Genomic DNA, 115,343 nt, shown 5'->3' with positions numbered 1-115,343 from the left:
TGCTCTTTAATGCCTGTATGTTCTACTTCAAGACGGTCAAAACGTTTCACCCAATACTCTAACGCCGCATCAGTCGGCACTCGGAATGAAGTTTTTGAAATTTCATTTGTACCGTGTACTCCTTTTGGAACACCTGGGAAGTCAAAGAATGTCATATCTGTCCCTGCACTACCTTTATCATCTGCAAAGAATAAATGATACGTTTGAATATCATCTTGGTTTACTGTTTTTTTAACTAAACGCATTCCTAAAACGTGAGTGAAAAACTCATAGTTCTTTTCTGCACTACTTGTAATTGCTGTAACGTGGTGAATTCCTTTTAATTGATTCATTTTATATTCCTCCAATGGTTTTAAAGTTATATTTTCTCTTCTATTATTCCTCTTCAATAGGTGCTAATTTCGCTTCAATTTCTGCTCGCTGACCCTCTAAGAACGGCGGTAAATCAAGTTTTTCTCCTAAATGTTCTACATCTCCATCAACTGTAAATCCTGGTCCATCTGTCGCAATTTCAAATAGGATTCCGTTTGATTCGCGGAAGTATAAGCTTTTAAAGTAGAAACGGTCGATAATACCTGAAGAATGGAAACCTTTTTGTATTACCTGTTCTTCCCAATAAGCAAGCTCTGCATCGTTTTTTACACGAATTGCTAAATGATGAATGCTACCGCGGCCCGGCTTTTCAGTAGGACCATCTAAATATTTCACAACGATTTCTCCGAAAGCTTCTCCTTTCATAGACTGGAAAATCGCTTCTTCATCGCTTCGGCTAACTTCTGTATAACCAAATATATCTGTTAATGTATTCGCTAGTTTATCAAGTCTACGCACTGTCATTTCCACAGAACCCATTCCTTGAATTTGATGCTGTGCAGGAACTTCGGATTTCTTCCACGTTTCCCAGTGCTCCACTTTTTCTCCGTTTGAAACGAGTAGCACGAGGCGAAGACCTTCCGCATCCTCAAATTGTAAAGCAGGACGATTTGCATATGTTGTTATTTCACTATGTTTTACACCAAACTTCTCAAATCGTTCTTTCCAGTAATGTAAACTTTCCTCTGACGGAACGAGTAATCCAATTCGCGTAATTGCATTCGTACCACGGTACGTTTTTCCTACTAAAGGAATTTCAAAAAATGATAGTTCCGTACCTGGACTTCCTGTTTTATCTCCATAAAATAAGTGATACATGGACGAATCATCTTGGTTTACTGTCATTTTCACACGACGTAAGCCAAGTACATTTTTATAAAAGTGATTATTTTCATTTGCATTTTTCGTAACCATTGAAATATGATGATGCCCTTTAATTTCATACATTGTTTATTCCTCCGCTTCATTTTACTAGTCAAGTGATAACTAAAAAAATAACATTTCCCACAACTAATATGGTTTTTAGCGTTTCAATTTATTCTCATTATGTTTTTGTAAATTCATCTTAGTTTTTACTGCATAAGTTACTTTGTTTTGTAAGTCGAAAGCAAGTGAGTGTATGTTTTTCATATGACTCAATCGCTTTCGTTACTATCACTTTACAACTCAAGTGATTAAAAAGCAAGAGAAAAATCTCGAATTCGAGATTTTTTTAATGCATAACATTTTGGACTGCAGAATGGTTTAGTAAATATAAAAAACATTAGTGGAGAAAAGAACCGTCAATCTAGATTAAAGTTGCAACGCCATCAGCAAAACAAAACATCATCAAATCAGGAGATTTCTCCCCCTATGAAACACCAGATGGGCAACTTAATGGATTGAAAGGATACCTTGATCGTAGATGTTGGTGGTATGAGGTTAAGTAAGATAAGAGACTAGCCTTCTTTTACAAATTTAATGTTGATTCTATTAACTTCAATTTCAACATAATTGTTAAAGTATTCACTATGTTCCAGGAATATTTCATCTTCGTCTATAATAATAATCCCTGCATCAATAAACCAACGATTTAATATTCCACTGATACGATACTTGAAGGAATTATCCATTTTCTTTAAATTTTTCACTCCATCTATTCCTTCATTTATTTCAATATCATCAAAAACTGTAATGTCGAGAATAACAGGATAACTTTTTCCTTCTTCAATTTTATATGGACAAACAGTGGAGAATCCCGTAACGTTTACTTGTTTTTTGCGGATAACTTATGCATAACGTCCATCCGTTAAAACGTACTTTACGATGACTTCAAAAAATAACACAACCCTTTATTTTTCTCTCTACTATCGTCGTACACTGTACATAGCCATTACAATCTATAAAACAACAATAAAAATTTAACACTTAATGCACTTATAAAATTATAGTGCTCTTTTAAATTTCTACGCTAAAATGCAAAAAGCACTTGTTGCCTTTAATTGACAATCAAGTGCTTTAAGTTCATCTATTTTTAAGTAGCATAAATTTGTAAGTTTTGTAGTAACAGTATGACACCTTTTACATGTCATGACAACTACTATGTTAAATCTTACGAATTTGTACGAGCTCGTTAGTTTTATATACATTCCGTGTGTTTATATTCATCACCCAGTAAAATGTCATCTCGCCTAAGCTCGTACCTCGTTTTCTTATTCTATCATTGCACATAGCACTCTATGATGGTTTAACCATCATGGAGTATGCACTTTTAAACAACCTATTCTTTTTCTTTCCACTACAATAATAAGTTCTTTTCTTGTTGACTTGCCTTATGTGCTTTTATATCTTTTCAACTTTAAATATTAGATGCTCTTAATTACCTCATTAACAGATTCACTAAACATATCAGGGTCTTCATTTTTTATATCAATCAATAATTCTTTAATACTAATCGTAATTGATGGATCAAATTCCGAAAGTACTTTTCCATATGCTAATCTTACTTGAGGGTGATTAAGAATTCTATAATGTAAAATTTCTACCCATTCTTTTGCTGAGTTAATCATCTTCGGAACAGCTTTAGCAATACATACAAGTCCTTCTTCTATATTATTTTTATATAAGCTCTCTATTCCATGAATTAAACCAAACATAACCTCAAATTGCTCAGTCTCATCATCCAAAACTAAACATAAATCTGTAATAACAGAGACGTCGTTGTACTCTATTACTTCCATTAATGACTCATTAAAATCTCGTATCTCATTTTCATTTTCTAATAAACGATTATCATATAGTCTTTCTAGATGACTCTTAATATCCAAAGGTAATCATCCTTTCCATGTTTTATTTATCAAATAAATGCGGATACAGCTCTTTGTTTCTTTTAATAACTTCTCTTAAACCTTCTCTTATCTCAGCAGTATGTAAACCATCTTTTATATAAATTCTTCGAGCATCCAAAATATCATGAGCTAAGGCATCACGAAAGCTAAGGTTTAAATACGCCTTCGATTTTTCTCCTGATAGACCATATGTATATGTTTCACGATGTCTCCCACCGGTCCCAGGATGAGGTTGTTCCATATTCATACTCACACCATCATTCCTTTTTATACCAGCTTGTTTCATTTTCTCTGCAGAAGGCATATGATGTGGAGTAATATTATCAAAAGCAGTTCCTTGTTTCACAAGTTGTTTATAGGTTCCAACTTTTCCTTCATTAGTCAATAGAGCTTTACCCGTACCCTTAACTACATCGGCTCCTCCAACAGGTACTTTTTTAGCTGTATTTATAGCCTCAGTAGCCTTAGCAGTCATTTTAACTCCTTTACCTACTTTAGCTATCTTTCCAAAGGGTGTAAGGCCGGCTACAGCCATGACACCTGCCCCAGCACGTTCCCACCCCGAAAGTTTTTCGCCAGTAGATGGATCAATACCATCCCAAACACGACGAACATCATACTCACCACTTATTTCTCCAGCTATATCCCTAGCTAATTTCCCACCATCAAAGCCTTTCTCTTCAGAAGATGTTTTACCGCACATTGCACCTTCTTCCATTGTAACATCTTGATCATCCGCATTGCGAAATTTTTCAGCAATTCGTTTCAAATCTTCTTCTACTTGTATAATTGAATTGATAGATGTAAAAGCTTTTGGTCGCGCATCATTGAACATTTGAATGAACTGTTGATTAGAGGCACCAATCCATTGAAAACACAAATGATCAATTTCATTACATAAATTATTATGTATAGATTCTAATGCGATTCTGGTATTACTTGCACGATTTGCGACTTCTTCTAGCATTTCAGGTGTTACTTTGATTTGAACCATTTCTTTCCTCCCTTTCCCAATTAAAATTATGAGATAAAAAGAAAAAAATGTAAATACAGAAACTTTAGATTAGTATAATAATGTGTATATAAAATAAAATCTGCTTAATTGCAAATAGAACCTATGTGTGTGCAATTACACTAATAAAATAAAAGGGCATCCCCAAACGGAAATGCCCTTTTATTTCAGGTTTAAATTACACCCATCCCTTTTAATATCTCAATTAAACTAGTATAGAAGTATTCACATGCCTCTGTCTCAGAATTAAATGTCTTAAGATTACTCTTTGTTCCTCGCTCACTATAATATACTTCCTATACTCCATTCTGTTCATTGAAACAATACGATTCGTTTGGTAATCCATCCTTTAAACTATATAAATCCTTTGACACCTCTTCTTGTAAGAATTTCTGTTCTAACCCATTTTTCCACATGTTTAGAACCTACCCTTTTCAATGATTCTTCTTCAATTATTTCCTTTTAACTATTTCATTTCATTTTCAATAAAAAACAGCCCCACTAAGCTTTTTAACACTTAATGAGGCCATTCAATTAATTATGGAACGACGGTTTATAGAACGAACGATTATCAAGAGCAAAGACACGCTCTGTGTATTCGCCTGGTTTTGTGCGTCCTAATGCACGGTCCATCATGTTCATTTTTGCATCTAAGTTATCGATGTAGTGCAGAATTTCTGCTTCTTTTACTAATGGTGGTTTTGGGCTACCCCATTCTGCTTTTCCGTGGTGAGAAAGAACGATATGTTGAAGAATTAATACTTCTTCTGCATCGATTTGCAGCTCGTCTGCTGCTTTCCCAATTTCGTTCACCATAATCGAAATGTGACCTAGTAAATTTCCTTCTAACGTATACGTTGTAGAAATTGGGCCAGATAGTTCGATTACTTTACCAAGGTCGTGTAAAATAACGCCTGCATATAATAAGTCTTTATCTAATGATGGGTATAGATTTGAAATAGCTTTCGCTAAATCAAGCATCGATACGACGTGATACGCTAATCCAGATACGAATTCGTGATGATTCTTTGTCGCTGCTGGATATTCTAAAAATTCGTTTTGATGCTTATTTAATAAATGTCTTGTTAGACGTTGAATGTTCGGGTTTCTCATTTCAAATATGTATTGCGTAATTTTCTCAACCATATCTTCTTTTTTCACTGGTGCTTTTTCTACAAAGTCTGAGATGTCCGTTACTTCATTTTCATTCGCAACTCGGATTTGTTTCACACGTAATTGAATACGGCCTTTGTAGTTTAAAATATCACCAGCTACTTTCACGATTGTTTCCGCTACATATTGTTTCTCAACTTCTGGTGATACGTCCCATAACTTCGCTTCAATATCTCCACTTGGATCTTGTAAGATTACTGTTAAAAATGGCTTTCCATTGCTTGCGATACCTTTTGTCGCTGTTTTAATTAACAAGAAAATATCGACTTGTTCACCAACTTCATACTCTGCAATTTTCTTTTTCATTCGAATTCCTCCACCAAATCAGTTACTTTTAGTATAGCACACTACAACTCATTTTCTTTATGCTTATGCGTTAATTTTATAATCTGTTTTTCTGTAAAATACGTTAATAAATGCGCATGGCATGTAAAGAAGATGACCTGTCTATCTTTTGCGATTTCCTTTATGAGTTCAATTGTGCGATTTGTCCTTACCTCGTCAAAATGTACGAAACTATCATCAATAATAAATGGATAATCATGCTCAAATGTTTTCGCTAATGCAAATCTCAGCGATAGATATAACTGCTCCGCTGTCGCTTGGCTTAGTTCATGACTATAAAAACGCATACCATCATTACGCTCCACAATAAACGGCTCCGCCTCTGACGGTGAAAAGATTTTACTATATCGTCCGCCCGTTAAATAGACGAAATACTCTTCTGATTTTTGTAAAATACGAGGAAGATGTACCTCATGATAATATTGCTTCGTCTTCGTTAACACTGTCTTTGCGGCCGCATACGCAGCCCACTTCTTCACTTGTTCACGCACTTGCGCTTTTTTCATTTCCCATTCGTGCAGTAAATCGCCGTACGTACTACCTTCTTCTAAATTCGCAATTTCCATACGATGTTTCGCAATGCGCTCTGTTAGTTCTTTTTCCTTTGTAAGACAGTTTTGCATGACTGTCATTTCTTGCTTTAATTTCTCATCATAACCGTCAGCCTCATAATGTTCAGCTAATGACAAACTCGTTAAACGCTTTTCTAGCAAATCAATTTGCGGTAATAAACGCCCTACTTGCTTCTCAGCATCTTCACGTTTTTCCGCCAGTTTACCTGCTTCTAAAAACATCTCTTCATCTGTAGCATGTGCGATATGCCATAAACTATCTCGTTCTACTAACAGTTGTTTCAATTGCTCTTGCATGAACGCATACTCTTCTTGCCATTCGGCAAGCTTCTCTTTTAGCTGTTTACAAGTTTGGCGTTTTTCTTTCTCATTTTGCATACGACTTTGCGCCTCGTGTAGCTTACTATACTCCGCACTACCGATAACAGTTTCTAGTTTATGTTCAAAATGCGAAATCATTTCATATAATGAAGATTTGCGCTCACTTTTCTTCTCTAAATCACGATATAATTGCTGCATCTTTTCCATACGCTCAAACGCCGGTAATATGTGCGCATACGTATAAAACTCAGGGAACGTATAGCGCTTTTTATACACATTTACTTGTTCGCTCGTGCGGAACGTTTCCCTCTCCCATTCCTCATACGATGAAACGACTTTATCATACGCTCGCTCCATTTGCTGCAGCTTATACGACTCGCGCTCAAATAGTTTACGTATCTCTTCATCTTTTTCTAACTCATAGCGTACAGACATCGCTTCTTCACTTTGTCTCCCGCCAGCACTCTGCTGAAGAGTAAGAAGCTCTTCTTGTAGCCCGTTTGACGGATCTTTATATAAAACAAGGGCAAGAACGATCCCTACAAAAATAATGACACTAATAAATAAGAGCGGGCGATTGTCTATAAATAAGCTCGTGAATAAAACGACTGTGTTAATAAGAAGTAACAGAAGACAAACTCTTTGCCATTGCTTTTTCTTTTGCATAGCCGCTCCTGCTTTTTCCTCATACTTGCGCTTCATTCTCTCTGCACCCATACCGATAAATGCCGCATCTTGGAACGACTTCTCTTTCTCAGCTAACGCACTTCGCTCTTCATCCGCTAACATTTGTTGCTTAATCTGCCTTATATTTTCTTCTTGTTCTTCTAATTGCTCCTGTGCTACTTTAAAACGATCATCAAGCTGTGCTTTTTGTGTTTCTAATTCACGCGCCTTTTGCACCGCTTGCGTAATTAACTCTTTCGTTGCCAAACTCATATCAAACGACAGAACTGTTTCTTTTTCAAAAGTAGCACCGATTTGTTGCTCTAGTTCTGCCAGTTCTTCTTTTATATTCGTAATCGTTCCTGTCAAATCACGCATTTCTTGGCGTGCATTTTCGTAAGACATATGCTGCATACGAAGTTCTTCTACATAACTTTCTTTTTGCAAAAACTCTTCATCTATTTGAATCGATTCCATTTCCGATTGCACATTCTCAATTTTTTTATGAAGTGAGTCCACTTGTAATTGAAGAGGCTCCATCTTCGCCTTAATCGCTTCATAGCGCGCCATTCCGTTTACAGGAAATTGCCCGTTCTCGTTTTGTAACACTTTCTCGTGCGCACGCTTTTCAATAACGAGTGGTTCTAGCGCTGCTAATATTTCATAATCTTGCTTTCGCTTTTCTGCATTCTCTTTTTCCACGCGAACAGAAGCAAGTTTCTCTTCACTTTCTTTTAACTGCTCCACTTGCTTTTCATACGTACCAATTTTCCCTTGCCACTCTTTCATCTTCTCTTCAAGTTTCTTCATCTCTTGTAGTGACACGTTAATTTCTGGTTTACGCCCGCTCGGTTTAAAGCGCTGATCCATTTCTTTTTCTAGCTTTTTATCTAGCTGCAATAACGCATCACTTCCGACTGCGCTTGCTGAAAATAAATAATTGCCGATATCCGCTTCACCAAGCTGATGAATGTTTTGAAGACCGTGCATATCGAATGAAAAGACAGATTCAAATAAACTTTCATTCATCCCGCTTAATATATCGTGTAAAATTTCCTCGCCGCCCGTTTTCCCGTCTTCAAAATAAACGGTCACCTCACCAGCTGCCGTCTTTGGCAATCGTTCAATTTTCAAACGGCCGTACTTCTCTGTTTCCACAGTGATCGCACCGCCATACTTGCCGCCTTCTTTCGGCTCATAACGGCGCTGTCCTCTCGTCGGAAAACCGAATAAAATACTTTTCATAAATGAGCGAATTGTTGATTTCCCCGCTTCATTTTCACCGTATAAAACAGTCAGCATTGACAGATCCATTTCCACATTTTCTAATTTTCCGTACCCATAAATATGGAGTTTTTCCATTCTCATTTCTTATCCCTCTCTTGCTGGAATAATTGTTCTAAAATAATGTTTTCTGCTTCCTTTTGAATCTCTTTCTTCTCTTCTTCTGTAAAAGATTCAATACTATTGCGTGCTACAGGAGATGTCCAAATGGTGCGCAACACGCCATCCATATTGGTGAAAGCTTCTAACTCTTTTAGCACACTACCGACGAAATGATTTTCTTCTTTCAAACGCTCGATTTCTGCAAAAGAAACCGTCTCATTTTTCCACTTCATCGCATATACGAAATCTTTTCGCTCTTCGCCCGCTGCTAAAATATGAAAAATCTCTTCCACACGTTTTTCATCGCGTAAATAAGGAGAAAGTGGCCCCTGCCCTGTAAATACGACCGTTAAAAGCGTCCCTTCCTCTTCTCTTCGGCATTCATTCATCGCACTCGATACGCTCGTCATAAGTTCATCGACAGTTTCAAGTCCATCAATATTTACTTCTATCTCATCCCACACAACATCCGCCGTATGGAAAAATGAACAGTGCGACCCTTGTTTCGTAAGTTCAATAAGGTACGCACCCTTCTCGCCCGTTTCCTTACGATGACGTCCTTGTATATTACCTGGATAAATAATGTATGGCTCTTCTGATAAAATTTCACGTTTATGTATATGGCCAAGAGCCCAATAATCAAATTGCTTTTCTTTCAGCTCACGAATTTGAAACGGTGCATAGCGATTATGCTCTGCATCCCCTTCCACACTTCCGTGAAGCATGCCAATATGAAAAGGCGCATCACTCATTTTCGTATACTGCGCTGTCATATTATCCGTTACCGCTTGCTGCAAATAACTAAAACCGTAAATAGAAGCTAACAACTCACCATTTTTATAAAATGATTTCTCTTCTACATAAGGCTCCGTAAACACGTGAACATTTTCCGGAAACTCAATTGCAGCCCAGCTTCCCCCTAAATGATCGTGGTTACCGTGAATAATAAAAACAGGGATATCGTACTGCGAAAGTCTCTTCATTTGCTCGCGCACAAACACTTGCGCTCTCAAACTTCTCGTCTCCGCATCATACAAATCCCCGACTAGTAATACGAAATCAACGCGCTCTTGAATCGCTTTATCAACAATACGCTCGAAAGATTCAAACGTACTCTGCTTCATTCTCTCCCAAACAGACTGCGGTACATTCATCTCCATTCCTTTAAACGGACTATCCAAATGCAAATCAGCCGCATGTATAAACTTCACTTGTTTCACAAATAACGATCCTTTCTATGTTTCAAAAGTTTCACCTTATTGTAACACGCAATGTCATATATTTCTTTGCATATTCTAGTGATTTATGCCAAAATAGTTATAAGATTCTGATTTCTATTATTGGAGGGAATTTCCATGGGAGTATACGTTCTAACAGTCTTTGAAAAAGATGGTTCTAAAGCATTAGACGAATCATTCGAGGCGGCAACTGAAAAAGAAGCGAAAGCAAAAGGTGAATCTATTTTAAGAGAAAAAGGATTGTATGAAAAAACACATCGCTGCACATCTTCTGCAGGTAAGCTCGTTTTATTCCAGCGCTAAAAAAAGAAGCGTCATCCGCTTCTTTTTCACTCTACTATATCTTCGTCACACCACGTAAACACCACATCTAGAATGCGATTACCGATACGTACGCGCTTATTCCATTTTCCTGTTTGGATCTGATGTTGCAACTCTGCTTTCATCTTTTCCGTCCAGTCGTGAATCGTTTCACTACCGTCGTACGGATATACGCTTGGAAACTCCTTCTGCAGTAGATGCAAGCTCTCTACATCAAAATGAAAATGATAGAAGTAGTTTGCTGTAAGCGATGGTTCTTGCAATCGTAAAAAATGATCATCAATTTGCTTTCTATTTCTGTAGAAAGTAAAGATATTCACTTTACCGCTCGTAATTTGGTCAATTTGAATTTCGTGCTTCTCTATAATCACGTCTTGCCCACCTCGTTATATACTACCTTTAGTATATATGTCTTTTGCAACAAAGTTAACCATTTTCGCGCGAAATTCATTTCCTTCATTATATTACCTGTACCTCCATATGCAATCAGAACAAATAAAACAAAGTTGAAGGGGAGCGATTACATGTATTTCGGAAGCAAAGGTTGGTATGTAAAAGAACTTAAAAAATTAGGTATTCGTACTTATGAAGGCAAAAAACTAGAATCGTATCGTACGCATGTGTTATCTAGTTTACTTGAGAGAATGAAAAGAGCTTCGGCTTAATTGATGTAGGAAGCGACTACGGTTGCTTCCTTTTTATATAGTGGTAAAAAAGAAATAATCCTATCTTAACGTTCTATCTTTACCGTTATACTCTCTTGATAAAAACCACCCATTATCAACTGAATCTCTATTACCAAATCTCTTTCTAGATAATCATTCGTACATACTTTAAATTCCCCATACTTATTAACCCGTCCGCTTCCAACATACATATCACCACTTGTTATGACAATTGTTGAATGAGGTTCTGCACGACCCAACACAAAATTATGAACATATTCCACAGAAGCTATCGTTATTTTTTGATGCATATCATTAATTGAACCTATACATTTCTTTTTACACAAATTAACATTACTTTCTTCAGCCTTCGAAAACGCCAGATTCCTGTTAATCTTTTCTGAAGAGGAAGCAACATTCCCCAGCCAAATAAACCTATCAAATGTAGTAATAGGTAGAAACATCTACGCTAACTCCCCCATTCTTCCTTCTCGTTTTTATCGACTACAATCTTTTGATGAACTTACAGAATTAATTTCTATATCAATATAAAAAAATATCCTTTTCCCATTCAATTTCGCACTGTTAATTTGTATAGAATACATAGAATACTGTTTTTCACCCCAGATGCAATGACAACGCTACACAAAATAATCCACGATCCATTAAATGTAAATCCGCCTTCAAATGTATTAGTAATAATTATGTTGCCGATTATTAAAAGAATCCATGAAATGGAATACTGTTTTCCATTTGTAATATATAAAACTCCATCCTCATAACAAACTGTAATTCCTCCACCTTGCCAAACACCCATAGCGAAAGAAAAAAGCGTAACTGCCAATAACTCTGCTTGTAAATCTCTAGTCATTGGTTGCGGCGCCGTATAAGTAATAATCCCTATCATCAGGAGAAAAGTAATAATATATATCCAGTTTAATTTTGTTTGTTTACTTTGCAGCCAAATAAAGAAAATTACTACAGAAATTAAAAACAAAGTTGCCATTTAATTATTCTTCTTCCTTTCCCACATTAAAAACGTCTGTGTAATGCAATTAGAGCGTTCTTAAATCTCTCATACTTTCTAAAGCATAACATGAGAAAATAATAAAAAAATCGTACAAAAGGGCAAGCCTATAATGTACGATTGGGCATATATAATGTTTTAAAAATGAATTAACTTCCTTTCAATAGATACAGCTACTGCTTCTGACCTTGAATTAACACCTAATTTATTGTATATATTTGTTAAATACGCTTTTACTGTTCGTTCAGCTATTCCCATATCGAATGCAATTTCTTTATTCTTATTTCCACGCGCAATAGCTTTCAACACAAACAATTCTTTTTCTGTTAAGTTATTTTCTTCAACCTTATCAGCATATACTTCTTTCCTTTTATAATTCACTATCTTTTCCATAATATTAGGTTGTAGTAAAATCTCACCTCGAATAGCCGCTTCCAATGTTCGAAACAAATTCTCACGATCCGTATCTTTTAGCAAATATCCTTTTGCTCCTAACTCAATTCCCTTTAACATTAATTCATCTTCGTTATAAGTAGTTAATATAATAATCGGCGTATGATTTTGTTTTTTATTTAAAGCCTCAATTGTTTCTAAACCACTCATTTTAGGCATATTTAAATCCATTAAAATAACATCAGGTTTCTTTTTTTCTATGAAAGAAAGGGCTTCTTCTCCGTTTGCAGCCTCACCTATAATTTGAAATGAATCACTCGTTTCTATTATTAATTTCAGACCCTCTCTTACAACGAAATGATCATCCACAATTAATACGTTATACTTCATTGCTATCTCCTTCATTATTGATAGGTACTTGAATACACACTTTCGTACCCTTCATCTTTTCACTCAATATATGTATTTCTCCATTAATCAATCGAACTCGCTCATTTAAGCCAATTAAGCCGTAATGTCCAGGGCTCTTACCGATATATCCAGTGTCAAAACCAATTCCATTATCTTCAACTTCAATAGTAAGTTTTTCAAGGTTATCGCTATATTCAACTTTCAAATTTACATCTTTTGCCTGCGAATGTTTTGCGATATTCGTTAAACATTCACTAATTACATATAAACAATGTTCCTTTACTAAACTTGAAATATGCGGGGGGCTTTGAATAGTAAATCTCACATGTATAGACGTAGCCTCAGAAAAACGTTGAACTTCTTCCTCTACAGCTTTATTAAATGAATTAGTAGTATGACGCAAATCATCAATAACCAGCCTTGCGTCGTGTAAAGTTTGTCTCGCTCTTATCATAGTTTGTTTCATAATTTCTTGAGATCGCCCTGTATTCCCTTTTTGCATATGAGCATCTATTGCTTCCAATTGCATAATTAAGCTTGCTACACCTTGCGCTAACGTATCGTGTAAATCCCTTGCCATTCGCTGCCTTTCATTAGCTAATGTCAATTCTTCTACTCTCATATATGCAGACTCTAACTCTTGAATGTAGCTCTGTATGCGATTACGTGCAGCATATTGCTGCTTATTAATATAAGAAAAAGGAATAATAATTGCTAGTACTAAAAGGAACATAGAGATAAGAATAGCTACTTTATTCACACCATAATTCATACTAATCGCAGTACAAAATATGGCATACATGAGAGTAAAAACTGCCATTACTTTAAATATATTGTTATAAACATATAGACTTTGGGCAATTAAAATAGGCGTTAATCCAACAAAAATAGCTATTGAACCATTTGGTACAATAAATGCAGCAAGAAACACAATGAAGAGTTGTATAAAAAAGAAATACAACAATTGTCTATTCTTTAATGAACTTGCATACCAATGAAAGATAGTATGAATAACAATAATTATTGTGAAGAAGAAACTATCCATTGAGAGAATATTATTACGAAATTCTAAAAGCATTGAAGCTATATATACGAGTGTAATCCATAAAACAACAAACCTTCTTGGAATAAATACCGCTTCCAATACATTTGTATCCACGTCTATATTTGAATTCATTTTTTTCATATTCGACCTCCATTATTATATTATACAAGATGCAGCTTACATTTTGATAAAGTGAAACTTTAATTAGTTGGGCTTTTTTCCATCCCCATTACAGAATATAAATATGAAATATTGCATATCGAAATGCATTGATATAATTGTAAACGCTTACTATAATAAGCGTATAAAGATTTATTGCATCTTACCATTAAAAAAGGAGGCACTCATATGGAAATCGCAATGGCAGTTTTAAAATTTGTAGGTGGAGTAATTCCATTAGTTCAAGAGCTTTTAAAAGCATTCATGTAAGGTTATCATTCAGCAATTATCTATAATAATTATCATACAAATGATCTGTATATCAAAAACAAATTGATACACAGATCATTTGTGTGAGAAAACTTTATACGAGAACTATGTAACCTAGTAGAACAATAATAATGCATCTATCTCAAGTTAGAAAAAGACGCTCACAAGAGTGTCTTTTTCTTATATTACTACGTATTCAGAAGAAATCGATTTTATCAACTAGATAAACGACGAATTTCTGTTCCCTTTTATTTTTTGATAACAAAATAATCACTCTAACCAAAAATGCTATAATTAACCTTATCAAACTAAGGGGGCACATTTATCTTGCACGGAAAATACATTCAATTTCATGAGTTTGGTAACCCAAAAGATGTGTTACAAGTTGAATATAAAAATATAGAACCATTAAAAGAGAATGAAGTTTTAGTTCATATGCTAGTTAGACCGATTAATCCATCTGACTTAATTCCAATAACGGGGGCGTACGCTCATAGAATCCCTTTACCTAACATACCTGGCTATGAAGGTGTTGGTATTGTAGAAGATGTGGGCGCGGGCGTTACGAGAGACCTTATCGGTAAACGTGTTTTACCGTTACGCGGAGACGGTACTTGGCAAGAATATGTGAAGACGTCAGCTGACTTTGTAGTTCCTATTCCGGATTCCATTGATGATTTCACAGCGGCACAAATGTATATTAATCCTCTTACGGCGTGGGTTACTTGTACAGAAACGTTAAACTTACAGAGTAATGACGTTTTATTAGTGAATGCTTGTGGATCCGCTATTGGACATCTATTTGCGCAGCTATCACAAATTTTAAACTTCCGATTCATTGCCGTTACAAGAAATAATAAGCATACAGAAGAGTTACTGCGCCTTGGTGCTGCATATGTAATTGATACTTCCACTGCCCCGCTTTATGAAACCGTTATGGAATTAACGAACGGGCTCGGTGCGGATGCTGCAATTGATTCTATCGGAGGACCGGATGGAAATGAATTAGCTTTCTCCGTACGTCCAAACGGGCACTTTTTAACGATCGGTCTTCTATCAGGAATACAAGTGAACTGGGCAGAGATTGTCACGAAAGCAAAAGTGCACGCGAACATATTTCATTTACGACATTGGAATAAAGAAGTATCACCATATAAATGGCAAGAAACGTTTCGTCATTTAATTCGCTTAGTAGAAAATGAGCAATTACGTTTTATGAAGGTCCATTCTACGTATGACTTAGCGGATGTGAAAACGGCAGTTGATGTTGTGCAGTCTGCTGAGAAAACGAAAGGGAAAGTGTTTTTGACGAGTTATTAACTACAATTGAAGTGGGCTTTTTGATTGACCTTTTAAATAGACTAGATAATACATTTAGGAACGAAAATTTGTAAGTATCTGGTATAATTCTATTAAAAGGTGAAAGGAGCTTCTAACATGTGGTTCATTTCGGCAATTTGGCCTGTTATACTAGTCGGGGGAATTGTAGTATTTGTAATAAAAAGATTGGAACATAAATATAAGCACGGCAAATTGGGTAAGAAAAAATCAAATGAGGCTCAAATTTTATTAGACAGTTTCATACCGATAGGAATGTTTATTGGCTGTATAATTGGTTTGATTTTCGGCATGTTTTTCCCGGTTTATTCACTTCTTGCAGTGAGTTTAGGATCCGGAATCGGCTATTTATTGGGGTTTTTCGCCTATGAAATTTATAGCAAGACAGGAAACAACTTTTCCTAATCAAAAAAATAAGCGGGACAGTACATAGTTGTCATCAAAATATGTACTGCCCTTTATTTTTGCATCAACGTTATCACCGTACCTTCCACATCCTATACACCTTTTTGATTGATTTTCCTCTCCTCCCTCTTTTGTATATTCGCTTTTTTGTTTTCATTAGATCTATATCCATAGTAAAGTAGAGCACATGTAATAACAGATCCTACAATGTATCCTAAAAAACACCCTAACCAAAACATAATGTAATCGCCTCCATTCATAATAAATTTTATGTACTATCACTCTTTACATGCTCAATCGTTTATTTCTATCAACTATACACTCTCTAAAGCTATTCATACCATTATTTCTCTTCTTACCTCAAATAACAATTTTATTATTTGTCATAAAGTTAACGTTTTTCCATATTATTACTTTTATCTTTAAAAATAATATACTACATTTGAAATAAGCAGGCGAGTATATTGGCTCTTCTCCCTCTTACCTTTAGTTATGAACAAAAAAATCCCCTCAAAGTATAAACTCCAAGGGGCGAGCCTGTTTTTTATTTACTTATATACGTACAGCTGTACCACTTACAGCAACCATTAACATTCCGTCACGAACAACCTCATAATCTACGTCAACACCAACGATAGCGTTCGCACCTTTTTGTTTTGCAAGTTCTTTCATTTCATCCATTGCGATATCACGTGCTTCTTTTAGCTTACTTTCGTAAGAACCAGCACGACCACCGACAACATCACGAACAGAAGCGAATAAATCGCGGACAATATTTGCACCCATAATAGCTTCACCATTTACAATATCAATATACTCAATAATTTCTTTACCTTGAATTCCAGAAGTTGTTGTTACAATCATGACTGACACTCTCCTAATAAGTTGTAGTTTGAATAAGCTTTCTTATGTCTTTATTATGACATGGAACAAGCAACGAATCTATTGAATTACCTTACAGGAGTGTGACAATTTTGTAAGAATAAAACGCCTATTCCATTTAATAAAACGCTTTCACATTTGGATACATAAACGATTCTCTATTTTCTCTCCAGTCCTTTTCTACTTGTTTAAAAGTTGGTCGTCCTAATTCTTCCTTGTTTCCCTGTTTATGAAACCATTTCTTTACATACTTCTCTCCATTTTTATTTTGCACTGTACAAAGGAAGCTATTACTACTATCCTTTAATATTTTTACAATCACGAAAAGACACCTCTTCCTTTCTCAATATCATAATAGGACTTGATCTTTTACTATAAGCCCTTCCTCTCTTATAGTCATACGACTCCTCGGTCGCGCCAAAGTTGTAAGATCAAAAAACGATATTCATTATGTTTAAATATGTGACGTACATATTATTTAAAGAAATCAGAGTTATACGCATTGTGCTTATCAAATATTTTATAAATTTCTAACTTATCATCTAATGTTGCATCTACTAAAATTAATATATTTCCATCGTGAATGTATTCTTCATATTTCTTAGCGTGTTCTTCTGGAATGCCTAATCCGATAAAAGCTCCTATTAAACTTCCAGCTCCTCCGCCAATACCGGCTCCTCCAATAGCTGCCGCAATAGGTCCCGCTGCTACAATTGGGCCCAGTCCAGATACGGCAAGTACACCAAGACCTGTTAATAAACCACCGAGTCCACCTGCTACTCCTCCAGCTACAAGCCCTGTCGCTGAAAAAATATCCCCTTTATGTGCAGTTTCATGATTCACTTTTTCACCCGATTTTTCTTCCAGGTGTTCAATTTCCTCTTGATTCTTTGCAATAGCTGAAATGTTATTAGCCGCATACCCTTTATCTTTTAATTCATTAATAACGAGTGCTGCATCATCAATTGTTCTAAAAATACCTACTATTTTTCTATCTACATTCATAACTAGTAACCTCCTAAAGTTTTATATCATTTATCTTTATTACTCTTCGTTTTTATATACACTAATTTTTTTATTCACATAACCATTTACGAAAAATGCTAATAATAAAAGGACTACAAGAGAACTACTTAACAAGTAAATGAAGTCAAATGTAATATCCGTTATCATTTTATCCATATGTAACAGTCTCCTTTTTATTTAAAGTAAAAGTATAGAACCTTACAATTCATCTTCGGTCAATCTCTTTATGGTATATGTATACCCTTCCCAACCCTTTCTAAACGTAAAAAACTATAATTATATTTTTTTAATTTTATATGTTTAACATTTTTTAAAACGGGTACGTTTATATTGTTATGCTTACTATACAGAAAGGAATATTACGATGAATGCCATTCAATCTACTACTATTCTTTATAATGAAACACCTACAATAACGCAGATTCATCATTTTTATGCTTTAATGACAACATTTCAAACGAATGTATTTATAGGTAAACATGGAGCACTTACTTCTATTAAAAACTTAAGCACATTAGTATCATTTTTCCTTACTGTCAAAAAGAAAGAACTTGTATTATTTATCTTTGAAGGAATAGATGCAAAAAAAGCTTTAAGAACACTTTTTCCTGCTTAAAAGTTTTATGATTCTCCTATTCCCTCGATTGTTACTTTTCATATATAGTTTTATATTTCAAAATGATTTCCTCTATGAAAAACGAACCCCCTAATACAATAGGGGGATTTCTAGTTTGGCCTTACGAAAACTGATATAATATATATTACGTTTTCATTCTTTACGATTGAAAACTTTTAATAATCTTGAAGGTAGGAATTTTTGATGAAATCGAAAGCAAAATTTAGTATTCGCTACAAAATTATGGCTGGTTATTTAGTTATCATTTTGTTCTTACTTATTTCTTTCATTATGCTAAACAATGAGATTTCCAGTTTACAAAAATCTCGTAATTTTATTATTGAGCACGATTTTAAAGTTCTTAATTTAACGAATCAAGTGGAGAAAGATTTACTCACAATTGAAAATAAAGCGAAAGGATTTATCACTTCTAATGATGCAAATTACGTTCAATCCCTTAACGCTGCGGAAAAGGATTACGAAAAACATTATCAAGATCTTTTAGCTCTATTAGAGGATAACCCTTCTCAGCAAGAAAAATTAAAACAGATTAATGAAAACATTACTAGTTGGATTAATAAAGAGATTCACCCATTCATTACAAATCACAATAATAATAACGTACAAGCAATCGACACGACTCAAATTCAATCATTACAATCGCAGCTAACTAACTTCCGTAGTGTAGAAGAGCAACTAACGAAAAAAAGAGCTGCACAATTAGATACTGAAAATAATAAATTAGAGATTTGGTTATACAGCTTATTGTTCTTACTTTCTTGTATTTCCATTATCATTTCACTCTATATTTCGAATTCCATTACAAAAACGATTAAAAATGTAATTCAAGCTATTAAATCCATTTCTTCTAAAGAAAAAATTACAGAAAGAATTCATGTAAACAGCCATGATGAAATAAAAGATCTAGCTCACACAACGAACCACTTACTAGACGAAATATCGAAAAGAGAGTGGTTGCAAACCGAGCTTGCAGAATTAATTTTAATGTATCAAGGTGTATCTTCTATTGAGATGTTAGGTAGCAAAATTCTTAGTGGGGTTATACAAAAAACGCAAACTTCTTGCGGTGCATTTTATGTACGTGAAGAAATTGAAGACACTGTCTACTATGTAAAAAAAGCTTCTTTCGCCGGTCAAGGTCCTGATGTTGGAAAACAGTCCATTAAAATGGGTGAAGGTTTCATTGGACAGTCTGCTTTAGAAAAGAAAAGTTTTATTCTCAGGGACATACCTGAAGAGTTTCGTTACGTTACTACTGGATTATTAGAAATACGCCCTAAAAACCTACTAGTCATCCCTATCTTATTTGAGGATGAAGTGATCGCAGTAATGGAGTTAGTAAGTGTAACTGAGATTTCAGACTTACATCAAGACTTAATTCAACAAACTGTTGATAATCTAGGTTTAACAATCCATAGCATTATGGGACGTATGCGAATTCAAACTCTTTTACATGAATCACAAGCAATGACAGAAGAGTTGCAAGTTCAATCAGAAGAATTGCAAACGCAAGCTGAAGAACTACAAATGCAAGCCGAAGAATTACGAACAACGAATGAACAACTAGAGTCTAGAACGGAAGAGGCGGAGCAAAAGACAGCTGACTTACAAATTACTAAATCAGAATTAGAAGAAAAAGCAAGTGAGTTATTACGTAGCTCAAAATACAAATCTGAATTTCTAGCAAATATGTCACATGAATTACGCACACCGTTAAATAGTATTTTACTATTATCTGAAATGTTAAAAGAAAATCATGATAATCATTTATCCGACGATGAAATTGAATTAGCAACCGTCATTCATTCATCAGGAAAAGATTTACTTACTTTAATTAATGACATACTTGATTTATCGAAAGTAGAAGCTGGGAAACTAGATGTGATTTTTGAAGCAACAAATATAAGTGACATGGCAGCAAGTATGCATCAAAACTTTTTACATATCGCTGCACAAAAAAATGTCGAATTTACGATTGAGGACAGTGATACGATTCCTGATCTATTTTATACAGATGCAAAACGGATTGAACAAATTATTAAAAACTTATTATCCAATGCATTTAAATTCACGGAAACAGGATCCGTTTCTTTACATTTCGATTCAATATCAACAACTAATTTAAGTCCTGATATGCAGTCTATCAGTAATGATTGGATGAAAATTTCGGTAAAAGATACTGGTATTGGTATTGCTAAAGAACAGCATCAACTTATTTTCGAAGCCTTTCAACAGGCAGATGGTGCAACGATTCGAAAATACGGTGGTACAGGCTTAGGTTTATCTATTTGTAAAGAGTTTGCTAGATTGTTAGGTGGTTGGATTACGTTAGAGAGTCATGTAGGAGAAGGCAGTACTTTCACCGTATATATCCCTAACCTTCCAAATGGATTAACTGATGTACAAGTATCCAATTTAGAAGTTGCAGCAACGATAGAAGATGTTATTCCTGCTGAAGTTGTGGAGGAGACTATCGTGACGCCAGAAACAAATAACGTCTTCCAAGAGAAAACCATTTTAATTGTCGATGATGATCACCGAAATATATTTGCATTACAAAATGCATTAAAAAAACAACATGCCAACATTATTACTGCACAGAACGGCATAGAGTGTTTAGACATACTAAAAAACAATACAAATATTGACCTTATTTTAATGGATATTATGATGCCGAATATGGATGGTTATGAAACGATGGAACATATTCGAATGAACTTAGGGTTACATGAAATACCTATTATCGCATTAACTGCGAAAGCAATGCCAAATGATAAAGAGAAATGTTTATCTGCTGGTGCTTCAGATTATATAAGTAAACCATTAAATTTACATCAACTCTATTCGGTAATGAGTGTATGGTTAATAAAATAAGTGAGGTTTAGTTTAAGTGGAAAATAAGTATTATAATTTTGATCCATCTGTAGATATGGATAAGCGTACGAACTTAGAAATTGAATTACTATTAGAAGCGGTATTTAAACTATCTGGCTTCGATTTTCGCCAATATGCTCGCACATCTATTTATAGAAGAATTTGTAATCGAATGCAGATCTCTAATATCCCAACCATTTCAAAGTTAATTGAAAAAGTAATTCATGAGGAAGGGTTTTTAGAACAGTTATTAAATGATTTCTCCATTAACGTAACTGAAATGTTTCGTAACCCTAACTTTTTTAAAGGGCTAAGAGAGCATGTCATTCCTGAATTAAAAAAGTATCCTGAAATTAGAATTTGGCACGCCGGATGCGCAACTGGTGAAGAAGTATTATCCATGTCCATCTTACTTCATGAAGAAGGATTAAGTGAAAAAGCTGTTATTTACGCAACAGATATGAATACAAATGTGTTAGAAAAAGCAAAACAAGGCATCCTTCCGTTAAATAAAATGCAAACTTATACGAAAAACTATTTACAAGCTGGCGGTACACAAGCATTTTCTAACTATTATTCAACAGATAATCGTTTTGCTTATTTTAATCCATCTCTTTTACAAAACATTATTTTTGCGCAGCATAATTTAGTAACTGATCAATCTTTTAACGAATTTCATATTATACTTTGCCGTAACGTTTTAATTTACTTTACGAGTAAACTTCAAAACCAAGTACAGCAACTATTTTATGAAAGCTTAGGTCACAACGGATTCCTATGTTTAGGAAATAAAGAAACGCTTCGTTTTTCCGATATAATGCCGCATTATATCCAATTTAATCCGAACGAACAAATCTATCAAAAAATACATTAAAAAGCGTATGAAATCCTTATTTGGATTTCATACGCTTTTTATTTCGCATTCGTTTGTATCATAATGAGGCACATATCATCTGATTGTTCTTTCTTCTGTTCTTCCTTATAAAACCCTTCTATCTCTTCTTCTAAATCTTCCCATTTTCTTTCTGTAAAAGCACGTAATTTCTCTTCAGACTCAAATTCATCATTTGCAATTGCTTCAAGAACACCATCTGTAAACAATGTGATTTGAGCGTTCTTCTCAAAAGATATAACTGTCTTTTCAACTTTTATTTCATCAAAAAATCCTACCGCACAACTCCCGCGATTCAGTTCAACCATATTTGTTTCATCAACTAAAACGTATCCAGAAGGATGCCCTGCATTTACATATTCAATCATTCTCTTTTCTGTATCTACTACTAAATATGTCGCTGTAAAATAATATGGAATATCGTCATTTTCATTATGTAAAAGAGTCATATATTTATTTAAGTCTTTAATGACAAGTTCTGGATCGATTAAAGATTTAATCGTTTCACGTAATACAGACGAAATAAACATACAAACTAATGAAGCAGATATACCATGTCCCATCACGTCTAATAATATAATACCGTAGCGGTTTTCATCGATTTTATACCAGTAATACATATCTCCAGCTAGTTTGAATGAAGGTAAATAGCTTGCTTCAATTTTTATATGATCTTCTCTTAATGGGCTACTTAATAAGTTTCTTTGCACTTGTGTAGCTAAATCCAATTCATTACGAAGGTTTTCTTCTTGTTCTTTATGCCAATTTAATTCCGATTTCAAGCGTAATGCTACACGCATACGCGCTAACAATTCAACTTTATTTATCGGTTTCGTAATATAATCCATTGCGCCTATATCAAGCGCTTCAGCTAATTTATTCGCATCTTCTAAAGCTGTTACAAAAATAATAGGAATATCTTTAAACTTCTCCTCGTTTTGTAATCGCCTACAAACTTCAAGTCCGTCAATTTCAGGCATCATAATATCTAATAGTATTAAATCAATTTCATTATGCCTGGAAGAATCTTTTCCAAAATGGATGTATTCGAAAAGCTCTTGTGCAGAATTCAGCGATACAAGATCCTGATATCCGGCTTGTTTTAAAATTTTTTCAATTACAAAGATGTTAACCGGATTATCATCGACAATTAAAATGGACACAAGTTATTTCCCCTTTTCTTATATAAAATGTAAATCAATTATCATTTTCTATTTTTCTAGTATTGCATACTCAGTTATAAAATGAAAATTTCCTACTCAAACATATTTTTTATACAGCAAAAGAACAAACCCCCTAGAAATGAGAGTTTGTTCTTTCACTCTATAAATTTCTACTTTTAATTTAATACCATTGCTTTATCACTTAAAAGACGATCTAACTCTTCCATATGATTTGTTTCATCTGCGATCATATCTTCTAACTTGACAACTAACTCTGTCATATTTAATTTCGCGGCCTGTTCTTTTCTCGTTTCATAACGCTTAATTGTTTCATATTCTGATTGTCTAGCGTATTCTAACATTTCTCTAACATCTTCTACTTGTTTCACTGGTAAAGGGATCGTAGTAGGTGTACCACCTAACGTCTTAATTTTCTCCGCTAAATATAGGGCATGTCCTTGTTCATCACTAATTTCAGATTCAAAGAAAGGTTTTAACACTTGTCTATATATACCAGAAACTGTAGCAGCATTATGGTTATACATAATAATTGCCGAGTATTCTCCTGCTAAATCTTCATTCAATCCTTCGATTAGTTCTTTCACATCGTGTGACATTTTTATATCTCCTCCTATACTTAATAACTACCCCTTTTCTCATGTTTTAAACATAATTCTTTTAAATTTTTATGTATCTAAAAATGCTGCTTGCTTCAATTTACTTATCGCTTGTCTTTTAATACGAGAAACGTGCATTTGTGAAATACCTAACCGTTCCCCTGTATCCTTTTGATTTAAATTTTCTCCAAATATATAATGAATAACACTCTTTTCCGTATCATTTAATACGTTAAAAATATCCTTTAAAACGAGACGCCTTTCTGTCTCTTCATACCCTTGCTCTACTTCACCTACAGATTCAATCCTAGCTACCGAACTGCCATCAGATGCATTTTCAACTACATCATCTAAGGAAGATACTCGATAATTATTTTTCGCATCCATAATTTCTAGCACTTCCTCTTCGGATAGTCCTAAATGATCTGCAATCTCTATAATCTTCGGTGAACGTTGCAGGTGATCTGTTAGCTCCTCTATCGCAAGTTTAATCTTTCCGCCTAAATCTTTAATTCGCCTTGGAACATGAATACCCCAAGTTTTATCACGTAAATACTTCTTTATTTCCCCTACTATCGTAGGTATTGCAAACGGCTCAAAAGCATTCCCTATCGAATAATCATACCTTCTTATTGCGCCTAAGAGCCCTAACATTCCTACTTGTATAATATCCTCATGCATCGGTCCACCTTTTGAATAGCGATATGCAATGGAATGTACGAGATTTTTATAGTGATTAACTAATCTTTCCTGTGCTTCATCACATTGGTTTTGTTGGAAGTCTGCAATTAGTTTAATAACGTCTTCTTTAGCAAGATTTGTAGGTTGAGATTGGATTTCCATCATTCTCCACCTGCTCTCTTTGTATATATTTTGTCATTAAAACTGTCATGCCCTCATCATGCATAATTTGTATATCATCCATTAACGTATTGATTAAATATAAACCTAAGCCATTTTCCGGCAAATGTTCTACTGGTTTACTAATATCATACGGACCAACTTTCCTTTTTAAGGTGCTAAAATCAAAGCTAACCCCATTATCAGCAACCATAATTTCTAATCGATCTTCATATAGTCCAAAGACAATTGCAATTTCTCCAACGTCTTCTTTGTATGCATGTTGCACAATATTTGTACATGCTTCACTAATAGCAATTTTCATATCTTCTATATCGTCATAAGCAAAGCCCATTCGATTCGCAACACCAGCCATTGTTAAACGAATAATAGCCACATATTCTGCCTTTGCAGGAATTTTCATTTCTATCTTTTCAAATCTCTCCATCATCCCTAGTCACCTTCTTTCTACTTTTTCAAAATCGGAATTCAAATTTAATATTTCTGTTAGTCCTGTAATATCAAATAATCTTTTTAACCTTTTAGATACACCAATAAATTCTAGTTTGCCATCATTTTTCTTAACCGCTTTTAATAGAGCTATAAATACGCCTAAACCTGTACTATCCATATACTCTACCTCAGTAAAATCTACTACAATATGAACCTCTTTTTCGCTTGCAATAGGCATCATCTTATTTTTTAAATCTGATGCCGTATACGCATCAATCTCACCATTAAGTTGTACCGTATAACCTACATCATTTTGCAAAATATTTACTGCCAAATTCATCATTTCCGCCCCCTTATCTCAAACTATTACTATGTAATTACCCATAAAAATTAGTTTTAAACATATTTTTTCATTTTCATTATAAATAAATTTTCTACACCTTTCTCAGCTTAGCACTTAAATCGTACTAATAAATGTTTAAAACTTATAAATTTGTGTATGTATAATGTATAAACATTATTTTTAGGGGGATCTATCTATGGAAGAGCACAACTTTAAAAAGGGAGATTTCGTTCAATTTTCTTATCGACACGATCATGCTACAAAATTAGTTGGTTCCATTATTAACATACTAACGAATACAATTGTAGTGGATATAGGTAATAGCGAAGACTTATCTCATATAGAACCAAGACAAGTCGTAAGAATAAATAATTGTAAAAAGGTAACGATGGCTTAATACATAATAGAAAGTGTAATTCTAATGAGTGGGGGTTCTTCATCCTCCACTCATTCCTATGTAAAATACATAAAAAAAGCATCCAAATTAGTTTAATTGGATGCTTTTTTTATGTATTTTTATGAGCTTATTAACCTTATAGTCACATATAACAAACTTAAGATTACTATCCATTATCATACTTACGCTTTCCGCAGCATTCTAGAAAAGAATGTAACGATTAAAATAAAGACGATTGCACCTAATAAAGCTGGAAGAATAAAGATGCCTCCCCATTCAGGACCCCAGTGACCAAATAACGCACTACCTACCCAAGATCCGATTAATCCGGCAATCACGTTACCAACTATACCTAAAGGAAAGTCTTTTCCTGTAATCATTCCAGCTAACGCACCAATAAGTCCACCTACAATACACGTAATAATAAGTCCCACAATTAAACCTCCTATATTCGTTTTATATTGGATTTATCAAGCTTTAGTATGTAACCAAAGCTTGATAAACATATATTATTCTTTATTATCCAATTCATCACTTATCTTTTGTTTCACTTTTCCGACTTTTTCTTTTATCGTTCCCTTCGTCTTCTCCCACTTCCCTTCATTTTTTAACTCTCTATCTTCTGTAACTTCACCAATCCCTTCTTTTACTTGTCCTTTTTTCTTTTCAACCTTACCCGTAATTTGTTCTTTTAGCCCGTTCTCACTCATATTTACAATCTCCTTTTCGTAATAGATTTATAGATTTACAGGATACAAATTTAAATAGAATACATACATCTTCTTTCTTGTAACCATTCACCGACTCTTTCTAAATCCTTAACGAATAACAAGATTTTTCCTTCATCCAGCTTTTCTTCGTAGAAGTTTGCTTCTTCCTCATTAAGCCCTAACTCTTGCATCTTATTTCTTAACTGATCTCCAGTGTTTTGAAAGACGTTAATAATGCTTGTCCCAAGTCCTTCCTCTTTTATCCCAATTGTATTCACGTCTGCATTGTCTGCGATTCTATTTGTCCTGTCTTTCTCATGTGTTAATACGTAAATATCTTTTTGGTCTATTCCTTTCTTCACTAGATCATTCGCCGCATTCATGACCTCTTTCTCCGTAATAAATTCATATACAAAAGGTTTACTATACTTCGTTTCCATCTTTAACTTCCTCCTTTAAAATGAATTATTTGTTATATTATATGTAGTACACCCATTTTCGAAATGTTAAACATAAAATATGAAAAAAGTTATGTGAATTTTTTCTATCCGAAAACTAGTAGAATAAATCTACTTACAATAACTACCTCAATTAACAGAAAATTATTACAATTAAATGTAAGGAGGGATACTATGAAAAAAATCATATCTATATGCGCTCTAACCGCTCTATCTTTCACTTTAATAGGCTGTGCCAGTACCTCAGCTACAGACAAATCTCCACAAGCTAAACAAGAACAGAAACAAAATGCCTTTCAATTAAACTCCGCAAATATTACAGATATCGAAATACTTAGCACAAAAAATAACAACGTTTCAAAATCTCAAACCGACAACGAAGAAATGATACAATCTATCGTTTCAGCAGTTCAAAAAGGCACGCCTAAAACAATTACACTAGATCAAAAAAAGCGAAAATCTGCACATTCTACTATAACCATTACATATAAAGATGACGCAAAAGAAGAGTTTCTTGTGTGGGTTGATAATAAGGAGCAAATTACGTTTGCTAAAGATGAGAAGAAAGATAAGGTTGAAGGTGTGACAGTGAATATTAAAGATGTGAAAATGATGAAGGATTTCTTTTTAAATTTTAATATAATTGATGTTAAAAAAGAGTAGGATTACATCCTACTCTTTTTTAATCTTGTCCAATAAATAAACTTTTATAAAAGCTATTTAAGATCTAATTTTGCTAAATCATGTTGTAAAACATTATTTCCTTCTTGTGGGTTAAATACTATTGCACTAAGACCAAAAACATTCGTAACAACATCTCTATCTTTCGAACGAATGATTCTTACTTCATAAGCAAAAACTCCTGAAGGAAGAGCTGCTGAACGAAAAGTAACATGTCGATTAGGTGCCAATGTTTGTGTTGAAGGGTCTACTAATGGTAACAATACCGGAGAACCCGATGACCAATCAAACATTTCAACAGTTACTGTATGAGTATCATCTGGATCAACATTCATAGCTTCCACAGTAAGAAACAACGTAGCGGAATGTCTACGTAATACACCCGTTGACAAAGTTTCATTGTGATGTTTATGATATTTTTCAGGAGGATGACCATAGCCATAACTCATATCAATTCCACCCTTTCATTTACAATTAAGGACAAGTATTCCTTATAATATATAATGCTAGTATTATTTTAATGAAAGGTATAAAAGCGGATTTCCATCTGTATTTTTGGATATTTTATTTTTCACTTATTCCCTCTTAATGAATAATATAGATTCTCCTATTTTGAAAAGGACCTGCTCCATTCAAAAATACATAAAGTAAATGGAATCTGTTAAAACACATGAGTGAACCTTTGTTTTTTCCCCTCCTATTAAAAGGAGGAACTATTATGGGCTTTTGTGGCGGCTGTGGCTTCGCCGAAGGATTTGCTTTATTAGTTGTATTGTTTATTTTATTACTCATCGTTGGAGCTGCTTGCTTCTGCTAAAAAACTATCGAAAAGACACTCATGTGATTGTCTTTTCTTCATATGTAAAAAAAGCCCACCTATTTCCGTAGGCAGACCTTATCTTTATTACACAATAAGAAAGTATACTCTCTTTTCCCTTGAATTTTCATGTAATTATACATATTCATGAAAATAGAAGAAGTAAAATTGTCATTACAACATATTTTCCACTTTCAACTTAGTTATCAATGGATAAACTTTATTTATATATTCATGGGAATCATCCATTGAAAATGTATCTTCTTTAAGTCAAAACTGTCATTTAAAAAAAGAAAAAGACACCCTAAGGTGCCTTTCTCCGACTTGAACCATCTTAATTTTAATAATATGTATTGGACTCCCATCCAACTATTATTTTACCATGTTAAGTTGTTTTTGTTTATTGAGAAATACAATAGTTTATGTATGCCGGTCTTCTGTATTAGATATTTTGGTAATCCATGCAGTGATTAATAAGAGAACATGCTATTAATTAAAGGTAAAACCACATGCTAAGCCGGTGTAACATACCAATAAAATTTATACTGTATATCTTATATATGACGTAGGAACCAGAAGAAAAAGGAATTAGCACGTAATTATCGTGAAGAAGTAGCCATATTGGTAGTTCTAGTGAGGTTTTTACTAAATTAAGTTACGTACTTTTTCAAATTATATATACAATGAAATTAACCCGGATATAACAATCAATGGAAGGATTACTGCGAGTTTATTTTTTAGAGGGACACGTTTGTCTGTGACACCGGGGTGGATAACAAATGCAAGTAAAACAATTGCTCCAATAATACCTAAAAGTGTACGAATGACCATCATCCTCCTAAGGAATATTATTATTAATTTTATCACACCCAAACAAAAAAGGATACAAATAACAATTAACCCTAAATATACCATTATGAATTTCAATTATACAGCGTCACCAAACATAAAGTGAAACTATAATCAGCGATGAGTTTCCTTCCCCACTGATTATTAATTGAACCTATCGAGCATTTACGGGCAGATGAGAGATAACAGTAGAAATAATATAATTAAAAGAGGAGTGAAATTTCACTCCTCTTTTTTACTTGTGGATTTTAACACTCATTAAATCGCTACTAGAATTTTGCTTCTCTAAGCTTATCTCTATTTTAAGATTGTTTTTATTTATATCAAAATTACCTGTGCGTGTATTAGAAGCCACTATATTATCAATCTCTGTACTCAAATCTAAGTTTGGATTTATCATAGTGATCCACTTTTTCCCTAACTCTACTAACGCCTTCTTACCTTGACCTCTATCAATTACAAAATTAACGGTAAAGTTACTTTCATTATCGCCTTCTACAGTGAAATTCCCATTAAATTCTGGAATCCCTTCTAATACCGGAGAGAATAACACGACCTCTGAACGTGGACCGCCTATCCCTATATATTTTAGCTCCGCATTATGTTTTGCGTTAATTTCAGTAATAAGATTTTGTGCTTCCTTAGATATAGATTTTTTTAATACCGAAGAGCTATCCAGCCAACCTTCATGATAATAAATGAGCTCGTCTGCTAAATCTTGTGGGATAGCAGTAGGCTTTGACTCATGCTCTTTTTCCGATTTATTAATTGCATTATATAAGAATAGTGCATACTGCTCACGAGTCACGAGACTTTGTGGTTCAAACTTATTATCACCTGTGCCCGTCGTAATTTTATTTTCTTGTAATGCACTGATAGCATTTGTTGCCCAGTAATTTTTATCTACATCTTTGAAAGTGGTAGTAGATGTTGCTTTGAAGTTAAAAGCCTTTGTTAATACAACAGCTAATTGTTCACGCGTTAAAACGTTATCTGGACCAAATTTCCCATTACCAAATCCGTTCATAATACCAGCTTTATTAAGAGCTAAAATTTCTTTTTCAAACATATGCTCTTCTATATCTGTGAAAGGGTTTTGTGTATTAAGTTCATCTACTGGCTTCAAGTAGGCATATATTAGTCTAGCTACTTGTCCTCGTGTAATATTATCACCAAAACCAAACATTCCGTTTCCATAACCAGCCACAATATTTTTCTCTTTTAAATCCATAATTGCTTGATAAGACCAGTGATTTTCAGGAACATCTTTAAATCCCAGTGTATTTTCTGCTTGCACATTTGTTAGAGGTGTTAGTGTTGTTGATGCAATAACTGCCCCTGCTAAAATTAATTGTTTAAAATTCATAATTGAATCCCCTTATTATTAAAATAATATATTTAAAAAATACCGTACATACTCTTTTTAATATTAACATATAAAGATGCTTTTTGTAGGTTAATTATGGAATATTTAAAGAAGATTATTCCAGCATATAATGTTTATACAACTAAATTAAAATCGTACTAACTTGCTTCCAATACGCACTCATTTCCTTTATCCATTTTTAAAAAATACAATTTATAAATGCAAAAAATCCCCTCAAAGCATCAGCTTTAAGGGGACCCATCCTATCATCTTCTCTCTTCATATAATCGATTTGCTTTATACGAACAAACTAAATACATAACAATTGCAGCAGGGATAAACAACCATGCAAAGCCTCTCATCAATGCAAGTGGTGTTTCAAATAAGAATGCCCATAGAAATGATACACCTTGCTTATCCCATAATCCTGGCGTAAAATATAGTTCTTTCGGATTTGCAAGTGCTCCTACATTAATCGTTTCATTAAACATAAATAGGATTAATATCGGAATAGAGCATATAGCTAATTCTAAAAATGTTTTAGATAGACGTTTATACTTCCCTGCTCGTGACATTTGATCTGAAAAAATGTCATCTTTGCTTTCCTCATTTACCTTTTTAAAATAGTGCGTACCTGACCACCAATTACCAGCTATATGCTCCCATCCACTATCTTCAAATAATGTACAGTAATTAATAAATTCACTTTTTCTACTAAATACCCTATGGTCTATTCTAATCGTCGCATCTTCCGGCTCTGTATATCTAAATGTATAACCAAATGTATTACTTTCTAGTTGATAGCCTTTCCAAGCCATCTCTTCTAACCATTTTTCCTCTTTCTCAAAGTCTAAAAAGAATTTCAATCTCCACATCATCGTTTCCCCCTAACTATACGTGTAATAAACTTTTTGTAACCTCAATAATGTGCTGCATTCTCATAAAGTCTAAGTGCAATACTTCTTTCCCACGTTCCGTAATGACATACACTTTTCTTCGTTTATCTTCACTTTTTACCGATTCTATTAACCCTTGTTTTAATAAATTTTCAACCGCACCATATAATGTACCCGCTGCGATCTTTACTTGTTGATTACTTAATTCCTCCACCTTTTGCATAATTAAATATCCATGAGCTGGCTCTAATAAAGCTAAAAGAACGTAATACGTTGTTTCCGTTAGTGGTAAATTTTTATCTCTATTCATAAAGACCTCCAATGTAACGATAAATATATAGTTAAACTATATAGTTAAACTGTATATTTTAACTATATACAGTTAGACTGTATATGTCAAATTAAGTTATAAAAAAACAACCTAGATCCAACATGGGATCTAGGTTGTTTTTTTACATAAACGTAATCGTCACTAAAGAATATCCTTCTTTCGCATTATACGGCTCAGCTTTATAAGAAACACGGTTCGCCCCTTGCGGATAACCAATTTCCCCAATTGCTTTTTTCACATCTTGCAATGCGCCATCCATTGATTGTTTATACAGGATTTCAATCTTTGGTGAATTTTCGTTATAACGTTGCTGCATTTTATTTTTAAATTCATTATAGTTATTTGCAATGTATTCATTCCCTAAATAATTTAACTTTGTATCTTTTAAGATTTGTTGATACGCAGGGGTCTTTGTACCACCTGCCGCAATTTTATTTGTTAATGTACTATAATAATTTGTTGTAGCTTGCGGATAGTCCACGCGATTCCACTCATGATTTCTTGCGATTTGCTCATCTGATAAGTTGAAATAAGAATACGTTACACGACCCTGCTCATCTGGCACCGGATCATCGAAGGTTGTATCAAGATGATACCATTTGTTTTCGATTTTCACCAAGTTCCAAGCATGAGGCTGACCGTCTCCAGTTCCTACTACAAAATGATTCTCAATTCCAGCTTCTTTTAATAATTGATAGGTTAATAGTGCATAACCTTGGCAAACCGCAGAACGATTTACAAGTGCTTCATATGCTGTGTAAGCTTTATAAGACGTATCGTAAGAAACGTGTTTTACGACATAATCATGAATCGCCTTCACTTTTTCGTGATCATCCATTCCAGCTTGCGTAATAGAAGAAACGATTGCCTTTGCTTGCTTCATTACATATTCTGTTTGTTCTTTCGTTTCACGATATGTAATCTTTAACGTAAACGTATAATTTCCAGGTGATCCAGAAAGTCCATATGAAACATTCGATCTATTAAAGTTCGTATACTCATTTTTACTTGCAACTTCTTTATAGGCATTAAAAAGTGTATCCATTACTTCTTTTGTATTACTATTTGTCGTTTTATACGGAAGTGAAATATTCGTTTCATACGTATTAATACGCTTTTGCACTTCATCTTTAAATGCTGCTAATAATGCCGCATCCCCTGTATCTCGCACCGCAACTTCTGGCTTTTTATACTTCAAAGTATTATATAAAAACTGTGCATATTGTTCACGTTTTACCGTACTGTATGGCTCAAATTTCCCTTCACCTGTACCAGAAGCAATCCCGTTTGACTGCACTGCACTAATTGCATTTTCACCCCAAAAACCACTTGGAACATCGTTAAATGTGTGCTTTTGTTTCGCAGAAAGATGGAAAGCGTTTGTAAGAATTTGCGCCATTTCTGCCCGGCTAACAGAATCTTTCGGTCTAAATCCCCCATTTGCATCACCTTTAAAAACCCCTAATTTCGTTAGCGTTAAAACCTCTTCTGGAAACATTGTTGAACCTGAACGAATATCTCGATACGGATTATTTAAAGTGGATCCATCTTGTAATACATAACGAGCACCGTCATTACTAAACGTACCACCCTGCTTATTCGGTACTAACACACGATAAATTAAAGCTGCAACTTGTTCTCTCGTCGCAACATCACCGAAACCAAACTTCCCATTTCCATAACCAGAAATAATGTTTTTACCCGCTAAATCTTTAATCGCCGGATACGACCAATGCGATGTAGGCACATCAGAAAAAATACTCGCCTCAGCAGCTCTCACATCACTGCCATTTGTAAACAGTAAAGCACCACCAATAAGTGATAATGATGTAATTGATTTTAATAGTTTTGTGTACATAATTCCTTCTCCCAATTCGTTCTCTATTCATGTTGTTTTTTGTCGAAAAATCTAAAAATATGACAAAATACATTATACAATTAAAAGTTTTTGAGGGATATATTGAATTTTAAAATATGCAAAAATTCATATTAATATATTTTTCCGTATTAATATTATGTTTTTTATTTATGAATATATAATAGGTAGTAACTCGTTATAACTCCCTTCATGGTAATCTCTAATTTAGTATTGAAATTCTCTAAATCTCGATGTATTATATTTTTGTATTTTCTCAGTTCCCTAAGCCGAGAAAACATCATCACTTCTAAAAGGACCCGAACTCCAGCGGGTCCTTTCTTTTATTCCTCATTTTTATAAACGCATTTATCGTTTTATCTAGTACGATAACAAGAGACTCTCGCATTTGCTTCCGTGCCATATCATCACTTATTTCATTATACAAGTTACAGCCTTTTCTAATTTCTGTGGAATGATGTATTTCCTTACTAACCCTAAACCAATCGTAGGATTTATTAAATTATCTATAATAGCTGTTTTTTCTTGCTTATATAGATATTAGAAAAAAGATTATAGAACGGTTTGAATCACCAAACACTCTTGAACTCATTCTTGAATCATTGTATTATATTTTCAGGTCTTACTTCAAAAATCATTATCAGAAGAATCTGCAGGGTTGCAGGTTCTTTTTTTTGTAAAATAAAAAAGCATCCTATTTAGATGCTCTTCGCCTATTCTTTGTTACAATACCCACACCAAATCCAATACATAAAAATCCTATTAAAATGAAAAAAAATCGAAAACTCCATAGATCGCTAACTATTTCTAAAATGTTCTCCAGTACTATAAAATCTTTAAATTGGATAACCGATATAACGGTATATATTTACTTATTTCGTTGTATACTTCCTCATTAAGAACCTCGTATCCGCCCCAAAAGTAACTTTCACTCCCCTAGATTATCTCTGCAACAACTGAAAACTCTTAGACTCTTTCCAAGCTTTTAGAGTTACACCGTTCTTGGTTTCCCCTTGAAGATGAGCAGTTAGTTTTTGCTAACTGCTCCTTTATTTATCACAATGATAAAATCCTTTAGAATAATTCTTCTTTATTTCTCAATATAAGGAGTCTTGGATTTTCATTAACACTCCTGTAATATTATTATCAAAGAGTAAGGTAAGAGTTACTCTTTGCCATTTTAGAAGAGGTTCTGTTGGAGACAGCAGGATCTTTTTTCATATAGAGATAGTTTTGCTAAATTTTTCACTACTAACCACAAAAATATCCTATAATGTTTATATTACAAATTAACATATTAGGAGCGGATCAAATGCCAGTTACACTAGAACTTATTCTTTTCATTCTTATAGCAATTAGTGCTGTTGGCTATTTAATAAAAGAATTTCAAAAAACTAGAAAAAGAACACTTGGAATTTCACTAGAATTCTTGGTTCTTTTCTGGTCAATATGGAGAATATCGACTATCATAATCTAATTTATAAAACATGAATTCCTTCGAATAAAACTCAATATTATGTCCATAATGTTGATAGGCTGTATGCCAACATTCATTTCGTTTTCTCTGTATCTCCTTGTATTGAGCAGTTAGCTATTGCTAGCTGCTCTTTTATATGTAACCTTGTTAGACAAGTTTTCATATAATATAGTCATTCCTTTCTTATAAAGTGAAACTTTAATTAGTGGGGGTTTTATTCATCCCCCACTTAACTTCTTTGCTCCAACTGAATTTTGAGGTGGGAGTTTTACTTTCCGTTAACGCGTGATAAAAATTGAATTATATCCTATAACATTTTCAGGAATCATCCATATTTTATTTCTAAAAAATTGCATTGTTTCACTGAAAAGTGATTGTGGAAACAACCGCCTTTTTATTTATGGCAAAATAAGATTTCTATTAAACCTCATTACAAAGTATGTTATTACTGGTATAAGCTGGTATAATAAATACAGATCAAACATTGAAAGGAAATATGACAATGAAAAGATATTTTAACTTCATTTCACTTTTCTTAACTGTACTTGTAATAATAAATCTTACAAATATACATACAAAGTACCAATTCTTTATAGGTGCATCTATAGCATTATGTTTAACTATTATTTCTACAAATGAACTTATAAAATTCCTTGCTACTAGTAGCTTATTAGTTTACGGATTTGCAGCTCTTACTCTTTTAAGTATTGCTTGTTAATTTTCAATTTCGCTTTGTATTAAAATAGCGTTTTTATTTAATTTCATTACAATACTATAGAGGCACATACGATTTTTTTCTTTGTTTAAGGGTCCTTACGTAATAGTAAAAACCCTTTTTTCATGCCAATCACGATTTATTCATTTTTTTTGATACATTTTATGGAACATTCATACGTTAGATAAATCCTTTTTGACAGAATGAATAGTGAGTTATATCTTTCTCTCAATGAATTTAGGTATTTAACATGGTAAAATAATATTCGTATAAGCTTCCAATACATATTATTAAAATTAAGATGGTTCAAGTCGCAGGAAGGCACCTTTGGTTGTCTTCTTTGTACATACTAAAATCCTCACCACCTTATGAAAACGGTAAGCCCTTTACACCAAACAATAATTGAAACTATATTATTTTTACATTAAGGTAAAGGAATATCCCTTTACAAATAAAGTGCTAGATAGTAGGTGGAAAAATGGAATTTAACGATTTGGGTATTATCATTAAAGAACTTAGAATGAAAAAAAATATATCACAATCCGAATTATGTCATGGAATATGTTCACAAAGTCAAATTAGCAAGATTGAAAAAGGTATGATTTATCCATCTAGTATATTGTTATATCAATTATCAGAAAGACTTGGTATTGATCCAAATAATATATTTGCACTAACTCAAAACAAAAGATTAAAATATATAGAAAATGTAAAATACGTAATAAAAGACTGCTTAAAGCAAAAACAATATAAAGAACTTTATGAAATAGTAAAAAAAGAGAAAAACTTAAATAATTTTCAAACAAAAGAAGAGAAACAGTTTCTAATATGGCACGAAGCAATTGCTATATTTATGGTGGATAGATCAATAAAAACTGCTTTAGATCTTTTAAATAATGCATTAAAACTGACTTTAACTAATTCTGATTTTTTATCAGAAAGAGAAATAGATATTATGCAAACAATGGCTATATTTTATGCGGAAAATAAAAATTATGAAAAAGGTATTAATATATTAAGAAGATGTTTAACTAATTTTAATAAGTTAGATTTTCCTAGAGATAAAGAAATTAAATTAAAAATCATGTTAAATTTAGCAAAATGTTTAGACTTCACATATCAACATGAAGAGGCAATAAAATACGTTGATATGGGTATAAAATTAGCAATTAATCTAAATACTTTATACCTATTAGGTGAACTATTCTATTTAAAAGGTCAGTATTTATTAAAGATTAAACAACATAATGTAGAAGATGTTGTTTATAATTGGAAAAAAGCATTATTTATATTTGAACTAACAGAAAAAGAATATTATACAAAAATGCTACCAGATGAACTAATTGAAATACAAAATAAAAAACAATCATAATTTCGTAAAAGTTACTTACAAAAGTCGCAGGAAGGCACCTTTAGGTGTCTTTTTTTGTGGAGAATCAGTTTAAAAACTAAAAGAACCTCAATAAAATGAAACTTTAATCAATGGGGGTTTTGTTCATCCCCGACTGATTATTAGTTGAACCAATCGGGCTTTTACGGGCAGTTGATCCCCCACCTAACTTCTTTGCTTCCGCTGAATTTTTAGGTGGGGGTCTTACTGCCCGTTAATGCGGGATAAATGAGGTTCAAAGAATCTACTATTTTAAATTACCTTCGTAAAAAGCAACTCCATTTTGAACATGTTTTAAATACCACGTAATCGTCCCGCCACAAACATTTTCAGTAAAACTATTAGCATATACTCCATTTGAGTAATAAAGAGTTCTTTTGAATTTACCATTAGAATACTCATAAGGAATTGAGCATGTTGCTTGCTTCGGAGAGCTCACATCTTTTTGCGTGTCAGCTGAAGCTGCCCCAATTCCTCCTGTTAATGCAATACCAGTTGCCAATAGCCCTACTACTAATTTCTTAAACATAATAAATCCCCCTTTAATAGTTTTTATAACTTACAACTTAAATGTATCACTTTTGTAATTTATATAAATATCTTGAATATGTAGAAATATTTATTTAACTTTTGGTAATATTAGGATTTTATTTTATCAAATGAAAAATAGAGGGATTTACAGAAGTATGTAACAATGCATAATAAATCAATCAGCTATTATGATATACTCACAAAGAGCTAATACAAAATTTCTTTAGATTGGAAAACTAAAGTCTTATCTACCTAAAAGGAAGGCGCCTAATGGCGTCTTTTCTTTATTTTCAAAAGGACCTGCTCCATTTACTCTTTAAAACATAAAGTAAAGTGAACCCGTTAAAATCAATGGAATGAACCCTAGTTTTACCCTCTTATCTAAAGGAGGCACTATCGTTATGGGATATGGTGGTAGTTGCGGCGAAGGCTGCGGTTTCGCTGGAGGATTTGCTTTACTAGTTGTATTATTTATTCTATTAATCATTATCGGATGTAGTTGTTTCTGCTAAAAAACTATTAGAAAAGGTACCTATATAGAGGTACCTTTTCTTTATGTGCCTTATTCTATGTTTGGTGCCCAACTTTTCTCACGATTGGATTCGTTTTTTCATTTTTCACATTCATCATACCTCACATGTGAATCGATTTCACACATGAGCTTTTAACGAAACGAATTTGGGACCACTTTTTCCCACAAAGGAAACACCTTTTTGAAAATCTCTACCATGGAAGGATCAAATTGTGTACCAGACCCTTCTATGATACGTCTATAAGCTTCTTCAGGAGATAGAGCCGAACGATATGCTCTTGAAGAAGTCATGGCATCGAATGCATCTGCTATTGCAACAATTCTTGCGCATAATGGTATTTGATTTCCTTTTAATTTTTGAGGATAGCCCTTTCCATCCCATCTTTCATGATGAGAAAGAATTATATCTTCACCACCTTTTATTAAAGATATATTTTTAAAAACTTCTAATCCTAATTGTGGGTGTGTCTTAATAAGATTATATTCTTCTTCTGTAAGAGAAGATGCTTTCTTTAAAACTTCATCAGGAATACCTATTTTTCCTATATCATGTAATAAACAAATAAAATGAAATTGTTTTAAAGAATTATCATCATATTCATTTGTTTCTTTAGCAAGAATCGTAGCATAATTGGCTACACGTTCACTATGTCCTTTCGTATATTGGTCCTTTAATTCCATTATCCTCATTATTGATAAAGCTGTTTCTTTCATTTGTTTTTCATAGGATGCTTTGATTTTTTGTACTAAAAATTTTAATGAAAGAAATACAAAAAATGACGTAACAAAAATTGTTAGAAACAATAGTATTAATGATATTGGATAGTTAATGTCAAAATAATAAATAGCAATTAAAAATCTACATACCATACAAATAGATACCCATAGCAGATACTGAATACTTAAAAATAAAGGTGCAGAAATTACTAAGAAGCACTCTAAATAAGGGATATGTAAAGAAGCATCTGGATTACGTATAAACATAAGATCGTATGCCAAAAGATAAATAATACTTACTCCAAGAAAAATATATTTTGTAAACATTTGTTTATTCATTTTTTGTAAACACTTATTATATAAAATAAATGAAATAAAAATAAATAAAAATACGAGTTCAAATAAAAGTTTCTGTAGTGAAAAATCCTTTCTAAGAATAAAATGTTGATAAATATTATCAAACAAAAGAATACTACAGGGAACCAATAGAAACATTTTTATCGGTTCTTTCGTTTCAATATTTTTAATCCCTTTAATCATTTTACACACCGCCAAACCTTTTTTAATATAGAAATAAGTTCATATAGATATTATTAATAATATCCAAGAATAGATAATAGTGCAAAAAACACCTTTTCTCATAACCTATAAATGGGATACCGTCATGATAGGAATGTATAAAGAGATGAATAGGGTTATAGAAAAAGAAAAAGACGAATTCCTTTTGAAAGTAGGAATTCGCCTTTTTCTTGCTACCGATGATGAGATGTTATGTTAACCTCATATGTATAGAATATACAATTAACTAAAAATGAACAATAAAAAACAATAGTGTATAAAATCACTAACGTTTTTTATTGTTTCTTACAAGTAAATTATTTAAATTCTTGTCTATATAATTTAAACGAATAAATAGCTCCAACGAAGAATACAAAGGCTTCAAATAATATAAAGATTTGACGGAAATTCTCGATATCTTTACCAACTAAAGAAATAAATATGCAATTCATTAAAATTTGAGTAGTAAACATACAAGAAATAATTTTAAAATAAATAGGATTTGTTCTTTCATCTGGTTTGCCAATTTTTTTGTAAATAATAATAAGTGCAATTACTGAACCCAAAAATAGAAGTGCTGTAAGTCCTACAACGATATTGAAATTGCCTGTACTTTCTAACATCCATTTATTTAATAGATCAATCATTATTATCTTCCTTTCCTACATAAGAGAATATTTCGTTCTTCTTTTTCACTATAATAAAAAAAGAAAAAGGAAAACATCGAACTTTCTTACAAACATTCGTGTATTCTTACAATATTGTCATTTTGCAAATGTATTCATCGCCTTGCCTTTCATTATTTTCTTTGAAAACATAGTGAATTACAAATTTCAAACTCCTTTTAACTAAGATAATAAAAGGAAAAATTATATATAATTATATTAAGATTTAAATAACTATAACGAACAATCTAAAGCTTCCTATTCAAATACTTTAGACTCCCTTATCTCGAGGCATCATTCATAGCCTATCGACTTAATATTTGGAAGTATATACAAATACCCTAAACAAAAAAATTAATTTGGGGTATTTGCTTTTCTTAGCTTGATAGCGATATCCTACTATTTAACATCAAAAAAACCTCGCTATTAATAACGAGGTTTTCCATCACGAAACTTTATCTTCAACCAGTATTCCCATGTGCGTATTGAACGATGACATCTTTAATAAATTGAGAGGCTTCCTGATGATTGACCGAATTATGAGACACATTCAAAAATAACGTAAGAGCCGTGACAACACCAACTAAAGTAACACTTATTTTTTTCATTTTAATGCCTCCTTTTTAAAAACCTCTTCACTCGCTTTATGGCTAGAGAAGAAATAATAACTCGCTTTTTCAAAGTTATGTTCTTTATGGAATAGAACCGCTAGTACTTCAGTATATTCTTTCACGTATTCCCAAAGCTTCTCTCTTTCGAAATATACAATACCTTCTAATATAATTTCTTCTAGCTTTTCTCCACTTAATCCTTCATTTCGTCCATTTAAAATTTTAAAATGGTGTTGGTACTCTACCAGTTCTAATTTATCGCAAATCTCCGTGCCTTTTCGAACAAGTACTGAAGCTAGTGAATTTTCGTCTAATTTAAAATGTTCTTTCCCCTTAATATATATCGCTTTATAGTTTTCAGGCATTTTTTCACAGACCTCATTTAAATGACTGATAGCTAACTCCGAAAGATTCTGTCCAGCATACATTAAACCTAAATTTTGTTTTACAACTAACATACCGTTTTCATTTTTAACCTTTTTAAAGATATCCATTGCCGAAATATAAAGTTCTTCAGCTAATTCCCATTCTTTCAAATGTGTACAAGCTAACGCCATTAGGTTGTTACAATAACCGATTTTCACTTCATACCCTTCATGTTTAGCAAATATTTCTTTTGCTTTTGTTGCTTGTTGGAAGGCCACAAAAGCCTGATAATAATGATATTGGAAAACAGCTTGGTTATAATAAAACTCTGCTTTTTCAATTTCATCTGGAATACTTTTAAGTAAATTTTCTGCCATTTCATAATGCTCTTTTGCTGCATTGTAATTACCAACTGCATTAGAGTAGATCGCTTTATAAAAATGATAATAATACGATAAAAAATCATCAGTTGGTTCACCCAAAGATTCAATTTGATCAAAACTATTTTTTGCTATACTCAAATTATCTATTAAATATTTATAACCAAAATCAAGTAACGAATAATACAGTAATAGATTTTGGTCTTCTTCAATGTTGTTTATAGAACTCTCTATTTCTTTTTTAAATTTATATGCATTCGCAACGTTTCTATTTCGAATTTCAATATACCAGGCATTTAACAGTTCAGTAACTTTGTTATTTATGGTAGTTTGAACGTTCAATTTACATCCCCCTTTTCCAAAATTATCTATATACTCTTTTCCTCATACTACCATACAACATTACCTCGTGATATCTTCATAAACTTGAGATAATTTTTTAAGAAAATTCAGAATTATATTCTTTTAACTAACGTTTATTTAAACAATTAATAGATATTTTTTAAAGAGGTAAAGTTAATATAGATCAACTAAATAACACAAAGAAAATGTTTTATTTCATAAAAAAAGGCTCCATTGCTGGAGCACTCAAAAATAAAATAAGTAAATGAATTAAAACAAATAACAGACAATTTAACTATATATATTAAACATAAATAAATCTATATATATCCAATATTACATATTAAAACCTGTTTATTGATGCTATAATAGGCTTACTCGATGATTGTTATATTTTTTTATGGTTTTTAAGCAATATGATACCTTCTTAACACCAAGTGTACAAGTAAAAGAAGACATCTTAATCGATGTCTTCTTTTCTTATACAATAACAACACAATAAAATTAAGTTGATTCAAGCTGCAGGATGGCACCTTGATATCATAGTAAAGAATACATCATCACTGTGTCAGCAAGCAAAAGTGTATTCTGCATTTCTGAAAACAGTAGATGGCAAATTGTGACCTGCTGAATCTGCTAAGAAAGAATATACAAGAACATCCTTAACATCATCTTTATCTCCACTAATAATGACATCAAGGAAATCTTCTATTTGGAATTCTGGAGTAAACAACACAATCTTAGTCGTTCTGTTCGGTTCTAAAGAAACAAAAGTACGAGAGATTTCAACTAATTCATTTTGATTTGGAAAAGAAGTGTTTGGACTTCTCTTAACAGTTACCGTTACATTACTAGTATGGCAGCGTGAATCATTGTTTAACATAATGTTGAGAGCAGTTGGAATAATCCCATTTTCAGAAACCGGAACTCGAAACACTCCAGTAGATTTATGAGCCATATAATCACATCCTTTCAAAATAAAATATATTTACAATATATTAGATGCAAAAGATGTTCATTTTGATAGGGACAAATTACTGATATGTGGTACGTATGTGAAGAAATCAAATTGGCAATAGAAATAGACTTTAAACTAGACAAATAAAAGTTGATCGATATTGTTAAAAAACAAAAAAACTCTAACTAATTCGTCATGACGATTTAGTTAGAGTTTTTTTGTTTGAAGTATTCACGAGTATCTACCCTTATCTTTTCAGGTAAAACAATATCAAGTTCTTTATCTAACCATGCAAGAGTCTTTTTACGAAGAAACTCACGCATGTGTTCTTCTGCTTCAAGCATTACTAAGTTAATTGTACAAGAAGAATTGCTAGGTTCACAAGAATTACAAGCGTCGTCTCGATATAGTAGACCATTCTGTACAATATTTTTACATTGAAAAATAGGTTTTGGGCCTTCGACGGCCTCTATTACATCCCAAAAAGAAATATCTTCTGGAGACTTAGCTAACCTATATCCTCCCTTTACACCTGGGACAGAATTCACAATGTCAGCTTTAGATAATTTACCGAAAACTTTTGAAAGAAATGTTTCAGAAAGTCCTTGAAACTCTGCCAAATCTTTTATTCCAACACTTTCCTTGGAAGGAGCATTGATTAAATAAACTAGGCAATGCAAGGCATATTCAACCCCAACACTATATTGCATATACAAATCACCTGCTTTTTATTTTAAGGGTTATCAAATTGTATCTTAGGACCATTTAGAATTTTAGTCAAATAAAAAAAGGCTCTTTTAGAATAGTATGTATTTCATTTGACAAAAATAATTTCAGAGTTTATATTAAAGACCATATCAATCGACGATTAACTCAGTCGATAATTAAATTGTAAAATTTTTAAAAAAGGGGAAATACAAATGAACAAAACACTTATTATAAACGCACATCCGAAAGTGGATGATATATCATCAGTCAGCATTAAGGTTCTTAACCACTTTTTAGTATCTTATAAAGAATTAATTCCTAATAATGAAACGATTGAACAGATTAATTTATACGATGATGTAGTACCAATGATAGATAAAACTGTTTTAAGCGCATGGGAAAAGCAAGGAAATGGACAGAAGTTAACTGATGAAGAACAAAAAGTAACAGAGCGTATGTCCGAAATTTTACAACAATTTAAAAGTGCAAATACGTATGTGATCGTATTACCTTTGCACAACTTTAATATTCCATCAAAGTTAAAAGATTACATGGACAATATCATGATTGCACGTGAAACATTTAAATATACTGAAACTGGATCAGTGGGACTACTTAAAGATGGAAGAAGAATGCTTGTTATACAAGCAAGTGGAGGAATCTATACAAATGATGATTGGTATACAGAAGTGGAATACTCTCATAAATATTTAAAAGCAATGTTTAATTTCCTTGGTATTGAAGATTATCAAATCGTTCGTGCACAAGGAACAGCAGTACTAGATCCAAATGAAGTATTACAAAACGCATATAAAGAAGTTGAAGAGGCGGCTTCTAGATTGGCTAACAAATAAATTTTTTCACTGGAAGAATGATGGTTATAATTAAAGATCCCCTCCACCATAAGGCAGAGGGGATCTTCTAACTTCTATTTCAAACTACCCACAATCTCCGTAAAGATAACCCCAAGTGCATGTGCACCTGCATCTGGATATCCTAAACTTCTTTCACCAACTGTACCGGCGCGGCCCATGCGAGCTACGATTTCTTTCGTGTACTCTGCTCCTTTAACGGCTGCTTCTGCTCCTTTTTCAAAGGCAGTTTTCATATCTTCTTCGCTTGAAGCGCTAGCTAACCAAGAGTCTACACATGGAGCAAGTGCGTCAACAAGTGTTTTATCACCAACTACTGCTCCTCTACCGAATGATCTTTCACCGATAGATTGTATGCCTTGCAGTGCTGCTTGTAACATTTCAGCAAATTCTTTCACTGCTAACTCACGCTTCTCGCCTGCTGCTTTACTAGCTGCGCGGAATGCACCGCCCCAAATTGGACCAGATGCGCCGCCGCAATGTTCCATAATAATCATGGAACAACCATCAAGGAACGATCCGATCGTTACGTTCTCTTGATCTACAATAGAATGCCACTCGCGTTTTAATTGCTTAAATCCTTTTGCCACACTCATTCCGAAGTCGCCGTCACCAGCATGCGTGTCTAACTCACAGAACGGTACTTCATTTTTAATAATCACGTCGCTCATTTTATCAACGAGATAGATCATGTTGTTTAATGTAATAACATTATCCTGAATCACAGCGTGCTCTTCCGCTGTTTCTATTTCAAATGAAACTTCCTTCTCTTCTGTCTCTTCAAGTACATTCACGTACTCTACACTTTCAACTGGTCCATCTACTTTAAACGCCGGTGTATTACACTCTTTAGATAGTAATGTTTTTAACTCATCATCTAATTTCATTACTGTTAAAGACATACCAGCCATATCGATACTTGTCATATAGTTGCCGACGAATACTCTATTAATTTTAATGTTTCTAGCAGCTAGTTCTCTCGTCACGGCGTTATTAAATAAGTAAAGTTCTTGCAGTGGTGTTCCGCCAAAACCGTTAACTAGAAGCGCAATTTCTTCGCCATCTTTCACTCCTAAATCTTTTACAAGATCATTTGTCATACGGTTCGCTAGTTCATCTGCTGACAACATTTTTTCACGTTTAATTCCTGGCTCGCCGTGAATACCTACGCCGTATTCCATTTCATCTTCCGCAAGTGTGAAAGTAGGTGATCCGCTCGCTGGAACTGTACAAGAAGTTAACGCTAAACCGATTGTACGCACGTTAGCAGCTGCTTTTTCCGCTACAACTTTCACCGCTCCTAAATCCATACCTGCTTCCGCTGCTGCGCCGGCAATTTTATGAACGAGAATAACGCCCGCAACGCCGCGGCGTCCTACTGTGTACAGACTATCTTCTACCGCAATATCATCGTCTACCTTTACGTAGTCGACTTCAATTCCATCTTCCGTCGCCAAATGCGCACCGTTTTTGAAATTCATAATATCGCCGCTGTAATTTTTAATAATTAATAACGTACCTTTTTTACTAGCTGTCTCTTTAATCGCTTGATATACCTGAATTTGTGAAGGAGACGCGAACACATCTCCGCACACTGCCGCATCTAACATTCCTTTTCCGACTAGTCCTGCATGCGCTGGCTCATGACCACTACCGCCGCCACTAATTAACGTTACTTTATTTTCGTTCATTTCTTTCTTCTTAATCACTTTATATTTTTTCAAAAGCTCAAGCTCTGGATGAGCCATAACCATTCCGTTGCACATTTCCATTACTAATGTTTCTGGTTTGTTTATAATCTTTTTCATTGTGCTTCTCCCTCAATTCCTTTAATATATTGTGATATATTTGAAATCTTCTTCTTACTACTCATGTTAAAATGAAAGCGTTTTATAGTAAACGGACAAAATGGACAATCTGTCTAAAGACACCGCTCTCATTTCTCGGTAGGATTTTTATATTACTAACATTCTAGGGATGATTCAGATGACCTCTTCTATAATTTCTAAAAAGATAATCGCGAATTCATTGAAGTATTTAATGGAAACAGAGTCGTTTCATAAAATATCAGTGAGCGATATTATGTTACACTGTCAAATGCGTAGGCAAACTTTTTATTATCATTTTAAAGATAAATTTGAACTATTAAGCTGGATTTATAGAGAAGAAACGAAAGAAAACATTATCGACTTTCTCGACTATGAAACGTGGGAAAACATTTTCGATTTATTATTTGATTACTTTTATGAAAATCAAAAATTTTACCGAAATGCTTTTAAAGTCATTGAGCAAAACTCGTTTAATCACTATTTATTTGAGCATACGAAAAACTTATATATGAAGATTATTGATGAACTATCTGTGAGCTGTGGATTCAGCCTTTCTGATGAGACAAAAAATACGATTGCCTCCTTTTATAGTCACGGCTTCGTTGGAACGATAAAAGATTGGATTGAAAGCAAATGCGAAGTAGATCCGTCCATTATGTCTTCTCTCATGAAAAATATGATAAACAATCAATTACTACTATTACTGGAGCAATCTGCAAAGTAATTAAAGGGTGGAAAAAGCAATGAAAAAGATTATGAATGATGTACAACATATCGTTCAAGATATGATGCATGGCTTTTATTTTGAACATAACGACAAAGTAAATTACGACGAAACTAATAACATCATTTATGTAAAAGATATTGAAAAACTAAAGCAAAACGTCGCTATTATCAGCGGTGGTGGTAGCGGACATGAGCCTGCTGATATTGGTTATGTAGGAAAAGGAATGCTTACGGCGGCAGTAAACGGCAATATTTTCACTCCGCCTACAGTGGAACAAATCGTAATGGCAACTCGCCTCATACCAAAAGATAAGAGTATTCTATTCATCATCAAAAACTTTAAAGATGATGTAGCGAATTTTTTAGCGGCGAAGCAAATTGCCAAAGAAGAAGGAAGACAAATTAACCACATCATCGTAAATGACGACGTTTCAATTGAAGATGATGCTTCTTTTAATAAAAGAAGACGCGGCGTCGCTGGCACTGTTCTCGTTCAAAAAATATTAGGCGCGGCTGCTTTTGAAGGTCATTCTTTAGAAGAACTAACAACACTTGGCCGTTCTATCACCGAAAACTTACACACATTAGGAGTCGCACTTTCACCAGCAAACGATCCAGTGAAAGGAAAAGCTTCATTCACACTAAACGACGATGAAGTCTTTTATGGCGTCGGCATTCACGGTGAAAAAGGTTACCGTAAAGAAGCGCTATCCTCTTCTGAAATATTAGCGATTGAACTAATGAACAAATTAAAAAGCATTTACCGCTGGAGAAAAGGTGACAACTTCGCCATCCTCATTAACGGACTAGGCGCAACTCCACTAATGGAACAATACATTTTTGCAAATGACATTCGCCGTTTATGTGAGCTGGAAGGCTTACAAGTTACATTCGTAAAAGTCGGTACGCTGTTAACTTCTTTAGATATGAAGGGTGTTTCGCTTAGTTTGCTTAAAGTAGAGGATTTGGATTGGGTGAAGTGGTTGAAGGCGGATGTTGGTGTGGGTAATTGGTAAGTAAAAATTATAATGATAAAAGCCTTTCACTATAACAAGTTAAAGGCTTTTTGCAAATTGAAATATCGTACGAGCATTAAAAAAATTCTTAATCACCTCACTGAATGATAACAGGCCTTCCAAATAAAGCTGGATAATAAATTAACATCGCACCTACAAATGAACACACTAAACAAAAAACAGCCTCGTATTTTATGACTAAAGAGGAGTTCGTATCCAGCTTTTTTCCCTCTCTTTTCAATATCATTTTAAATAATACTTTATATAATACATACCCAACAATTGCCCCAAGGGTATTCGTAAATAAATCATCAATATCTGTAATTCTATTATTTAATAATTGATTTAACTCAATTGCCAATGAAAAAAAGAATCCCGCACATACGGTGTTTTTCATTTTTCTAAACTGCGGCCAAATAGTCGGTAGTAAAAAACCGAACGGCATAAACAGTACAATGTTCAAAAGATACGTCGTACTACCTGCAGTATCAAATAGAGTCAAATTAATTTGATTCACACGAATCCACGTTTCATATCTACTTATATCCCATACAGTCGCGATCTGTGTCACCTTATACACTAGCGAAAGATAGAACAGAAAAATATATACCCATAGAAAATGCCGAATAGATATATTGTTTTTCGCTTTAAAATAAAATCGAATTTGAAACACAATACAAAACATAATTGTAAAAAAATAAGTATACAAATAACTCATCAAAACTTCTGTATGCATGTGGAATCCCCTAACTTTACATTTTCATCTATGACTTTGTTGTTTATAGGATAGGAGAAACTTTTAAAATAAAAAGTGGGGTAAATATAAAATTTTTCTTAAATTTCATGTTAGTTTTTATGATTACTCTTGTTAGGTAACAACATGCTTACACTTATAAAAACATTGAATTACTGAGGAATTCTACCCTCAATATGACAGCAAATTCACATCAAAAATGTAAATCTTCATTTTCTTCGTATTTTCCTTTATTACGTCTTTTTCTTATAAATAATTCTGCAACAATTACATTTGGTACCCACGCTAACCAAGCAATAATAGCGTAACTAAGTTCAAACTGCTCTATTCCAAATAGAACGATGAACAACGGAAGCCAAATTCTTAATGTAACTGCCGCAAAGGTTAAAGCATAATTTCTAATCATCCAATTCCGATGATCTTTAATTTTTTTATTTTTAACTCTATGTAATGCTTGATATGCTGATGTTAGCCAAAATACGGATAACAAACCGAAACCTAGCTTCGCTACCAATCCTCCCGTAGCATAAAAAGATAGATATAGTCCAGAAACGCCTCCTAATAATATACCAACCATATAAATTCTCCCAACTATTCGGTGACGGTTAATATTCCTTTCTCTAAATTTTGCGGATAATGTAAACGGACCAATTACTAATGCTACTATACTAGTTGTAATATGTATAAATAACATACTATACCAGAACTCACTTAATTTAGATCCAAACATAAGCTTCGCTTTTACAAGCCCTGTTTGAAATCCATCCATAATAAAATATTGGACAACAATATAACAAGATACTAAAAGAGCAAAACAAGTGAATACATACCAAATTTTCCTGTTCAAATTTTACTGCCTCCCTATTACATTCATGGAAATTAGATTATATATTACTGTTCATTCTCGAGAAAAATAGAAAAGCCTTCTAGCGAAATGAAGCGAACCCCTAAAAAGGGACATTTAATAGATTAAAATTTCCGAAAACAATGAATATATATGTTATATTGTTAGAGGTACTGAAATGGGGGTCTTTCTAATGGATATATTGCAACAAGTAATAGATGAATTTAAGTTGAATGTGTTAGCAGTCGAGAACGTTCCGAAGTCATTTAGTTCGACTGTATAAAGATTTTTTCACATTTCATTATTCAACAATCGGGCGCAATTGCGGAAGATACGCAAGTATAAGATGAACAAACTTTTTTATATAATAAAAACTCTCCAGTATATCGTTCTATACTGGAGAGTTTACCCATCTATTCCTTCTCATCCCTCATACTGTAATACCCCAAATTAATAATAACCAAGAAGTACCCACCCATAATTCCAGCAGCAAATGTCCACATGTACTCATGGTGTTCAATTTCATACATAATAATCGCACCGAGTATGGCAGCTGCAAACCGATTTATCATGCCAAGCATCGGTGCTTTTTCTTTTTTTACGATGCTATTTCCGAACTTTTCGATACGTCTTCCTAAAATCCAGGCGCAGTACATACTAACTAAAAGGCCGATGCTCATCCCGACAAACTGGGCTCGAAAAGGTGTCATCAACCATCCCAGTAACATCACACCTAGCAAACAATATATTTGTATGTTAAATGATCTTAATGCCATACGAATCATGTTATGCTCCTTATCTTTCCTATTAATCCCATCGTTCGGACTTCAAGCTTTCCGATATATCTTTTTTAAAATGGGGAAATTTGATTTTGCTCACCATTAAATAAGCGAGTACGCATGTACCAAACGCCACGGAAACTGGATTATTTAAGAGGCATAAAATGAGGAGACACATTGCCGCAAATGGAATGGGCATTCCGATAAAGGTTGGGAGTTTACTTTGTTGCGTGTTAAATCTAGCAAGCCGCAGCATTCCGCAAATACTATACGCGAGCGCACATATCATCCCGATAGACTGCAAATCTTTTAACGAGGCACTATAGGCAAGAATAGATGGTGCCACACCAAAGGTAACTAAATCCGCAAATGAATCTAACTCTCCACCAATGTCCGAAACAGCATCAAGTTTCCGAGCAACCATGCCATCAAACAGATCAAATACCATCCCTGTAATAATGAATAGAACTGCACCATACATATCTTGAACGAAAACAGTGTGAATAGCCAAAAGCCCACATACAAAGTTTGCTATCGTAAGCATATTCGGTATGTAACTTATCACATGCTTCCCCTCCTTTCTACTAATTGCTTCTTACTCATTAGATTCAAGATCCTTCTGTTTTTCTTCCAATATCACCTTATTTATTTTCGTTAATGTATCAGTCATTTGCTGCAAAGCTTCGATATCAATTTTTGAGAAATATTTCTCGATTAGTACATCATCTAACTTCGACAATTGCTCCATATACTTACTACCGTTTGGACCAAGTGTAAGGAAATACTCCCTTTTATTATTCGGATTAACTTGTTTTGAAATCATCTGTTGCTTTTCCAGTTTCGATAAAACTTGGCTAACAGCGCTTTTCGATATATTAAACGTAGTCGCAATGTGATTCGCTGTCGTGTTTTTATTTAAATTAATATGAAATAACATACTCTCTTGCTGTCCTGTAAGACCATACTCATCTTTCAACTCCTGAAATAGTAAAATGTAGAATTCATTATAGGCTCGGTTCATTTCATTAATTACTTCTTTATACGTTCTCGTCATAGCACTCTTCCTCCATGCTGTTATTGCGTTCTATTTAATAGTTAAGTTCACTTAACTTAACTATATTATACCGTTATGTTTATGTAAAGGGAAATCTAGTTCTATAAATTCCTATAACACGGAATAACGTATGCCTTTTGCCTTTTCCACTGCTTTTCATTGATCAAATTCCAACCTCCCCGGCATGATACATCTGTCATTCTAAATGAATAAACATAACCATCGCAAAAATTCCATATAGGCCCATTACTGGTTAAAATGTTATAATAAAATCACCCTACATAGTTACTCATATTCATACTGAGGAACTAGCGTCTTATTAAGCAATGCGCATAACTCAAATAAAAAAGACACTTTCAAGTGTCTTTTTTATTTATTTTCATAAGAATTATCTCTTTTATAAACAAAACCTATTAAACAACAAAGGGGACTATCAGATGGAAAATACTGTAGCAAGAGAACTACGTAACATACGTATATGCCTTATTATCTTAATCATTGTCATCGCGTTTTGGGACCGTGAGAAACCTGTAGAAATTACTGACCATGGTAGTGATCCTATCTTAAACACTAGCAATATGACCCAAGTTGGTGATAATACATTTGCCTATAAAGATGAATCTAATCAAATTAGAATCTTTAAGTTTGATCCGGATACAAATGAAATAAAATTAATAAAAGAATTTTATGCTAACGAATATGAATTACATACAATAAATAATTCAAATTGATAAAAGGCACTTTAGGGTGTCTTTTCTTTATGGAGTAGGATTATGAAAAGACAGATTTACAATTCTAAGCGACTCGTTGGTACTACCCTATCCCCATCAAGCTAAGAAAAACAATTACCCCCAAAACGAAAATTTTAGAAGTACTTTACTGGATAAAACTTAAATTTTTTATTTTGGGGGATATATCGATTGTTAGCTTGACGGCTATGAGCAAATACCCCAAAACGAGAAAAATGAGTCGAATTCTTATAAATAACTGTAAAAAGGTAGAATTCTCGTTATGGAGATGTTTCAGAATATCAGCTTGATAGGCATGTATGGTGACCCCAAATAACAAAAAAACAATACTACATATAAAAAATATTAGCGAGAATGTAAACAAAAAAGTAAACGTTTGTTTGTCTAGTCTATCCAATGAGACCTCATATCGGATTATGAAATCCAACAATGGGATAATTATCTTCTGGTTGGGTGCGCAGACCTATTTGAATACTTCAATTTTGGATTATCTTTAGCATCATTCCGATATGATTTAAATATAGAATTGTTCACATACCCTAGCTGTTGACTACATTCCAGCTTACAAAAGTAATCCTTTGTCTTTTGCCTTTTGCACGGCTTCTTCTCGATTTTTGACTCCTAGCTTCTCATAGAGATTGGAGGCGTAATTTCTTACTGTACCGTTTGACAAATAAAGTGTCGAAGCTATTGTTTTATAACGGCTTCCTTGTGATAATAGTTCCAAAATCTCTAATTCTCGTTTCGTTAATCCATACTCTTTTCCATCTGATCGTGATTCAAATAATCCTGTTTCTTCATTTTCTTCCCACATTCTATGGAACAAGCCATGATTAATTATCGTGCTTCCTCGATAGACTAGACGAATTGATTCAGCTAGTTCACGCGAATCTATGGATTTCAATACATATCCATCCGCACCATTTCGTATGATTTCTTTTGCCCTTTCTGTATCCTGAAAGGTTGACAGAATGAGTACACGAATGTCCGGCCATTTTTTCTTAATCATTTTAGTTGCATGAACCCCATTCAGATTTGGCATCTCTAAATCCATTAATATTACATCTGGTTTTAGTCTCTCACACAATTCCAAAGCCCGTTTTCCATCTTCAGCCATTCCCACTACTTGTAAATCCTCTTGTACATCCAAAATTGTATGAAGATTTTCTCGGATAAAAGAATGATCATCAACAATACATAGGCGGATTTGCTCATTAGACAGTTGTACTTGTTTCGGTAAAACACATGAAATTAATGTCCCTTCCCCTTTTTTGGAATAAACAATGACTCTTCCTTGTGACTGACTCACACGCTCTTTCATTGCAGTTAATCCAAAGCCATCCTTCCACTCTTCTATCCCACAGCCATTATCCTGTACATCCAATCTTATCTGTTGTGGTTCAAAATGAAGTGATACAATGATTTCTGTCGAATACCCATGGCGAACAGCATTTGTTAGTGATTCCTGCAGGCTCCGATATAATGCCATTTTTGATTGTTTGGAGACCATATACTCTTCTCCTATTATTTGAGTACGTACATTTACTTTTGCATGTTTCTTAAATTCTTCTGTCAATTGTTGTAATGTGACAGCTAAGGGAAGCGATTCTTGTGATAAATCTAATTTATGTAAATACAGTCTTACCTCTTCCATACTGTTACGAGCCAATTGTAATAATGAATCGAGCTGTTGCTCTCCTTCTTTAGACTTTAATTCCATACGCAATGTTTCCATCCCCATAATAATTGAAGTATAGGAATGCCCCATCGTATCGTGTAAGTCTTTTGAGAGCCTATCACGTTCCTCCAGTAATGTAATCCGCTCAACTTGAGATACGTATTGTTCCAATACATGTTTCTGGTTCCGAATAATCTCACTTTGACGGTAATTAATAGCCAGTAAACGAAAGAAAGAGCCCATAGCAAAAGCTAAACTGAGTTGTAGGATGATTACCCATAAATCTGTCACTTTGGAAAATATCGCAATGAGCAATGGGAACAAAATAATTGTGATAGGACCCGACCAGCGGTAAGATTTATGAACGCTATTTGCCGCAATCATAAAAGTTGGCATTAAAAAAGCAAGATACGCTGACGGAAATAATAAAGTTAAATAGAAACACACTCCGCCAAATAATATTATTTCAGTAAACAAATAATAGCGATAACTGAACATTAAACAAATCCAAGGTACTGAAAATGAAACGACTTCCCAAAGAATTATGATCCAAAGTGGTACTGTCAAATGATCTTGTTGTTGGATAGTCGCTGGTATCAATGATAGCCAAATAATAAAGCGTATACAAAGTAAGGCCCAATCATACCAAAACCATAGTTTCAAAGTCTTAAACAAATTATCACTCCTTTATAGCTTTAAACATGGAACGCGTGTACATTCCAATAATTCGAACTAAGCAGTTTCCAATAAGATTCTGTATCCAGATGAGAATGAAACCAACAATCATGACAAAAATTGCTGTCTCCCATGAATTCACAGCAATGCCCAATAAGTATATATTAAAATATCGAAAAAGTAAGGGGGTAAAGATACATACTAGCGGCATTACATACAGTAAAACAGCACATATAAGACTTATTATTCCGACAAAAAATTTCTGCATGAGCCAAAAAATAGCCCTCCAGTTGCTATTATTAAGGATTACATCCCTCGCTTTAATCCATTTATCTTCCTCCTCTTTTTTTCTTGATTCGAATAACTCTATCGATATATCTGTATAAACCTTCGTTTGAATACGCTCATACTGAATAAACGTGTGAGTTGTTTGTAATACCCACGCTAACAAGGGAATACCCAAAAAGATAATCGTCATTACTAATGCAAATGTAATGCTGACCAGATAGAAACAAAAGTAAAAAAATCCGGATACAAAGGTAAATAGAAAGAAATAAAAATCTTGCAAAGTTTTTTGAGCTGATGCTTTTGTCATTAAAATCTCTCCTCCTCATACATTGCTAATACGTTAAAAGCTACTTTTTTATTCTAAGTATTTTTCTGTCACATACGATAGTGTCAAAATGTCATGGTTTGTATGACATAACTATCAATACAGACTTATCCCACTCAACTTTTATTATCTTTTATAAATATGACAAAAAATTCACTATCGACTATGACTCACCGCTTTCTACACTCTGTTCATACGCTAACTCTTTATGCTAAAGATAGAATTGTGTTCCCAATTTCACCTTTTTTCTTTGCAAATTTTTTAATACAAAAAAGGAATCCTTATAATAAGGATTCCTGAAAGAAACGACGTGTCATAATCAATTCCTTGATCTCGTGCATCATACGTATAAATTTCATCGTCCCTCATTTTATCTACTAAATAATACGTAGTATTAGATTTTAAGAGATTCAAATTTTTTGTATTCCTAAATAAATCTATACCTACCCTTGTTATTCCAGTAACATTTCTTAGGTACTTGCTGCATATTAAATTATTATGCTCTGGGATTTCGCCTCCCTACCTCAATAAAATAATTATGGTTACCTAGTTGTCGAGATAAAAAAATTTGATTAACTTCTTGTTTCTTTAAATTCAATGGTTCTTGAACACTCATTGTACGTAGTTTATATTTGTCCTCATCTTCATCATTATATCGAAATACAAAATCATCAGTTTTTGTTGAAAATGATATAGTTAGCTGTTCAAAAATAAACTCTGACAACTTGATGGTTTCATTATATTTCTCTTTAGACATTACATTATTTGATGTATCTGCATAGCTAGATATTGGTAAACTAATTGATGTAGTAATAACACCAGTTGACAATAAAAGTGCTAAACTTTTTTTCATGCTTTTTCTCCTTTGTTGTTACATCCTTCATTAAACAGAATGTCTCTATTTTTAGAAGATTGGTAGCACCATATATTCATCAAATTAAGAACTTACTTTTCCTAAACAATTTTTTAGAGTAAGTTGTTTTTTCGAACCAGAAAAGTATATTTTCCGCTATAAAAACTATGACAAAGTTTATCCATTTTTCCTTTTTGCCTACTTGCTAAATTCAGCAAGTAAAATATTTTTATAAAGATCAGGACTATTAGCTTTAATGCTGTTCAAATTAACGGCTAATGTATGCTTGCCTCCAATTGTGCCTCCGGCAAAAGTACTAAAACCTGGATTGCCACCTGTATGTCCCCATATCGAGACACCTTTTGGAAGTTTAGTTTCATAGATTCCAAGACCATAATTATCAATTCCCGCTATTCCTGTAGGAACTGTAGTAAGCATTTGTTTTAGTTGCTGTTCCTTTAGTAATTTTCCACTAAGCAAGTAAGAGAAAAATTTGTTTAAGTCATCAGCAGTAGAAATTATATCTCCATCGGAGTTACCTGGGTAAGAATAAGTAACGTCTTTTAGCTCCCTTTCTCCGTCATATCTTTCATATCCACGGGCATGATTGGTACCTGGGATAACAGTTGAATTACCAGGTAGGAATGTATTCGACAATTCGAGCGGTTCAACAATCCGATTTTCAACCTCTTCTGCATAGCTATTTCCAGTTACTTTTTCAATAAGGATACCCAATATTACGTATCCCGTGTTTGAATAAGACCAGCCCTTACCTGGGGCAAAATCTGGGGGAAGAGAAATTCCCATCTTTACTAATTCATCGGCCGTATACATTTTTTTTGTATCCATAATATCATAGTCTTTTGACTTTAAGTATTCAGCAATCCCACTTGTATGATTCAATATCTGCCGAATCGTAATCTGGTTACCATCATAGCCGTTTCCTTGAATAACGCCAGGCAACCATTTTTCGATGGAGTCGTCTAGATTCAAGCGGTTCTCTCCAGCCAATTGAAGTAGAACTGTTGCAATAAATGTCTTCGTCACACTGCCAATGCGAAAGCGAAAATCTGTTTTCATTGGTTTCTTGGTTCTCAGATCTGCTATACCAGCGGCATAACTCCACGTTTTTCCACCCTTATAAATTGTAGCGAGTATCCCTGGATATCCAAGTTGTAGTGTATCCCGCATTGCTTTCTTGACGGAAGTACGATCCCGTGGAGTATTTGTTTGTAACGAACTAGATACATTTTGATCAGACTCACTCGTAATTTGCTTACTTGTTCTCATAAGATTCTCCCTTTCCTCTAATCATATTGTGTAGATGGTTGTTAACTGTTTCATACTAAGCACACAGCTATCATCTCTATTAAAAGTTTAATATTACACTTGTAATTATCTTGCTAATTATTTTTTCACAAATGCCATTGTATTCTAACAAACGATAAATTCCTCTTTTTCCACATGTATGTTAATCCTAGAAGAACCACTATTATTACTGGTTTGTTTTTAATAAATAGATCATACCTATTTCCCCTTTCACGCCTCATTATATTTTTTAACATACACAATAAAGCTCTCCCCTCCTCATTTATTATTAATGGGTAATAAACTGCTCCTTGATTCTAAGGGTTTTTCTGTCACATACGTTAGTGTCAAAATGTCATGACTTTTATGACATAACTATCAATACAGCCTCATCCACTCAATTTTTGTTTTTCTTTATAAATATGACAGAAGTTCACTATCTACTATGACTCGCCGCTTGTTACACTCTGTTCATAAGCTAGTGAGTCACTAACTCGTTGAGCTAACAAAAAATCCTAATTAAATAAAGGAGCGTTCAAAATGAAACAAGCAATTAACAAACTGGGGATCGTTGCAGTTCTTCTTTCTTCTTCAACAATGATTTCTGCATGTTCCCAACAATTAATAGAAGCTGAAAAATCAAAACCATTAGCATCCTCGACTAATATTCAAACGATGGAAGGACCTAATAATAAAAAAGAAATAGAATCTTTTGCTGATCCGTTATTTGAAGAAAAAATGAAGAAGTATAATGTGAACGGTTCTAGTTTTGTCGTCGTTCATGATGGAAAGGTCGTTGTCAATAAAGGGTATGGATATGCCAATAAAGAAAAGAAAATTCCCGTCACTAAGGACACGGTCTTTCAAATCGCTTCAGTATCAAAAACTTTTACTGCTTTGGCTGTGATGCAGCAAGTCGATAAAGGAAAGCTTAAACTAGATCAAGATGTACAAAAATACCTTGGTGGATTACAAATTCCTAATCAAACAAGGAAACCTCTCACCCTGTTTGATATGCTTACTTATACTAGCGGGGTAGATTTTCCGGATCTCACAAATATAACTGGACCCGAATACGTTCATAATAGTATACCAATGAAAGAATTTTTCTCTAAGCACATGCCAACGGTGATACGGCCACCAGGGGAAGCTTATACGTATGACAACGTCTCATTTGCGCTCGCAGGGTTTGCAGTAGAAAATGCTACTAACACCCCTTTCTCAAAATATATGGAAAAAAATATTTTCAAACCATTAGATATGGAATCTACGAGTATGAGCTTTACGCCTGACCTCCTCAAAAGAATGGCTACACATTATGGTCCCACAGGTGATCCGATTCCAACAAGCGGGAGCGGTTTAAGGGATACACCACAAGGAGGCATTTTATCTACTGCGGAAGACATGTCAAAATACATGATTATGCAACTACAGAAAGGAACGTTTAAAGACAAAGAAATTGTAAGTAAAAAAGGCATAGATATGATGCATGCCTATCAAGTTTTTGATGATAAGACAGTCCCTGTTGCGACAATTGGATTTGAAACGCCTTTTAATAAATTTGCTAACGGTCAACATGTTGTAATGAAAGGTGGAAGTATGCCTGGGCATCAATCACTGCTGATTTTAGTGCCTGAACAAAAAACAGCATTCTTCATGTCTTACAATAATGATTCAATGATGAGTATAGACATATATGAAGCTCTCATGGATCACTATTTCCCCGCTAAGAAGAATGAAGTAAAAACAAGTTATCTTCCGTTAGAAGAAAAAGAAGCTCAGAAATACTTGGGCTTATTCCAAAATACGCGTTTCTTTGCAATTCGCACTCATTTTACTTATGAAAATGGGAATTTGGTCATGGAGGGTGGAACAACTGGAAAACAAGTTCTGAAAATGATTCATCCGTTGTTATTTGAAGATTTGGAAGGTAACAAAGTTGCTTTCAAAAAGAATTCAGCAGGAGAAATCACATATTTTCACTGCACCTCTCCTAAAAGCCTTGATTTTGTAGCAGATGCTCAGAAAATTAACAACAAACTACCTTTTGATGACGTGCCACTAAAGAATAAATATAGAAGTCACATTGATAATCTTCATGCTCTAAATATTATGGGTGCTAAAACAGATAATCTATTTAATCCGATGGACACCATGACACAAGGAGAATTTGCGGATACACTGTTACTTGCTCACGGATGGAACGGTTTTCCGGACGAATCCAAGGAGGCAAGGGAAAAAATGATGAATGGAATTCCAGAGTATAATCGTGCTACCCCGATTACACGACAGGTCGCAGCAACCATGATTCAAAACGTAAAGCAAATTCAAGACTTGAAAATGATTCAAAATGATAAATCTAGTAAAGTTAAATTACTTGATACCGCAGATGATTGGGCAGTCCAATCTATTCAAGCACTTGCCTCCCAAGGAATTCTAGACCCTGATACTTCCATCAATGCTGACGGATCTTTTATGTTCCGTCCGAAAGACCTGTTACTGCGTCAAGAAGCCAGTTCCTTACTGGATTTAGCTTTTGGCTATTATGCATTGCCTATTAAACGAAAGTAGATATTTATTCTAATTTGAATAATAAAAAATGGGATGCTAGTACCTTATCAATATTAAGCTAAAATAAAACAAGAAATTTAACTTTATAAGACCTTTATGAAAACGCAAACGATTCGAAGCATAACTCTATATATTTGAAATTTTTGTATTAAAAAAGGAACCTATTAGGAAATATGATAGGTTCCTTCCTTTAATTTAATAGACGTTATACACTGTAAATATGGTGAGTTAGATCTTCAACCTCTTCTAAAACAATTCTCTTAAAAGATAGAAATCTTACATGCTTGTAAGGTAAATGTAAGACAATTCAATATGAGGACTATAATACTTTAGATTAAATTATATATAGCCAATAAAAGAATAGGAGATAACAACTATGAGTATATTAACAGTCCGTAACTTAAGTAAAATTTATAATACAGGAAAAGTATCTTATACAGCTCTGTCCAATATTGATTTGACAATACAAAAAGGAGAATTTGTAGGAATTATGGGAGCATCAGGAAGTGGCAAATCAACTTTACTGAATATGATTTCTACTATTGATGCACCAACATCAGGAGAAGTATGTATTAACGAAAAAAATCCTCATTGTTTATCTTCTAATGATTTAGCATTATTTAGAAGACGCGAACTAGGATTTGTCTTTCAATCCTTTAACCTCATGAATACGCTAACTGTAAAAGAGAATATTGTTTTACCACTTACATTAGATAATGTAAGTTTGAATGAAATGAACAACAAAGTAGAAGTTATTTCTAAAAAACTGGGGATTGAACAGATTTTAAATAAAAGAACCTATGAAATTTCAGGAGGACAAGCTCAACGAACCGCCATTGCTCGTGCCCTCATTCATTCTCCTCAATTAATATTAGCAGATGAACCAACAGGAAATTTAGATTCAAAAACAGCAAATGATGTGATGGAACTCCTTAAGAAATTAAATCAAGATCAACAAGTAACTATGATGCTAGTGACACATGATCCAGTGGCCGCGAGTTACTGTGATCGAGTAATCTTCATTACAGATGGATCTTTTTATAATGAAATTTATTGCGGTGACAATCGTTCAAAATTTCACAAAGATATTACAGATGTACTATCTTCACTAGGAGGTAATTAACATGAATTTTCGTCAGCTTGTATATAATAATGTCACTCGTAATAAACAATTATACCTTGGACATTTTTTGAGTAGTACATTTGCCGTGATGATTCTATTTACTTTTGAATTGCTTGCATTTCATCCTAATTTCACTGGAAATCTTGTATCGACCAGTGAGACCATGAGTTCGTTAAGTACAAAAGGATTTAAAATTGCTCAATATCTAATTGTATTTTTCTCCTTCTTTTTCATTCTATATTCTATTACTATGTTTTTAAAAACAAGGAAGAAGGAATTTGGGATTTTATTACTCCATGGCATGTCTAACGCACAATTAAAAAAGCTAATTTTCATGGAAAATATGCTAATTGGATGTTCTGCAATTATTGTTGGAATTGGACTTGGATTAGTTTTTGGAAAATTAATCTTACTGATAAGTGGTTCCCTTTTCCTATTAAAAGGTGGGCTTCCATTTCATTTTCCTACTAAGGCAATTTTAGTGACATCTCTTATGTTTTTTATTTTATTTATACTTGTCACTTTTTTCACTGTACGAATAATGAAGGTATCACAGCTAATTGAACTCATGAAATCTGAAGAAAAACCAAAAACGGAACCAAAGTCATCTAAATGGCTAACTTTCTTCTCAATTCTTTTTATTTGCATTGGATATGTCTCAGCATTTTATTTGGATATGGCATTAAGAAAAGGAATTGAGATATATGTTCTATTACTATGTGTTTTCTTAACTGTATTAGGAACATACTTTTTATTTACTCAGCTAAGCTTTTATGTCATTAAAATATTAAAAAATCGTCAATACACTTTCTTTAAAAAAACCAATATGTTAATGATTTCAGAGTTAACATATCGTATGACAGATAACGCAAGAACACTCTTTTTAGTAAGTGTACTTTCCGCAGTTGCCTTTACCTCTATTGGTACTTGTCTTTCTATTGGAAATGGCGCATTAGCGGAAGTTAACAGTCCTTATGCATTTGAATATAAATCATTTAAACACAACAAGGAGGATGCATTTCATATTTCTCAAATAGAGCAACAACTACATAATGATGGATTCTCATATAAATTAGTAATTTCTACTGCTTTTAATACAACAAGTCATGCAACACCAATTATGAAACTGACTGATTACAACGCAACTGCCAAAACACTAGGATACCCAGCAGAAACGTTAAATAAGGAAACAGACAGTCTTATCCTGCCATCAAAAATGTATCTGAGAGTAGCTCCTCAAGAGAAATTAAAGAAACTGTCTTCATCTCTTACACTGGAACACGGTAATATGAATTATAAATTTTCTAGTAATAAAATATTAATGGATAATATTATCAGCCCATCTGATAATTTTTCTGTCGTTGTTTCGGATTCAATGTACGAAACAATACTAAATACACAGTTAGGAGAAGCAGAGGTCGATCAATATATAGACTATCGTTTTTTAATTAAAAACATGTATGAAACAGCAGATGTGGCTAAAAAACTTACAAAGATAATTCCAAATGATTATACAAACGCATATCGACCTTTTATATTTGATTCTCCGGTATTAAAATGGTTAGAAAGTAAACAAGTGAATGCGATACTATCTATTCTTAGTGTACTAGTAGGAGTTGTATTTTTTATATTTACAATTAGTTTCTTATACTTCCGTTTATTTACAGATTTAGATCGAGATAAAAGCCAATTCCAAATGCTTTCTAAATTAGGGTTAACTAAAAGAGAAATAAAAAAAATTGTAACCCAACAAATTAGCATATTATTTTTTATACCTATTGTGATTTCTGTTCTTCACAGTAGCGTAGCCTTCTTGGCAATAAGATTTTTAGCGCAGAGCAGGCATATAGATTTACCTATTGCAGGGAATTCTATTCTCATATTCACGAGCTTTATTAGTGTACAAATAGTTTACTACCTTATTATTAGAAGAAGTTATTTGCGTCAAATACTGAATTCCATAAATTAAAGTGGAAAATGGGGGCCCGCCACATCGCATCAAGCTAAGCTCATATAACGTCAACGATAACCGAGATTATTTCTTTTTTCGAAATCCTATATGTAGGTGCTTTAAAGATTTGCATACGAAACAAACCCTACCGGGTTTATTTTTTTGAATTAAGCCGCTTGATTATCAGACATGGTAATTGCAAATGACACCTAATATATCAAAGACTGTTTTCTTCTCATATCGATGAGATTTTCACCCGTTTTGCTGTAGGAGGTTGAACAGGCGAATGAGAATCTTTGATAGCTCTTGGGTGTCTTTCTGTATAGCTTGGAAAAGAAGAAGAAAGTAATCTTTAAACATATATATGGGGTAGCACCACACATCCATCAACTTAAACTATATGTTTATACAAAAACTGATCTTTCCATGTAGTTTTTTATTATCTTTTATAGATATCATAAAAGTAGGCATATCAAATAAACCCTGACGGGTTTCAATTTTTTTACTATAACTATGCTACCTGATGGATTGAAGTGGTATACTCATAAACAACGCCCAAAATATCAAAGACCGTTTTTTTCTCATATCTGTGGGATTTTCGTCCGTTTCGCTGTAGGAGGTTAAACAGACGAAGAAGAATCTTTGATAATTCTTGGGTGTTCTTATGTAATGCTTGATAAAAAAGTAAGAAATAATCTTTAATCATGTACATCGCTTTATATTCACTTAGCTCTTTCTGTTTCTTACGTAACAGAAGTTCTCTCATTTTAAACATAGTAGAAGAACATAATAGGATACTAATGAGTTGTCCATAAAGGTGACATTCTAGTCGCTCTTGTTTAATAGATTTACAACGATGAATTTGAAACCAAGATTTCCATATTTTAAATAACAGCTCAATTTGCCAACGCAATGAATATAAATCATAGATTTTCTCTTTTGGCACCCATTCCGTAGGAATGTTTGTCATATATACCGTAATTCCTTGTAAGAGTTTCGTACGCTCTGTATATGTAATCCCTTTTTTCTTTTCGCGAATAGCTCGATCACGTAAGCGTTTCTGTTTTTGCTCCTCCGTACACCTATAAACCACAATGCGAGTAGGCAACTTGCCTTTACTCCCTACATATACATCATGTAACTCATACACTTGACCAGGTTGTAATTGTTTCATGATATCTTCTAAATGAATTTGTATATATACGGGTCTCAATTGAGCAGGTTTTGTTTTAAATACCACTGTTTCGAATTCTTTCCTATATATTTTAGTTGGTAATTTAAGACGTGATAAATAATATCCTTGCTTATCTTGGATAGACTTAAAGTCCTGTAAACGAAAGTATCCTAAGTCACGAATATATAGTTCATTCTTTTGTATCATGCCTGTTCGAGTTGCACCATATGCCTGATCACTTCGTTTTCCTGGTTCAATTTTCACATCAGGAAATTCTCCGCTCAACAAGTCATACTCTAATTGAATTTTTATACCAGCTTTATGACTACATCCTCCGGCACCAGGATAAGTAGATGCGAATCGATCTGGAACTTGAAAGGTTGTAGAATCAAGGATGCGAATGCGCTCAAAGTAAGCAGAAAGAGAATGAGAAATCTTAGATAACCCTCCAATCTTAGCTTGTAGAAGTGTAGTAAATACAGTTCGAAAGAAGGCTACCGAAGCTGAGTTAAAGCGTCGATTAAGTCCCTCTGGACTTAACAAAACCCCTGTTGAGGTTTCTAATTGACTACAAAGTTGAGTAAGAGAGGTAGTAGCGATTTGTTGATTTAACCATACACACAAAGATAGAAAATGGTGCCCATGGCACTTACGTTTTCGTTTCATTCCGCCAGCTTCTATAGCTAATCGATTAAGTGTAGCGGGAGACATATATCTATACAACTCTTCGGCAAATAAAGACAATTCTTGTTTTTGATGCATATTCATAAAAAGCACGTCACCCTTTCTCATTAATATAAGAAAATAGTAACGCACTTTCAATTTCAAGAATAGTCAAAATCCTTAAGTTGATGGATGTGGGGTAGCACCACATGCCCATCAACTTAAGAATTCAGAATTACCCCAAAACGAAAAAATGAACTTTTTGTACAAGTTAACACAAAATTCCGTTCTGATGGTAGAATAATATTCGGTTGGGAGTCCAATACATATTATTAAAATTAAGATGGTTCAAGTCGGAGGAAGGCACCTTAGGATGTCTTTTCTCTTTAAATTAAAAAGTTTGAGAAATGGAGTCTTTAGTCATAATTACGACTAAAGGCTTTTTTCTATATAAAAATTAAAACATAGTAAAAACGACATACTTACTCAAATTGTTTTTCGCTTTATAAATTATATCCAAAAAGTCGGATAGTTCCTTTTACTACTCATATTATTAATAAATAAAGCAATAACTACAATAACAAGGGAACCAACTAAAACCGGCGTTACTAAATAACTCCAACTGTATGCTCCTAAAATAACGACAATTGGATCAGCCCCTGCCGGAGGATGCGTTGTTCTTGTTAACATCATAATAGCAATCGACATACCCACTGCTAAAGCAATTGTCCAATACTCATTCCCAAATAAATGATATATTGATAGACCAATGAAAGTTGAAATCAAGTGTCCTCCAATAATATTACGCGGCTGAGATAGCGGTGCATTCCAAACTCCAAACGCTAATACACAACTCGCTCCAAATGGGGCCATTAGTAGTTCTGTAGAAGTTATGCTCGTTAAATATGTTAAGGTAAGAATCGTTAAAAATCCCCCTAATAATCCCGTTAAAGAGTCCTTTATATTTACTTGTAACGGACTTCTTCCTTTCCCTTTCATTTTTGCAAAATATCGTACACTTATTGGTTGAGCCTCTTTCTGCTTAGCTGTTGTTATATTATCCATCATTCTCCTCCTTTATTTACCAATAATTATATTCTGAACAAACTAACCAGTCAATATTAATTTTAGAGGTTAGTTCAAAAGTACAAAAAAAAGAATCAACTGTTATAAGTTGATTCCCTAAACTTCTTCAGATTTTCGAACTTGAAATTTTGCTACCTTTTTTCGATTCCCACATATTTTCATAGAACACCATTTTCGTTTTCCGCTTTTATCTATAAATAATAAAACACAGTCAGGATTTGAACACCTTTTAAGAGAAATAAGCTTATTTTCTGCTATTAACGTTAAAGCATCAAGCGCAATTAACGATACAAGTACATCCTCAATTTCTCCAACTGGAATAGGTACTAAACTCTGTTCAATAACTTTATATGTAAATGGTGCCTTCTCAATTTGTTTTTCTAAATACGTAATAAAATCATCCGAAATTTCATGCTGATCGGCAATTGCCTCAAACTGTTTTCTCAGTAATTCTCTTAGCTCTAGTATGCTAGATGTAACTTGATTCATTCGCTCTTGAATTCCTATAAGTGTTTTTTCATTCCAAAAAGGAAGATTAACCTTTATTACATGTAGCCATTCTAATACATCTTCATCTGTTATTAATAAATCATAACGTTGTCCACGCCTAACTAACTCTGTATTCACTAAATCTAATGAGAGATTTCCAGAGATAAGCGGGAATTGTTTTCTTTCCTGCATGTACTCATCACCTACTCTTTAAACAATCATATTCCAAATTCATACAGAAGTGCAACTTTTTTATAAACTACACAGTATGAAGATCAAAGCCTTTAGCCATAATTATGACGAAAGGCTTTTTGTATACAACTTAAAAAGGAGCTGACTTTATGGAGCATAATAAAAACGGGATGCTTGCTTTAATCGTTTTATTTGTAGGACTAGCTTTTTTTGTTTTCGGTATGGTTTATCATTTATGGGGAACGGTTTAAAAATAAATAGTAATTTATTTAAGAAAAAGTACTCGTATGAGTACTTTTTCTTGAGATGACATATAAAAACATTCTAAACGTACTTACATGCATACAATTGCCAATGATGGTTATATAATTGAGAAGATTATAAATTATCAATCTATATTTATATGATTTGGAAAGGAGCTAAAAGCTAAAAATGTTAGAAATCATTTTTGTTGCTGTATTGCTTGCATCTAGCATCACTCCCATCTTTATCGAACGAGGTTTGACGAAAAAAAATATAGTCATTTTACTGATTAATTATGCATTCTTATTTGCCACCATCATTGTAATTGGCGCAAACTGGCGTATGATCCCCGCCTATTTCTTATTGTTCGTTTTAACATTACAAGTTTTTTTGAAACCAAAAACTACAGCCGTTTCTAAAAAGTTAGTGATGAAAGTTTTAAAAGGTTTAGGAATTATCGTAACTGCTATCGCAATGTTTACATTACCTTTACTTTTTCCGATCATAACACTCCCTGAGCCTACTGGAAAATATACAGTAGGAACGAAAGAGTTTCATTTAATTGATACAAATCGAAAAGAAACCACTGTACCAAATAGTCATGGAAATCGTGAGTTAATGATACAAGTATACTATCCTGCCGAAAAAGGATCAGGGAACCCTTCTGCCTATTTTAAGAACATAAACGAGCTGGCTAAACAATTGGCAGTAACAAACGGTGCTCCATATATCGTAACGACACATTTAGGGCTGACAAAAACACATTCTTATCAAGATGCTAAGCCACTTCAAGCTAAAGAAAAATTCCCCCTCCTTTTATTCGGCCACGGTATGGGATTATATGCTCAACAAAATACATTCCAATTAGAGGAATTAGCTAGTCAAGGCTATGTCGTAATCGCTCTTAATTTCACAGGATACGCAGCAACAACGATTTTCCCTAACGGAAACCGTATAGACTCTATACCAATTGACTATACTCCTACTGCCTTAAATACCATAGTTCAAAAATGGGAACAGGATACTACTTTTGTTTTAAACGAAGTAATAGAGGGGAATTTCGATAAAAGTTTTAAAACGATTGCAGACTTAATCGAATATAACAAAATTGGAATGTTCGGTCACTCTTTTGGCGGAGCAACTTCCGCACAAATGTTAGTAAAGGATACGCGTATTAAGGCTGCAATTGATATGGACGGCGGATTGTATGGAGACCCGTTGCCTAAAGATGGTCCTCAGAAACCATTCATGTTGATGAACGCTGAAGCTACGATTCATTATATGAAAGAAGCGGAGAATCAAAAGACAACCGGAATCCAAAATGAATTATTGGAAATATCCTATTTAAGAAATAAGACGATTGAAAAACCTGGTGTATACACAGTAGTAATTCCAAAAACAAATCATACTAGTTTTACAGATTTAGCAGCATTTTCACCTATTATTAACGAACCAGACGAAGATGTAGCCGCAAATTATACGCTCATTAATAAACTAGTAACTAGCTTTTTCGATCAAACTTTAAAAGGAATAAACGAAAATCATTTAGAAGAAATTCAGAAGCAACATCCTGACCTTCCTCTCATTAAACACTAATAATCATTTTCCTAGTTATGTAACCCCTCCTTATGTGTGAGGGGTTTCTACTTTCACACAATTATAAAAAAAGGCCCCATCACTGGGGCACTCAAAAAATAATATAAATAAATGAATTAAAACAAATAACAGACAACTAAAATATATACGATTCAAATTATATAATCTATATATATGCAAAAATACATAAAAATATTTACTATTACATGTTATACTAAAAAAGGAGTCGACAATCGTTATTTTCTTCTTAGTTTTAAAGCAATATGGATATATACCTTCTTATCGCATTTGGATTGTACAAGCAAAAGAAGACATCTTAATTGATGTCTTCTTTTCTTATATTTTTATGAGTTCCTTTGAGCAGATGCTCTCCAAGCACGAAAAGATGTTGGGTGTCCAGAATGAGCTCTTTGCTTTGCAGCAGCAACAGCTGGTTTTTCTTCAATAGTCTTTGGTTGTTCTTCCACAATCGCTGATTTTTCTTCAAGAGTAGTCACAGCTGTTTGTATTTTTTCCAACTGCTCTTTTAAAGCTTGCTGTTCAATCTTTAAATCCGTAAGTAATCGTAAAATCATTTCAGAATTGGCCATAAAGATCCTCCTTCCCCCAATACACAGAATAAAATACAATATGTCATCAGCATAATACTCGTGACAAAAATAAGGTCGTCAACTCTTTTAAAATCTAAGCTCCTTTTATTTTTCAAAAGGACCTGCTCAAGTCTATCCGTAAAAACATAAAGTGAATTAAATCCATTAATTAATGGTCTTTAGGGAAGGAGGAGTTAATATGGGCTATGGCGGTACTTGTGGCGGAGGCTGTGGTTTCGGCGGCGGATTCGCTTTACTAGTTGTACTCTTTATTTTATTAATCATCGTTGGGGCTAGCTGTTGGGGCGGCGGATTCGGCTGCTAAAGGAAGGCACTCTTGAGAGTGTCTTTTTTTGTGTTTTTGGATTTACAGGGCCTATACATATTGATAGTTTACAAGCGCTAAAAACCACTATGAAAAATTAAACTTTTTACAATTGACATAACACTTCCTGCACCATATACTGTTAATAACAGTATACTATCATTAACAGTATTAATCGTAATTCATTCTAGGAGGAAGATCCATGAAACATACAGGAAGACATACAGGTGCATTTCTTTTGTTATTTTTAGCTGAGGGCGATAACTACGGCGGACAATTACTGCAAAAGTGCGAGGAAGAACTTCCCGTCAATCCAATCGATAGCGCCATTTTATATCGCACACTAAAAAAATTAGAAAACGAAGGTGCAATTGAATCTTATGTAAGCACAGATCATCAAGACAAACCGAGAAAGATGTACAAAATTACACCTGCTGGAAAGGAACAACTAGTAGACTTTCAAATGGATATTGAAGAAAAAATGAAGAACTTATCCTTTTTCTTAGATAAATATAAAGACTTAAAGGAATCCAATCATGATTAACGGCGTGATCCTTTACACTTTAGCCATTATTCTTACGGGGATTTCTTTTATGAAGGACCGCACGAAGACGAAAAAAGCTCTAGTGAAGTCGTGGAAAATGTTTCGCAATCTTCTACCTGCGATGCTTTCCATTATGCTTTTCGTTGGCTTATCGCTTTCTATATTAACGCCGTCTTTCATCTCTTCTATTATTGGGGAGCAATCAGGGTTTATCGGCATTGTTTATTCAGCAATACTCGGCTCAGTTGCACTTATTCCAAGCTTCGTCGTGTTCCCACTTGGTAATACGTTAGTACAACACGGCGCAGGCCTTCCTCAAGTTGCGGCACTTATGTCTACACTCATGTCAGTAGGGCTTACAACATTACCGATGGAACAAAAGATATTCGGGCGAAGCTTTGCTTACGCACGTAATGCATCTGCATTACTCATGTCCCTCCTATTCTCCTATATCATTTGGGTGGTGATGGTATGAAGGAATTAAAAAGATATCGCTTCTTTTTCATTTTACTACTGGGACTCTTTGCCTTAACCTTTATAAATCAATCTTTAGGATGGAACGCATTACAATTAACAGGAAATAGCATTTTAGATATGCTGTTTCTCCTTCCTCCTGTCCTACTATTTGTAGGATTGCTTGATCAATGGGTGAAGAAAGAAACGCTCATGAAATATATGGGTGAAAAGTCAGGTATATACGGAATCTTATTTTCTCTATTATTAGGAGGCATTGCAGCTGGTCCTCTCTACGTCGCCTTTCCAATTGCAGCACTACTCTTACAAAAAGGCGCAAGCATTCGGTACATCGTATTTTTCTTAGGCGTTTGGACAACTGCGAAATTGCCCATTCTCGTGTATGAATTCTCTTCATTTGGAGCTACTTTTACACTCATTCATATTTGTTTCGGGCTAGTATTCTTCTATGTAATGGGGATTATTTTTGAGAGGTTTTATGATCAGGGGCAGTTACTTCGGTATGATGTTACGGAGGAAATGTAACATTAACAACATGTTACCCTTTTAACTACATTGGTGACGCCCCAGATCGATACATCATTGAATCATCTTTAATTACTACTTATAAGGAGCTGTCCCACGAGTCATCTTTTGACCATGTGACACCTCCTTTTTATTTTAGAAACATTACCATAACCTTAATTCGACACAGTATAATAAATGTATAATACAAAAATTTCCATGTTCTTGTTTTGTAATATTTTTTGGAGGTGATTATCTTGAGTAAAAACGTGAATTTACTTCTTCAAATAGGAATTGGAATTATCATTATGATCGCACCTATTATCATCATAGGATTAATGTATGATGGATCGACAGCTATGGGTAATTTATTAGTTGCCGAATTTATAATGAGAATACTTTCCCTTATTATCGGCCTTTTAGTCATTAGCAAAGCTTTACATCGTTATTCCCAATAGTTATTCATCCTCAAAAAGGAAAGCCATTGAACATACAACATTTATACAAATAAACTAACGATTATATTGTGTCCTCCATTGAGATTACACCGATCATTCTTCTGTATTAGAATATCCAAGACAAATGTTACGAAAGAAATGTAAAAAGACACCTTTCCTAGAAAAGATGTCTTTTTTATTTGAACCTTAATTCTCGTTCTGTAAAACCCTCGCTGCCGCTACTCCCTGTTTCTCTTCTTTTAAAAACAACGATACGATAAAAGCAACAATGATAAAGACTAACCCTAGTGCAAATGCACCTTGGAATCCTGATGTTAAACCGTTTAGCTTCTCTACTGGATCCATTGGATTTGCGGAGCTTTCCATATAGCTAGCTGTTCCTGAAGACATTTTCGAAATAAAGATAGCCGTACCAATTGCGCCAGCTACTTGTTGCAACGTACTAAACAGTGCTGTTCCGTGTGGATATAAATCTGGTGTTAATTGATTTAAACCGTATGTTTGTGCCGTCATGACAAACATGAGTCCAACCATTAATACGCTATGCATGACAATAATTTGTACCATTGATGTATCAGGAGTAATGCCTTTAAATAAGAACATTGCAATCCCCACTAACACAATACCAGGAACGATAATAACTTTCGGACTAAATTTATCAAATAGTTTACCCGCGATCGCTCCCATTATGGCGCTAATAACACTTCCTGGAAGCATGATAATTCCTGATTTAAAGGCTGTAACGAGTAACACTGTTTGCAGGAACATCGGTAATAAAGTCATCGTTGAAAATAATGACATCATCACAATGACGATTAATCCAACTGATAATGTAAACATCGGAACTTTAAATGCGCGTAATTCTAAAATTGGATTCTCAATTTTCAATTGTCGAACGGCAAAAATACATAATGAGATAAGCCCAACAAGTAAAGTGCCATACACTTTCGCATCAGACCATCCTAAATCACCCGATGCACTAAAGCTATACACAAGTCCTCCAAATCCTAATGTCGATAAAAGGATTGATGGATAATCTACTTTTGGTCTTGTTAACTCGGAAACGTTTTGAATGTACTTCATACCAATCATAATTGAAATGATCACGATTGGAATAACAATATAGAATAACCAGCGCCAATTTAGTGAGTCTACGATTACTCCAGATAATGTAGGACCAATTGCTGGAGCTGCCATCATCACAAGTGCGATTAATCCCATTGTTGCACCACGTTTTTCAGGCGGACAAATAATTAAAATCGTATTCATTAATAACGGTGAAATTAACCCTGTCGCTACCGCTTGGACGATACGGCCGACTAATAAAACGGAAAATGTCGGCGCAAATCCCGCAATTAATGTACCAGCTAAAAACGTTACCATAGCGATTAAAAACATTTGTCTCGTTGTGAGCCATTGCTGAAGTAACGCTGTAATCGGGACTAAAACACCAACTACTAACATGTAAGCTGTAGAAAGCCATTGAATCGTTGAAGCTGTTACACCAAATTCTTTCATTAATACTGTTAACGCATTACCAAGTAACGTTTCGTTTAATAATGCAACCATTGCCCCTAAAAGTAATGCAATTAAAATGGGGGTATGTTTCAAATTAGAAGTATCAACTTTGCCACTTGCAGGGCTCTTAGTTGTCATATTCATTTACAAATTCTCCTCCTGTTTCTTACTAAAAAAACTTTAAATACACCTAAACACATATAATATAATATACATATGTAGATTAAAAAGGGAGAATCAATTTTCAGCCACTGTATATTTAATCTACAAAAAAGGAGAATTGTAGATGAACGATAATGAAAAACAACTTGATTTACGTATTAGACGTACACATAAATTACTGTGGGATTCCTTATTTGAATTAATGACGCAATCAAAACAGAAATATAGTACGATCACGATTAACCAAATATGTGACCGCGCGATGGTACACCGAACAACCTTTTATAAACACTTCGAAGATAAAGATGCTTTATTAGCATTTGGATTTAAACGATACAGCAAGATGATTGCTGAAATACCGGTTTCAGATCGATTAAGTAAACCATTTCAAGTGATGGAACAATTTCTACACCATGAAGAAATCGGTAAAATATTAGAGACGCAAATGTCTGATGAACAATTCATTAACCGGACACAGTATTTAAGTCACGAAACGAGAAAACAAGAAATAGAAGCGTTACATCAACTGCGCAAAAATCATACGATGCCAAATGATCTAATCATTGAATTTTATTCAGGGGCAATCACCTCATTAAGCGCATGGTGGTTTAAAAATGAAAGAAAAGTTTCTGCTGCTGAAATGGATAAGTATCTCCACCAACTTATTAACCGGGATATTTTTCAGTTTGAAAAGGAATAACTTTCCCATCCCAAAAAAACGCCTATATGAAATAGGCGTTTTTTTGTACATACTACATACCAATCTTCTTCAAATTCGAACTTTCAATAATCGAATGAGAATATCCATCTTTTTCAACTCATACACATATAGGCCTTATCTTTTCATCAGAACCTGTATTTTCCGCAGGTTTTGCTTTCGTTTTCACTGTTGAAGCACTCACAGGAAAAGAATACTTAGGGGCGACGCTTATATTATTGCGGGTTATTTATAAGAAGAATGTAGAATAGGTATTTCATAAAGATAGATAAACATACCCCAGAAAAATATGAGTTTATATTATTTTCATTCTCTTCACTTAGATTTTCTTTTAAATGAGACTTTTTTAAAGAAATTCCCCTGTTATCTTCTTATACTTTATGTAGTCTTCATATTTAACCTTTTCTACGTTCTTTGAAGAAAAGATGTCCAAAATTACTTACTGAATATAGTCATACAGATTTTTCGCTAACAATAAACAAGTTACTGTAATGAAAAGAGCGCGAACATACCCGCTTCCTTTTTTTATAGCAAATCTGGAGCCAACGACTCCTCCAGCAATTTGAGCAATCCCCATTATAAAACCATACGCATAGTTTACTTGCCCTACATACATAAATATCAACAATGCACCAACATTACTTCCTAAATTAAGAAACTTCGCATTACCTGCTGCTTTTAAAAAATCATACCCAATAAATAAAAGAGCAAACATTAAAAACGAACCTGTGCCAGGCCCTAGAAATCCATCATAAAAACCAATAGCAAAAATAAAAAAGGTAAAAATAATGACGTGTCGACCAGATAATTTCTTATGAGTAGAAATACTACCCCAATCCTTTTTAAATATCGTATAAATAGCGACTGCACCAAGCATTACCAGCATCAATGGCTTCAGTACTTCTGGGTTCATTAAATGAACAGTCCATGCACCTACTATAGAGCCTATGAAAGTGATTGGAAATAATTTTAAAGCCGATTTCAAATCAAGATTACCAGAACGATAAAATACAATATTACTAGTTGCACTTCCCATTGTCGATGCTAGTTTATTAGTCGCTACTGCACTTGCTGGATTCAGCCCTGTAAATAATAAAGCTGGTAAGGCAATGAGTCCACCACCACCTACAACTGAATCAATAAATGCAGCCACAAACCCAAAAACAATCAAAATCATTAATACAGATGGGTCTAAATAAAAATCCATACTAGTAGCCTCCCCTTTAGTCACTATTGTAATAGTAACTACCAATTTGCTAAATGTAAAGAGTTATTGTAACGTTGAAATATAAAGTGAAACTTTAATCAGTGGGGGGCTTTGTTCATCCCCCACTGATTATTAGTTGAACCAATCGGGCTTTTACGGGCAGTTGATCCCCACCTAACTTCTTTGCTTCCGCTGAATTTTGAGGTGGGGGTCTTACTGCCCGTTAAAGCGGGATAAAAGCAAACATCGGAGGACAAAAAAGTGGACTACATAGTGCAACAGCTTAAAAAAATTGGTTTTAATGAATATGAAGCTAAATCTTATGTATCTCTTGTGAAACAAGGGCCTGCTACAGCCTATCAAGTAAGTAAGGATTCAGGTGTCCCAAGAGCGCGAATTTATGAGATTTTAGGTAACCTCGTAGAAAAAGGAATTGTCATGAAGGAAGAAATAAATGACACCACTCGCTATTCACCTCTACCTGTTGAAATCTTTTTACAGAAAGCTCAATCAGAATGGCAGTCTACTTATGAAGGAATCAGTGATTCATTAAAAAAACTCGAAACTTCCGAGGAAAAAACGGATAATCGAGTGATTACTTTAAAAGACAACAAAACAATCATTAGCTATTGTCAGGCATTAATAAAAAAAGCAGAACACCGTATTGTCATTTCAATGTGGGATGAGATGTATGAAGCGTTAAAAGAGGAACTATCTGAGGTAGCTGATAAAATTTCAGTACAAGGTATTACCTTACATGTTGAAAATCCAATTAAAAATCTAGAAGCTCATCGTATCACACCTTATACAGAAACCCTCTCTACAGAACATTGGTTTATTGTATCGATAGATTCTAAAGAGATGATTTATGGACCATCAATTGAAGAGCGTAATATTGCTTTTTATACAGATGATCCCGTTCATATATACTTACTTGAGGATTATATATGGCATGACGTTTTAGTAAATCGACTTGTCCGACGTAGCCAAGACGATTTGGAGCAATGGATCACTGCAGAGAGACGATCTTTCTTTATGGGGAAATAAGAAGTATATTCAAGAGCAAATCAAAAAATTTGCGTATTAAACCCAACAACTTCTCCTTACAAAAATAGCCGACTATTATAGAGTAAATAGTCGGCTATTTTTATATAAATTTATACAGACACTGCCATTTTCCCTTCGCTAAATATTCCCATTAATCCAGCGATTAATGAGATAAACGCTTCTCCCACTCTTTCACCTTTTCAATTGTTACATCTAATTTCTTAGCCACTTCCTCTATACTCATTCCTTTAAAGAGCATTCCAGCTGCCGAAAGTGCTTTATCAATTTCTTCTTGCTTCTCCTGTTCATATAAACGACCCACTTTTGTCATCCGTAACCACTCCTTTACTTTTTTCGCGTAGTCTTCATCAATAAATTTATCTGTAGCTACAAGAATTCCGGCAATAACTTGAATTTGTTCTTGCTCATCGGAGATACATTTTGCTACTTCTATCGTCTTCTCAATTAAAATTTGTCTTTTTTCTCTGCTATGCATAAGTGGTACAAGTATCAATTTCATGGTTTCTTCATCCGTCAAAGATTTTCCTTCTTCCATTTTTTTAATAACCTTTTGAAGGATAGCATCACCATTATATTCGCTTAGTAAAACCGCTTTGGAATTTAAACGTATACTAGATACATCTATTTCTTCTATTGGATTCATTACCTCACTTGTATAAATAACCACGATTCGAATATCCGGTAACTCTTTATTCTTATTATAATAACGATACATAATTTGATTTGCATAATCCATATACTTCAAATGGTTTTCAAGGAAACGGGTATTACTTTCATACTCTAACATTAAAATTGAACCATCTTCCATTTCAAATAAAGTATCTGAGCGCCTTTGATCTGCACGAACTCTCGAGAATTCATTTAATAACAGCTCTTTTATTTTTGGAAAGCCTTTTAATCCATATGCTTCAAGCCCTTTATCCCTATAACATTCACTTAAAAACTTCATAAGAATATCTTTATTATGATAAGAAATATCATTCCCTGCCAATAGCTAATCCCCCTTAACTATTAGTTACCATTTTCTTTATTATATAACTTATAAAATTAGCGTTACAACTTTGATTCACATGCAGATACTATTTTCCTTGCCCTTTTACTACTTTACTCCCTCCACAAACCGCCCAAACTCCTTCAAAAACCTCAACTTAAAACTACCAACAGGTCCATTCCGATGCTTCGCCACATGAATCTCTGTCATCTCTTTCTGCACCGTTTCCTTATCGTAATAATCCTCTCGATACATAAGCATAATGACATCCGCATCTTGCTCAATTTGTCCTGTCTCTCTTAAATCAGATAAAAGAGGGCGCTTATCTTGACGTGCTTCTACGGAACGAGATAATTGCGATAATGCTACTACACAAACATTTAATTCACGTGCTAATACCTTAAGTTTACGAGAGATTTCACTAATCTCCTGAAATCGATTGCCCTTATGCTTCGGATCGCCCGTAATAAGCTGCAAGTAATCTACAATGACTAAAACCTTCTTATCACCATACTTCCTCTTTAACTTACGAGTTTGCATCCAAATATCTTGCACCGAAATGCCTGCGTTATCGTATATCTCAAATGGTAATTCTCCGATTTCCGCAAACGCCTTACTCACCTTTTCCCAATCTTCCATCGCAAAACGATGCTTCGGATTTTTCAGCCTACCTCCTGACACTTCCCCTACGCACGACGCCATCCGTTTTAGCAATTGCTTACTACTCATCTCTAACGAAAACAACCCAACCACCGCTCCAGACTTCGCCGCATGCATGCCAACATTTAGCGCAAACGCAGTCTTCCCCATAGAAGGCCGCGCACCAAGAACGACAAAATCACCTTCCTGCAATCCACACGTCATTTTATTTAGCGATGTATAACCAGTCTCAATACCAGTAATCTCTTTCGCATCTTGATGAAGCTCTTCATATAAATCAACTAGCGCATCCTTCAAATCAAACTCACATACACAGTCCTTTTCCTCTAACTCACAAAGTGCCGTAATCGTCTCACCAATAATTTTTTCATTCTTCTCCGCAATAAGACGCTCTCCCATCTTGTGCCCGAGAACACCCGCCTGATACATTTTCCAGGCACCTCGAACAAGCCCCTCATAATAAGAGAAGTTAGCAATTGTAGGCACACCATCCATTAATCCTATAAAATACTCCATTCCCCCGATCCCCTCTAAAAACTTCGGATCTACCCTAGAAATGAACGTCACAAGATCAATCGGTTGCCCCTCTTCTTCCATTTTTCGCATTAACTGAAATATAGACTTGTGCACTGACAGAGAAAAATACTGCTCCGTCAAACGGCACTCCTTAATAAGCTCTCCATCAAGTAATAGAGAACCTAACACCGTCTTTTCCGCCTCCACATTTTGAATACTCATGGACGCCACCCGCGCTCCGCTAAAAAGCGCTGCAACTCTTCCTCAGACGGCGCATTCTTCTCCCACTCCTCACACCTGGCCAAAAACTCCTCCGTCTCCCCCGTACTAACAGACGACTCCTTCTTCCTAAAGCTCGCCGTATTCGCCTCCACCTCACACAATTTCGTAAACCCTTTCCCGTGCCACCCTCTCAAAATACCTTTCACATAAGCAACCGTCCGCTTATTATTCTCAAACGCAATTTGAAGAGCCTTCAGCACAAGCTCCTCTGACAAATCTTCCATCCACGCACTCAGTTCCTCTACAGTATGCGGAGACAAACTACCGAAATGTTGCTCATAAAAAGAAAACACACGACTTCCCATCTCTTCCTCTATAACCTCTTCTTCCTCTGTCTCCTCACAAACTGGATCAACATCATCCACAGCCAAATCACTCGGCATACCGAAATGCGCTAAAAGCATCGGAACATTCAGCTCCTCCTCTACGCACTTCTGAAGAAACATATGTACAAACTCCTTATTCTTCACACCCTTCAGCTCACGAAGCACACACTTCTCCACATTCGTATTCGTCACCGGATTATAACGAAGCCAATTTAAAACGAATAACTCCCGTGTATCCGCATCATACAGAATCTTTCCATAATCAACAAAGCGCTGCAAAAGCTTATCAACCGTCTCCCTGTTATAACCCGTCTCCATCTCAGCTAATCGCTTCGGAAAAGGAAAAACCCCACACTGCGTCGTCTTCGAACAAGTTAACAAATACACATAAAAATACCGCTCCTCCGGCGTCAAATCCAAAACAAAATCATCCTGCCAAAAATTCACCTGCACAGTACGATACACCGCCATCCTAATTCCTCCCGTCTCCATTCAAAAATGAAAATTTCCTCTTTGTACTATATATAGGAAGGAGGCTTGGGTTTTTGGCGTGTTATTTCAAAATTTTTTTCGACGCCTACTACGGTGTTTGTTGGTGTTTTTGTTTTGTTGTGTTTTTTCTTAGTGATTTATTACTTGGTAGGGGCTTGGTAGGGGCTTAGGAGGGGTTAGTTATCGGTTACTTTGATTAGAAAAACGCGATCTGAAAAGCCACCTCGTTCTTCTGCTTTCTTTTTACGGATTTTGTTGATTTCTTCTAGTGTTGTGCCTTCGTGTTCGGCTAGGGCGTTTATTAGTTCTAGTAGGTCGGATAGTTCTTCTAGTTTATGCGGTTTTGTTTTTGCTTCGATGTATTCTGTTAGTTCTTGTTGTGTTTTCTTGCATAGTTCCTCTATGTATTCATCTTCGTTTAGGATTCTAGTTGTGGGTGTTTTGCCGTTAGATTTTATTATTTGCGGGATTTTGTTTCGGATTAGTTTGTTGTAGGTTGGCATGTGGGTTTCCCTCCGTTTGATTTTTCTTCTATTATAATGGAAAAGCAGTTTAACTAGGGGTTAAACTGCTGCATTGCTTCTTATTAATTAATATCAATTTTTTCTACTAACATTGCTGGGATACTAATTTCGCCACCCATAGTAGATTTATAAGTAAAGATACCTGCTGATTTTCCCTTAACAGTAACATTGTCTTTTTCTAACACTCTTGAATTTAAAATATCGCTTTTATAAGCAACATATAATACTTTATCGTAATCCCCATTAACTGCTATTCTTAATTGAGTCTCACCTTGCCCTTCCATTACTTGAAGAACTTTTCCTGTAAATTTAGCTTTCTTTCCTTGTTATTTAAAAATAAAAAGAAGAGCATATACCCTATATACTCTTCTTCCCATAGTTAACAATACACTTTATCCAATATATTTAATAATTGCATCTACTATTGAACATCCACCATTTTTAACAATTTCTCCACTTCACCTAAAACTCCCATCGTTCCAGGAATATCAATTCTTCCTTTTCCATCTCCCACTCTATAATCCCTCACCACAGCAACCGTCATATATCGCCCATTACCAAATCTAGGTTTCTCCACATTGAAAGAAGAATTATGACTTCGTTCGATTAGCGCTTTACTCCACTTATCCCTAAGTTCTTTTCTTCTATCCTTATCAGCAACATGTATTTTAAAACATAAACGTCCTTCTTCTAACTGCAAATACTGCTTACAATTATTATCTTCTTGTTCATTCCACCATAAGGCATAGAATCCACCATTCGGATTAGCTACATATCCATATTGACCTTTGATCCCACGTTGCTTTAACTCCTCATAAAATCCTTCCCAAGCTTCACCTTTCCACACGCTTAACGGAAGTGTCTTATATGAATCATATTTTTGCTCTATTTCTCTTAAATAAAAATAGTAATCTAAAAACATTTGATTTTGCACGCCTCTGTCTATATTCTCTTGTAAAAATTTAAGCATTTGTTTTCTTGTAAACAACATATACTTTGCATCAATCACTGCTGAATAATCACTTTGATTACCTATTTTATAATAGATAGGCAACAGATCATTTTCTTCATATTTTTTTAATTTCATTACATCTTCATAATAACGTTTTAGTTGATTAGAATGCTCTTTTGTATATGTTTTATCTTCAATTAAAATAGCCTGATTACCATTAACTTCAATAAGTATATCTAAACCTTTAAATTGTGTCGTAATCTTAATTTCTTTAATAGAAGCTGGAAAGTTCTTTTTATGTAAGTCATATATTCTTCTAATAAAATCTATACCAGCTTCATGTAAGCATTCATCGGTTTCTTTATAGATTGGGTTCGCCCACTCTGTTAACCAACAAATAAAAGCATCTTGCGACAATTCACTTGTTCCATATGAAAATAAATTCGGTCTCTTATCCATTATTTAATCCCCTTTGTATCTAAGTGCTATCCCCTAACATTTAGTACTTCTAAAACCTCCCTAAACAACACCGATCCTCTCCCAACAACCAACTCCAAAGGAACTTCCTTAACTCCCCCAACCATAACAACCCCACTCTCATAATCAACCCAAATCTGAACATCCTCCACATAATAACTCTTAACAGAAGAAGCCTCATCTAAATTACGATGATCCAGCTCAACCTTAACTTGCTTCGTAAAACGACGCAGCGTTTTCCAAAGAATTCGTTCTTCTTTTGATTTCATGAAGAGTTCTGGGAGTTCTTGTACTTCTTTTAATAATGACATAGTTGTTATGGTGTATGTTTGAATGCCATATCCTACTGGGCGGATGAGGTGGTCTAGTTTTTTCCATGGCTCTAGTTCGAAATGTACATAATCATCGTTTTGTTGCATTTGAATTTGTTTGATTTTGGCTACGTATTGGATACCGCCTTTTTCTCCGTGCCATTTTTTCGGTGCATATAATGCTATGTACTTTGCTTCTTGCCATCCTGGTTTTAGCTGTGTGACTGGTAACTGGTATAAGCCTTCTTTTCTATATGCTTCATAGTCGGCTTCAGTTTTCACGCTGCCTACTAATACTTTTTCTTCTAGCGAGGAGTGCCATTCTTCTTTTGTGCCTCTTGGAAGGATGCCTTCTCTTATAATTTCTTCTGGGCTTTTTTCAATGAGATGATCTAGAAATTGTTCGACTAGTCTTGTTGCGTTTGGTAAAAATGGGAAGCCACCGATATTTACTTTTTCTATACTTTTATAAAACGGGTGGTTCTCATACGCTTCCTCTTGATTCCATGGGAATAATACGTACGCTCCGTAAGCTGTCCGCTCAAAAGGTCCTTCTTGTTCCACTACTAATGCATCTCTGTAGCGGTGCATTGTGTTAATGTCTTCTTCCATTGGGCCAGGGGTGCCATACTTCCTTTTATAATAAGATCTTTCAGCAAAATCAATTCGGTATTTTGCATCAAAAATGTATTGATATTGATAGTTCTTTCCCTTTTTCTCAATAGTGAGCATCGTATCTGGTTTTTGTGTAACTGTTGGTAGTCTGCCATTTCTTTTCTGGAAATAAAGCTCTATTACTTCATCAGTAACTGGATGCTTAAACGCTCTTTTTGCAGTTTTACTTTCATCAAGCGTTACGTATAAACCGTCTTGCTTCACTTGAATAACATCTTGATGGAGCGGTATATATTTCTTTGATAGAATTTGTCCAAGTTTTAAATATGTCCAGTATTCATATAATCTAGCAACATCTTTTATCGACATTTTAAAAATTTGTCCTCGTAATGTTAAACCGCGCGATAGCATTAAGAAGATTTGATACGCATCTCGATAGCCTGCTGCCATTTGGATAACGAGTGAAAAGACTGAGCGATCTAATTTTCCGATTCCTCTCCAAAATGGATCGTTCAATTCATTTTTCATTCGATACTTCATATTTTTTACATGCTCTAGCAAATCTTCATCAGTTACACCACGTGTATATCTAGACTTTGGCTCTAGCGCCTTAAGTAAATCATCTATTTTATGTACGACTCTTTGAATCATCCATTTAACAAATCGATTTTCCAGCGTATCATAAGAAACTTCCTTATAAGCTGTAATCCCTTTAGTCGGTATACTTTTTTCTCCTTGGAGCAAGTGTGGTCTCTTTCGCAAATAGTTCATTCCGACAGAATCCAGTTTACGAATTTTTTCTCCTCTTACAAGTTGATGTCTAGTCATAAGTGTATGATGCGGTTGTCTTTTTATATAAGAGATTGACTTTATAAATCGCTCAAAGGAATCATTTAAAATACGATAAAATTCACTCTTTGATGGATTTGTAGCGTAAATTGCAGATGCTCCTAAGTAAGTTCTCTTTAGTAAATGAAACGCTAAATTATAAATTTCATCATTTACTTCATCTAATAAGGCTCTGTAATCATCCTTATAATCAAGTTTTGCCGGGAAAACTTCAAATGTAACAGTTAATAAAGTATCTTGCTCGTTTTTAATTTCAAACGTTGTATTTCCTACCTCATTTGGAAACGAAAGATTCCCCATTAACACATGAAGTGACCCCATTTGAATAGAACTAACTTGCTTTCGAAAACCCGGATGTTCATGATAAAAGGAAAGCTGTTGGTTCTTTTTCGGAACAACAACAAGCTGATAACTTCTATTTTCAAAAAAGATTGGCGGGTGTTCGTTCCATTCATCTAGCCTCTGCAATCTCGCATCAAATACAGAAACGGATTCCGTCTTCCCATCTACATGAAAATACATCATTTCATCTGCGTTCATAGCTTGATATTCTTTTAAACTCTCATATTTTTCATGATAAGGATTTCCCTTAATCGTCAATGATAGCTCCTCTGTTTCAATCTTAACTAACTCTATTTCATTATTAGATCCAGAAAGAGGTGAAACCATCATACTCGAACCTCCTTAACATATGAGACAGCTTGTTAGCTGAACGAGGATACTTAGCATATGAGGCGTCATTATTGCCACTATCATATTCTTCATTTGCACATAATACATACAACTGTTTTAATACCTCTTCTGTTCTACCATCGCTCCCTGCAAGACGCGGTAAAATCTTTTGATATATTTGATAATCAAGTGCTTCATCGAATGACAGTAACTTTCCTTGTTCGTTGTATGCCATATAGAAACAAATTTCATCTCGTATACGGTATCCAACTTGAGCTCCAACTGATTCAAGTATTTTATTTATTGCTATTAAAATGTTCGATATATTTCTCACAAGATCTTCGTTTTCTTTAAAACATTCCTTCAGATGAAGATACTCAGTTTCTAGAGAGCGATTTGAAGCAATTTCAGCTTCTTTCTCTTCTACATCCATTAAGAAATTAAAATAATCTAAGTTAACAGTATTAAACTCAATCGTATTCGCACGATCTAATACTTTTTTACTTAGTGGATGTGTCGTTTCATCCATATTTACAGTTCCGATAATATATACATTTGATGGAATCGTAATATGCTTATTCGTAATTGATTCTGGAAGCACTGGTGACGTAACAATTTTCCCATCTTTCCATTTACGGCTTTCAATCACACTTAAAAAATCACTAAAGTAGTATTCCACTCGAGCTAAATTCATCTCGTCTAACACTACAAAATACGGCCTATTTGGATTTGCATCTGCATTTTCAAGAACTTTAATTAACGGTCTTTCTTGAAACTCTCCTTGAAGATTCACATAACCAAGTAAATCAGAGCTATCACTCCAATCAGGTCGAACTGGGATAAGCGTAAATTGTCCATTCTCTTCCGTAGCCCCTAAACTCTCCGCAAACCACTGAACAATTTTCGTTTTCCCTGTACCTGAAATACCCGATAAAATCACAAATGGCTTCGTCTTTAATGAAAGAAAAAAGTTAATAAGATCTTTTTTCTCATAAAAGAAACCTTTACTTTGAATATAAGAAGACACGTGGTCGATAATTGATTGCTGATCTAAATACACTTCTTTCCTCTCATAAATCGCTTCATACTTAATGCCTTTCTCTTTATAGTTAATAAATCCCTCATAATAGCGAAGCATTTCTTCTAGATCCTCTACTAACTCTGTTTCACTTGGCATTTTCTTAGCATCGTACGCAATATAAGCCGCTGTTGAATTCGCATATCCCTTTGCTTTCGTGCTTGTACCTAGGAAGATTTCATCATCTTTTTTCACCTTTTGGGACATATGTATTTGCTTACGAATCTCTTCTTTAATTTTTTGCATCTCTTCTTTAGTCGTTTCTGTTACACCTTGTCCAATGGTCAAATACAATCGTTGCATATCTTCACTAAATAAATAAACGATATAATACCCTCTCTGTGTCGATGTTGTAATATCTCTATGCATTAGCGCAATCCACGGAACTGTTGCCCAATTCCCTTTCCCAACTGACCCTATCACACTGTACTGCTTCTCATTTATAAATGGTAAACGAATGATCTCTGTTGCTATATCATTTCGGACTGTTAATCCTAATTTATGTCCTGCAAATTTTTCTGTTTTTGCATCCAAATATTCTTTCATTATCTTTAAAAAGACTTCACGTAAACTACTACTCATATTACCGCCCTTTTCTTCACTCTTTTTTATGTATTGTTCGGCTGGAATCCATTCAGCATTAATTAGTCCTACTTGCTCAAGCCAATCTAGTAAATTATTCGTACGCCGCTTCGCTACTGATTCGACCATCAAATTATCCCCTAATGAATTTTGGACAATCGTCATTCCAAAATCAACTAGAGCTTCTTTCTTTTCATCCTTTGAATGCTTCTCTAACAATCCAAGAACGAATAAAACATGACGGAAATATTCTTGTTTTAAAACTAGCTGTGCCATGTAGTTTTTCTTATCTTCCGATTGAACATATTCACTTAATAGCAGCTGATTCATTTCATGAGATTCATTCAAAAATCCCAACAATCTTAAATCTTGGCGCGCATTAGATTTCACTCTATATAAATTTTCATCCGTTTGTTCACGTAACGTACTTGGATTATATGTACCATTCATTATCTCTTCTAAAAAGAGCATGACTTTATCGTATTTTTCGCTTGGTAGATTATCGGTTTTGAATTCTTTAAATGTAATAGCTCCTGCTCCGATTACATTCACAAATGGAAGCTGTGAAAAGAAAGCTACCAAGAAAGTATTACATTCACTCGCTTGTCCAAAATCTTCACTCTTTACTGTACGCATAGCGATAAATTTTCTCCAAGCATCCTTAAGAATTTCAAAACTCACTTTAAAATAAGGTGGTGCTTCCTCATCATATTGCTCACGTGAAAATTTAGCTTCAACGTATAATCCTTCATCATCTTTATTTATAACCAGATAAGTTTTATCACCATTTATATCTTCAACCTGCTTCGTTAATTTAGCCAATTCAATTATGAGTTGCTCTAACATTGTCATCCCCACCGTTACAATTAATTACAATTACTACTATTTTACCAAACTATGTATAAAAGAAAAATTATACTCAGCTTCAAATAAGTATGAACTTTTATTTCATAGTGGAATCTATTTCAAAAATAAACTTAAAGGATCTTTTTATCACGAAAAAATACCCTTCCTATAACAACGATATTTTTGTCCATAATCCATCAATAAAAAAAGAAGGTTAAGCTTTATTACTTAACCCTCTTTTTTCTTAATTTTAAACAATTCATATGTGATTACCAACGTCTATAATACATATGAAATGCCCTGTTACTTGTTTCTAAAAACCATACGACATAGTATATCTGTACTTTTCCGCACCATAATTAGCCAAATAGAAAATCCTATTTATTATTATAAAACTTTTTTACTTTTAACAGAGTTGCTCATTATATGTCTTTTGGCTCTACATCTAAATCATAGCATCTAATGTGGATAAATATTTTATCTTCCGTTACTTCCACTTTAATGACTTGACCCATTACACCGATTTCTTCTGTACGATTTTTTCCGCTTTTAATATGCCAAGTTATCTTTTTTAAACGTGTTTCTAATTCTTGGACCCTATTAAAGTGAATTCTCAACTCTATTGGCCCATAATCATATGGTTTATCTTGCACATTAATATAACCGTGATTTTCAAATGTATAGAACTGACTTTGATTCAATCGCCCCTTAACAAAAATTATAGGATTCAATTTACCGGTCTCAAAGTCTCTTTGTAATTCATCATATATACTAGGATAATAAAATTGTTTATTAAAGCATAATACCCTCGTTACATTCTTTCGGTGCTCATCCGAACGATCAAAAGAAGTATGATAAAGTAATTCTGCTGCACTATTCAGCGTAACTGTAGTTGATTTATTAGAGGCTTTTATTGTTGTGACAGGTCCAACTTTAACTGATTTCCCACCTATTGAATGTGATTTCTCACCTTTCATCCTTACCCCTTCATTTCTCTCTTCCTCATTCCCACAGAGAAAAGGTATTTTTAACTTAATTTTCAATTTTTCGCCTACTGTTCTAATCCTCTCAGATAAATCATCAATTGGTAGATAATTATCACAATTCATTTCATGTTCTGCATCCTTTGAAGGGAGCCTATAATAAGGATTTTTCCCACCTGCATGTACTACCTGTCTCATGCAATCCATGCAATGAAAAGTACCTTTATTTTTCATTTCCATTGTGACATCTTTACAGTTCACTTCTTTTAGATATTCTAAATTGTTATAACCTCTATAGTATGCAACTCTCATAGGTTTGCTTCTTCCCACGCAAGCACCTCCCGTTTCACTATTGTTTTGTATATTAATATTATAGCAAAATTACAAAAAATCCCACTATTAAGTTTCCCTCTAAAACCCCAAAAATTACCATCACAAAAACCCCTACAGTTGTTTTCTATATCCTCCTCAGGCTCTCTTAAAAGATCAATTACAATTACTATAATTTTGTTAAACTATGTATAAAAGAAAAATCATACGCCATACCGTATGATTTACTAATCCCCATTATCCCCCACTAACTCCCCATACTCCTGACTACTCTCCTCCAAAAACCCCCTCGTCTCCCCACTATCCTTATAATAAGAATTCCACCCCCGCTCCCTCAAAATCCCCTTCCAACTATCACTCTCCACCATCCTCTTAATCACACCATCCCAATAAGCAACCTCTTCCTTCGTCATATCTTTCGGGCCCATAATTCCTTTCCAGTGCTGGAATATGACGTCGATTCCTTGTTCTTTCCAGGTTGGGATTTCTGGTAGTCGGTCTAGTCGTTTTGGTGCGGATACGGCTAGTATTTTTATTTTGCCAGCTTTGTATTGTTTTTCGGCTTCGGATAGGGTCATGGTTGCGGCGCCTATTTGTTTGTTCGTTAGGGCGTTTATGATTTTTTCTTTGTTTTCGTAAACGAAGAATTGTAGTTCGGCAGGGTTTATGCCGAAGGCTTTGCTTACTTGTACGAAGGATAGGTGATCGTCGTTTCCTAGGCCGGGGGCAACGCCGATTTTGAAGTTTTTCTTGTCTTGTTTTAGTTGTTCCATTAGTTGTTTTGCGTTTTCTATGTTTGATTCTTTTGATACGACAACGACTTCCCAGTCCGATGCGAGAGTTGCGAGCGGCGTGAAGTCTTTATATGTTAGTTTACTATGGCCTAGTAAGTTGTTCGTTAAGAGTAAGCTTGAGTTAATCGCCAGTACGTGACCGCCTTTTTGTTTCGTATATTTCCATCCGACGTCACCGCTGCCACCTACTTTGTTTGTGACAGTGATTGGTTTGGTGAAGATTTTTTCTTCTGTTAGTGTTTTTTGCATCGCTCGCGCTGTTAAGTCCCATCCTGCTCCTTGAACGTTCGGCGCAACGATTTCTACTTCTTCGATGTTCACTTTATTCTTGTTCGTTTTTTCTACAGAACAACCAGCTATTACCCCTGTCATAACCCATATACATAGTAATAATCGCTTTTTCATAGTCCCCGTCCTATGCGATATTTTCGTTCTGGTCGTCCGATAATGCCGTATGTGTACTCTACTGTGCATTCGTTTGTCGCTACTAAGTATTCTAAGTATCTTCTTGCGGTTGTTCGGGAGGCACCCATTTGTTCTCCCATTTCTTCTATTGTAATTCCCTCTTCCAATCCTTTTATAATCCCTTTCACTTTTTGCAGTGTTAACGGATCAACGCCTGTCGGTAAGTTTTTCATATCTTGTATTTGCGAAATGCCGAAGAAGTTGTCGATAAGTGCTTGATTCACTTCATTGTTACTATGTAATAGTTGCTTCTTTCTTTTATAGTCTTCAATTGTGCGAACGAATTTTTCTAACGTGACCGGTTTTATAAGGTAGTTACTTACGCCGTTTCGAATTGCTTTTTCTAGCATATGGTTTTCATTTGCCGCAGTAACCATAATGACATCAACGTTCGGAAAGTCAGCATGAATTTTCGGTAATAAGTCTGTTCCGATTCCATCTGGTAAGTAATTATCTAATAGAAGTAAATCGATTTCTTCCCTTCGTAGTAATTCCATCGTTTCTTTCGCGTTCAATGCTTTTCCAATCACTTTTACGTCCTTTATTTTTAATAAAAACTCTTCCTGAATTTGCGCGACGCGGAAATCATCTTCTGCAATTGCAACCTTCAACATACGCCCATCCCCCTGTTTGTCATGTACTTTCTCTCAATGTTTTCGGAAGGTAAATTGTAAAAATAGCTCCCCCATTTTCCTCGTTTTGAATTTCAATTGTTCCCTCTAGTAGATCTACCATTTCTTTCACGTTTGCTAGTCCGTACCCACGATCATTCCCTTTCGTTGAAAACCCTTTTTGAAAAATAGTCGTGATTTTTTCAACTGGTATTCCTGCTCCACTATCTATCACTTCAAACACAATATCGTGTCCAATATCCGTAACAAAGAAGGAAACATTCTTCTCCCCTCGTTCACTCACCGCATCAAACGCATTGTCGATTATGTTTCCAAGGATCGTAATAAGGTGTGAAACTTTTATATGGTCTGGTAACGGATGAAGCGCACTATCTCCTTCAATATGAAAATCGATTTTCTTTTCAGACGCTGTTCCGATTTTTCCTAATAAAATAGCTTGTACTTTTGCATCATGAATTTGATGGAATAAAATATGGTTTTGACTTTGATGAATATTAGATTCTTGCTGAATAAATTCAATCGCTTCTTTGTAATGTCCTAACTGAAGTAATCCCGATAAGACGAACAACTTATTTGTAAATTCATGTGTTTGAGCGCGTAAGTCCTCCGAATACTTTCTTACCTCAGATATCGTATTCACTAAGTTTTGCAGTTCTGTTTTATCTCTAAAACTACATACAACGCCTACCGTACTGTTATTTTCAAGTATCGGCGTCATGTTTAAAATAAACACTTTATTTTGAAACGCGATTTCTTGATCGTTTTCTAGCACTCTTTCCATATTAAATTCTGGTAAAACTTTTGAAATGTGCTGCTGCATATAATCACCATTTACATGTAGCATCTCTTCTGCCGAGGTGTTCATCATCGTAATAAAGCCGTTTTGATCGATAGCGATAATCCCTTCTTTTATAGATAGTAGTATCGCGCTTCGTTCCCGATATAGCGCCGCAATTTCATTTGGCTCTAAACCGAGTGTATCTTTACGAATGCTACGTGCTAAAAGAATGCCTCCAACAATGCCGGCTAATAATACCGCTAAGGAAAAGAGTATAATTTCTTTCGTTCTGCTCAATATGTTAGATTCAATACCTTTTATTAAAAACTCTACTGTCACAACACCTACTACTTGATCGTAATCTCCGTTATGAACAATAATGGGTGCTTTCGCCATTAAAGCTGAACCACTTTCACCATTTCCTTCAAGCGTATAATAACCACCAAAAGTGAGTGCTTCATAGTTATATGGATTGTTACTCTTGGTACCAATTAACTCCGAATTAGAATGCGAATACATAACTCCATAACGATCTTCTATAATGACAGTATCGGCACCAGCTTGCTCACGAACTTGTTCCGCAATAGATTGAATGTTATTTTTATGCTCGTTATTTTGAAAAGCCTCTTTTATAGCTGGCATAAAAGAAAGAGATTTAGCTGTTTGCAGCGCTAACTGTTCCACTTGGCGCTTCGTATCAACGGACTGAATGTAAACAAATATTCCTGCTAACAGGAGAACGACAAATAAAATTAACGTAATAATTAAGCTTACTATTTTCGTTTGTAATGACACTTTGCGTGATTTCTTCATACTTCATATCCTTTGATAAAATATTCAAAACTATCAATCTCCTTTTTCTATTATTATGACAAAACTAATAATGAAGCAACTATTAAAACTCTCCATGTACATAAAGTACAAAAAGAATAAAATTGTCATAATATTGAGATTTAATTCTGTAAACAGTACAATTCAACTATAATGAACACGCTTTCATAATTATTATTTTATTTATAAGCAAGGGGAGGAATTAGTATGGCTCAAGCAAAATCAAACCGAGTCGCCGGTAATATTTTCAAAGGTTCTGTCGGCAATTTAATTGAATGGTACGACTGGTACGTTTACTCTGCTTTCGCCGTTTATTTTTCAGCAGAGTTCTTTCCTAAAGGAGATCCAACGAGTCAGTTACTGAACACAGCAGCTATTTTCGCAGTTGGATTTTTAATGCGCCCTATCGGAAGTTTACTAATGGGACGATATGCGGATCGGCACGGTCGCCGGGCAGCATTAACGCTTTCCATTACGGTTATGGCCGGTGGTTCTTTAATTATCGCCTGTACACCGAGTTACGAAAGCATCGGGATTATGGCGCCTATTATTTTAGTTCTTGCTCGTTTACTGCAAGGATTATCACTTGGCGGAGAGTACGGAACTTCCGCAACGTATTTATCTGAAATGGCTAGTAGTGGTCGCCGCGGTTTTTATTCAAGCTTCCAATATGTAACGCTCGTTGCTGGACAGATGGTTGCGTTAGGCGTTCAAATTGTTCTTCAGCAATTACTAAGCGAACCAGATATGAAAGCTTGGGGATGGCGTATTCCATTCATTATTGGAGCGATGGGTGCAGTAGCTGTATTATGGCTTCGCCGCACGATGGATGAGTCGGAGCAGTTCTCAAACATAAAATCACAAAAACGCGAAAGCGCAGGAACCGTTCGCGCTCTTATGAAACACCCGAAAGCAGTATTAACAGTAGTCGGCCTAACATTAGGAGGCACTGTCGCATTCTATACGTACACAACATATTTACAAAAGTTCATGGTAAACACAGTCGGTCTTCCGAAAGAAGTTGTAAGCTGGATTAACTTTGTCGCACTACTTATTTTCGTCGTACTTCAACCAATTGCAGGGCTACTATCTGATAAAATTGGACGTCGCCCACTATTAATGGCTTTCGGTATTCTCGGAACATTACTAACAGCACCGATCTTCTTCTTCATGGAAAAAACGACAGAACCAATCGTAGCGTTCTTACTTATGATGGTCGGTCTCATCATCGTTACTGGTTACACTTCCATTAACGCCATTGTAAAAGCAGAACTCTTCCCAACTGAAATTCGCGCACTTGGCGTAGGTTTACCATATGCGTTAACAGTTGCGATATTCGGTGGAACAGCAGAATTCATCGCATTATGGCTAAAGAGTATCGGAATGGAATCACTATTCTACTTCTACGTAGCCGGATGTATCGCAATTAGCTTTATTACGTATTGGCGTATGGATGAGTCATCGAAGACTTCACAGATTGAGGCGGAGCTTGGTGGTGGGGATAAACTAGCTAATAATAAATCTAGTTAAAATTATGTATTCTATGATCTTCGTTTATCTGAAAAGCATAACAGAAAATATATTCTAACTTACTTATCTTCTGTTTTTTACTTTTATATGGATAACTCCCATTCATAAGTAGAAAACCTATTGTTTTTCTACTTATGAATGTTTTTTTCTTTTGATTGAGCTGTTTTTATCCATTTCCGTAAATTATGGGCAATACAACTACACACCCTTCTAACCTATTTTTAGAAAATCCTCATAAGGTGAAGTGTTGGAAGAAACGATTGTATTTAATATGACTGGATTGCTTTTTGTACAGATACCGTAGATGCTGGCTGTGTATTAACTGCGCCAACTCCTGCCATCCCTTGTCCAAAGCAAACTCACTTCGCGTTCCTTGAGGAAGGATTCTTATTAGCTAAAATGATAAATAAAAAAGTCCTACATTCAGTAGGACTAAATAACTTTTGCAACGTCATAAACAACGGCAGTATTTGAACCATGATATACCCAATTTCAGAGCGAGGATATTAGGGAGGATTCTCGTTCCTAGCAATCCATTGCATAACGATATAGTAAAAAAGAACTATTTTTCCCGAGTTGCCTAATATCATTTTCTAGAACTTTAGGTATGTCTCTATTGCATTATTTAATACAATATTAATTAACTTGAAATTGCTTACTATATTCGAATGTAGAACCATCACGGAAAACAGCTACATATTTTCCAGAAGTGTAGACATCTGTAAATTCAGTCGCCCAACCTGGATATACATGTCCAGGTTCACCAAAACTTGGATAAATTGTTTTATAGCGATGTATTGAACCATCTGCATGTACTTTATATATTTTTAAAATAGCTTTATCATCTGTTTTTACCGTATCTTGCGTATAGTAAAATCTATCTCCAGATTCATAAGAATTTTTCCCAAGCAAAGTTTGTGTACCTGCATAAGGTAACTGTCCAATATTAGTGAATCCCCATAAATCTTTAGATGGCTCTGTATAAGGCTCTTGGTAAGCGGCAGCAGCTTGTGTAGTTGGTTTAATCATTTCTACTGCTGTAAATCCACCAAATGTTAATACTCCGATAAGTGCTAATTTACCTAATTTCATTATTATTCCTCCAATTTATTCATATAATAATTTTAAAATCTATATATCTATTTATTTACATTATAATATTTCTGTGATTTTTCAAATATATTCCTTAAAAAGTTAATATAGGTATTCTTTACACCTGATACTAACGTTGCTGTAATTCCCCTGCATTATATCTTTTGCAATAATACATAGCATCTTTTAAAATTGTAACAATCGATTTTTCTTTTCATCAGTAGGAACCTTTCCTAAAGTCATTTCACCCTATTGTTTATATTTAGAAGCTATAGTTGGTCCAAATGAACCTACAAGTGGACTAACACCGCTAAATCCATAACACTCCCTCCCTTTTCCTTATTAATGGAACTTAATTCAATTACTGTAATTAAATTAGGCTCCTATCCTATTAAGTGAAATAAAAAAATTTATAAACTCTTATCTAATGATCTTTGTTGACTTTTGGAGTAGAGGATGGTTCGTCATGTAAGTCCTCTACATATTACACAAGTAGAGCTATCATGCGAAAACACTAGCGGTTTATTTCACTTCGTGGTAAATTAAACCAATTGAAGTGTGAAAAATTATTTCTAAAATAAATCTCTAATAAATGTAATAATTTATAGATATAGTTAACATTCTATTCTTATTAAAAAGTTAAAAAAGGTGACACTTTAAAATATTTTTAAATTTTCCATCTAATTATACTAAAGTTGAATGGTGAAACTAATATGAGTCAATGGCTAAGTAATGATAAAATAACAGATTACGATTTTGGCGGTTGTATATTAAAATTTTTATTAGGTATGAGTATTATTTTTATACTTATTACACATCCTATTTATTGGCTTTTTTTCAAGAAAACGAGAGAACCCTTGTAAAAAATACGTCATCCAACCAAGCAAATCAAATAGAAATTACGGGAATTTCATATGGACATATCTTCGATGATAAATACATAAAGATTTACTTTAAAGAAAAAAACAAACTTGTAGAGAAAACAAAAGTAAGGGTAGCTAATTTTAATATAGTTAATAGTTCGGACCTTTATGAAATTTCATGGAAAGATACTACTAAAGTTTCAATAGTAATGAAATTTGAATATGAAACGAAAACATTGGAATATGATGTTGAAACTGGAACAATAGGTGGATATATTAATAGTACAAATAATAACTTATTATAGCCTAATTCCAAATATGTAGGATACACCTCCAAATCATAAAAATCTTTTCATATTATTTATATTAAAACATCAAAAAGAGGTGGCACTTTGAACAAATGGGCTATATTATCTTTAATATGTGTACCTTACGCTCTTTTAACTATAGTAAATGAAAATACATTAGAAATAAGTGAATCAGCAAATGTCTTTTGGAAAGTTGGTTTATTTGCACCACTTATAGGCGTTTTATTTTCAGCTGGAGCCAGTAAAACGTACCAACGCGTTATGCTTGTAATATTTAATTTAAGTTACTATTTTGGACTTTACATCTATACGCTATACACTTTTTAAAATACTCTTATATTCGTTCTATGAAAATATATTTTGGGGAGAAAATCATGAAAAATAAAACATACTATTTATCAATAATTTGCACAAGTCTTGTTTGTTTATTTGTATTTACAAAAGCTTTAGGTTTTATCTTCTGGATAAATGGTGCACCAATAGACAAATGGGTAGCTTGGGTTGGTTTACTTGCTATTCCGATTTTCATCTACTACTCTTTTCCAGGACAAAATTTCAAAAAAACACAAAAAACGGTAACCATACTTATAATAATAGTTCAAATAATATGGCTAAAATGGGCCATTAATCAGTCCAAATATTATGTATATGTTAACAGTAATAACATTCTCCCATCTCCATATATAATTCAGGAGACTCCAAATTCAGATATTCCTATTTCTCTTGGTCAAAGGCTTTTAACTAACTATACATTTTATAAATCAATTAATTCATACCTATATGTAAGAGAAAATGTCACAGAAAGTGATCGAGGCATTGTTGATTGGATAAAACATTTTGATAGCAAAATAAAAGAAGAAAAAGACGGGCGCATCTATATCGAAACTTATAAGGGGACATTATTTTTTAAGTAAATTGTAAAGGGAGAATTCAATTTGAAATCTCCCTTTTACATTCAACCATTTACTATCTACTCTCCAGATATAAAAATATCAATAGAGTAGATCTTACAATTTTCATTCTATAAACTATGCTTATTCATTCCCCTGAAATATAGCTAATTTTTTACTCCAAGCACGAGCAATTTCTTTAGCCTCTTCTGAAGTATACGGTTTAACACCAAATGCACGAAGAAATTGTGTTCTTGCTGCAACAATTATATCAGCATCTATGTCAAATTTAAGTGGCACAGTTAAAAAGTATTCAACCTCTTTAGCCGCCTGTTCAAAACTTCCTCCAAATCTCTCTTTAAAGAACATATTAAATCTTGTTCCACTATCATTTTTATAATAATTTAGAATTGCATCCTTTACATAAGTCTTATAGCCACTATTTATAATGATTCTACCAATATTATATGCGTCAACATCTGCTACTAAATCTGTGTAAGAAAAACTTGTCCCTGGTGCACCAATTGCATTAAATGCAGCATCATAAAAACTCAAAGTTTTCCCATCTTTTTTTGCTTTTTCAACCGCATTTTTAGCATCAGTAATTGTAGTCAACAAATCTCCCAACCAACCTGCAAAATCAGAAAGATACGGAGTTCCTAATTGTTTCATTGTAACTACGGAATCACATGTTGCTGCCATATGTTGTAAATCAACATCAATTCCTGTTTTATAATCTAAAAGATTAGGGAATGTTTCAATAGGTCCAATGTTAGCTTTAGCTTTTGCAATAAAGGCCTCATTAAGTGGTCCTGCTACTAAATCCCAATTCGTTCCATTGTATCGCCCATAGCGAAGGTAATCTAAGCATAAATCATTTACCTGTATAACAGTATTTCCGTCTTTTATAGCAAGGTCATGAAGTTTTCCTAATTTATCCGTGAAAAGACTATGAAGATCAATTGATTTAGGTTCGACAGAAGATTGCCCTTGATCACGACCTGACTTTATATTTTTATCAATCGAAATAAGCCCTGCGCCACTACCAATTGTATATTCTTTAATTTGATCAAACGCCCAATTTTTTGGTAGCGGATATCCTAAATTAGCACTATAACCTGAAGACATTCCACTTACAAAGCTAGATACCACTCCTGGAACTTTTGAAGAAACTTTTATACATACTCCACGAGGACCATAAACACCAACTTTATACTCACCTTTACTCATTTGATTTAAAGCAGCTACAACCCCTTCAAAGTATGGAACAACGCGAGTATCAATATCCTCACCTAATGCATCAAAATCTACAGCAAAATAAATAATTGTTCCTGGTTTAAATCCATACTTCCGAGCTGCTAACGTTGCTTCACCTGCATCAGCTCTTCCTTGATCTGCACTAAAATATCCCTTAGAATCTCCAATTGTTTGATAAATTGGAAATACCGTTAAACCAGCATCAAAAATTGTCTTCAATTCACCATCTTGAATTTTCTTATTTCTACCTCCAGGAACAACATTCACTAAATAACGTCCAACTGTTTGATATCCTTGACTTTTTAAAGTTTGAGCCCTAGCAGCCGTGACTTCAGTACTACAATCACATGCTGTTCCTGGACGATCAGGATCACCAGTACTAACTAATGTCGATAACCAAGTTCCTTTATTGGCAATTCCATCAACAGGAAGTAAAGTGAACTTTTGGAACTCCTTCACTTTATTTGTTATAGTTGCATTATATGTTGTTGAAAATGAACCAGAATCATAACCATTAAAATATAAAGCATATTGGAATAATGTAACGAATCTACTTGAACTTCCTTCTTTTAAAGTAGGTAAACCATCTCTTGTTGCAGGACCAATCGAACCAGTTTGAGAACCAGCAGCAATTCCTATTTCTGTTTGTAAACCATACACTAAAGCTTTGTTTGTACCTCGCTGGTAATGACCATCCGTTGGTTGAACACCAGACGTTTTGTAATATTTATTATTTAAATCTTGTTGAATTTGTCTTACTTTCGCATCTCCACCTGGAGTAAGACGATACGCATCCATTGTTAAGAATGCTTTAAAAATATAGTCATACACTTTACCATCAGTGATTGGAAGACCAGCATCTTTTTGTAAACTTACAACTGCATTTTTCGTATTCTCATCAAAAACATCATTAAATTTCCCTGGATTATATCCTTTACAATACATAGCACCTTTTAAAATTGTAACAATCGCTTTTCCTTTTGCATCAGTAGGAACTTTTCCTAAAGTCATTTCACCCCACTGCTTATATTTAGAAGCTGTAGTTGGTCCAAATGCATCTGCAAGTGAAGTAATACCCAATTCTACTTGCAGTGCTCTTGTTAAGGCATATACAGTTGACCAACCTGTTTTACCATTTAAAGGCGCTGGCTGAAAGCCTGCGACTTTTCCATACTTATCATTTACCCATGTTTGTACTGCAAATACTGCTGGATCTCCTTTTGTCTCTACCATTATAAATTCTCTCCCTTTTTCTTATTAGTGGGACTTAATTTAATAATGTAATTAAATTAGGTTCTTACTCTATTAAGTGAAAGGAAAGTGAAATAAATAAAAAAAACAAAAAATATATAACATCAGATTTGATCGTTTATCCAATCTGATGTTATATAAACGCTTATCTAATGATTTTTCATTGACTTCTGGAATAGAGGCTGGTTCGTCATGTAGGAGTAATCCCCTACGCATTATGCATCTATATAGTAAGTGAAGTTATCATTCAAAAATCCTCGCGGTTTGATTCATTTATAATATATATGTTGAGAAAAAAGTTATCTATCATCATCTATGTACATTTATAAAATACTATTTCTTATTTCCACTCAAGTAAATCAGAGATTTATACTTTTTCATAAAATAAGAAACATTACTTGTAGTAAACATATTGTTTACTTTATAATTTATTAAGAACTGGATACTTTCTATAAAGGAGGTTGAATGATGATCGGAGAAATAATAAAAAAACTAAGAAAAGAAAAAAATATAACTCAAGAACAATTAGGTACCGCTGTTGGCGTTTCTAAAATGGCTATATCTTATTTTGAAAAAGGGAAAAAAGCTCCTGGTCGTGAAACATTAGAAAAAATAGCTGATTTTTTCAACACTACAACTGATTATCTGTTAGGTAGATCAGATGACCCGGAATTAACTGAATTTGAATCTAGGGTTGTGACTGAAGAAGGAAATAATATAATAAAGCTAATAGAAACTCTCCCGAAAGAAGAGCGTCAAAAAGCATGGGAACAATTAGAAATGTATGTTAACTATATAAAATTAAAAAATAACTCTAAATAAAAAATAACCTCATTAATTCTGTTTAATAAGTTAACAAAAATAAACCGAATGTTGAAACGCATCCAATTTATTTTGCTAACTGTAGAATACGAATTTTTACATATCACTTTAAAAATTCGATTTTATTTTTTTAATAGCATGTTGAATTGAAGTTGTATATTCCTGAGTGATTCCCAGTATGTTAAATGTTGCATATTTGATATTATTTTTTGGACTTTAACATTTTCTCGTAACTTTTAGAATTGAAACTGATTATTTTTGTTTCTGTTTTTTGTTTATAATCCTTAGTAATTAGCACCGGAATAATCGATTCATTATATTTTCTAAACTGTTGCAGATTCCCTTCATCTGCAACATCCTTCATAATGAATGGAATAGAATTTTCTTGTAACCACTCTTTTGCATCTACACAATTTTTACATCGATTGTTTCCATATAAGATAATTTCTTTTTCCACCATTCTCCTCATCCTCCTCTAAGATTTACCAAAAATAAAATTATATATATGTAAACCTTATTATTTTTAAAAAATATATAGAATAGAATTTCTAGCGTTTGTAATTCTTTTATTCTGCAGTTCTTTAGAAACTTTCCCTTAGAGTAAAGCTCTTTATTCTATTGTTCTTCTTATCTCATAAAGATATAAAAAATTTCATATCTATTTTCTAATTTAATAAGCGTATTATATTCTATCTGAGCAATGATATGCATTAGATAAAAAGCGAATAGATTTGTTCTTTTCTCATCACTTCCCCCAGCAAATTATTAATTAACGAGCAACATTAAATTGATAAGTATTAATCAATCCTTTATAAGATGGATTAGCTTGAGATTAATAACTCATTAATACACGGTAAGTACCAGGCGTTAATCGTTGGTTCATCCGTGTAGAGCCATTATATCGTTGCAGATAGAAAGTATACAAAAAGTTCGTTGCTACTACTGTATTACCATTCGGACCCATAGTTCAGTATACATCTACAGAAGTTGCACCTGGTCCATATTTTGAGTAATCAGTACATAAAGTAAAGATACTTGTGTTTGCATTACAAGGCATAATAAAAATCCCTGCCTAAATTCATATTATATTTAACGAAATTTGCTAATTCTAATGAAAGTAATATTTCATTAGAATTAGCAAATTAAGCTCTTATCTAATAAAGTTAAGAACAAGTAAAAAAAATAAAAAAAGTATCGAATTTTATATTTATATTATTTCATTCCACTCCAAATCCTATTAAAAATTAGAAAAGTATTTCCTTTCGATTCCCTACAAGAGCTGATACCTCTTATCTTCTTACTCTATACCGGTTAATTCAAATTGTAATTCTTGTGGATTTGAGCTCGTTTCTTTTATTCTTACAATCGCAAAATCTTTAACGTTCTATCTCCCTGCTACAAAAACCACGCTAAGATAGGAAACGTGGTGAGTTAACATAGAAGAAACTTATGTTCTCACTGTAGGAACTACGATTAGGGCCTGCTAAGATAACTGTTGAATACAGCGGCACTCAGAGGCCCCCCCACATCAAACAGACCACAAGGTCGCTAAGTGGAAGTTGTTCAAAAGTTCTTATTAAATACGCATTAATTTATATGCCTATTAACTGATAATCATTTTGCTATGGGTTATCAATACAATACAGTCCATTCTTCTTCTCTTTTAACTATTTGTACTAGAATCTAAAAACTCAAAAAAACCAGGCACTTCCAATCCATTAATAACATCTACTTTTTCAAATATCTTCATCTTAATTTCTTGTTCTAAATCTTCTCTTTCTTGATAGGGCGTATTTTGTAAACAGCTACAAATTTTAAATTTGAAAATCTGTAAGATTTTCTCATAATTACAACTATTTAAATTTCGATTTTTTAATTCTATCATATATTATTCCACCCCTATTAATTGTGATTTAAGTATTTTTAAAGCTTTTTTATGATTATAAGAAATAGTCTGCTCTGATACCGATAGAATTCGTGAAATTTGTTTATTATTATATTCATGAACATAGTATAAATTTAATATTTCCAACTGCTTTTTACTTAATAAACTTAAACCTTTGTATAGTAATTCATCCGTTATATGCTCTTTTAAGTGAGTTTGTTTTTTTTCGAATTGCATATAAGTAACATCTGTTAAATCATCACTCATTAAGTCTAAAATAGTCGTATTATTCTCTTCTTCATTAGTAATTGATTTATCTAAATTTAATATATTTCTCTTATTATTAATGGAAACTTTTTTATCAAACCCTATAGAATAAAAGTAAATTAAGTTACTAATATAACTTATGATTTTTACTTTTTTAAAATAAGATTTAAAAGCTTTATCTAGTAACTGTTTGTTATCATTTGTTGGTTTTTCCATAGCATTAAGAAACAACCCATAATTATCTGAATCCCCAAGGAAATTACGCATGATAGGATTTTCTAATTTTTCTTGATATAAGCTATAAAAATGATCCATGTCTATGTTATTCAAAAAATAACCTCCTAATATTAAAAAATACTCTAAGGGTACAGAGTGTTTTTACATAGGTCCTAAAGTAATTGCAATTAACCACAAAGCACTTTTCTTTTCTGCTTAGCAGTGTTTTTAAAATGTATTTTTAGTACACAATATTTTTTTGAAAATAGTCATTACTTCCTTGCAAAATTTGTTTTCTATTTCCTTATCCATTGTTAATATTAGAAATAATTGTTTCAAACAGAATTCCTCCTTGTTTTGATTAGAAAAAAGATTTAAAGAATAAATACCTAACTAAGAAATCCATAACATTCTAGTTTTTAAAACGTTTCAAATACTTATAACAAACTAAACAAAAGCAATGCCCAAGGGACATTGCTTTTTAATCAGTATTTGATTGTTATATAAGATGGACTTGCTGTAATATAAAATGTCATGTTTTTACTATTATGAACTTTATATTGTTTGGAACCATTCACCATAATCTCAGCATCTATAATAAAACCTTCTCCAACATTTACAACACCAGCAACATCTTTATCTTCCCAAGAAGGCGATTTATAGAAGCGTAAATTATCTACCTTAGATAAAACTCGGTGTCCTACAATTGATGAACTCACATTCTCCTTCGTATCAAGCCTAATATAAGATGGATCATATTTTATCCATTGATTGTCTCCAATATTTAACCATCCATTTTGTTCACTTAATACAGCATAAGATTCTGGCTTGTTTATCTGACGAATTACTGAATAGTTTGTCCCAGGTCCTTTTCGTACATTAATATACGTCCCTTCTACATATACAACCTTATTACTAGAAGGTACATTTACTTCTAATGATTTCCTAACATCAAGTCCACCATTAGAATGAGCGTATGCCCACTTTACATCGGAACGAAATTGAGACTCTGAAACACCGTGTGTTAATAAATAATCCAAAGGATCTTCATGCGTTGTCCCCCCAAGATGTCTACGGACATCGTCATGTGTCCACAACCCTTCTTCAACCGATAATCCCTGATTACGCAAAATCATCGCAAGTAGCTTCACATATTTATCGTAGGAACGCTTGAATTTATCATAATCAGCAGTTTCACAAAGCTCTACATGTACAAATCGGCTATTTGCATTTGGACCTGCACCGTATGCAATATACTTCGTATCCGCAATTTGAATTGTTTCATTCCAATCTACTGCATAATGTACAAAGGCTGAACGCCATGTACGAGTTTCATATTTTTGAATATTAATAGCTGGTGCTTCTGGTGTTGCTGTACTATGTGCGACAACTCCTTCATATGCACCAACACCATTTCGATAAGGAATTTTCGGTAAGTCTTCTATAAAAAGAGTTCTATCAGCAAAAGCACCTGTAGCAAAACTTACTAAAGACATAACTGCAATAAATACAAAGGTAAATAGACGTGATATTTTTTTCATAAATCAGTCATCTCCCTTTTTACCCAAAATTTGTTTAATTTCAGATACATCTTTAGATAAAACACTAAACGCCTCAGCTTGTTTAGTAATAACAATTTGATTTTCTGTGATTGTTTGTTGATATCTTTCTTCTCGCTCTTTATTTTCCAGGCGTGTTGATTCTAATAATTCTTTACTCTCTTTCCTTGTTGAAAATAGCAACCACACAAATAAGGCGCCAAATGCACCTTGCGATAGCATGGTATTTACAATCTGTTCTTCCATTATATTCATCCCCTTTTTCCCATAAAAAATAGAAGCACTTATATGCTTCTATTTTTTCAAACAATATTTTGTTTTATATTTAAAACACATTTACTTTACCGCTTTTTTAAGTATTTCTAATTGCTTATTTAGCAACATTTAATTTCCCGATATTTAAAATTAAATATCTATTAACTTCCTGCAATCCAGACAATTATTTTATAAATATATTAGTTAAATACAAGTAAAACATTTATCATAAATACAAAATTAGAAAAATATAGGATATATCATTGACCTAACCGACTTAGTAGTAAAGTCAGTGTGCTAAATACATCCCCATTTAGCTTAAATAAAGTAACAAGAACTCCATATCTAAGATATTAACAGTACTCAGAATAAAATTAACTTTTAATCCTCTAACATCCACTCCTACTTACTAATATTATACCAACAATTAAGCAAGTGCAGTGTGACATAAGTGTAGCATGAGTGTGTCATCTATTTGTTTTAAGGTTCATCTTTTAAAGTGTACATTGTTACTTCCATATTTCATTTCAAACAGTTTGAATTCCAATACATAGGATTTATATAATGGTAATACAACCTAGACTAATAAGGAATTTCTTTATAACTTGATTACGAATTAAAAACAACGTTTTGTCACTATATCCTATCTTCAAGGCACACTTATCAATTGTCCAATTATAAAAATACCTATATGTAATAAAATCCCTTTCTACTTCTTCTATACTTTCTAAAGCATTATCAATAGCTTCTATAATAAACACATATTGTTGTAACTCTAATTCTATCTGACTTCTTTCATTCCCTATACATATTTCTGAATTTTCATTCCTTCCTCTTCTCGAAACTTCTATATTCAAAAATAATGTATTTAAGAGTTCTAACTTCTTTTTCAAATTAACAATTGCAACCTTATAATTAGTATAATTTTTTAGGTGAAATTCTATTCTTTTAATATTTTTCTGTTTTTCTTCCTTTGAAATTTTTTCAACTGTTAGCATAGTAGTTTGCCCCCTTAATAAATATACTTCCTATGAAAAAATGTATAATTATTAATTAATACTTCATATTATTTTATCATAAATAAGAACCTGCGTTCTCCAAATAGTGTAGCATCTTAAAAAAGACAACTAAATAATAAAATAATGATGGATATATAGCTACGAGGTTGAGGAATTTTGGTTTGTATAACTGAATTCACAATAAATCTTTAAATATTGCATTGTAAAAGAATCAATTTTACGAATAAAGATACATTATTAGAGATTTTAACAAAATGGAAAAAGAAAAATTTAAAATGATGATAACTATTTCTGGCCAGTGTAAAGCGGAAGAGCTACAGGGAGATTAACAACAAAAGAGGAAGTAGAACAAGCATACAAAAATATTGTAATTTTTATAATACATGAACTTAATAATGGCTCCTTTTTACCTTTAGCGATGAAATAGATTATCACTCTTGTTCAGTAAAAGATCGATAGATATAAATTACTACAGCTTTTAGTGTAAATAACTAACACTTTTTATAATTGTATTAAAAAAAGACCTCCAAATGGTCTTATCCCTGTCAAGTAGACAGTATTAAAAAGACTAAGCAGCCATCGAGATTCGATATTCTATCGGAGCTCGATGGTTGAGTCGTTTTTGGAAACGTTTATAGTTATAAAAATAAATATATTCTTCAATTGCTTGTATTAAATCCGCTTCTGTTTTAAAATGATTCAAATACAACATCTCCGATTTAAAATGGGAGAAAAATGACTCGATACAGGCATTATCATGGCAGTTTCCTTTGCGAGAGTGGCTGCCAATGATACCTAAATCTAAAAGTCATTTGTTGTAGGCATGAGATGTGTACTGGAATCCCTGATCTGAATGGAGAATGGTTCCACGCACATCTCTTTTTTGTGCCAGCATTTCAATTGTATCTAATACAAGTTCATTATCATTACGCTTGGAAATTTTCCAAGAAACAACTTCGTTATTATAAATATCTTGTACAACAGAAAGATAGCGGAAGCCCTCTTGAAATCGTAGGTAGGTAATGTCTGTAACAAGCGCTTCATTTTGCTGGCGATCTTTGAATTCACGGTTTAAAACATTTGGAAAAGTATTAGAATAATTCCCTTTAAAGAAGCAACGCTTCTTCCGAATAATAGACTGAATGTTGAGCGCACTCATTAATCGATATACTTTTTTGTGATTTATAAAATAACCCTCTTCTTGTAAAGCGATTTTCATACGTGGATAACCATATTCTTTGTGCTTTACGTGAATAGATTGAATTACCTTTTTTAATCGTTTATCGGATTCTAGTCGCGTGTTGTTCACACTTTTTGTATGAACCCACTTATAGTAACTTGAGCGATGTACATTCGCAAAATTAGTAAGCCATATAACAGGATATTTTCTCTTTAGTAATTCAATGATATGATATCGTTCTTTATATTTTAGTACGCCTCCATTTACAGATTTGGATACTGCTTTTTTAAATATTCAACCTGAGCCTTATAGTAGTCACGCTCTTCTTCAACAGTTTTAAAATGAATCCGTTTGCCTTTTAAAGGGTTTGGTATACCTTTCATTTCACTATTTTTTCCACGAGTATCTGTAATTTCACCACATTCTTTATACTTTTTCACCCAATTTTTAAGTTGTGTAGAGCTTCTAATCTGATATTTCTCCGCTATCATATCGTAGCTTTCCTCACCGTTTAAATAACTTTGAACAGCTGATACCTTTATCTCATTTGAGTATGTATTAAATGTTGTACCTTTTTTAGCCATGAAAAATCCCCTCCAAGTAATAGTGTAACATCCATGTGTATACATGGTCTTTTTCACACTGTCTACCTAAAGGGGATAATATCACAAAGAGGTCTTTTTTATCGTTAACAATTTCTATATACTATCGTCGTACCGTTACTGCTGGGTGATACTCAGTGATAGCACCGTCACCATTCATACGGTAAGTGACAGATACTCGATATGAACCAGCTTGCATTCCAGCAAGAGAGAATGAGTTATTTACTGAGTAAGAGAAGTAACTTGTACGGGATTGAACCACTTTCCAGGCATTAGCTGACTTTACCCAATACTTTAGGTAAGTAGAGTAGTCGCGACGCATTCCTGAAGTTGATGATGGAGCTGAAAGGGATACGTCAATTGAATTCGCCCCTGGACCATAAGAATCTGCATCTAAACACATAACAATTGTAGCCGTTTGAACACACATAAATAAATTCCTCCTATAAAATAATATATCTTTCTCTGTAGAAGCTTCTAGTAGAATCTTTGCAATAGCTTATTACGGACAAATATTTATATATTGGAGTCGTGAATATTTTGAATTTCTTCAATTCACATAACAAGCCCCTAATGTTTAAAATTCAAATATGAAATTGCTTTAATTCTCCCCAGTACTGTTACTAATAGTTTGACCTGTTAGTAATTGATAGAATCCTAAAAAACATCTAAAAAATATCTAAGAAATCCCTAAGAAATCACATGAAAATCCTGATACAACGAAATTCTACTTCCACCAAAATATATAGATCGCTACGACAACGATAAATTTTGATTATGCACAGCCAATTGATCTTTTCAAACTACACAACTTAATTACTTTTATAAAACAATATATAATTTTGTATAAATGTAATGGAAAATAAAATATAAATATTAAATATCAAGAGATGGAATAACTCGCAGTAACTGTGAGAAAAATTAAAGATTACTTTCGTCTTGAGATTCAAAATTAGTTAGATAAACATATTATTAATTTAATCTCTTCCCAATATCATCTCTTTTATAGCCTACCTAACACTTAATCATTTCTATTTATGTAGACTTTAAAATTGCTGTTTTCACTCTTACATTTTTAAGAAAAAAGCAAATTTCTTGTTTGGTATCTTAGAAAAACCAGATAGTATCTAAAAAAAGCTAGGGGAGTATCTTAGAAAAACTAGAGGTAGTTTCTGAAGGAAACACTAACAATACTAATATTAACAAAAATAACTTAACAAGAAATATGTACTATAAACTAATAAGTAAAATTAAACATTCAAAAGAATGAGCCTACTCATTCCAGAAATATCCCTTATCTTTGTTACTATTACGTAGATTTTAAGCCCTTTTCTCTACATGAACCTACACTCTAGAAAACAGGATCATAAGCATGTAAAGAGACGTTTTACCAAATATGTAGAATTTCAAAATCTTATTCATACTTCACGTACAATAACAGATATTGAGACTATTCATGCCCTTTATAGTCAAAGACTAAGTCCTCAAAGAGACTCCAACTTTTCAACTATACATTTGTTAATTCTCTCTAGTAATATATAGTTGCACATTATTAATAAAATATATTTTTCGAATCATATCGTTTCATATTACTACTAATCCTTATAATTTTTTTGTACCTTTACCCATAAAAAATAAAAATATTGTTTACTATACATTTAAAGATATATTTTTAAAGATAATTATAGAAAAAAAGACCTCCAAAGAGGTCTTTTTATCGCTTTACAGTAAATCCTGGAGTTCGAATAGTATCTTTAGCCCCAGTATCTTTACGTTGATGATCAGCAACTACTCGGTAGCTACCCCCAGCTCTTCCTGATAAAGAAAATGATGGGAAAGCAGCCCTTGTAAACCATCCGTTCTTTTTCTCAACTGTTCCCCATGAGCTACCATTCCAAAACTGTAAATACACAGTATAATCAAAAGTATAAAGTCCTTTAATAGAATCATCAGCCTCAATTGTTAAATCAATTGATGTTGCTCTTGCACTGTATGAAGCAGCATCTGTACATACTCGTACATAATAATATTCATAAGGTGAACTACAATTCATTAATATCATCTCCTATAAAATAATCTATATTTTTTTGTAGAAGTTTCTGTTATAATCTTTGTAATTTCATATTAAGAAAATACATTATAACGCTTCAATAAAAATTTCTTCAATCCACATAGCAAGCGTCTAATATTTAAAATTCAAATATGAAATTACTTTAATTCTTCCCAGTACTTCTATTAATAGTTTAACCTGTTAGGAGTTCATAGAAGCCTAAATTATATGTAAAATATATCTAAGAAAAATCTAAAATATTATATTAAAATCCTAATACAAAAGAATTCTTCTTTCTCTCACATGTATACATTTATGCGACAACGATAGGCGAAAGATGGATTTGATTTAATGTCAAAAGATTTTATTACAGATTTCACGATGTGTGAAAACCCATATTGGACTTTAGTCCGCCTTTAGGCATAGGATTAAAGGATGGCTTTTCATAGAAAAACAGTAGTGTTTTGGTTATACTTGACCTATAGACAAGCACATGTCTTTAAAACGCCTATGTATTCTTTAAAAATTAACTATCATATGGAGTTGGATAGCCAAATTCAAGTTATTATTAAAATGACATGTGTGGGCAAGAACAAGATGCTAAGACATATGAACACACAATGCCTTTGGTAGCAAGCATCCCACTGACGTCAGTCAGCTTTCCTCTTTAGGCATAGAAGTGTTAAACTACAACTAATTGTACAATTAAACGTTTAAACAATCTTATTGAACAGAACCATAGGCATGTAAAGAGATGTTTTGCCAAATCCGCAGTATCTCAAAATCTCCTTCATACTTCACGTACAATAACAGATATTGAGACTATTCATGCCCTTTATAGACAAAGGCGAAGTCCCCAAAAGAGACTCCGCCTTAACAACACGTACAATGAACTTTAATAATTATTAACTACTTCCTAAATATTGTTCCGCATTTATCAACCTATTTATGATTTTTTCAAACTTTTCAACTATACATTTGTTAGCTATCTCTAAAAAACATATATAGTTGCAAAATATTAATGAACCATATTTTTTATATCATATCTTTTCATTTTACTGCTCACTCTTCTAATATGACTATGGCTATAATTTAGTAATACAGCAATTTGTTTCAAATTCATTCCTTTTACATCTCGATAATATATAATACGTTTTTCTAAGTCTTTCATACTTGCCATTACGTCTTTAACTTGCTTCATTACCTGTTGTTTCTCCTGTACCATCTCAGTTAATACATTAATTTTACCAGCAATCTTATTATGCCTAGTATAAATGTCTACTAAATCTAACGGTATTTCTCCACCTTGAACACGTTCTTTTGTATAATCCACCACACCATTGAATTTTGGAGCGTTCATAGCCATATTTTTCATCAGAAATTTATGTTCTATCTCTAAGTCTCCTATTTGAATCTTTAACATATCTATTTCCTGTGCTAAGTCCTTAAGTAAAAGTTGTTCCATTATTACTCCTCCTATTAACTTTTTTAATCCATAAACAGTATTTTTAGCACTAAAATATACTCAATCAAATTGATTAGAAAATAATTTTATATTTATCTTCTCTCTTCGAGTCCTTGATCTTGTTTATCTACCTTCTTTATTAATTTTTCTAATTGTTTTTTACTAAGTTCCCATAGTTGATATTTATTAAACTTGTATATTCCATTCTTAATTAAATACACAATTAACTCATCTTTTTTTCCCATTAGTCCACCTAAACCCGAATAAACGATTTTTATCATTATATTAAATTATATAGATTTTACCATTATTTTATTACTTTAATCTCTCTAGTTTTTGTATCCTTTATTTCATATAATTTTCAACATCTAAAAATAACTTATACATTATAGATAACAATATTTCTCTTTCTCATATAATCCTTTAAATATTGATTCATAGATTGTCTAAATCTAAATTCAAAATAGTAATCCAAGCAATTAACATGATCCTCAAAAGTCAATACTTTCCGCTCAAACACAAGATATTCAATTAATAACCAAACACTTACTACCCCATCTTTCTTTGTCTCTGTATAAAGTTCTAATATTGTCATAGTACTAAATTCCTTTTTCAAGGTATAAATTTGTTTTTTTAACGAACTGGAAAGGAAGTGTTCCCACAAATCCATTTCGATTTTTCGCAATAATTAATTCAACATCGTGAATTTCCTCTTCTTGTTGCTCTCTATTAAAATATGCTGGACGGTGAGGAAAAATAATAAGATCAGCAATCTCCTCAATACTTCCCGATTCACGAATATCAGCCATTGTAGGTGCTTTGTCTTGCTTTCCCTCTACACTACGATTTAATTGTGCTACAAGCATAATTGGCACACTATGTTCTTTTTGTATTTCTTTTAGTTGTTTCATGATGTATGTAAATTTCAGATGATTATTTTGAAACGACTCATTTACATCAATATGTCCTAAATGATCTATAGCAAAGAAGTGTTTTCTATCTGGGTTTTCTTTTACTACTTGACGAATTACTGTTCGAATTTGGTCAATATTCTTTTCTGGACGAACATTAATGGAGAGCTCCGCTAATTTACCACATGCTTTGTGATATTTCTCCCAATATTTTTGTTTTTCATGAAAAAATTTATTTGGGTTATTCATTGTCGCAACTGGAATTTTTCCTTCTGCAGCAATCCATCTATCTATAATCTTATTTTCATCCATTTCACATGAGAAAAATGTTCCCATATATTCCTGGCTTTGATGTGCTCCACGTCGCATACTTTCCAATACAAATGCTGTTTTCCCCACAGATGGACGAGCTGCTACTACTATTAAATCTGATGGTTGCCAACCATCTAAACCTTTATCAAGGATATTAAAACCCGTAGGGGTTCCACTTATTCCACTTAAAGGCATTTGACTATGCATTAAAATACGGTTCTCTAATTTTTCTTTAAACGAGGGTTGTGATTTCATTGTAGTACCTGGAATATGATTTATTTCAGATAAAAGTTTGTTAAGTTGTTGGTAGCTATGTGTGAATTTCGATTTTTCTTTAAAATCTTCGAATGTAAGGAGAGCTTCATTTACCGCAATAAATTCAATCATTTTATCTTCTATATATTTAAAATTATGAGTTAAAATCCCTAATTCATATAGATTGCTTAACGTACTAACTCCACCAAATGTAGCCATCTTATCTTCGCCAATTTGAGAAAGTGACATCATATCAACAGGTTTATCATTACTTTGAAGTTCTTTCATAATTTTAAATAAATTTCTATTATATTTATTTAAATAATGTTTAGTCTTTAACTTTGTTTCATATATTAAACTATTATCATGAATCATCATTCCAAGAATATAACATTCATTTTCGTAATGTACCTGGTACTTATTCACTAAATTCACCTCAATCTAATAAACGATCTATAGAGAAATTACATGTGCTAAATACCTTTGAAATTTCTTTCTCTTTTTTCATTTCAGCATATTCTAGATAGCATTCATTGTTGAAGAAATTAGTAGCATGTTTTATATATCTTGTTTCTACACAATTTCCTTTAATATATTCAGCATATCTTTGTGTTCCCAAATTTATCAATTCAAAAGAATGTTTTTTAGTAGCCATATTAAATGATTTATAAGCTGATTTCTTATCAATTTTTTTAGGATATAACGCCCATACATGTTCAAATTCTTCTGAATACCCCACACTTAAATTTTGAATATTCTTAATCTCAACCTTGTTAAAATTAACTTTACTTGTGCTTCCTCCAGTTACTATCTCTTTTTTCTCTAAAGCATTTTCTTTCTCTCTTTCTGATATCGTACCTTGCTTTTTTGAAATATTAGATGTAGGTAAAAGATGATATAGGTTAGAAAGATGATCGCCCTTATTATCTTTCCTTAAAGTTTTTGATACATATCCCTTTTCCACCAAAATCTTGATACACTCAATAACCTTTTTCTTGCCACATCCAACCCTTTTAGCTAGTGTGTTCAGTGATGGAAAAGCTGATTTTGTTTTTTTATTTGCATATCTAACAATTACTGCATAAGTTTTAAACGCATAAACATCCAATTCACCATTATCTATAACTTCATTATCTATCATAAAAAAGCCGCCTCGTTTATCAATAAATTCCATTAATTCTCCTTCCCTCCCTTATATTATTAAACCTTATAAATATATTCATTCCGTTAACATTCGGTAATTACCGAATATTAAAATTTATAAAACTTTAGTCATCTGCCAATCTATTTATTTCATTTAAAAAAGGTACTCCTCTTCTTTTTCTTGTTTGCTTAATTCATATATTTCTTCTAATACTTGTAAACCATGTTCATATGCAAGAACCATTGTTGTTGAAAAAATATCCCGCTTTTGTTTATGGTTTTCAATTAATCGTATAAAAATCCTTTTTTCTAAGTTAAATTTGTCGTCTAAGCTCATTTTATTCACCTGCTACTTTCTTTATAGAATAACTTTCAATAAATTGTTTTATACATTGTGTTTCACAATGAAGATAATCTCCGTCAAAGTCATAATAATGCTCACCAAAATAAATTTCACCCTGACAACCTTCGCAATATTCCAAGTAATCATTCTCTCCGGAATCCATACATTTACTATCTATCATTGGATTTTCTATCAACTACAATTTCCCCCAGTCATTAAAATATCTAGTAACTTATTAAAATCCATATAATATACACGCACTTTAACAATTGAATTCTCTTCTTATATATACATACTGAAAGAAATCCTTTGTAAATTTCCTTTTTATGCTGTCATATTCTTTTTATGTAACAGTACATCAGCTACCCTTATTGCATTTTCTAATTGATTTTTAACCGCTAAATATTGCGGAGCTGTTATTCGCTTCAATTTGTTCTTTTTTTTATAGTGATACATTTTTAATTTTAAATTTGTCCTATATGTTCTGTTATACATCGATCTAAATATTCTCCATGCCTTTTGAAAGCTAACATCTTTGCTAAAAGCTAAAAGCCGAATCATTTTATTTAAACGTTGCTGCAGACAACTTTCTGTATTTAGATTAATAAGAGTATTACTACAATGTTCTATAGTTCTTACCTCTTTCTCCAATTGTGGAATTCTAAATAAAACCTTGATTTGTATTTTGTCTAGATTCTGATGTTTTTTTGTTACATGTTTAAGATCGTTTAAGAATTCATCCTTCACCTTTAAAGCATGTATATTTCCCATTTTTCTATATGCAAATGTACTTTCTCTCAGTTTAAACTTAGGATAGTCTATGCCTTTCATTGAATAAGTTAACTTAATAAATTTATCTGATAAAAAATTAATCTTATTAATTACATTCAAGTTTTGTATCGGATTTATAATAGTACTTATTACAGAATTTTGATTCTCCTTATACATGTCAGCAACAATCAAGCTATCCGTTACGATTGTATTTCTTTCCTTCAATACCAAATCATTAACTATACCTTCTCTTCTTTTGATGCTAGCCATATATACCCCCACTTTAATAAACCTTGGGTTTACTAATTCTATTTAAAAAAATGATCTTTCGGATCATCTTCAAACGCTTTTGCAATTTTTACTACCAGATCTATTTTTAGATTGCTTTTACTATTTTCTATATACCGCTAATGCAACTTTGTTATCCCAACTTTATTAACAACCTCTTCACAAGTCCGTCCCGTTTCCACTCTTCTTTGTTTTAATTTTTCCAAATCATTTCCCCCTTCCGTTATCCATACTCTAATTTTAAATAAACCTAAGGTTTATTTCAAGTCTTTTTTATATAATTTCCTATATTTTTTATGGACTATGTATTAATTCCACAGATCGATTAACCCTAGACGAAAAAAGCTATCTATTGTTTTTTTCTATATATACTCTAGATAGACACGCCTTTAGAATATCCTCTGTATTAATTTTTCTTCCCTCTTTTAACCATAGTTTGACTACTTCCTTAGCTAATTCTTGTTTATTCATCTCAATCCCCCATATTCAACATATTATTTATAAATCTTTTCATATAGTTTTACTTTTTGGTTAAATATAAATAGGAAATTTTTCATAAAAGTAGGAATGACATCGCTCTATTCATAACGATGTCATTCTAAATGCTAATAATATTCCGCGCATTGCTAGCCACCATTTGGATGAGCTATTGGAGCTAAACACTTCATCTTCTATTGTGTTGTATCATCTGTATTTGGCTCATTCAATATAAATATGGACTCGCCTAATAGAACCACTAAAATTATGAATCGACCTCAATTTTCTTCTTTCGCTTTGACTAGTTGATATCAATTTTTAAAAACAAATTTATCTTTCACTCTATAAATTTGTTTTTAAAAAGGAGTTCTTACTATTATGTATTACACTCGTATTCTAATAATAAATGATCATTTTACCTATCAAATTAATATTTCCATTTTTCAATCCCTATATGAATATTTTACCACAAAACAGAACTCACGTTCTACTTTTAGGTGCAGAAAATCTAATTAAATTTAATAAAATTTAAGCATGAAAGTTTTTTGATAAATCAATAGTTACTTTAAAAGTAAATCACATACAAAATATCGTTAATACCTAATGAACGGTTTATTATTTATAAGAACTTAATTTTAGTAGTTCCGTACTTTCTTTGACATTTCCTATAATATTCCTATTTCACTATACGTACCCAAGTTATTTTAATACACCCAATAAACTAATATACTACTATATCCCTCTATCGTTGTTGTGCTTTTTATTAACATTAGGCATAGGGAAAGAAATCCAAATAACATTCATTAGTATAGATCTTAAAAGTACTGCATCACATTTACCAGATACTCAAAAAGAATAGTCATGAATATCATCTATTAATTGAATAACTTTTATACAATTTATGCTTTTACTCCCTTGCTTACGAGCTACTCCCA

117 protein-coding genes and 9 pseudogenes (1 of these 126 cut by a window edge) are annotated in these 115,343 nt (G+C 33.5%); 38 read left to right on the top strand and 88 right to left on the bottom strand.

From position 1 onward, the window contains the following. Both AAG068_RS05280 and AAG068_RS05275 read right to left on the bottom strand, forming a co-directional pair. On the bottom strand, nucleotides 1-332 hold the 5' portion of the coding sequence (locus tag AAG068_RS05280; protein ID WP_342718426.1) for a ring-cleaving dioxygenase. It extends 646 nt beyond the left edge of the window; the window shows 332 of its 978 coding nt (coding positions 1-332); it begins with the start codon at nucleotides 330-332; its stop codon lies off the left edge, out of view. A 43-nt stretch (nucleotides 333-375) separates the two neighbouring features. Beyond that, nucleotides 376-1,320 carry a ring-cleaving dioxygenase gene (locus AAG068_RS05275; protein ID WP_342718425.1) on the bottom strand — a complete coding sequence of 315 codons (945 nt, stop codon included), beginning with the start codon at nucleotides 1,318-1,320 and terminating at the stop codon, nucleotides 376-378. Between the two features lie 365 nt (nucleotides 1,321-1,685). Here AAG068_RS05275 and AAG068_RS05270 point away from each other — a divergent pair. Then, nucleotides 1,686-1,802: pseudogene (locus AAG068_RS05270) on the top strand (N-acetylmuramoyl-L-alanine amidase C-terminal domain-containing protein); the annotation flags it as partial. A gap of 9 nt (nucleotides 1,803-1,811) precedes the next feature. On the opposite strand, the pseudogene AAG068_RS05265 reads toward AAG068_RS05270, so the two are convergent. From AAG068_RS05265 to AAG068_RS05240, 6 genes and pseudogenes are all read right to left on the bottom strand, one after another. Beyond that, nucleotides 1,812-2,114, bottom strand: a pseudogene (locus AAG068_RS05265) (hypothetical protein); the annotation flags it as partial. Between the two features lie 603 nt (nucleotides 2,115-2,717). Then, entirely contained in the window at nucleotides 2,718-3,179 is a 462-nt protein-coding gene (locus AAG068_RS05260; RefSeq protein WP_342718424.1) for an Imm30 family immunity protein, read from the bottom strand. Nucleotides 3,180-3,201: 22 nt separating this feature from the next. Then, nucleotides 3,202-4,194 carry a WXG100 family type VII secretion target gene (locus tag AAG068_RS05255; RefSeq protein WP_342718423.1) on the bottom strand — a complete coding sequence of 331 codons (993 nt, stop codon included), beginning with the start codon at nucleotides 4,192-4,194 and terminating at the stop codon, nucleotides 3,202-3,204. Nucleotides 4,195-4,746: 552 nt separating this feature from the next. Next, on the bottom strand, nucleotides 4,747-5,691 hold the full coding sequence (yhaM, locus tag AAG068_RS05250; RefSeq protein WP_098671140.1) for a 3'-5' exoribonuclease YhaM: 945 nt from the start codon (nucleotides 5,689-5,691) through the stop codon (nucleotides 4,747-4,749). A gap of 41 nt (nucleotides 5,692-5,732) precedes the next feature. Next, nucleotides 5,733-8,657, bottom strand: a complete 2,925-nt coding sequence (locus tag AAG068_RS05245) for an ATP-binding protein (RefSeq protein WP_342718422.1) — start codon at nucleotides 8,655-8,657, stop codon at nucleotides 5,733-5,735. Next, entirely contained in the window at nucleotides 8,654-9,895 is a 1,242-nt protein-coding gene (locus tag AAG068_RS05240; RefSeq protein WP_342718421.1) for a metallophosphoesterase family protein, read from the bottom strand. The genes AAG068_RS05245 and AAG068_RS05240 overlap by 4 nt, the downstream gene beginning before the upstream one ends. Nucleotides 9,896-10,030: 135 nt before the next feature. Here AAG068_RS05240 and AAG068_RS05235 point away from each other — a divergent pair, with 135 nt between their 5' ends. Then, on the top strand, nucleotides 10,031-10,216 hold the full coding sequence (locus AAG068_RS05235) for a YhzD family protein (protein ID WP_000539553.1): 186 nt from the start codon (nucleotides 10,031-10,033) through the stop codon (nucleotides 10,214-10,216). Nucleotides 10,217-10,242: 26 nt separating this feature from the next. Here the strand turns inward: AAG068_RS05235 and AAG068_RS05230 are convergent, their stop codons facing one another. Continuing rightward, nucleotides 10,243-10,605, bottom strand: coding sequence for a hypothetical protein (locus AAG068_RS05230; protein ID WP_098671137.1), 363 nt, complete (start codon nucleotides 10,603-10,605; stop codon nucleotides 10,243-10,245). Between the two features lie 153 nt (nucleotides 10,606-10,758). On the opposite strand from AAG068_RS05230, the gene AAG068_RS05225 reads away from it, so the two are divergent. Continuing rightward, the gene (locus AAG068_RS05225; RefSeq protein ID WP_000273537.1) at nucleotides 10,759-10,899 is read left to right on the top strand and encodes a YflJ family protein; all 141 of its coding nucleotides are present in this window, start codon (nucleotides 10,759-10,761) and stop codon (nucleotides 10,897-10,899) included. A 65-nt stretch (nucleotides 10,900-10,964) separates the two neighbouring features. Here the strand turns inward: AAG068_RS05225 and AAG068_RS05220 are convergent, their stop codons facing one another. From AAG068_RS05220 to AAG068_RS05205, 4 genes are all read right to left on the bottom strand, one after another. Next, complete coding sequence (locus tag AAG068_RS05220) at nucleotides 10,965-11,363, bottom strand: hypothetical protein (RefSeq protein WP_342718419.1); 399 nt, start codon at nucleotides 11,361-11,363, stop codon at nucleotides 10,965-10,967. Nucleotides 11,364-11,470: 107 nt separating this feature from the next. Further along, nucleotides 11,471-11,905 (bottom strand): hypothetical protein, encoded by a 435-nt coding sequence (locus tag AAG068_RS05215; protein WP_098671135.1) that lies wholly within the window; start codon nucleotides 11,903-11,905, stop codon nucleotides 11,471-11,473. A gap of 159 nt (nucleotides 11,906-12,064) precedes the next feature. Further along, on the bottom strand, nucleotides 12,065-12,709 hold the full coding sequence (locus tag AAG068_RS05210) for a response regulator (protein ID WP_000876838.1): 645 nt from the start codon (nucleotides 12,707-12,709) through the stop codon (nucleotides 12,065-12,067). Then, entirely contained in the window at nucleotides 12,699-13,916 is a 1,218-nt protein-coding gene (locus AAG068_RS05205) for a sensor histidine kinase (RefSeq protein WP_342718418.1), read from the bottom strand. The genes AAG068_RS05210 and AAG068_RS05205 overlap by 11 nt, the downstream gene beginning before the upstream one ends. Before the next feature lie 103 nt (nucleotides 13,917-14,019). Here AAG068_RS05205 and AAG068_RS05200 point away from each other — a divergent pair. The 3 genes and pseudogenes from AAG068_RS05200 to AAG068_RS05190 all read left to right on the top strand — a co-directional run bounded on the left by AAG068_RS05200 (nucleotide 14,020) and on the right by AAG068_RS05190 (nucleotide 15,947). After that, a pseudogene (locus tag AAG068_RS05200) lies at nucleotides 14,020-14,204 on the top strand (hypothetical protein). A gap of 327 nt (nucleotides 14,205-14,531) precedes the next feature. Next, nucleotides 14,532-15,524: a zinc-dependent alcohol dehydrogenase family protein gene (locus AAG068_RS05195; protein ID WP_342718417.1), complete on the top strand. Its 993-nt coding sequence runs from the start codon at nucleotides 14,532-14,534 to the stop codon at nucleotides 15,522-15,524. A 117-nt stretch (nucleotides 15,525-15,641) separates the two neighbouring features. Next, nucleotides 15,642-15,947, top strand: a complete 306-nt coding sequence (locus AAG068_RS05190) for a hypothetical protein (RefSeq protein WP_342718416.1) — start codon at nucleotides 15,642-15,644, stop codon at nucleotides 15,945-15,947. Between the two features lie 552 nt (nucleotides 15,948-16,499). Here the strand turns inward: AAG068_RS05190 and AAG068_RS05185 are convergent. From AAG068_RS05185 to AAG068_RS05170, 4 genes are all read right to left on the bottom strand, one after another. Continuing rightward, the gene (locus tag AAG068_RS05185) at nucleotides 16,500-16,811 is read right to left on the bottom strand and encodes a YbjQ family protein (RefSeq protein ID WP_000637511.1); all 312 of its coding nucleotides are present in this window, start codon (nucleotides 16,809-16,811) and stop codon (nucleotides 16,500-16,502) included. A 136-nt stretch (nucleotides 16,812-16,947) separates the two neighbouring features. Then, the gene (locus tag AAG068_RS05180) at nucleotides 16,948-17,151 is read right to left on the bottom strand and encodes a DUF4028 family protein (protein ID WP_210627780.1); all 204 of its coding nucleotides are present in this window, start codon (nucleotides 17,149-17,151) and stop codon (nucleotides 16,948-16,950) included. 152 nt (nucleotides 17,152-17,303) lie between these two features. Continuing rightward, complete coding sequence (locus AAG068_RS05175; protein WP_342718414.1) at nucleotides 17,304-17,834, bottom strand: general stress protein; 531 nt, start codon at nucleotides 17,832-17,834, stop codon at nucleotides 17,304-17,306. A gap of 39 nt (nucleotides 17,835-17,873) precedes the next feature. Next, entirely contained in the window at nucleotides 17,874-18,011 is a 138-nt protein-coding gene (locus tag AAG068_RS05170; RefSeq protein WP_000359816.1) for a hypothetical protein, read from the bottom strand. 208 nt (nucleotides 18,012-18,219) lie between these two features. Between AAG068_RS05170 and AAG068_RS05165 the strand changes: the two genes are divergently transcribed. The 3 genes from AAG068_RS05165 (at nucleotide 18,220) to AAG068_RS05155 (ending at nucleotide 22,240) form a co-directional block, all read left to right on the top strand. Next, a complete protein-coding gene (locus AAG068_RS05165; RefSeq protein ID WP_128974493.1) occupies nucleotides 18,220-18,471 on the top strand; it encodes a hypothetical protein in 252 nt (83 codons plus the stop codon). Between the two features lie 204 nt (nucleotides 18,472-18,675). Further along, nucleotides 18,676-21,366, top strand: a complete 2,691-nt coding sequence (locus AAG068_RS05160) for a response regulator (RefSeq protein WP_342718413.1) — start codon at nucleotides 18,676-18,678, stop codon at nucleotides 21,364-21,366. Between the two features lie 16 nt (nucleotides 21,367-21,382). Further along, nucleotides 21,383-22,240 (top strand): CheR family methyltransferase, encoded by an 858-nt coding sequence (locus AAG068_RS05155; protein ID WP_342718412.1) that lies wholly within the window; start codon nucleotides 21,383-21,385, stop codon nucleotides 22,238-22,240. A gap of 38 nt (nucleotides 22,241-22,278) precedes the next feature. Here the strand turns inward: AAG068_RS05155 and AAG068_RS05150 are convergent, their stop codons facing one another. The 5 genes from AAG068_RS05150 to AAG068_RS05130 all read right to left on the bottom strand — a co-directional run bounded on the left by AAG068_RS05150 (nucleotide 22,279) and on the right by AAG068_RS05130 (nucleotide 25,674). Then, nucleotides 22,279-23,421 (bottom strand): fused response regulator/phosphatase, encoded by a 1,143-nt coding sequence (locus tag AAG068_RS05150; protein ID WP_342718411.1) that lies wholly within the window; start codon nucleotides 23,419-23,421, stop codon nucleotides 22,279-22,281. Nucleotides 23,422-23,597: 176 nt separating this feature from the next. Continuing rightward, nucleotides 23,598-24,038, bottom strand: coding sequence for a ferritin-like domain-containing protein (locus AAG068_RS05145; RefSeq protein WP_000017757.1), 441 nt, complete (start codon nucleotides 24,036-24,038; stop codon nucleotides 23,598-23,600). A gap of 69 nt (nucleotides 24,039-24,107) precedes the next feature. Continuing rightward, nucleotides 24,108-24,884, bottom strand: coding sequence for an RNA polymerase sigma factor SigB (sigB, locus tag AAG068_RS05140; protein WP_342718410.1), 777 nt, complete (start codon nucleotides 24,882-24,884; stop codon nucleotides 24,108-24,110). Next, on the bottom strand, nucleotides 24,847-25,329 hold the full coding sequence (rsbW, locus tag AAG068_RS05135; RefSeq protein ID WP_048545439.1) for an anti-sigma B factor RsbW: 483 nt from the start codon (nucleotides 25,327-25,329) through the stop codon (nucleotides 24,847-24,849). Before rsbW ends, sigB begins: the two co-directional genes overlap by 38 nt. Before the next feature lie 6 nt (nucleotides 25,330-25,335). Then, complete coding sequence (locus AAG068_RS05130; RefSeq protein ID WP_048526513.1) at nucleotides 25,336-25,674, bottom strand: STAS domain-containing protein; 339 nt, start codon at nucleotides 25,672-25,674, stop codon at nucleotides 25,336-25,338. Nucleotides 25,675-25,870: 196 nt separating this feature from the next. Here AAG068_RS05130 and AAG068_RS05125 point away from each other — a divergent pair, with 196 nt between their 5' ends. Beyond that, nucleotides 25,871-26,071, top strand: a complete 201-nt coding sequence (locus tag AAG068_RS05125; protein ID WP_048526512.1) for a hypothetical protein — start codon at nucleotides 25,871-25,873, stop codon at nucleotides 26,069-26,071. Nucleotides 26,072-26,253: 182 nt separating this feature from the next. Here the strand turns inward: AAG068_RS05125 and AAG068_RS05120 are convergent, their stop codons facing one another. From AAG068_RS05120 to AAG068_RS05110, 3 genes are all read right to left on the bottom strand, one after another. After that, nucleotides 26,254-26,505 (bottom strand): GlsB/YeaQ/YmgE family stress response membrane protein, encoded by a 252-nt coding sequence (locus AAG068_RS05120; protein ID WP_000522902.1) that lies wholly within the window; start codon nucleotides 26,503-26,505, stop codon nucleotides 26,254-26,256. Nucleotides 26,506-26,580: 75 nt separating this feature from the next. Continuing rightward, nucleotides 26,581-26,781, bottom strand: coding sequence for a CsbD family protein (locus AAG068_RS05115; protein WP_001293464.1), 201 nt, complete (start codon nucleotides 26,779-26,781; stop codon nucleotides 26,581-26,583). Between the two features lie 50 nt (nucleotides 26,782-26,831). Next, on the bottom strand, nucleotides 26,832-27,221 hold the full coding sequence (locus AAG068_RS05110) for a general stress protein (protein WP_001970546.1): 390 nt from the start codon (nucleotides 27,219-27,221) through the stop codon (nucleotides 26,832-26,834). 192 nt (nucleotides 27,222-27,413) lie between these two features. Here AAG068_RS05110 and AAG068_RS05105 point away from each other — a divergent pair, with 192 nt between their 5' ends. Next, the gene (locus AAG068_RS05105; RefSeq protein ID WP_342718404.1) at nucleotides 27,414-27,902 is read left to right on the top strand and encodes an LptM family lipoprotein; all 489 of its coding nucleotides are present in this window, start codon (nucleotides 27,414-27,416) and stop codon (nucleotides 27,900-27,902) included. Between the two features lie 53 nt (nucleotides 27,903-27,955). Here the strand turns inward: AAG068_RS05105 and AAG068_RS05100 are convergent, their stop codons facing one another. Next, nucleotides 27,956-28,369: a hypothetical protein gene (locus AAG068_RS05100; protein ID WP_342718403.1), complete on the bottom strand. Its 414-nt coding sequence runs from the start codon at nucleotides 28,367-28,369 to the stop codon at nucleotides 27,956-27,958. 269 nt (nucleotides 28,370-28,638) lie between these two features. Between AAG068_RS05100 and AAG068_RS05095 the strand changes: the two genes are divergently transcribed. Beyond that, on the top strand, nucleotides 28,639-28,737 hold the full coding sequence (locus AAG068_RS05095; RefSeq protein WP_342718402.1) for a YjcZ family sporulation protein: 99 nt from the start codon (nucleotides 28,639-28,641) through the stop codon (nucleotides 28,735-28,737). A gap of 1,084 nt (nucleotides 28,738-29,821) precedes the next feature. On the opposite strand, the gene AAG068_RS05090 is transcribed toward AAG068_RS05095, so the two are convergent. The 4 genes from AAG068_RS05090 to AAG068_RS05075 form a co-directional block, all read right to left on the bottom strand. After that, on the bottom strand, nucleotides 29,822-30,952 hold the full coding sequence (locus AAG068_RS05090; RefSeq protein WP_342718401.1) for an S-layer homology domain-containing protein: 1,131 nt from the start codon (nucleotides 30,950-30,952) through the stop codon (nucleotides 29,822-29,824). A 266-nt stretch (nucleotides 30,953-31,218) separates the two neighbouring features. Continuing rightward, a complete protein-coding gene (locus AAG068_RS05085) occupies nucleotides 31,219-31,830 on the bottom strand; it encodes a DUF2812 domain-containing protein (RefSeq protein WP_342718400.1) in 612 nt (203 codons plus the stop codon). A gap of 13 nt (nucleotides 31,831-31,843) precedes the next feature. After that, nucleotides 31,844-32,158, bottom strand: coding sequence for a PadR family transcriptional regulator (locus tag AAG068_RS05080; protein ID WP_001078074.1), 315 nt, complete (start codon nucleotides 32,156-32,158; stop codon nucleotides 31,844-31,846). Nucleotides 32,159-32,300: 142 nt separating this feature from the next. Beyond that, nucleotides 32,301-34,037 (bottom strand): S-layer homology domain-containing protein, encoded by a 1,737-nt coding sequence (locus AAG068_RS05075; protein ID WP_342718399.1) that lies wholly within the window; start codon nucleotides 34,035-34,037, stop codon nucleotides 32,301-32,303. A 1,997-nt stretch (nucleotides 34,038-36,034) separates the two neighbouring features. On the opposite strand from AAG068_RS05075, the gene AAG068_RS05070 reads away from it, so the two are divergent. Together AAG068_RS05070 and AAG068_RS05065 are read left to right on the top strand one after the other, a co-directional pair. Continuing rightward, nucleotides 36,035-36,250, top strand: a complete 216-nt coding sequence (locus AAG068_RS05070) for a hypothetical protein (protein ID WP_257145174.1) — start codon at nucleotides 36,035-36,037, stop codon at nucleotides 36,248-36,250. 475 nt (nucleotides 36,251-36,725) lie between these two features. Then, entirely contained in the window at nucleotides 36,726-37,619 is an 894-nt protein-coding gene (locus AAG068_RS05065; protein ID WP_342718398.1) for a helix-turn-helix domain-containing protein, read from the top strand. Between the two features lie 265 nt (nucleotides 37,620-37,884). Here the strand turns inward: AAG068_RS05065 and AAG068_RS05060 are convergent, their stop codons facing one another. Next, entirely contained in the window at nucleotides 37,885-38,166 is a 282-nt protein-coding gene (locus tag AAG068_RS05060; protein WP_342718397.1) for an LCI fold-containing protein, read from the bottom strand. Between the two features lie 403 nt (nucleotides 38,167-38,569). Between AAG068_RS05060 and AAG068_RS05055 the strand changes: the two genes are divergently transcribed. After that, nucleotides 38,570-38,680 carry a YjcZ family sporulation protein gene (locus AAG068_RS05055; RefSeq protein ID WP_000540371.1) on the top strand — a complete coding sequence of 37 codons (111 nt, stop codon included), beginning with the start codon at nucleotides 38,570-38,572 and terminating at the stop codon, nucleotides 38,678-38,680. A gap of 152 nt (nucleotides 38,681-38,832) precedes the next feature. Here AAG068_RS05055 and AAG068_RS05050 read toward each other — a convergent pair whose 3' ends face one another. From AAG068_RS05050 to AAG068_RS05025, 6 genes are all read right to left on the bottom strand, one after another. After that, a complete protein-coding gene (locus AAG068_RS05050) occupies nucleotides 38,833-39,957 on the bottom strand; it encodes an HD-GYP domain-containing protein (protein WP_342718392.1) in 1,125 nt (374 codons plus the stop codon). Nucleotides 39,958-40,292: 335 nt separating this feature from the next. After that, complete coding sequence (locus tag AAG068_RS05045; protein ID WP_000566283.1) at nucleotides 40,293-40,622, bottom strand: hypothetical protein; 330 nt, start codon at nucleotides 40,620-40,622, stop codon at nucleotides 40,293-40,295. A 479-nt stretch (nucleotides 40,623-41,101) separates the two neighbouring features. Next, nucleotides 41,102-41,248 carry a hypothetical protein gene (locus AAG068_RS05040; RefSeq protein ID WP_000724334.1) on the bottom strand — a complete coding sequence of 49 codons (147 nt, stop codon included), beginning with the start codon at nucleotides 41,246-41,248 and terminating at the stop codon, nucleotides 41,102-41,104. Then, nucleotides 41,245-42,339, bottom strand: coding sequence for a Rap family tetratricopeptide repeat protein (locus AAG068_RS05035; RefSeq protein WP_342718391.1), 1,095 nt, complete (start codon nucleotides 42,337-42,339; stop codon nucleotides 41,245-41,247). Before AAG068_RS05035 ends, AAG068_RS05040 begins: the two co-directional genes overlap by 4 nt. Before the next feature lie 568 nt (nucleotides 42,340-42,907). Next, nucleotides 42,908-43,297 (bottom strand): hypothetical protein, encoded by a 390-nt coding sequence (locus tag AAG068_RS05030; RefSeq protein ID WP_342718390.1) that lies wholly within the window; start codon nucleotides 43,295-43,297, stop codon nucleotides 42,908-42,910. A 203-nt stretch (nucleotides 43,298-43,500) separates the two neighbouring features. Further along, on the bottom strand, nucleotides 43,501-44,007 hold the full coding sequence (locus tag AAG068_RS05025) for an RrF2 family transcriptional regulator (RefSeq protein ID WP_001200329.1): 507 nt from the start codon (nucleotides 44,005-44,007) through the stop codon (nucleotides 43,501-43,503). A gap of 210 nt (nucleotides 44,008-44,217) precedes the next feature. On the opposite strand from AAG068_RS05025, the gene AAG068_RS05020 reads away from it, so the two are divergent. Continuing rightward, nucleotides 44,218-44,859, top strand: coding sequence for an FMN-dependent NADH-azoreductase (locus tag AAG068_RS05020; RefSeq protein WP_342718389.1), 642 nt, complete (start codon nucleotides 44,218-44,220; stop codon nucleotides 44,857-44,859). A 74-nt stretch (nucleotides 44,860-44,933) separates the two neighbouring features. Here the strand turns inward: AAG068_RS05020 and dhaK are convergent, their stop codons facing one another. Next, nucleotides 44,934-46,685 carry a dihydroxyacetone kinase subunit DhaK gene (dhaK, locus tag AAG068_RS05015; RefSeq protein ID WP_342718388.1) on the bottom strand — a complete coding sequence of 584 codons (1,752 nt, stop codon included), beginning with the start codon at nucleotides 46,683-46,685 and terminating at the stop codon, nucleotides 44,934-44,936. 178 nt (nucleotides 46,686-46,863) lie between these two features. Here dhaK and dhaS point away from each other — a divergent pair, with 178 nt between their 5' ends. Together dhaS and dhaQ are read left to right on the top strand one after the other, a co-directional pair. Further along, the gene (dhaS, locus tag AAG068_RS05010; protein ID WP_000204220.1) at nucleotides 46,864-47,430 is read left to right on the top strand and encodes a dihydroxyacetone kinase transcriptional activator DhaS; all 567 of its coding nucleotides are present in this window, start codon (nucleotides 46,864-46,866) and stop codon (nucleotides 47,428-47,430) included. Between the two features lie 19 nt (nucleotides 47,431-47,449). Continuing rightward, nucleotides 47,450-48,448, top strand: a complete 999-nt coding sequence (gene dhaQ, locus AAG068_RS05005; RefSeq protein WP_342718386.1) for a DhaKLM operon coactivator DhaQ — start codon at nucleotides 47,450-47,452, stop codon at nucleotides 48,446-48,448. A gap of 97 nt (nucleotides 48,449-48,545) precedes the next feature. Here the strand turns inward: dhaQ and AAG068_RS05000 are convergent, their stop codons facing one another. The 5 genes from AAG068_RS05000 to AAG068_RS04980 form a co-directional block, all read right to left on the bottom strand. Continuing rightward, entirely contained in the window at nucleotides 48,546-49,184 is a 639-nt protein-coding gene (locus tag AAG068_RS05000; protein ID WP_342718385.1) for a VanZ family protein, read from the bottom strand. A gap of 211 nt (nucleotides 49,185-49,395) precedes the next feature. After that, a complete protein-coding gene (locus tag AAG068_RS04995; RefSeq protein ID WP_342718384.1) occupies nucleotides 49,396-50,049 on the bottom strand; it encodes a DUF2306 domain-containing protein in 654 nt (217 codons plus the stop codon). Between the two features lie 410 nt (nucleotides 50,050-50,459). Further along, on the bottom strand, nucleotides 50,460-50,831 hold the full coding sequence (locus AAG068_RS04990; protein ID WP_342718383.1) for an ATP synthase subunit I: 372 nt from the start codon (nucleotides 50,829-50,831) through the stop codon (nucleotides 50,460-50,462). A 22-nt stretch (nucleotides 50,832-50,853) separates the two neighbouring features. Next, nucleotides 50,854-51,369 (bottom strand): CDP-diacylglycerol--serine O-phosphatidyltransferase, encoded by a 516-nt coding sequence (pssA, locus tag AAG068_RS04985; RefSeq protein ID WP_342718382.1) that lies wholly within the window; start codon nucleotides 51,367-51,369, stop codon nucleotides 50,854-50,856. A gap of 51 nt (nucleotides 51,370-51,420) precedes the next feature. Continuing rightward, the gene (locus AAG068_RS04980) at nucleotides 51,421-51,879 is read right to left on the bottom strand and encodes a MarR family winged helix-turn-helix transcriptional regulator (protein WP_342718381.1); all 459 of its coding nucleotides are present in this window, start codon (nucleotides 51,877-51,879) and stop codon (nucleotides 51,421-51,423) included. Nucleotides 51,880-52,316: 437 nt separating this feature from the next. Between AAG068_RS04980 and AAG068_RS04975 the strand changes: the two genes are divergently transcribed. After that, entirely contained in the window at nucleotides 52,317-52,610 is a 294-nt protein-coding gene (locus AAG068_RS04975) for a YmzC family protein (RefSeq protein ID WP_342718380.1), read from the top strand. A 580-nt stretch (nucleotides 52,611-53,190) separates the two neighbouring features. On the opposite strand, the gene AAG068_RS04970 is transcribed toward AAG068_RS04975, so the two are convergent. The 4 genes from AAG068_RS04970 to AAG068_RS04955 form a co-directional block, all read right to left on the bottom strand. After that, complete coding sequence (locus AAG068_RS04970; RefSeq protein WP_342718379.1) at nucleotides 53,191-54,981, bottom strand: hybrid sensor histidine kinase/response regulator transcription factor; 1,791 nt, start codon at nucleotides 54,979-54,981, stop codon at nucleotides 53,191-53,193. Between the two features lie 4 nt (nucleotides 54,982-54,985). Then, nucleotides 54,986-55,576 (bottom strand): sensor domain-containing protein, encoded by a 591-nt coding sequence (locus tag AAG068_RS04965; protein ID WP_342718378.1) that lies wholly within the window; start codon nucleotides 55,574-55,576, stop codon nucleotides 54,986-54,988. Between the two features lie 514 nt (nucleotides 55,577-56,090). Beyond that, nucleotides 56,091-56,447: a hypothetical protein gene (locus tag AAG068_RS04960; RefSeq protein ID WP_342718377.1), complete on the bottom strand. Its 357-nt coding sequence runs from the start codon at nucleotides 56,445-56,447 to the stop codon at nucleotides 56,091-56,093. A gap of 198 nt (nucleotides 56,448-56,645) precedes the next feature. Beyond that, nucleotides 56,646-57,737 carry a serine hydrolase domain-containing protein gene (locus tag AAG068_RS04955; protein ID WP_342718376.1) on the bottom strand — a complete coding sequence of 364 codons (1,092 nt, stop codon included), beginning with the start codon at nucleotides 57,735-57,737 and terminating at the stop codon, nucleotides 56,646-56,648. Between the two features lie 558 nt (nucleotides 57,738-58,295). Here AAG068_RS04955 and AAG068_RS04950 point away from each other — a divergent pair. From AAG068_RS04950 to AAG068_RS04940, 3 genes are all read left to right on the top strand, one after another. Continuing rightward, nucleotides 58,296-60,326, top strand: coding sequence for a serine hydrolase (locus tag AAG068_RS04950; protein ID WP_342718375.1), 2,031 nt, complete (start codon nucleotides 58,296-58,298; stop codon nucleotides 60,324-60,326). 376 nt (nucleotides 60,327-60,702) lie between these two features. Further along, nucleotides 60,703-61,449, top strand: a complete 747-nt coding sequence (locus AAG068_RS04945) for an ABC transporter ATP-binding protein (RefSeq protein WP_342718374.1) — start codon at nucleotides 60,703-60,705, stop codon at nucleotides 61,447-61,449. A gap of 1 nt (nucleotide 61,450) precedes the next feature. After that, nucleotides 61,451-63,418 (top strand): ABC transporter permease, encoded by a 1,968-nt coding sequence (locus AAG068_RS04940; protein ID WP_342718373.1) that lies wholly within the window; start codon nucleotides 61,451-61,453, stop codon nucleotides 63,416-63,418. 149 nt (nucleotides 63,419-63,567) lie between these two features. On the opposite strand, the pseudogene AAG068_RS04935 reads toward AAG068_RS04940, so the two are convergent. The 4 genes and pseudogenes from AAG068_RS04935 to AAG068_RS04920 all read right to left on the bottom strand — a co-directional run. Continuing rightward, nucleotides 63,568-63,766, bottom strand: a pseudogene (locus AAG068_RS04935) (IS4 family transposase); the annotation flags it as partial. Between the two features lie 145 nt (nucleotides 63,767-63,911). Next, complete coding sequence (locus AAG068_RS04930; protein ID WP_342718372.1) at nucleotides 63,912-65,342, bottom strand: IS4 family transposase; 1,431 nt, start codon at nucleotides 65,340-65,342, stop codon at nucleotides 63,912-63,914. A 405-nt stretch (nucleotides 65,343-65,747) separates the two neighbouring features. Continuing rightward, entirely contained in the window at nucleotides 65,748-66,302 is a 555-nt protein-coding gene (locus AAG068_RS04925; RefSeq protein WP_166703696.1) for an HPP family protein, read from the bottom strand. 117 nt (nucleotides 66,303-66,419) lie between these two features. Next, a complete protein-coding gene (locus tag AAG068_RS04920) occupies nucleotides 66,420-67,004 on the bottom strand; it encodes a CGNR zinc finger domain-containing protein (protein ID WP_306187202.1) in 585 nt (194 codons plus the stop codon). Between the two features lie 432 nt (nucleotides 67,005-67,436). On the opposite strand from AAG068_RS04920, the gene AAG068_RS04915 reads away from it, so the two are divergent. After that, nucleotides 67,437-68,843, top strand: a complete 1,407-nt coding sequence (locus tag AAG068_RS04915; RefSeq protein ID WP_342718371.1) for an alpha/beta hydrolase family protein — start codon at nucleotides 67,437-67,439, stop codon at nucleotides 68,841-68,843. Between the two features lie 344 nt (nucleotides 68,844-69,187). Here the strand turns inward: AAG068_RS04915 and AAG068_RS04910 are convergent, their stop codons facing one another. Then, entirely contained in the window at nucleotides 69,188-69,433 is a 246-nt protein-coding gene (locus tag AAG068_RS04910; RefSeq protein ID WP_048526481.1) for a hypothetical protein, read from the bottom strand. 199 nt (nucleotides 69,434-69,632) lie between these two features. On the opposite strand from AAG068_RS04910, the gene AAG068_RS04905 reads away from it, so the two are divergent. From AAG068_RS04905 to AAG068_RS04880, 6 genes and pseudogenes are all read left to right on the top strand, one after another. Continuing rightward, the gene (locus AAG068_RS04905) at nucleotides 69,633-69,758 is read left to right on the top strand and encodes a YjcZ family sporulation protein (RefSeq protein ID WP_000540385.1); all 126 of its coding nucleotides are present in this window, start codon (nucleotides 69,633-69,635) and stop codon (nucleotides 69,756-69,758) included. Nucleotides 69,759-69,960: 202 nt separating this feature from the next. After that, complete coding sequence (locus tag AAG068_RS04900; protein ID WP_342718370.1) at nucleotides 69,961-70,302, top strand: PadR family transcriptional regulator; 342 nt, start codon at nucleotides 69,961-69,963, stop codon at nucleotides 70,300-70,302. Further along, nucleotides 70,295-70,777: a hypothetical protein gene (locus AAG068_RS04895; RefSeq protein WP_342718369.1), complete on the top strand. Its 483-nt coding sequence runs from the start codon at nucleotides 70,295-70,297 to the stop codon at nucleotides 70,775-70,777. The genes AAG068_RS04900 and AAG068_RS04895 overlap by 8 nt, the downstream gene beginning before the upstream one ends. Then, nucleotides 70,774-71,301 (top strand): permease, encoded by a 528-nt coding sequence (locus AAG068_RS04890; RefSeq protein WP_342718368.1) that lies wholly within the window; start codon nucleotides 70,774-70,776, stop codon nucleotides 71,299-71,301. The genes AAG068_RS04895 and AAG068_RS04890 overlap by 4 nt, the downstream gene beginning before the upstream one ends. Continuing rightward, nucleotides 71,298-71,381: pseudogene (locus tag AAG068_RS04885) on the top strand (class D sortase); the annotation flags it as partial. The gene AAG068_RS04890 and the pseudogene AAG068_RS04885, both read left to right, overlap by 4 nt. 156 nt (nucleotides 71,382-71,537) lie before the next feature. Next, entirely contained in the window at nucleotides 71,538-71,738 is a 201-nt protein-coding gene (locus tag AAG068_RS04880; protein ID WP_060489065.1) for a hypothetical protein, read from the top strand. Nucleotides 71,739-71,924: 186 nt separating this feature from the next. Here AAG068_RS04880 and AAG068_RS04875 read toward each other — a convergent pair whose 3' ends face one another. Next, nucleotides 71,925-73,400, bottom strand: coding sequence for an MDR family MFS transporter (locus AAG068_RS04875; RefSeq protein WP_342718367.1), 1,476 nt, complete (start codon nucleotides 73,398-73,400; stop codon nucleotides 71,925-71,927). A 142-nt stretch (nucleotides 73,401-73,542) separates the two neighbouring features. On the opposite strand from AAG068_RS04875, the gene AAG068_RS04870 reads away from it, so the two are divergent. Both AAG068_RS04870 and AAG068_RS04865 read left to right on the top strand, forming a co-directional pair. Next, nucleotides 73,543-74,118, top strand: coding sequence for a TetR/AcrR family transcriptional regulator (locus tag AAG068_RS04870; RefSeq protein ID WP_342718366.1), 576 nt, complete (start codon nucleotides 73,543-73,545; stop codon nucleotides 74,116-74,118). A gap of 110 nt (nucleotides 74,119-74,228) precedes the next feature. Then, nucleotides 74,229-74,387, top strand: a pseudogene (locus AAG068_RS04865) (EamA/RhaT family transporter); the annotation flags it as partial. A 188-nt stretch (nucleotides 74,388-74,575) separates the two neighbouring features. On the opposite strand, the gene AAG068_RS04860 reads toward AAG068_RS04865, so the two are convergent. Beyond that, nucleotides 74,576-75,343: a TSUP family transporter gene (locus tag AAG068_RS04860; protein WP_342718365.1), complete on the bottom strand. Its 768-nt coding sequence runs from the start codon at nucleotides 75,341-75,343 to the stop codon at nucleotides 74,576-74,578. A 261-nt stretch (nucleotides 75,344-75,604) separates the two neighbouring features. Between AAG068_RS04860 and AAG068_RS04855 the strand changes: the two genes are divergently transcribed. Next, on the top strand, nucleotides 75,605-76,390 hold the full coding sequence (locus AAG068_RS04855; RefSeq protein WP_342718364.1) for a TrmB family transcriptional regulator: 786 nt from the start codon (nucleotides 75,605-75,607) through the stop codon (nucleotides 76,388-76,390). Between the two features lie 163 nt (nucleotides 76,391-76,553). Here the strand turns inward: AAG068_RS04855 and AAG068_RS04850 are convergent, their stop codons facing one another. From AAG068_RS04850 to AAG068_RS04795, 12 genes and pseudogenes are all read right to left on the bottom strand, one after another. After that, complete coding sequence (locus AAG068_RS04850) at nucleotides 76,554-77,402, bottom strand: hypothetical protein (RefSeq protein WP_000908107.1); 849 nt, start codon at nucleotides 77,400-77,402, stop codon at nucleotides 76,554-76,556. A 108-nt stretch (nucleotides 77,403-77,510) separates the two neighbouring features. Further along, nucleotides 77,511-78,800: a replicative DNA helicase gene (gene dnaB / locus AAG068_RS04845; protein WP_342718363.1), complete on the bottom strand. Its 1,290-nt coding sequence runs from the start codon at nucleotides 78,798-78,800 to the stop codon at nucleotides 77,511-77,513. Next, nucleotides 78,797-79,657 carry a DnaD domain-containing protein gene (locus AAG068_RS04840; protein ID WP_342718362.1) on the bottom strand — a complete coding sequence of 287 codons (861 nt, stop codon included), beginning with the start codon at nucleotides 79,655-79,657 and terminating at the stop codon, nucleotides 78,797-78,799. The genes dnaB and AAG068_RS04840 overlap by 4 nt, the downstream gene beginning before the upstream one ends. 197 nt (nucleotides 79,658-79,854) lie before the next feature. Then, nucleotides 79,855-80,181, bottom strand: a complete 327-nt coding sequence (locus AAG068_RS04835) for a nucleoside triphosphate pyrophosphohydrolase (RefSeq protein ID WP_342718361.1) — start codon at nucleotides 80,179-80,181, stop codon at nucleotides 79,855-79,857. A gap of 83 nt (nucleotides 80,182-80,264) precedes the next feature. Continuing rightward, nucleotides 80,265-80,528, bottom strand: a pseudogene (locus AAG068_RS04830) (hypothetical protein); the annotation flags it as partial. 95 nt (nucleotides 80,529-80,623) lie between these two features. After that, nucleotides 80,624-81,613: a PD-(D/E)XK nuclease family protein gene (locus tag AAG068_RS04825; RefSeq protein ID WP_098555834.1), complete on the bottom strand. Its 990-nt coding sequence runs from the start codon at nucleotides 81,611-81,613 to the stop codon at nucleotides 80,624-80,626. A 26-nt stretch (nucleotides 81,614-81,639) separates the two neighbouring features. After that, nucleotides 81,640-84,075, bottom strand: a complete 2,436-nt coding sequence (locus AAG068_RS04820; RefSeq protein WP_342719709.1) for a restriction endonuclease-like protein — start codon at nucleotides 84,073-84,075, stop codon at nucleotides 81,640-81,642. Next, nucleotides 84,050-86,584, bottom strand: a complete 2,535-nt coding sequence (locus AAG068_RS04815; RefSeq protein ID WP_342718360.1) for an MrcB family domain-containing protein — start codon at nucleotides 86,582-86,584, stop codon at nucleotides 84,050-84,052. The genes AAG068_RS04820 and AAG068_RS04815 overlap by 26 nt, the downstream gene beginning before the upstream one ends. A 422-nt stretch (nucleotides 86,585-87,006) precedes the next feature. After that, a complete protein-coding gene (locus AAG068_RS04810) occupies nucleotides 87,007-87,897 on the bottom strand; it encodes a hypothetical protein (protein ID WP_342718359.1) in 891 nt (296 codons plus the stop codon). A gap of 227 nt (nucleotides 87,898-88,124) precedes the next feature. After that, the gene (locus tag AAG068_RS04805; RefSeq protein WP_342718358.1) at nucleotides 88,125-89,096 is read right to left on the bottom strand and encodes a tripartite tricarboxylate transporter substrate binding protein; all 972 of its coding nucleotides are present in this window, start codon (nucleotides 89,094-89,096) and stop codon (nucleotides 88,125-88,127) included. Then, nucleotides 89,093-89,770, bottom strand: a complete 678-nt coding sequence (locus AAG068_RS04800) for a response regulator (RefSeq protein WP_342718357.1) — start codon at nucleotides 89,768-89,770, stop codon at nucleotides 89,093-89,095. The genes AAG068_RS04805 and AAG068_RS04800 overlap by 4 nt, the downstream gene beginning before the upstream one ends. Before the next feature lie 19 nt (nucleotides 89,771-89,789). Beyond that, entirely contained in the window at nucleotides 89,790-91,379 is a 1,590-nt protein-coding gene (locus AAG068_RS04795) for a sensor histidine kinase (RefSeq protein WP_342718356.1), read from the bottom strand. 225 nt (nucleotides 91,380-91,604) lie between these two features. Between AAG068_RS04795 and AAG068_RS04790 the strand changes: the two genes are divergently transcribed. After that, nucleotides 91,605-92,927 carry an MFS transporter gene (locus AAG068_RS04790; protein ID WP_000035839.1) on the top strand — a complete coding sequence of 441 codons (1,323 nt, stop codon included), beginning with the start codon at nucleotides 91,605-91,607 and terminating at the stop codon, nucleotides 92,925-92,927. A gap of 636 nt (nucleotides 92,928-93,563) precedes the next feature. Here AAG068_RS04790 and AAG068_RS04785 read toward each other — a convergent pair. Then, nucleotides 93,564-94,019 (bottom strand): DUF5065 family protein, encoded by a 456-nt coding sequence (locus AAG068_RS04785; protein WP_342718355.1) that lies wholly within the window; start codon nucleotides 94,017-94,019, stop codon nucleotides 93,564-93,566. A 1,255-nt stretch (nucleotides 94,020-95,274) separates the two neighbouring features. Between AAG068_RS04785 and AAG068_RS04780 the strand changes: the two genes are divergently transcribed. Beyond that, a complete protein-coding gene (locus tag AAG068_RS04780; RefSeq protein ID WP_342718354.1) occupies nucleotides 95,275-95,517 on the top strand; it encodes a hypothetical protein in 243 nt (80 codons plus the stop codon). A gap of 47 nt (nucleotides 95,518-95,564) precedes the next feature. Next, nucleotides 95,565-96,104: a hypothetical protein gene (locus AAG068_RS04775; RefSeq protein WP_342718353.1), complete on the top strand. Its 540-nt coding sequence runs from the start codon at nucleotides 95,565-95,567 to the stop codon at nucleotides 96,102-96,104. 120 nt (nucleotides 96,105-96,224) lie between these two features. Here the strand turns inward: AAG068_RS04775 and AAG068_RS04770 are convergent, their stop codons facing one another. Next, the gene (locus tag AAG068_RS04770) at nucleotides 96,225-98,570 is read right to left on the bottom strand and encodes a glycoside hydrolase domain-containing protein (protein ID WP_342718352.1); all 2,346 of its coding nucleotides are present in this window, start codon (nucleotides 98,568-98,570) and stop codon (nucleotides 96,225-96,227) included. A gap of 486 nt (nucleotides 98,571-99,056) precedes the next feature. On the opposite strand from AAG068_RS04770, the gene AAG068_RS04765 reads away from it, so the two are divergent. Beyond that, nucleotides 99,057-99,410 (top strand): helix-turn-helix domain-containing protein, encoded by a 354-nt coding sequence (locus AAG068_RS04765; RefSeq protein ID WP_342718351.1) that lies wholly within the window; start codon nucleotides 99,057-99,059, stop codon nucleotides 99,408-99,410. A 202-nt stretch (nucleotides 99,411-99,612) separates the two neighbouring features. Here the strand turns inward: AAG068_RS04765 and AAG068_RS04760 are convergent, their stop codons facing one another. The 11 genes from AAG068_RS04760 to AAG068_RS04720 all read right to left on the bottom strand — a co-directional run bounded on the left by AAG068_RS04760 (nucleotide 99,613) and on the right by AAG068_RS04720 (nucleotide 106,823). Beyond that, complete coding sequence (locus tag AAG068_RS04760) at nucleotides 99,613-99,870, bottom strand: glutaredoxin domain-containing protein (protein ID WP_342718350.1); 258 nt, start codon at nucleotides 99,868-99,870, stop codon at nucleotides 99,613-99,615. Nucleotides 99,871-100,242: 372 nt separating this feature from the next. Next, nucleotides 100,243-100,374, bottom strand: a complete 132-nt coding sequence (locus tag AAG068_RS04755) for a hypothetical protein (protein ID WP_342718349.1) — start codon at nucleotides 100,372-100,374, stop codon at nucleotides 100,243-100,245. 699 nt (nucleotides 100,375-101,073) lie between these two features. Next, a complete protein-coding gene (locus AAG068_RS04750) occupies nucleotides 101,074-101,295 on the bottom strand; it encodes a hypothetical protein (RefSeq protein ID WP_342718348.1) in 222 nt (73 codons plus the stop codon). A gap of 3 nt (nucleotides 101,296-101,298) precedes the next feature. Beyond that, nucleotides 101,299-101,892, bottom strand: coding sequence for a sigma-70 family RNA polymerase sigma factor (locus tag AAG068_RS04745; protein ID WP_342718347.1), 594 nt, complete (start codon nucleotides 101,890-101,892; stop codon nucleotides 101,299-101,301). A gap of 371 nt (nucleotides 101,893-102,263) precedes the next feature. Continuing rightward, nucleotides 102,264-103,319, bottom strand: coding sequence for an N-acetylmuramoyl-L-alanine amidase (locus AAG068_RS04740; RefSeq protein ID WP_342718346.1), 1,056 nt, complete (start codon nucleotides 103,317-103,319; stop codon nucleotides 102,264-102,266). Between the two features lie 3 nt (nucleotides 103,320-103,322). Then, the gene (locus tag AAG068_RS04735; RefSeq protein ID WP_342718345.1) at nucleotides 103,323-103,583 is read right to left on the bottom strand and encodes a BhlA/UviB family holin-like peptide; all 261 of its coding nucleotides are present in this window, start codon (nucleotides 103,581-103,583) and stop codon (nucleotides 103,323-103,325) included. A 566-nt stretch (nucleotides 103,584-104,149) separates the two neighbouring features. Beyond that, complete coding sequence (locus tag AAG068_RS04730; protein ID WP_342718344.1) at nucleotides 104,150-104,590, bottom strand: transcriptional regulator; 441 nt, start codon at nucleotides 104,588-104,590, stop codon at nucleotides 104,150-104,152. A 589-nt stretch (nucleotides 104,591-105,179) separates the two neighbouring features. Further along, complete coding sequence (locus AAG068_RS29895; protein ID WP_235634810.1) at nucleotides 105,180-105,356, bottom strand: IS3 family transposase; 177 nt, start codon at nucleotides 105,354-105,356, stop codon at nucleotides 105,180-105,182. Nucleotides 105,357-105,419: 63 nt separating this feature from the next. Continuing rightward, nucleotides 105,420-106,019, bottom strand: coding sequence for an IS3 family transposase (locus AAG068_RS29890; protein WP_428845998.1), 600 nt, complete (start codon nucleotides 106,017-106,019; stop codon nucleotides 105,420-105,422). A gap of 35 nt (nucleotides 106,020-106,054) precedes the next feature. Continuing rightward, nucleotides 106,055-106,375, bottom strand: coding sequence for a transposase (locus tag AAG068_RS29885; protein WP_428845985.1), 321 nt, complete (start codon nucleotides 106,373-106,375; stop codon nucleotides 106,055-106,057). Nucleotides 106,376-106,496: 121 nt separating this feature from the next. Then, nucleotides 106,497-106,823, bottom strand: coding sequence for a hypothetical protein (locus AAG068_RS04720; RefSeq protein ID WP_342718343.1), 327 nt, complete (start codon nucleotides 106,821-106,823; stop codon nucleotides 106,497-106,499). 926 nt (nucleotides 106,824-107,749) lie between these two features. Between AAG068_RS04720 and AAG068_RS29880 the strand changes: the two are divergent. Next, nucleotides 107,750-107,935: pseudogene (locus AAG068_RS29880) on the top strand (IS6 family transposase); the annotation flags it as partial. Between the two features lie 172 nt (nucleotides 107,936-108,107). On the opposite strand, the gene AAG068_RS04715 reads toward AAG068_RS29880, so the two are convergent. Continuing rightward, nucleotides 108,108-108,446, bottom strand: a complete 339-nt coding sequence (locus AAG068_RS04715) for a hypothetical protein (protein WP_185777887.1) — start codon at nucleotides 108,444-108,446, stop codon at nucleotides 108,108-108,110. Nucleotides 108,447-109,132: 686 nt separating this feature from the next. Here AAG068_RS04715 and AAG068_RS04710 point away from each other — a divergent pair. Further along, nucleotides 109,133-109,342, top strand: a pseudogene (locus AAG068_RS04710) (IS6 family transposase); the annotation flags it as partial. A 119-nt stretch (nucleotides 109,343-109,461) separates the two neighbouring features. Here the strand turns inward: AAG068_RS04710 and AAG068_RS04705 are convergent. The 8 genes from AAG068_RS04705 to AAG068_RS04670 all read right to left on the bottom strand — a co-directional run bounded on the left by AAG068_RS04705 (nucleotide 109,462) and on the right by AAG068_RS04670 (nucleotide 114,402). Further along, nucleotides 109,462-109,908, bottom strand: coding sequence for a sigma factor-like helix-turn-helix DNA-binding protein (locus AAG068_RS04705; protein ID WP_342718342.1), 447 nt, complete (start codon nucleotides 109,906-109,908; stop codon nucleotides 109,462-109,464). A gap of 92 nt (nucleotides 109,909-110,000) precedes the next feature. After that, nucleotides 110,001-110,189: a Fur-regulated basic protein FbpA gene (fbpA, locus tag AAG068_RS04700; RefSeq protein WP_342718341.1), complete on the bottom strand. Its 189-nt coding sequence runs from the start codon at nucleotides 110,187-110,189 to the stop codon at nucleotides 110,001-110,003. Between the two features lie 318 nt (nucleotides 110,190-110,507). After that, nucleotides 110,508-111,812 carry a replicative DNA helicase gene (locus AAG068_RS04695; RefSeq protein WP_342718340.1) on the bottom strand — a complete coding sequence of 435 codons (1,305 nt, stop codon included), beginning with the start codon at nucleotides 111,810-111,812 and terminating at the stop codon, nucleotides 110,508-110,510. Nucleotides 111,813-111,822: 10 nt separating this feature from the next. Continuing rightward, nucleotides 111,823-112,560 (bottom strand): helix-turn-helix domain-containing protein, encoded by a 738-nt coding sequence (locus AAG068_RS04690; RefSeq protein WP_342718339.1) that lies wholly within the window; start codon nucleotides 112,558-112,560, stop codon nucleotides 111,823-111,825. A gap of 123 nt (nucleotides 112,561-112,683) precedes the next feature. Further along, nucleotides 112,684-112,866, bottom strand: a complete 183-nt coding sequence (locus tag AAG068_RS04685) for a limonene cyclase (protein WP_342718338.1) — start codon at nucleotides 112,864-112,866, stop codon at nucleotides 112,684-112,686. Between the two features lies 1 nt (nucleotide 112,867). After that, a complete protein-coding gene (locus AAG068_RS04680) occupies nucleotides 112,868-113,068 on the bottom strand; it encodes a hypothetical protein (RefSeq protein ID WP_001970319.1) in 201 nt (66 codons plus the stop codon). Nucleotides 113,069-113,196: 128 nt separating this feature from the next. After that, on the bottom strand, nucleotides 113,197-113,913 hold the full coding sequence (locus AAG068_RS04675; protein WP_342718337.1) for a Rha family transcriptional regulator: 717 nt from the start codon (nucleotides 113,911-113,913) through the stop codon (nucleotides 113,197-113,199). A 363-nt stretch (nucleotides 113,914-114,276) separates the two neighbouring features. After that, nucleotides 114,277-114,402, bottom strand: coding sequence for a hypothetical protein (locus AAG068_RS04670; protein ID WP_256943184.1), 126 nt, complete (start codon nucleotides 114,400-114,402; stop codon nucleotides 114,277-114,279). Between the last annotated feature and the right edge of the window lie 941 nt (nucleotides 114,403-115,343).

The sequence above is a fragment of the Bacillus paramycoides genome, assembly GCF_038971285.1.
Taxonomy (GTDB): domain Bacteria; phylum Bacillota; class Bacilli; order Bacillales; family Bacillaceae_G; genus Bacillus_A.
Note: the sequence above shows the minus strand (reverse complement) of the source record. Positions and strands in the feature narration are given on the sequence as shown.

Coding starts and splice junctions, on each gene's coding strand:
- AAG068_RS05275 (WP_342718425.1), bottom strand. CDS start 1,320: ATGTATGAAATTAAAGGGCATCATCATATTTCAATGGTTACGAAAAAT.
- AAG068_RS05255 (WP_342718423.1), bottom strand. CDS start 4,194: ATGGTTCAAATCAAAGTAACACCTGAAATGCTAGAAGAAGTCGCAAAT.
- yhaM (WP_098671140.1), bottom strand. CDS start 5,691: ATGAAAAAGAAAATTGCAGAGTATGAAGTTGGTGAACAAGTCGATATT.
- AAG068_RS05245 (WP_342718422.1), bottom strand. CDS start 8,657: ATGAGAATGGAAAAACTCCATATTTATGGGTACGGAAAATTAGAAAAT.
- AAG068_RS05235 (WP_000539553.1), top strand. CDS start 10,031: ATGGGAGTATACGTTCTAACAGTCTTTGAAAAAGATGGTTCTAAAGCA.
- AAG068_RS05225 (WP_000273537.1), top strand. CDS start 10,759: ATGTATTTCGGAAGCAAAGGTTGGTATGTAAAAGAACTTAAAAAATTA.
- AAG068_RS05220 (WP_342718419.1), bottom strand. CDS start 11,363: ATGTTTCTACCTATTACTACATTTGATAGGTTTATTTGGCTGGGGAAT.
- AAG068_RS05215 (WP_098671135.1), bottom strand. CDS start 11,905: ATGGCAACTTTGTTTTTAATTTCTGTAGTAATTTTCTTTATTTGGCTG.
- AAG068_RS05210 (WP_000876838.1), bottom strand. CDS start 12,709: ATGAAGTATAACGTATTAATTGTGGATGATCATTTCGTTGTAAGAGAG.
- AAG068_RS05205 (WP_342718418.1), bottom strand. CDS start 13,916: ATGAAAAAAATGAATTCAAATATAGACGTGGATACAAATGTATTGGAA.
- AAG068_RS05190 (WP_342718416.1), top strand. CDS start 15,642: ATGTGGTTCATTTCGGCAATTTGGCCTGTTATACTAGTCGGGGGAATT.
- AAG068_RS05185 (WP_000637511.1), bottom strand. CDS start 16,811: ATGATTGTAACAACAACTTCTGGAATTCAAGGTAAAGAAATTATTGAG.
- AAG068_RS05175 (WP_342718414.1), bottom strand. CDS start 17,834: ATGAATGTAGATAGAAAAATAGTAGGTATTTTTAGAACAATTGATGAT.
- AAG068_RS05170 (WP_000359816.1), bottom strand. CDS start 18,011: ATGGATAAAATGATAACGGATATTACATTTGACTTCATTTACTTGTTA.
- AAG068_RS05165 (WP_128974493.1), top strand. CDS start 18,220: ATGAATGCCATTCAATCTACTACTATTCTTTATAATGAAACACCTACA.
- AAG068_RS05160 (WP_342718413.1), top strand. CDS start 18,676: ATGAAATCGAAAGCAAAATTTAGTATTCGCTACAAAATTATGGCTGGT.
- AAG068_RS05145 (WP_000017757.1), bottom strand. CDS start 24,038: ATGTCACACGATGTGAAAGAACTAATCGAAGGATTGAATGAAGATTTA.
- sigB (WP_342718410.1), bottom strand. CDS start 24,884: ATGATGGAAATCCAATCTCAACCTACAAATCTTGCTAAAGAAGACGTT.
- rsbW (WP_048545439.1), bottom strand. CDS start 25,329: ATGATGGAGAGATTTGAAAAGATAGAAATGAAAATTCCTGCAAAGGCA.
- AAG068_RS05130 (WP_048526513.1), bottom strand. CDS start 25,674: ATGATGAATTTGGCAGTAAATATTTTGCAAAATGATGTAGGTTATACG.
- AAG068_RS05125 (WP_048526512.1), top strand. CDS start 25,871: ATGGAAGAGCACAACTTTAAAAAGGGAGATTTCGTTCAATTTTCTTAT.
- AAG068_RS05115 (WP_001293464.1), bottom strand. CDS start 26,781: ATGAGTGAGAACGGGCTAAAAGAACAAATTACGGGTAAGGTTGAAAAG.
- AAG068_RS05110 (WP_001970546.1), bottom strand. CDS start 27,221: ATGGAAACGAAGTATAGTAAACCTTTTGTATATGAATTTATTACGGAG.
- AAG068_RS05105 (WP_342718404.1), top strand. CDS start 27,414: ATGAAAAAAATCATATCTATATGCGCTCTAACCGCTCTATCTTTCACT.
- AAG068_RS05100 (WP_342718403.1), bottom strand. CDS start 28,369: ATGAGTTATGGCTATGGTCATCCTCCTGAAAAATATCATAAACATCAC.
- AAG068_RS05095 (WP_342718402.1), top strand. CDS start 28,639: ATGGGCTTTTGTGGCGGCTGTGGCTTCGCCGAAGGATTTGCTTTATTA.
- AAG068_RS05090 (WP_342718401.1), bottom strand. CDS start 30,952: ATGAATTTTAAACAATTAATTTTAGCAGGGGCAGTTATTGCATCAACA.
- AAG068_RS05085 (WP_342718400.1), bottom strand. CDS start 31,830: ATGATGTGGAGATTGAAATTCTTTTTAGACTTTGAGAAAGAGGAAAAA.
- AAG068_RS05080 (WP_001078074.1), bottom strand. CDS start 32,158: ATGAATAGAGATAAAAATTTACCACTAACGGAAACAACGTATTACGTT.
- AAG068_RS05075 (WP_342718399.1), bottom strand. CDS start 34,037: ATGTACACAAAACTATTAAAATCAATTACATCATTATCACTTATTGGT.
- AAG068_RS05070 (WP_257145174.1), top strand. CDS start 36,035: ATGAAAAGATATTTTAACTTCATTTCACTTTTCTTAACTGTACTTGTA.
- AAG068_RS05065 (WP_342718398.1), top strand. CDS start 36,726: ATGGAATTTAACGATTTGGGTATTATCATTAAAGAACTTAGAATGAAA.
- AAG068_RS05060 (WP_342718397.1), bottom strand. CDS start 38,166: ATGTTTAAGAAATTAGTAGTAGGGCTATTGGCAACTGGTATTGCATTA.
- AAG068_RS05055 (WP_000540371.1), top strand. CDS start 38,570: ATGGGATATGGTGGTAGTTGCGGCGAAGGCTGCGGTTTCGCTGGAGGA.
- AAG068_RS05050 (WP_342718392.1), bottom strand. CDS start 39,957: ATGATTAAAGGGATTAAAAATATTGAAACGAAAGAACCGATAAAAATG.
- AAG068_RS05045 (WP_000566283.1), bottom strand. CDS start 40,622: ATGATTGATCTATTAAATAAATGGATGTTAGAAAGTACAGGCAATTTC.
- AAG068_RS05040 (WP_000724334.1), bottom strand. CDS start 41,248: ATGAAAAAAATAAGTGTTACTTTAGTTGGTGTTGTCACGGCTCTTACG.
- AAG068_RS05030 (WP_342718390.1), bottom strand. CDS start 43,297: ATGGCTCATAAATCTACTGGAGTGTTTCGAGTTCCGGTTTCTGAAAAT.
- AAG068_RS05025 (WP_001200329.1), bottom strand. CDS start 44,007: ATGCAATATAGTGTTGGGGTTGAATATGCCTTGCATTGCCTAGTTTAT.
- AAG068_RS05020 (WP_342718389.1), top strand. CDS start 44,218: ATGAACAAAACACTTATTATAAACGCACATCCGAAAGTGGATGATATA.
- dhaK (WP_342718388.1), bottom strand. CDS start 46,685: ATGAAAAAGATTATAAACAAACCAGAAACATTAGTAATGGAAATGTGC.
- dhaS (WP_000204220.1), top strand. CDS start 46,864: ATGACCTCTTCTATAATTTCTAAAAAGATAATCGCGAATTCATTGAAG.
- dhaQ (WP_342718386.1), top strand. CDS start 47,450: ATGAAAAAGATTATGAATGATGTACAACATATCGTTCAAGATATGATG.
- AAG068_RS05000 (WP_342718385.1), bottom strand. CDS start 49,184: ATGCATACAGAAGTTTTGATGAGTTATTTGTATACTTATTTTTTTACA.
- AAG068_RS04990 (WP_342718383.1), bottom strand. CDS start 50,831: ATGATTCGTATGGCATTAAGATCATTTAACATACAAATATATTGTTTG.
- pssA (WP_342718382.1), bottom strand. CDS start 51,369: ATGCTTACGATAGCAAACTTTGTATGTGGGCTTTTGGCTATTCACACT.
- AAG068_RS04980 (WP_342718381.1), bottom strand. CDS start 51,879: ATGACGAGAACGTATAAAGAAGTAATTAATGAAATGAACCGAGCCTAT.
- AAG068_RS04975 (WP_342718380.1), top strand. CDS start 52,317: ATGGAAAATACTGTAGCAAGAGAACTACGTAACATACGTATATGCCTT.
- AAG068_RS04965 (WP_342718378.1), bottom strand. CDS start 55,576: ATGACAAAAGCATCAGCTCAAAAAACTTTGCAAGATTTTTATTTCTTT.
- AAG068_RS04960 (WP_342718377.1), bottom strand. CDS start 56,447: ATGAAAAAAAGTTTAGCACTTTTATTGTCAACTGGTGTTATTACTACA.
- AAG068_RS04955 (WP_342718376.1), bottom strand. CDS start 57,737: ATGAGAACAAGTAAGCAAATTACGAGTGAGTCTGATCAAAATGTATCT.
- AAG068_RS04950 (WP_342718375.1), top strand. CDS start 58,296: ATGAAACAAGCAATTAACAAACTGGGGATCGTTGCAGTTCTTCTTTCT.
- AAG068_RS04945 (WP_342718374.1), top strand. CDS start 60,703: ATGAGTATATTAACAGTCCGTAACTTAAGTAAAATTTATAATACAGGA.
- AAG068_RS04940 (WP_342718373.1), top strand. CDS start 61,451: ATGAATTTTCGTCAGCTTGTATATAATAATGTCACTCGTAATAAACAA.
- AAG068_RS04930 (WP_342718372.1), bottom strand. CDS start 65,342: ATGAATATGCATCAAAAACAAGAATTGTCTTTATTTGCCGAAGAGTTG.
- AAG068_RS04925 (WP_166703696.1), bottom strand. CDS start 66,302: ATGGATAATATAACAACAGCTAAGCAGAAAGAGGCTCAACCAATAAGT.
- AAG068_RS04920 (WP_306187202.1), bottom strand. CDS start 67,004: ATGCAGGAAAGAAAACAATTCCCGCTTATCTCTGGAAATCTCTCATTA.
- AAG068_RS04915 (WP_342718371.1), top strand. CDS start 67,437: ATGTTAGAAATCATTTTTGTTGCTGTATTGCTTGCATCTAGCATCACT.
- AAG068_RS04910 (WP_048526481.1), bottom strand. CDS start 69,433: ATGGCCAATTCTGAAATGATTTTACGATTACTTACGGATTTAAAGATT.
- AAG068_RS04905 (WP_000540385.1), top strand. CDS start 69,633: ATGGGCTATGGCGGTACTTGTGGCGGAGGCTGTGGTTTCGGCGGCGGA.
- AAG068_RS04900 (WP_342718370.1), top strand. CDS start 69,961: ATGAAACATACAGGAAGACATACAGGTGCATTTCTTTTGTTATTTTTA.
- AAG068_RS04895 (WP_342718369.1), top strand. CDS start 70,295: ATGATTAACGGCGTGATCCTTTACACTTTAGCCATTATTCTTACGGGG.
- AAG068_RS04890 (WP_342718368.1), top strand. CDS start 70,774: ATGAAGGAATTAAAAAGATATCGCTTCTTTTTCATTTTACTACTGGGA.
- AAG068_RS04875 (WP_342718367.1), bottom strand. CDS start 73,400: ATGAATATGACAACTAAGAGCCCTGCAAGTGGCAAAGTTGATACTTCT.
- AAG068_RS04870 (WP_342718366.1), top strand. CDS start 73,543: ATGAACGATAATGAAAAACAACTTGATTTACGTATTAGACGTACACAT.
- AAG068_RS04860 (WP_342718365.1), bottom strand. CDS start 75,343: ATGGATTTTTATTTAGACCCATCTGTATTAATGATTTTGATTGTTTTT.
- dnaB (WP_342718363.1), bottom strand. CDS start 78,800: ATGAGTATTCAAAATGTGGAGGCGGAAAAGACGGTGTTAGGTTCTCTA.
- AAG068_RS04840 (WP_342718362.1), bottom strand. CDS start 79,657: ATGGCGGTGTATCGTACTGTGCAGGTGAATTTTTGGCAGGATGATTTT.
- AAG068_RS04835 (WP_342718361.1), bottom strand. CDS start 80,181: ATGCCAACCTACAACAAACTAATCCGAAACAAAATCCCGCAAATAATA.
- AAG068_RS04825 (WP_098555834.1), bottom strand. CDS start 81,613: ATGGATAAGAGACCGAATTTATTTTCATATGGAACAAGTGAATTGTCG.
- AAG068_RS04820 (WP_342719709.1), bottom strand. CDS start 84,075: ATGGTTTCACCTCTTTCTGGATCTAATAATGAAATAGAGTTAGTTAAG.
- AAG068_RS04815 (WP_342718360.1), bottom strand. CDS start 86,584: ATGTTAGAGCAACTCATAATTGAATTGGCTAAATTAACGAAGCAGGTT.
- AAG068_RS04805 (WP_342718358.1), bottom strand. CDS start 89,096: ATGAAAAAGCGATTATTACTATGTATATGGGTTATGACAGGGGTAATA.
- AAG068_RS04800 (WP_342718357.1), bottom strand. CDS start 89,770: ATGTTGAAGGTTGCAATTGCAGAAGATGATTTCCGCGTCGCGCAAATT.
- AAG068_RS04795 (WP_342718356.1), bottom strand. CDS start 91,379: ATGAAGAAATCACGCAAAGTGTCATTACAAACGAAAATAGTAAGCTTA.
- AAG068_RS04790 (WP_000035839.1), top strand. CDS start 91,605: ATGGCTCAAGCAAAATCAAACCGAGTCGCCGGTAATATTTTCAAAGGT.
- AAG068_RS04785 (WP_342718355.1), bottom strand. CDS start 94,019: ATGAAATTAGGTAAATTAGCACTTATCGGAGTATTAACATTTGGTGGA.
- AAG068_RS04775 (WP_342718353.1), top strand. CDS start 95,565: ATGAAAAATAAAACATACTATTTATCAATAATTTGCACAAGTCTTGTT.
- AAG068_RS04770 (WP_342718352.1), bottom strand. CDS start 98,570: ATGGTAGAGACAAAAGGAGATCCAGCAGTATTTGCAGTACAAACATGG.
- AAG068_RS04765 (WP_342718351.1), top strand. CDS start 99,057: ATGATCGGAGAAATAATAAAAAAACTAAGAAAAGAAAAAAATATAACT.
- AAG068_RS04760 (WP_342718350.1), bottom strand. CDS start 99,870: ATGGTGGAAAAAGAAATTATCTTATATGGAAACAATCGATGTAAAAAT.
- AAG068_RS04755 (WP_342718349.1), bottom strand. CDS start 100,374: ATGGGTCCGAATGGTAATACAGTAGTAGCAACGAACTTTTTGTATACT.
- AAG068_RS04750 (WP_342718348.1), bottom strand. CDS start 101,295: ATGATAGAATTAAAAAATCGAAATTTAAATAGTTGTAATTATGAGAAA.
- AAG068_RS04740 (WP_342718346.1), bottom strand. CDS start 103,319: ATGAAAAAAATATCACGTCTATTTACCTTTGTATTTATTGCAGTTATG.
- AAG068_RS04735 (WP_342718345.1), bottom strand. CDS start 103,583: ATGGAAGAACAGATTGTAAATACCATGCTATCGCAAGGTGCATTTGGC.
- AAG068_RS04730 (WP_342718344.1), bottom strand. CDS start 104,590: ATGCTAACAGTTGAAAAAATTTCAAAGGAAGAAAAACAGAAAAATATT.
- AAG068_RS29885 (WP_428845985.1), bottom strand. CDS start 106,375: ATGGCTAAAAAAGGTACAACATTTAATACATACTCAAATGAGATAAAG.
- AAG068_RS04720 (WP_342718343.1), bottom strand. CDS start 106,823: ATGTGTGTTCAAACGGCTACAATTGTTATGTGTTTAGATGCAGATTCT.
- AAG068_RS04715 (WP_185777887.1), bottom strand. CDS start 108,446: ATGAATTGTAGTTCACCTTATGAATATTATTATGTACGAGTATGTACA.
- AAG068_RS04705 (WP_342718342.1), bottom strand. CDS start 109,908: ATGGAACAACTTTTACTTAAGGACTTAGCACAGGAAATAGATATGTTA.
- fbpA (WP_342718341.1), bottom strand. CDS start 110,189: ATGATAAAAATCGTTTATTCGGGTTTAGGTGGACTAATGGGAAAAAAA.
- AAG068_RS04690 (WP_342718339.1), bottom strand. CDS start 112,560: ATGGAATTTATTGATAAACGAGGCGGCTTTTTTATGATAGATAATGAA.
- AAG068_RS04685 (WP_342718338.1), bottom strand. CDS start 112,866: ATGAGCTTAGACGACAAATTTAACTTAGAAAAAAGGATTTTTATACGA.
- AAG068_RS04675 (WP_342718337.1), bottom strand. CDS start 113,913: ATGGCTAGCATCAAAAGAAGAGAAGGTATAGTTAATGATTTGGTATTG.
- AAG068_RS04670 (WP_256943184.1), bottom strand. CDS start 114,402: ATGAATAAACAAGAATTAGCTAAGGAAGTAGTCAAACTATGGTTAAAA.